Origin of the sequence: Enterobacter sp. PTB (genome assembly GCF_051130085.1) — a bacterium.
In the GTDB taxonomy this organism is placed as follows: domain Bacteria; phylum Pseudomonadota; class Gammaproteobacteria; order Enterobacterales; family Enterobacteriaceae; genus Enterobacter; species Enterobacter ludwigii.
Window position 1 is genome coordinate 170,917 of sequence record NZ_JBDKEE010000003.1, and the last position, 113,319, is coordinate 284,235.

At 54.0% G+C, this 113,319-nt stretch carries 116 protein-coding genes, 1 pseudogene and 1 other annotated feature (2 of these 118 cut by a window edge); of the genes and pseudogenes, 53 read left to right on the forward strand and 64 right to left on the reverse strand.

Translation table 11 applies throughout. The annotated features are described in order from the left end of the window. The 11 genes and pseudogenes from btuD to thrS form a co-directional block, all read right to left on the reverse strand. Positions 1-142 carry the 5' end (the start) of a vitamin B12 ABC transporter ATP-binding protein BtuD gene (gene btuD / locus AAIR21_RS04980; RefSeq protein ID WP_020884404.1) on the reverse strand. Its footprint begins 614 nt before the window's first position, so 142 of the gene's 756 nt are visible here — the first part of the coding sequence; it begins with the start codon at positions 140-142; its stop codon lies off the left edge, out of view. Then, positions 142-692, reverse strand: a pseudogene (locus AAIR21_RS04985) (glutathione peroxidase). Before AAIR21_RS04985 ends, btuD begins: the two are co-directional and overlap by 1 nt. 33 nt (positions 693-725) lie before the next feature. Further along, a complete protein-coding gene (gene btuC, locus AAIR21_RS04990) occupies positions 726-1,706 on the reverse strand; it encodes a vitamin B12 ABC transporter permease BtuC (protein WP_183516658.1) in 981 nt (326 codons plus the stop codon). Between the two features lie 103 nt (positions 1,707-1,809). Further along, positions 1,810-2,109 (reverse strand): integration host factor subunit alpha, encoded by a 300-nt coding sequence (ihfA, locus tag AAIR21_RS04995; protein WP_003857805.1) that lies wholly within the window; start codon positions 2,107-2,109, stop codon positions 1,810-1,812. A 4-nt stretch (positions 2,110-2,113) separates the two neighbouring features. Continuing rightward, positions 2,114-4,501, reverse strand: a complete 2,388-nt coding sequence (gene pheT / locus AAIR21_RS05000; protein WP_183516433.1) for a phenylalanine--tRNA ligase subunit beta — start codon at positions 4,499-4,501, stop codon at positions 2,114-2,116. 15 nt (positions 4,502-4,516) lie between these two features. Next, the gene (gene pheS, locus AAIR21_RS05005; RefSeq protein ID WP_020884406.1) at positions 4,517-5,500 is read right to left on the reverse strand and encodes a phenylalanine--tRNA ligase subunit alpha; all 984 of its coding nucleotides are present in this window, start codon (positions 5,498-5,500) and stop codon (positions 4,517-4,519) included. 62 nt (positions 5,501-5,562) lie between these two features. After that, positions 5,563-5,687 (reverse strand) — a sequence feature (Phe leader region). Then, positions 5,638-5,682 (reverse strand): pheST operon leader peptide PheM, encoded by a 45-nt coding sequence (gene pheM, locus AAIR21_RS05010; protein ID WP_001386830.1) that lies wholly within the window; start codon positions 5,680-5,682, stop codon positions 5,638-5,640. Its footprint overlaps the feature before it by 45 nt. A gap of 118 nt (positions 5,688-5,805) precedes the next feature. Next, entirely contained in the window at positions 5,806-6,162 is a 357-nt protein-coding gene (gene rplT, locus AAIR21_RS05015; RefSeq protein WP_000124850.1) for a 50S ribosomal protein L20, read from the reverse strand. Positions 6,163-6,212: 50 nt separating this feature from the next. Next, positions 6,213-6,410 (reverse strand): 50S ribosomal protein L35, encoded by a 198-nt coding sequence (gene rpmI, locus AAIR21_RS05020; RefSeq protein WP_003030583.1) that lies wholly within the window; start codon positions 6,408-6,410, stop codon positions 6,213-6,215. 97 nt (positions 6,411-6,507) lie between these two features. Beyond that, positions 6,508-7,050, reverse strand: a complete 543-nt coding sequence (gene infC / locus AAIR21_RS05025) for a translation initiation factor IF-3 (protein WP_023616141.1) — start codon at positions 7,048-7,050, stop codon at positions 6,508-6,510. Between the two features lie 3 nt (positions 7,051-7,053). Continuing rightward, complete coding sequence (gene thrS / locus AAIR21_RS05030) at positions 7,054-8,982, reverse strand: threonine--tRNA ligase (protein ID WP_014169692.1); 1,929 nt, start codon at positions 8,980-8,982, stop codon at positions 7,054-7,056. A 323-nt stretch (positions 8,983-9,305) separates the two neighbouring features. On the opposite strand from thrS, the gene yncL reads away from it, so the two are divergent. Beyond that, on the forward strand, positions 9,306-9,398 hold the full coding sequence (gene yncL, locus AAIR21_RS05035) for a stress response membrane protein YncL (protein WP_021241082.1): 93 nt from the start codon (positions 9,306-9,308) through the stop codon (positions 9,396-9,398). Positions 9,399-9,497: 99 nt separating this feature from the next. Next, positions 9,498-9,605 carry a small membrane protein YniD gene (yniD, locus tag AAIR21_RS05040; RefSeq protein WP_008500658.1) on the forward strand — a complete coding sequence of 36 codons (108 nt, stop codon included), beginning with the start codon at positions 9,498-9,500 and terminating at the stop codon, positions 9,603-9,605. A gap of 198 nt (positions 9,606-9,803) precedes the next feature. Here yniD and AAIR21_RS05045 read toward each other — a convergent pair whose 3' ends face one another. Both AAIR21_RS05045 and AAIR21_RS05050 read right to left on the reverse strand, forming a co-directional pair. After that, positions 9,804-10,037: a hypothetical protein gene (locus AAIR21_RS05045; RefSeq protein WP_020884407.1), complete on the reverse strand. Its 234-nt coding sequence runs from the start codon at positions 10,035-10,037 to the stop codon at positions 9,804-9,806. A gap of 272 nt (positions 10,038-10,309) precedes the next feature. After that, complete coding sequence (locus AAIR21_RS05050; protein WP_025204400.1) at positions 10,310-11,068, reverse strand: DUF481 domain-containing protein; 759 nt, start codon at positions 11,066-11,068, stop codon at positions 10,310-10,312. A gap of 295 nt (positions 11,069-11,363) precedes the next feature. On the opposite strand from AAIR21_RS05050, the gene pfkB reads away from it, so the two are divergent. From pfkB to AAIR21_RS05065, 3 genes are all read left to right on the forward strand, one after another. Then, positions 11,364-12,296: a 6-phosphofructokinase II gene (gene pfkB, locus AAIR21_RS05055; protein ID WP_183516659.1), complete on the forward strand. Its 933-nt coding sequence runs from the start codon at positions 11,364-11,366 to the stop codon at positions 12,294-12,296. A 105-nt stretch (positions 12,297-12,401) separates the two neighbouring features. After that, positions 12,402-12,692 carry a type V toxin-antitoxin system endoribonuclease antitoxin GhoS gene (gene ghoS, locus AAIR21_RS05060; protein WP_014169688.1) on the forward strand — a complete coding sequence of 97 codons (291 nt, stop codon included), beginning with the start codon at positions 12,402-12,404 and terminating at the stop codon, positions 12,690-12,692. Between the two features lie 105 nt (positions 12,693-12,797). Further along, complete coding sequence (locus tag AAIR21_RS05065) at positions 12,798-13,658, forward strand: fructosamine kinase family protein (RefSeq protein ID WP_014169687.1); 861 nt, start codon at positions 12,798-12,800, stop codon at positions 13,656-13,658. Between the two features lie 36 nt (positions 13,659-13,694). Here AAIR21_RS05065 and AAIR21_RS05070 read toward each other — a convergent pair whose 3' ends face one another. Then, on the reverse strand, positions 13,695-14,231 hold the full coding sequence (locus AAIR21_RS05070; RefSeq protein ID WP_014169686.1) for a YniB family protein: 537 nt from the start codon (positions 14,229-14,231) through the stop codon (positions 13,695-13,697). A 148-nt stretch (positions 14,232-14,379) separates the two neighbouring features. Here AAIR21_RS05070 and hxpB point away from each other — a divergent pair, with 148 nt between their 5' ends. The 4 genes from hxpB (at position 14,380) to AAIR21_RS05090 (ending at position 18,146) form a co-directional block, all read left to right on the forward strand. Continuing rightward, on the forward strand, positions 14,380-15,051 hold the full coding sequence (gene hxpB, locus AAIR21_RS05075; protein ID WP_020884410.1) for a hexitol phosphatase HxpB: 672 nt from the start codon (positions 14,380-14,382) through the stop codon (positions 15,049-15,051). Positions 15,052-15,181: 130 nt separating this feature from the next. Further along, positions 15,182-15,943 (forward strand): 2-dehydro-3-deoxy-D-gluconate 5-dehydrogenase KduD, encoded by a 762-nt coding sequence (kduD, locus tag AAIR21_RS05080; RefSeq protein WP_183516435.1) that lies wholly within the window; start codon positions 15,182-15,184, stop codon positions 15,941-15,943. 93 nt (positions 15,944-16,036) lie between these two features. Beyond that, complete coding sequence (locus AAIR21_RS05085) at positions 16,037-16,627, forward strand: metal-dependent hydrolase (RefSeq protein ID WP_059305544.1); 591 nt, start codon at positions 16,037-16,039, stop codon at positions 16,625-16,627. A 127-nt stretch (positions 16,628-16,754) separates the two neighbouring features. Further along, positions 16,755-18,146 (forward strand): L-cystine transporter, encoded by a 1,392-nt coding sequence (locus tag AAIR21_RS05090; protein ID WP_014169681.1) that lies wholly within the window; start codon positions 16,755-16,757, stop codon positions 18,144-18,146. A gap of 48 nt (positions 18,147-18,194) precedes the next feature. On the opposite strand, the gene cedA is transcribed toward AAIR21_RS05090, so the two are convergent. After that, the gene (gene cedA, locus AAIR21_RS05095; protein WP_071605472.1) at positions 18,195-18,449 is read right to left on the reverse strand and encodes a cell division activator CedA; all 255 of its coding nucleotides are present in this window, start codon (positions 18,447-18,449) and stop codon (positions 18,195-18,197) included. A gap of 187 nt (positions 18,450-18,636) precedes the next feature. Here cedA and katE point away from each other — a divergent pair, with 187 nt between their 5' ends. Beyond that, positions 18,637-20,886 (forward strand): catalase HPII, encoded by a 2,250-nt coding sequence (gene katE, locus AAIR21_RS05100; protein ID WP_434680176.1) that lies wholly within the window; start codon positions 18,637-18,639, stop codon positions 20,884-20,886. A gap of 87 nt (positions 20,887-20,973) precedes the next feature. Here the strand turns inward: katE and chbG are convergent, their stop codons facing one another. The 7 genes from chbG to osmE form a co-directional block, all read right to left on the reverse strand. After that, complete coding sequence (gene chbG / locus AAIR21_RS05105) at positions 20,974-21,732, reverse strand: chitin disaccharide deacetylase (protein ID WP_183516437.1); 759 nt, start codon at positions 21,730-21,732, stop codon at positions 20,974-20,976. A gap of 11 nt (positions 21,733-21,743) precedes the next feature. Then, positions 21,744-23,099, reverse strand: coding sequence for a 6-phospho-beta-glucosidase (locus AAIR21_RS05110; protein ID WP_025204406.1), 1,356 nt, complete (start codon positions 23,097-23,099; stop codon positions 21,744-21,746). 110 nt (positions 23,100-23,209) lie between these two features. Then, on the reverse strand, positions 23,210-24,049 hold the full coding sequence (chbR, locus tag AAIR21_RS05115; protein ID WP_014169676.1) for a transcriptional regulator ChbR: 840 nt from the start codon (positions 24,047-24,049) through the stop codon (positions 23,210-23,212). Positions 24,050-24,057: 8 nt separating this feature from the next. Beyond that, on the reverse strand, positions 24,058-24,405 hold the full coding sequence (gene chbA / locus AAIR21_RS05120) for a PTS N,N'-diacetylchitobiose transporter subunit IIA (protein ID WP_032681213.1): 348 nt from the start codon (positions 24,403-24,405) through the stop codon (positions 24,058-24,060). 47 nt (positions 24,406-24,452) lie between these two features. Next, positions 24,453-25,811: a PTS N,N'-diacetylchitobiose transporter subunit IIC gene (chbC, locus tag AAIR21_RS05125; RefSeq protein ID WP_014169674.1), complete on the reverse strand. Its 1,359-nt coding sequence runs from the start codon at positions 25,809-25,811 to the stop codon at positions 24,453-24,455. Between the two features lie 79 nt (positions 25,812-25,890). Then, positions 25,891-26,208 carry a PTS N,N'-diacetylchitobiose transporter subunit IIB gene (gene chbB, locus AAIR21_RS05130; RefSeq protein ID WP_008500676.1) on the reverse strand — a complete coding sequence of 106 codons (318 nt, stop codon included), beginning with the start codon at positions 26,206-26,208 and terminating at the stop codon, positions 25,891-25,893. 281 nt (positions 26,209-26,489) lie between these two features. Beyond that, positions 26,490-26,834 carry an osmotically-inducible lipoprotein OsmE gene (gene osmE / locus AAIR21_RS05135; RefSeq protein ID WP_014169673.1) on the reverse strand — a complete coding sequence of 115 codons (345 nt, stop codon included), beginning with the start codon at positions 26,832-26,834 and terminating at the stop codon, positions 26,490-26,492. 232 nt (positions 26,835-27,066) lie between these two features. Between osmE and nadE the strand changes: the two genes are divergently transcribed. Together nadE and cho are read left to right on the forward strand one after the other, a co-directional pair. After that, entirely contained in the window at positions 27,067-27,894 is an 828-nt protein-coding gene (nadE, locus tag AAIR21_RS05140; RefSeq protein WP_020884418.1) for an ammonia-dependent NAD(+) synthetase, read from the forward strand. A 123-nt stretch (positions 27,895-28,017) separates the two neighbouring features. After that, positions 28,018-28,896 carry an excinuclease Cho gene (gene cho / locus AAIR21_RS05145; protein WP_014169671.1) on the forward strand — a complete coding sequence of 293 codons (879 nt, stop codon included), beginning with the start codon at positions 28,018-28,020 and terminating at the stop codon, positions 28,894-28,896. Here the strand turns inward: cho and ves are convergent. The 7 genes from ves to astC form a co-directional block, all read right to left on the reverse strand. Further along, positions 28,874-29,431 carry an environmental stress-induced protein Ves gene (gene ves / locus AAIR21_RS05150; RefSeq protein WP_020884419.1) on the reverse strand — a complete coding sequence of 186 codons (558 nt, stop codon included), beginning with the start codon at positions 29,429-29,431 and terminating at the stop codon, positions 28,874-28,876. The two genes, cho and ves, sit on opposite strands and share 23 nt — an antisense overlap. Before the next feature lie 297 nt (positions 29,432-29,728). Further along, a complete protein-coding gene (gene spy, locus AAIR21_RS05155) occupies positions 29,729-30,226 on the reverse strand; it encodes an ATP-independent periplasmic protein-refolding chaperone Spy (RefSeq protein WP_020884420.1) in 498 nt (165 codons plus the stop codon). A 338-nt stretch (positions 30,227-30,564) separates the two neighbouring features. Beyond that, positions 30,565-31,530 carry a succinylglutamate desuccinylase gene (astE, locus tag AAIR21_RS05160; protein WP_104440226.1) on the reverse strand — a complete coding sequence of 322 codons (966 nt, stop codon included), beginning with the start codon at positions 31,528-31,530 and terminating at the stop codon, positions 30,565-30,567. 10 nt (positions 31,531-31,540) lie between these two features. After that, positions 31,541-32,866, reverse strand: a complete 1,326-nt coding sequence (astB, locus tag AAIR21_RS05165; RefSeq protein ID WP_434680186.1) for an N-succinylarginine dihydrolase — start codon at positions 32,864-32,866, stop codon at positions 31,541-31,543. Next, positions 32,853-34,340 (reverse strand): succinylglutamate-semialdehyde dehydrogenase, encoded by a 1,488-nt coding sequence (gene astD / locus AAIR21_RS05170; RefSeq protein WP_032681217.1) that lies wholly within the window; start codon positions 34,338-34,340, stop codon positions 32,853-32,855. Before astD ends, astB begins: the two co-directional genes overlap by 14 nt. Continuing rightward, positions 34,337-35,371, reverse strand: a complete 1,035-nt coding sequence (astA, locus tag AAIR21_RS05175; RefSeq protein ID WP_014169664.1) for an arginine N-succinyltransferase — start codon at positions 35,369-35,371, stop codon at positions 34,337-34,339. The genes astD and astA overlap by 4 nt, the downstream gene beginning before the upstream one ends. After that, positions 35,368-36,588 (reverse strand): succinylornithine/acetylornithine transaminase, encoded by a 1,221-nt coding sequence (astC, locus tag AAIR21_RS05180; protein ID WP_014169663.1) that lies wholly within the window; start codon positions 36,586-36,588, stop codon positions 35,368-35,370. Before astC ends, astA begins: the two co-directional genes overlap by 4 nt. 433 nt (positions 36,589-37,021) lie before the next feature. On the opposite strand from astC, the gene xthA reads away from it, so the two are divergent. From xthA to AAIR21_RS05210, 6 genes are all read left to right on the forward strand, one after another. Then, the gene (xthA, locus tag AAIR21_RS05185) at positions 37,022-37,828 is read left to right on the forward strand and encodes an exodeoxyribonuclease III (protein ID WP_020884424.1); all 807 of its coding nucleotides are present in this window, start codon (positions 37,022-37,024) and stop codon (positions 37,826-37,828) included. Between the two features lie 30 nt (positions 37,829-37,858). Further along, a complete protein-coding gene (locus AAIR21_RS05190) occupies positions 37,859-38,518 on the forward strand; it encodes a TVP38/TMEM64 family protein (RefSeq protein ID WP_194372961.1) in 660 nt (219 codons plus the stop codon). A 15-nt stretch (positions 38,519-38,533) separates the two neighbouring features. After that, complete coding sequence (locus AAIR21_RS05195; RefSeq protein WP_410379982.1) at positions 38,534-39,694, forward strand: ABC transporter substrate-binding protein; 1,161 nt, start codon at positions 38,534-38,536, stop codon at positions 39,692-39,694. Next, entirely contained in the window at positions 39,667-41,196 is a 1,530-nt protein-coding gene (locus tag AAIR21_RS05200; protein ID WP_183516441.1) for a thiamine ABC transporter permease, read from the forward strand. Before AAIR21_RS05195 ends, AAIR21_RS05200 begins: the two co-directional genes overlap by 28 nt. Further along, positions 41,196-41,816, forward strand: coding sequence for an ATP-binding cassette domain-containing protein (locus AAIR21_RS05205; protein WP_032681219.1), 621 nt, complete (start codon positions 41,196-41,198; stop codon positions 41,814-41,816). Before AAIR21_RS05200 ends, AAIR21_RS05205 begins: the two co-directional genes overlap by 1 nt. Before the next feature lie 73 nt (positions 41,817-41,889). Beyond that, entirely contained in the window at positions 41,890-43,197 is a 1,308-nt protein-coding gene (locus AAIR21_RS05210) for a rhodanese-like domain-containing protein (RefSeq protein WP_183516442.1), read from the forward strand. Here the strand turns inward: AAIR21_RS05210 and AAIR21_RS05215 are convergent. Together AAIR21_RS05215 and AAIR21_RS05220 are read right to left on the reverse strand one after the other, a co-directional pair. Beyond that, the gene (locus AAIR21_RS05215) at positions 43,194-43,811 is read right to left on the reverse strand and encodes a CDP-alcohol phosphatidyltransferase family protein (RefSeq protein WP_032677958.1); all 618 of its coding nucleotides are present in this window, start codon (positions 43,809-43,811) and stop codon (positions 43,194-43,196) included. The two genes, AAIR21_RS05210 and AAIR21_RS05215, sit on opposite strands and share 4 nt — an antisense overlap. Next, positions 43,804-44,373, reverse strand: a complete 570-nt coding sequence (locus tag AAIR21_RS05220) for a carboxymuconolactone decarboxylase family protein (protein ID WP_020884431.1) — start codon at positions 44,371-44,373, stop codon at positions 43,804-43,806. The genes AAIR21_RS05215 and AAIR21_RS05220 overlap by 8 nt, the downstream gene beginning before the upstream one ends. A gap of 75 nt (positions 44,374-44,448) precedes the next feature. Here AAIR21_RS05220 and AAIR21_RS05225 point away from each other — a divergent pair, with 75 nt between their 5' ends. Further along, positions 44,449-44,865 carry a pyrimidine (deoxy)nucleoside triphosphate diphosphatase gene (locus tag AAIR21_RS05225; protein WP_025204417.1) on the forward strand — a complete coding sequence of 139 codons (417 nt, stop codon included), beginning with the start codon at positions 44,449-44,451 and terminating at the stop codon, positions 44,863-44,865. Here the strand turns inward: AAIR21_RS05225 and AAIR21_RS05230 are convergent. Next, positions 44,825-45,097 carry a YnjH family protein gene (locus AAIR21_RS05230; protein WP_032677956.1) on the reverse strand — a complete coding sequence of 91 codons (273 nt, stop codon included), beginning with the start codon at positions 45,095-45,097 and terminating at the stop codon, positions 44,825-44,827. The genes AAIR21_RS05225 and AAIR21_RS05230 overlap by 41 nt on opposite strands. Before the next feature lie 228 nt (positions 45,098-45,325). Between AAIR21_RS05230 and gdhA the strand changes: the two genes are divergently transcribed. Continuing rightward, positions 45,326-46,669, forward strand: a complete 1,344-nt coding sequence (gdhA, locus tag AAIR21_RS05235; RefSeq protein ID WP_183516443.1) for an NADP-specific glutamate dehydrogenase — start codon at positions 45,326-45,328, stop codon at positions 46,667-46,669. 49 nt (positions 46,670-46,718) lie between these two features. Here gdhA and AAIR21_RS05240 read toward each other — a convergent pair whose 3' ends face one another. From AAIR21_RS05240 to AAIR21_RS05250, 3 genes are all read right to left on the reverse strand, one after another. Beyond that, the gene (locus AAIR21_RS05240; RefSeq protein WP_025204419.1) at positions 46,719-48,626 is read right to left on the reverse strand and encodes a DNA topoisomerase III; all 1,908 of its coding nucleotides are present in this window, start codon (positions 48,624-48,626) and stop codon (positions 46,719-46,721) included. Between the two features lie 4 nt (positions 48,627-48,630). Then, a complete protein-coding gene (gene selD, locus AAIR21_RS05245; RefSeq protein WP_020884436.1) occupies positions 48,631-49,674 on the reverse strand; it encodes a selenide, water dikinase SelD in 1,044 nt (347 codons plus the stop codon). Between the two features lie 116 nt (positions 49,675-49,790). Continuing rightward, positions 49,791-50,342, reverse strand: coding sequence for an NAD(P)H nitroreductase (locus tag AAIR21_RS05250; protein ID WP_020884437.1), 552 nt, complete (start codon positions 50,340-50,342; stop codon positions 49,791-49,793). Positions 50,343-50,509: 167 nt separating this feature from the next. On the opposite strand from AAIR21_RS05250, the gene sppA reads away from it, so the two are divergent. The 4 genes from sppA to AAIR21_RS05270 all read left to right on the forward strand — a co-directional run bounded on the left by sppA (position 50,510) and on the right by AAIR21_RS05270 (position 55,527). Beyond that, positions 50,510-52,366 carry a signal peptide peptidase SppA gene (sppA, locus tag AAIR21_RS05255; protein WP_183516444.1) on the forward strand — a complete coding sequence of 619 codons (1,857 nt, stop codon included), beginning with the start codon at positions 50,510-50,512 and terminating at the stop codon, positions 52,364-52,366. 63 nt (positions 52,367-52,429) lie between these two features. Continuing rightward, entirely contained in the window at positions 52,430-53,446 is a 1,017-nt protein-coding gene (ansA, locus tag AAIR21_RS05260; RefSeq protein ID WP_020884438.1) for an asparaginase, read from the forward strand. 9 nt (positions 53,447-53,455) lie between these two features. After that, positions 53,456-54,097, forward strand: coding sequence for a bifunctional nicotinamidase/pyrazinamidase (gene pncA, locus AAIR21_RS05265; RefSeq protein ID WP_020884439.1), 642 nt, complete (start codon positions 53,456-53,458; stop codon positions 54,095-54,097). 170 nt (positions 54,098-54,267) lie between these two features. Then, entirely contained in the window at positions 54,268-55,527 is a 1,260-nt protein-coding gene (locus AAIR21_RS05270; RefSeq protein WP_020884440.1) for a glycoside hydrolase family 18 protein, read from the forward strand. A 54-nt stretch (positions 55,528-55,581) separates the two neighbouring features. On the opposite strand, the gene AAIR21_RS05275 is transcribed toward AAIR21_RS05270, so the two are convergent. Both AAIR21_RS05275 and msrB read right to left on the reverse strand, forming a co-directional pair. After that, the gene (locus tag AAIR21_RS05275) at positions 55,582-55,845 is read right to left on the reverse strand and encodes a YeaC family protein (RefSeq protein ID WP_153852331.1); all 264 of its coding nucleotides are present in this window, start codon (positions 55,843-55,845) and stop codon (positions 55,582-55,584) included. Between the two features lie 56 nt (positions 55,846-55,901). Beyond that, entirely contained in the window at positions 55,902-56,315 is a 414-nt protein-coding gene (gene msrB, locus AAIR21_RS05280; RefSeq protein WP_020884441.1) for a peptide-methionine (R)-S-oxide reductase MsrB, read from the reverse strand. Between the two features lie 341 nt (positions 56,316-56,656). On the opposite strand from msrB, the gene gapA reads away from it, so the two are divergent. Beyond that, positions 56,657-57,652: a glyceraldehyde-3-phosphate dehydrogenase gene (gene gapA, locus AAIR21_RS05285; protein WP_020884442.1), complete on the forward strand. Its 996-nt coding sequence runs from the start codon at positions 56,657-56,659 to the stop codon at positions 57,650-57,652. Between the two features lie 74 nt (positions 57,653-57,726). After that, a complete protein-coding gene (locus AAIR21_RS05290) occupies positions 57,727-58,611 on the forward strand; it encodes a D-hexose-6-phosphate mutarotase (protein ID WP_014169640.1) in 885 nt (294 codons plus the stop codon). Positions 58,612-58,658: 47 nt separating this feature from the next. Here the strand turns inward: AAIR21_RS05290 and AAIR21_RS05295 are convergent, their stop codons facing one another. Next, on the reverse strand, positions 58,659-59,513 hold the full coding sequence (locus AAIR21_RS05295; protein ID WP_020884443.1) for an aldo/keto reductase: 855 nt from the start codon (positions 59,511-59,513) through the stop codon (positions 58,659-58,661). A gap of 91 nt (positions 59,514-59,604) precedes the next feature. Continuing rightward, a complete protein-coding gene (locus AAIR21_RS05300; protein ID WP_183516445.1) occupies positions 59,605-60,354 on the reverse strand; it encodes a MipA/OmpV family protein in 750 nt (249 codons plus the stop codon). Between the two features lie 432 nt (positions 60,355-60,786). On the opposite strand from AAIR21_RS05300, the gene yeaG reads away from it, so the two are divergent. The 3 genes from yeaG (at position 60,787) to AAIR21_RS05315 (ending at position 64,719) form a co-directional block, all read left to right on the forward strand. After that, positions 60,787-62,721, forward strand: a complete 1,935-nt coding sequence (gene yeaG, locus AAIR21_RS05305) for a protein kinase YeaG (protein WP_014169637.1) — start codon at positions 60,787-60,789, stop codon at positions 62,719-62,721. A gap of 99 nt (positions 62,722-62,820) precedes the next feature. After that, positions 62,821-64,104: a YeaH/YhbH family protein gene (locus tag AAIR21_RS05310; RefSeq protein WP_014883442.1), complete on the forward strand. Its 1,284-nt coding sequence runs from the start codon at positions 62,821-62,823 to the stop codon at positions 64,102-64,104. 114 nt (positions 64,105-64,218) lie between these two features. Then, positions 64,219-64,719 carry a YbaK/prolyl-tRNA synthetase associated domain-containing protein gene (locus AAIR21_RS05315; RefSeq protein ID WP_434680206.1) on the forward strand — a complete coding sequence of 167 codons (501 nt, stop codon included), beginning with the start codon at positions 64,219-64,221 and terminating at the stop codon, positions 64,717-64,719. A 20-nt stretch (positions 64,720-64,739) separates the two neighbouring features. Here AAIR21_RS05315 and yoaI read toward each other — a convergent pair whose 3' ends face one another. Next, on the reverse strand, positions 64,740-64,844 hold the full coding sequence (gene yoaI, locus AAIR21_RS05320; protein ID WP_014169634.1) for a small membrane protein YoaI: 105 nt from the start codon (positions 64,842-64,844) through the stop codon (positions 64,740-64,742). 145 nt (positions 64,845-64,989) lie between these two features. On the opposite strand from yoaI, the gene AAIR21_RS05325 reads away from it, so the two are divergent. Continuing rightward, positions 64,990-65,436, forward strand: coding sequence for a DUF441 domain-containing protein (locus AAIR21_RS05325; protein ID WP_014169633.1), 447 nt, complete (start codon positions 64,990-64,992; stop codon positions 65,434-65,436). Here the strand turns inward: AAIR21_RS05325 and AAIR21_RS05330 are convergent. Further along, entirely contained in the window at positions 65,420-66,211 is a 792-nt protein-coding gene (locus AAIR21_RS05330) for an AraC family transcriptional regulator (RefSeq protein ID WP_286079659.1), read from the reverse strand. The genes AAIR21_RS05325 and AAIR21_RS05330 overlap by 17 nt on opposite strands. A gap of 99 nt (positions 66,212-66,310) precedes the next feature. Between AAIR21_RS05330 and AAIR21_RS05335 the strand changes: the two genes are divergently transcribed. After that, on the forward strand, positions 66,311-67,498 hold the full coding sequence (locus tag AAIR21_RS05335) for a CynX/NimT family MFS transporter (protein ID WP_020884445.1): 1,188 nt from the start codon (positions 66,311-66,313) through the stop codon (positions 67,496-67,498). Between the two features lie 30 nt (positions 67,499-67,528). Here the strand turns inward: AAIR21_RS05335 and AAIR21_RS05340 are convergent, their stop codons facing one another. Next, on the reverse strand, positions 67,529-68,236 hold the full coding sequence (locus AAIR21_RS05340) for a CTP synthase C-terminal region-related (seleno)protein (RefSeq protein ID WP_014169630.1): 708 nt from the start codon (positions 68,234-68,236) through the stop codon (positions 67,529-67,531). Positions 68,237-68,387: 151 nt separating this feature from the next. Between AAIR21_RS05340 and AAIR21_RS05345 the strand changes: the two genes are divergently transcribed. Further along, entirely contained in the window at positions 68,388-68,732 is a 345-nt protein-coding gene (locus AAIR21_RS05345; protein WP_014169629.1) for a DUF488 domain-containing protein, read from the forward strand. On the opposite strand, the gene AAIR21_RS05350 is transcribed toward AAIR21_RS05345, so the two are convergent. Then, positions 68,733-69,038: a hypothetical protein gene (locus tag AAIR21_RS05350; RefSeq protein WP_020884446.1), complete on the reverse strand. Its 306-nt coding sequence runs from the start codon at positions 69,036-69,038 to the stop codon at positions 68,733-68,735. It abuts the gene before it with no gap. Between the two features lie 80 nt (positions 69,039-69,118). After that, positions 69,119-69,373, reverse strand: coding sequence for a putative hemolysin (locus AAIR21_RS05355; RefSeq protein WP_020884447.1), 255 nt, complete (start codon positions 69,371-69,373; stop codon positions 69,119-69,121). Positions 69,374-69,677: 304 nt separating this feature from the next. Between AAIR21_RS05355 and AAIR21_RS05360 the strand changes: the two genes are divergently transcribed. Genes AAIR21_RS05360 through yoaJ form a run of 3 tightly spaced genes read left to right on the forward strand, consistent with a single transcriptional unit; the run spans position 69,678 to position 70,925 of the window. Beyond that, positions 69,678-70,706, forward strand: a complete 1,029-nt coding sequence (locus AAIR21_RS05360; RefSeq protein WP_040017217.1) for a sensor domain-containing diguanylate cyclase — start codon at positions 69,678-69,680, stop codon at positions 70,704-70,706. A gap of 45 nt (positions 70,707-70,751) precedes the next feature. Next, the gene (locus AAIR21_RS05365) at positions 70,752-70,850 is read left to right on the forward strand and encodes a YoaK family small membrane protein (RefSeq protein WP_014883431.1); all 99 of its coding nucleotides are present in this window, start codon (positions 70,752-70,754) and stop codon (positions 70,848-70,850) included. Further along, entirely contained in the window at positions 70,851-70,925 is a 75-nt protein-coding gene (gene yoaJ / locus AAIR21_RS05370; protein WP_071605476.1) for a protein YoaJ, read from the forward strand. It begins immediately after the preceding gene. Between the two features lie 54 nt (positions 70,926-70,979). Here yoaJ and AAIR21_RS05375 read toward each other — a convergent pair whose 3' ends face one another. The 3 genes from AAIR21_RS05375 to AAIR21_RS05385 form a co-directional block, all read right to left on the reverse strand. Then, entirely contained in the window at positions 70,980-71,228 is a 249-nt protein-coding gene (locus AAIR21_RS05375) for a GlsB/YeaQ/YmgE family stress response membrane protein (protein ID WP_006174788.1), read from the reverse strand. Between the two features lie 275 nt (positions 71,229-71,503). Next, positions 71,504-72,976 carry a sensor domain-containing diguanylate cyclase gene (locus tag AAIR21_RS05380; RefSeq protein WP_032682013.1) on the reverse strand — a complete coding sequence of 491 codons (1,473 nt, stop codon included), beginning with the start codon at positions 72,974-72,976 and terminating at the stop codon, positions 71,504-71,506. Positions 72,977-73,158: 182 nt separating this feature from the next. Continuing rightward, a complete protein-coding gene (locus tag AAIR21_RS05385) occupies positions 73,159-74,679 on the reverse strand; it encodes an EAL domain-containing protein (protein WP_121340166.1) in 1,521 nt (506 codons plus the stop codon). A gap of 237 nt (positions 74,680-74,916) precedes the next feature. Here AAIR21_RS05385 and AAIR21_RS05390 point away from each other — a divergent pair, with 237 nt between their 5' ends. Beyond that, a complete protein-coding gene (locus tag AAIR21_RS05390; protein ID WP_121340165.1) occupies positions 74,917-76,428 on the forward strand; it encodes an EAL domain-containing protein in 1,512 nt (503 codons plus the stop codon). Here AAIR21_RS05390 and AAIR21_RS05395 read toward each other — a convergent pair. From AAIR21_RS05395 to icd, 5 genes are all read right to left on the reverse strand, one after another. Further along, complete coding sequence (locus AAIR21_RS05395) at positions 76,425-77,120, reverse strand: hypothetical protein (protein WP_047357289.1); 696 nt, start codon at positions 77,118-77,120, stop codon at positions 76,425-76,427. The genes AAIR21_RS05390 and AAIR21_RS05395 overlap by 4 nt on opposite strands. A gap of 243 nt (positions 77,121-77,363) precedes the next feature. Next, positions 77,364-77,609, reverse strand: coding sequence for a YmjA family protein (locus AAIR21_RS05400; protein ID WP_014169620.1), 246 nt, complete (start codon positions 77,607-77,609; stop codon positions 77,364-77,366). Positions 77,610-77,685: 76 nt separating this feature from the next. Beyond that, positions 77,686-78,036, reverse strand: coding sequence for a DUF1304 domain-containing protein (locus tag AAIR21_RS05405; protein WP_020884453.1), 351 nt, complete (start codon positions 78,034-78,036; stop codon positions 77,686-77,688). Positions 78,037-78,234: 198 nt separating this feature from the next. Further along, positions 78,235-79,281 carry a glycosyl hydrolase gene (locus tag AAIR21_RS05410; protein ID WP_121340163.1) on the reverse strand — a complete coding sequence of 349 codons (1,047 nt, stop codon included), beginning with the start codon at positions 79,279-79,281 and terminating at the stop codon, positions 78,235-78,237. A 588-nt stretch (positions 79,282-79,869) separates the two neighbouring features. Beyond that, positions 79,870-81,120, reverse strand: a complete 1,251-nt coding sequence (gene icd, locus AAIR21_RS05415) for an NADP-dependent isocitrate dehydrogenase (RefSeq protein WP_014169617.1) — start codon at positions 81,118-81,120, stop codon at positions 79,870-79,872. A 117-nt stretch (positions 81,121-81,237) separates the two neighbouring features. Between icd and rluE the strand changes: the two genes are divergently transcribed. The 8 genes from rluE (at position 81,238) to AAIR21_RS05455 (ending at position 89,045) form a co-directional block, all read left to right on the forward strand. Continuing rightward, positions 81,238-81,891 carry a 23S rRNA pseudouridine(2457) synthase RluE gene (gene rluE / locus AAIR21_RS05420; RefSeq protein WP_032681233.1) on the forward strand — a complete coding sequence of 218 codons (654 nt, stop codon included), beginning with the start codon at positions 81,238-81,240 and terminating at the stop codon, positions 81,889-81,891. 9 nt (positions 81,892-81,900) lie between these two features. Then, positions 81,901-82,374, forward strand: coding sequence for an NUDIX hydrolase (locus AAIR21_RS05425; RefSeq protein ID WP_020884456.1), 474 nt, complete (start codon positions 81,901-81,903; stop codon positions 82,372-82,374). 40 nt (positions 82,375-82,414) lie between these two features. After that, positions 82,415-83,527, forward strand: coding sequence for a tRNA 2-thiouridine(34) synthase MnmA (gene mnmA / locus AAIR21_RS05430; protein WP_032670452.1), 1,113 nt, complete (start codon positions 82,415-82,417; stop codon positions 83,525-83,527). Between the two features lie 27 nt (positions 83,528-83,554). Next, positions 83,555-84,184 (forward strand): high frequency lysogenization protein HflD, encoded by a 630-nt coding sequence (gene hflD / locus AAIR21_RS05435; protein ID WP_014169611.1) that lies wholly within the window; start codon positions 83,555-83,557, stop codon positions 84,182-84,184. A 19-nt stretch (positions 84,185-84,203) separates the two neighbouring features. Next, positions 84,204-85,574 (forward strand): adenylosuccinate lyase, encoded by a 1,371-nt coding sequence (purB, locus tag AAIR21_RS05440; RefSeq protein WP_020884458.1) that lies wholly within the window; start codon positions 84,204-84,206, stop codon positions 85,572-85,574. A gap of 122 nt (positions 85,575-85,696) precedes the next feature. After that, positions 85,697-86,368 (forward strand): two-component system response regulator PhoP, encoded by a 672-nt coding sequence (phoP, locus tag AAIR21_RS05445; RefSeq protein WP_032670531.1) that lies wholly within the window; start codon positions 85,697-85,699, stop codon positions 86,366-86,368. Then, positions 86,369-87,832, forward strand: a complete 1,464-nt coding sequence (phoQ, locus tag AAIR21_RS05450; RefSeq protein WP_020884647.1) for a two-component system sensor histidine kinase PhoQ — start codon at positions 86,369-86,371, stop codon at positions 87,830-87,832. It abuts the gene before it with no gap. A 91-nt stretch (positions 87,833-87,923) separates the two neighbouring features. Beyond that, on the forward strand, positions 87,924-89,045 hold the full coding sequence (locus tag AAIR21_RS05455; RefSeq protein ID WP_434680218.1) for a JmjC domain-containing protein: 1,122 nt from the start codon (positions 87,924-87,926) through the stop codon (positions 89,043-89,045). Positions 89,046-89,103: 58 nt separating this feature from the next. Here AAIR21_RS05455 and pepT read toward each other — a convergent pair whose 3' ends face one another. Next, complete coding sequence (gene pepT, locus AAIR21_RS05460) at positions 89,104-90,327, reverse strand: peptidase T (RefSeq protein WP_183516446.1); 1,224 nt, start codon at positions 90,325-90,327, stop codon at positions 89,104-89,106. Between the two features lie 233 nt (positions 90,328-90,560). Between pepT and potA the strand changes: the two genes are divergently transcribed. The 4 genes from potA to potD are packed head-to-tail and all read left to right on the forward strand — an operon-like array spanning position 90,561 to position 94,372. Continuing rightward, the gene (potA, locus tag AAIR21_RS05465; RefSeq protein ID WP_171032980.1) at positions 90,561-91,712 is read left to right on the forward strand and encodes a spermidine/putrescine ABC transporter ATP-binding protein PotA; all 1,152 of its coding nucleotides are present in this window, start codon (positions 90,561-90,563) and stop codon (positions 91,710-91,712) included. Beyond that, positions 91,696-92,553: a spermidine/putrescine ABC transporter permease PotB gene (gene potB / locus AAIR21_RS05470; protein WP_047744360.1), complete on the forward strand. Its 858-nt coding sequence runs from the start codon at positions 91,696-91,698 to the stop codon at positions 92,551-92,553. The genes potA and potB overlap by 17 nt, the downstream gene beginning before the upstream one ends. Then, on the forward strand, positions 92,550-93,341 hold the full coding sequence (potC, locus tag AAIR21_RS05475) for a spermidine/putrescine ABC transporter permease PotC (protein ID WP_183516447.1): 792 nt from the start codon (positions 92,550-92,552) through the stop codon (positions 93,339-93,341). The genes potB and potC overlap by 4 nt, the downstream gene beginning before the upstream one ends. Continuing rightward, complete coding sequence (gene potD / locus AAIR21_RS05480) at positions 93,338-94,372, forward strand: spermidine/putrescine ABC transporter substrate-binding protein PotD (protein WP_014169602.1); 1,035 nt, start codon at positions 93,338-93,340, stop codon at positions 94,370-94,372. Before potC ends, potD begins: the two co-directional genes overlap by 4 nt. Positions 94,373-94,419: 47 nt before the next feature. On the opposite strand, the gene AAIR21_RS05485 is transcribed toward potD, so the two are convergent. After that, entirely contained in the window at positions 94,420-95,649 is a 1,230-nt protein-coding gene (locus tag AAIR21_RS05485; protein WP_183516448.1) for an EAL and HDOD domain-containing protein, read from the reverse strand. 237 nt (positions 95,650-95,886) lie between these two features. Between AAIR21_RS05485 and AAIR21_RS05490 the strand changes: the two genes are divergently transcribed. After that, entirely contained in the window at positions 95,887-97,818 is a 1,932-nt protein-coding gene (locus AAIR21_RS05490) for a methyl-accepting chemotaxis protein (protein WP_183516449.1), read from the forward strand. Positions 97,819-97,864: 46 nt separating this feature from the next. On the opposite strand, the gene cobB is transcribed toward AAIR21_RS05490, so the two are convergent. Genes cobB through lolC form a run of 5 tightly spaced genes read right to left on the reverse strand, consistent with a single transcriptional unit; the run spans position 97,865 to position 102,804 of the window. Then, complete coding sequence (cobB, locus tag AAIR21_RS05495) at positions 97,865-98,686, reverse strand: Sir2 family NAD+-dependent deacetylase (RefSeq protein WP_014169599.1); 822 nt, start codon at positions 98,684-98,686, stop codon at positions 97,865-97,867. Positions 98,687-98,700: 14 nt separating this feature from the next. Next, complete coding sequence (nagK, locus tag AAIR21_RS05500; protein WP_025204444.1) at positions 98,701-99,612, reverse strand: N-acetylglucosamine kinase; 912 nt, start codon at positions 99,610-99,612, stop codon at positions 98,701-98,703. Between the two features lie 54 nt (positions 99,613-99,666). Beyond that, the gene (gene lolE / locus AAIR21_RS05505; RefSeq protein ID WP_014169597.1) at positions 99,667-100,911 is read right to left on the reverse strand and encodes a lipoprotein-releasing ABC transporter permease subunit LolE; all 1,245 of its coding nucleotides are present in this window, start codon (positions 100,909-100,911) and stop codon (positions 99,667-99,669) included. Further along, positions 100,911-101,612, reverse strand: coding sequence for a lipoprotein-releasing ABC transporter ATP-binding protein LolD (lolD, locus tag AAIR21_RS05510; RefSeq protein ID WP_020884656.1), 702 nt, complete (start codon positions 101,610-101,612; stop codon positions 100,911-100,913). The genes lolE and lolD overlap by 1 nt, the downstream gene beginning before the upstream one ends. Then, positions 101,605-102,804, reverse strand: coding sequence for a lipoprotein-releasing ABC transporter permease subunit LolC (gene lolC / locus AAIR21_RS05515; protein WP_032681244.1), 1,200 nt, complete (start codon positions 102,802-102,804; stop codon positions 101,605-101,607). The genes lolD and lolC overlap by 8 nt, the downstream gene beginning before the upstream one ends. A gap of 256 nt (positions 102,805-103,060) precedes the next feature. On the opposite strand from lolC, the gene AAIR21_RS05520 reads away from it, so the two are divergent. The 3 genes from AAIR21_RS05520 (at position 103,061) to ldtC (ending at position 108,845) form a co-directional block, all read left to right on the forward strand. Beyond that, positions 103,061-104,134, forward strand: coding sequence for an acyltransferase family protein (locus tag AAIR21_RS05520; protein ID WP_183516450.1), 1,074 nt, complete (start codon positions 103,061-103,063; stop codon positions 104,132-104,134). 148 nt (positions 104,135-104,282) lie between these two features. Further along, complete coding sequence (gene mfd, locus AAIR21_RS05525; RefSeq protein WP_025204447.1) at positions 104,283-107,729, forward strand: transcription-repair coupling factor; 3,447 nt, start codon at positions 104,283-104,285, stop codon at positions 107,727-107,729. Between the two features lie 150 nt (positions 107,730-107,879). Further along, entirely contained in the window at positions 107,880-108,845 is a 966-nt protein-coding gene (gene ldtC, locus AAIR21_RS05530; RefSeq protein WP_032681246.1) for a L,D-transpeptidase LdtC, read from the forward strand. 90 nt (positions 108,846-108,935) lie between these two features. Here the strand turns inward: ldtC and bhsA are convergent, their stop codons facing one another. Further along, entirely contained in the window at positions 108,936-109,193 is a 258-nt protein-coding gene (gene bhsA, locus AAIR21_RS05535) for a multiple stress resistance protein BhsA (protein ID WP_013097102.1), read from the reverse strand. Positions 109,194-109,437: 244 nt separating this feature from the next. Here bhsA and comR point away from each other — a divergent pair, with 244 nt between their 5' ends. Then, on the forward strand, positions 109,438-110,073 hold the full coding sequence (gene comR / locus AAIR21_RS05540) for a TetR family copper-responsive transcriptional repressor ComR (protein ID WP_183516451.1): 636 nt from the start codon (positions 109,438-109,440) through the stop codon (positions 110,071-110,073). A 59-nt stretch (positions 110,074-110,132) separates the two neighbouring features. Here the strand turns inward: comR and AAIR21_RS05545 are convergent, their stop codons facing one another. From AAIR21_RS05545 to nagZ, 4 genes are all read right to left on the reverse strand, one after another. After that, a complete protein-coding gene (locus tag AAIR21_RS05545; RefSeq protein WP_008500779.1) occupies positions 110,133-110,672 on the reverse strand; it encodes a glycine zipper 2TM domain-containing protein in 540 nt (179 codons plus the stop codon). Positions 110,673-110,864: 192 nt separating this feature from the next. Continuing rightward, positions 110,865-112,169 (reverse strand): NAD(P)/FAD-dependent oxidoreductase, encoded by a 1,305-nt coding sequence (locus AAIR21_RS05550; RefSeq protein ID WP_025204449.1) that lies wholly within the window; start codon positions 112,167-112,169, stop codon positions 110,865-110,867. A 238-nt stretch (positions 112,170-112,407) separates the two neighbouring features. Beyond that, positions 112,408-112,950, reverse strand: a complete 543-nt coding sequence (gene ycfP, locus AAIR21_RS05555) for an alpha/beta hydrolase YcfP (RefSeq protein WP_013097106.1) — start codon at positions 112,948-112,950, stop codon at positions 112,408-112,410. A 34-nt stretch (positions 112,951-112,984) separates the two neighbouring features. Then, positions 112,985-113,319: the final stretch of a beta-N-acetylhexosaminidase gene (gene nagZ / locus AAIR21_RS05560; protein WP_020884661.1), read on the reverse strand. It continues 691 nt past the right edge of the window; only the last 335 of its 1,026 coding nucleotides appear in the window; its start codon lies off the right edge, out of view; it ends in the stop codon at positions 112,985-112,987.

The following is a 113,319-nucleotide window of genomic DNA, read 5'->3' on the forward strand; positions in this document are numbered from 1 at the left end:
CCGCCATGCGCGCCAGTAAGGTGCTCTTTCCTGCGCCGTTCGGCCCGACAAGATGCAGGATTTCGCCTGCATTGATGGCACCGGTTATCGGCTCCAGACGCCCCGTATCGGCGACGTCCGTGAGCTGCATCAGCAACGTCATTATTTCGCCAGCGCCAGCTTGATAGACTCCATCACAATCGGATCTTCAGGCGTCATGTCCGGTGAAAAACGCTGCACCACCTGTCCGTCACGACCAATAAGGAATTTTTCAAAATTCCACAGGATATCGTCCGGATAGAGCGGCGCGCGTCCTTTACTGGCCATGCGCTCATAAAAACCGCTGCCTTCCGGCGCAACGGCGGTCGGCGCGGCCGCCACCAGCTTGGCATACAGGGGATGGCGATGTTCACCGTTAACGTCGATTTTGCTGAACATCGGGAACGTCACACCGTAGGTGGTGCTGCAAAACGTTTTGATTTCGTCTTCGCTGCCCGGCTCCTGGCCCAGGAACTGGTTGCACGGGAAGCCCAGCACGGTGAAACCGTCTTTCTCCAGGCTTTTTGAATGTTTTCCAGCTGCTCGTACTGCGGCGTCAGGCCACATTTGGAGGCCACATTCACGATGAGCAGCACGTTGCCTTTATAGCTTTCCAGCGTGGTTTTCTCACCCTCAATGGTGGTCACTTCGGTATTCAAAATATCAGACTGCATAGCATTCCCTCAGGTTATCTTACGGGTAGTGATTTAACGTCCGGATTTTAATAGTAGCCAGATAAATACCGGCGCGCCCAGCGTGGCGGTCACCACGCCTATTGGCAGCTCAGCGGCTGTCAGGGCGAGCCGGGCGATGATATCCGCCACCAGCAGCGTTACCGCCCCGGCAACCGCCGAGGCCGGCAGTAAGGTTCGATGGTCGGTGATACCGCGCAGACGCAGCATGTGCGGGATAACCAGCCCAATAAAGCCAATCGCCCCGGCCAGTGCCACGCTCACACCAACCAGCCAGCCAATGGCAATGACCAGCACGTTACGCCAGAAGCCTATCGGCATGCCAAGCTGGCGGGCCGAGGTTTCCCCCAGCGCGAGAATATTCAGCGGCTGTGCCTGCAGGCCTGCCCACAGCAAGACCGGTATCAGCAGTGCCATCAGCCAGCCCTGGCGCCAGTCTACGCCCCCGAAGCCGCCCATCATCCAGTACATCAACTGACGCAAGTCAAAGGACGTGGAGAAATACACCGCCCAGGTCATCAGCGCGCTACAGATGATCCCCAGAGCCACCCCGGCAAGCAGCAGCCGACTGGTTGATAAGTGCCGTCTGGCAAAGCGCAAAAGGATTACCGTTATCAGCAACGCGCCGATAATGGCGCTGAGGCTAATCCCCCATGAGGAGAGTTCCCCCCCGCCCAACATCACCGCCGCCACCAGCCCTACGCCCGCGCCATTCGACACGCCGAGCAGCCCGGGCTCCGCCAGTGGGTTATCAAATAATGCCTGCATAATGGTGCCGCACAATGCCAGCGCGGCGCCCACCAGGATCACCGCCAGCGTGCGCGGCAGACGGATTTGCCAGACGAAAAGCTGCCCCTCAGGCTCAAACCAGTGTTCAGGCCCTATCCACTGTTCCCCGGCGCACAGGCTAACGCCTGCGGTAACAATGAGCAGCAGCACGAGCAAAAGCAGGTGTCGTTGATCTAAACGGTGCTGGCGATGGGCATAATCAAGCATGGACATGGTTTTAGTAGCGTGTGATGTAATTGATTTTACGGCGGGTTTGCCAGAGAGCGCAAAGAAAAAAGGCCGCGTGAGCGGCCTTTTTAGTTAGTTCATATTACTCTGCTTTGGGCGTTGCGTTTTCGACACGGCTTTTTAACTTCTGGCCGGGTCTGAAGGTCACCACGCGGCGGGCTGTAATCGGAATATCTTCCCCCGTCTTTGGGTTACGGCCCGGACGTTGGTTTTTGTCACGCAAATCAAAATTGCCAAAACCGGAGAGTTTTACCTGCTCACCATTTTCCAGAGCACGACGGATCTCTTCGAAAAACAGCTCTACCAGCTCTTTGGCATCTCGTTTGCTAAGCCCAAGCTTATCAAACAGATATTCTGACATTTCAGCTTTTGTAAGCGCCATAGGTTCAATCCCTCAATGATGCCTGGAATCGCTCTTTTAATGCCTCTACACATTTGGCGACGGTAGCGGCAATCTCCTCTTCTTCGAGTGTACGGCTGGTATCCTGAAGGATAAGGCTAATAGCGAGGCTCTTGAAACCTTCTGCTACGCCCTTGCCGCGGTACACGTCAAATAAGTTTACGCCAACTACCTGATTTACGCCAACTTTCTTACATTCGGCCAAAATATCTGCTGCGGGCACATTTTCCGCGACCACAACCGCGATATCACGGCGGTTTGCCGGGAAGCGTGAGACGTCGCGGGCCTGAGGAATAACGCGGTCTGCAACCGGGCTCCATTCCAGCTCGAACACGATGGTACGGCCGTTCAGGTCCAGCTTGCGCTCCAGCTCAGGATGAACAACGCCAATGAAACCAATGCGTTTGCCGTCTAAATAGATAGCCGCGCTCTGGCCTGGATGCAGCGCAGGGATCGCTTCTGCACGGAATTCAATTTCAGATAATTTACCGGTCAGATCGAGAATTGCTTCCAGATCTCCCTTCATATCGTAGAAATCAACCGTGCCTTTTGCCAGGTCCCAGTGCTCTTCGTAACGGTTACCGCTGATGGCACCAGCCAGCATGAGATCCTGACGGATGCCTAAATTTGCCTGATTATCCGGTACAAAGCGTAAACCACTTTCGAAAATTCGCACGCGGTTTTGCTGACGATTCTGGTTGTAAACGATAGTCCCCAGCAGACCGGTCCACAGGGACAGGCGCATCGCGGACATTTCGCTGGAGATTGGGCTTGGCAGGATCAGCGCTTCCTGGCCCGGATGGATCATCTGCTGCAGTTTTGGATCAACAAAGCTGTAGGTGATCACTTCCTGATAGCCTTTGTCGTTCAGCATGGTTTTCACACGCTTAAGAGACAAATCTGCTTCACGGTGGCTTCCCATCACCAGACCCGCCTGAACAGGCTCATCCGGGATGTTGTTGTAGCCGTATACGCGAGCCACTTCTTCCACCAGATCTTCTTCGATCTCCATGTCGAAACGCCAGGATGGCGCAACGGCTTTCCACTCGTCCTGCCCTTCGGTCACGTCACAACCCAGGCGGCGAAGGATATCGCTGACCTGTGCGTCAGCAACATGGTGACCAATCAGACGATCCAGCTTGCTACGACGCAGGGTAATGGTCGCACGCTTCGGCAACGTCGCTTCGTGGGTGACGTCGATAACCGGGCCCGCTTCACCGCCGCAGATGTCGATCAGCAGACGCGTCGCACGCTCCATCGCTTTGTGCTGCAGTGCCGGATCGACGCCACGCTCATAACGGTGAGAGGCATCGGTATGCAGGCCGTGACGACGTGCGCGACCGGTGATAGAGAGCGGGCTGAAAAACGCACACTCCAGCAGAACGTTTTGCGTTTCATCATTTACACCGGAGTGTTCGCCACCGAAGATACCGCCCATCGCCAGCGCTTTAACGTGGTCCGCGATCACCAGCGTATCAGCATTCAGTTTTGCTTCGCTACCGTCGAGCAGAACCAGGGTTTCGCCCTCTTTCGCCATACGCACCACAATACCGCCTTCGATACGATCTTTATCGAACGCGTGCATCGGCTGACCCAGCTCCAGCAGAACATAGTTGGTCACGTCAACGACGGCGTCGATAGAACGAATACCGCAGCGACGCAGCTTCTCTTTCATCCACAGCGGGGTTGGCGCTTTTACGTTGATGCCTTTCACCACACGACCAAGGTAGCGTGGGCACGCATCAGCGGCTTCAACCTGAATCGGCAGTGTGTCACTGATGGTAGCGTCAACCGGTACGATTTCCGGTACGTTCAGTTCAGTCTGGTTCAGCACGGCCACATCGCGGGCCACGCCGATAATGCCTAAGCAGTCCGCACGGTTTGGCGTCACGCTGATTTCAATGGTGTTGTCATCAAGTTTCAGGTATTCGCGGATGTCGGTACCAATAGGCGCATCAAGCGGCAGCTCAATGATGCCATTGTGATCGTCTGAAACACCCAGCTCAGAGAACGAACACAGCATGCCTTCAGACGGCTCACCACGCAGTTTCGCTGCTTTAATTTTAAAATCGCCCGGCAGTACAGCCCCCACGGTCGCCACGGCCACTTTCAGGCCCTGACGGCAGTTTGGCGCGCCGCAGACGATATCCAGCAGGCGATCGCCGCCTACGTTAACTTTTGTCACACGCAGCTTGTCAGCGTTAGGGTGCTGACCGCACTCAACCACTTCGCCCACAACGACGCCATTGAAAGCGCCAGAAACCGGCTCAACACCGTCAACTTCCAGACCCGCCATGGTGATCTGGTTGGAAAGCGCTTCGCTATCAAGCGTGGTGTTCACCCATTCGCGTAACCACAGTTCACTGAATTTCATTGTTCTGTCCTGCCCTTATTTAAACTGTTTGAGGAAACGCAGATCGTTTTCGAAGAATGCACGCAAATCGGTCACGCCATAGCGCAGCATTGTCAGACGCTCCATGCCCATACCGAACGCAAAGCCGGAGTAGACTTCTGGATCGATACCCACGTTGCGCAGAACGTTTGGATGCACCATGCCGCAGCCCAGCACTTCCAGCCATTTGCCGTTTTTACCCATCACGTCAACTTCCGCAGACGGTTCAGTGAACGGGAAGTAGGACGGACGGAAACGAACCTGCAAGTCTTCCTCAAAGAAGTTGTTCAGGAAATCGTGCAGCGTACCTTTCAGGTTGGTAAAGCTGATGTTCTTATCAACAATCAGGCCTTCCATCTGATGGAACATCGGGGTATGGGTCTGATCGTAGTCGTTACGGTACACGCGGCCCGGTGCGATGATGCGGATCGGGGGCTCCTGTTCCTTCATGGTACGGATCTGAACGCCCGAGGTCTGAGTACGCAGCAGACGGGTGGCGTCGAACCAGAAAGTGTCGTGGTCAGCACGTGCCGGATGATGGCCTGGAATATTGAGGGCGTCGAAGTTGTGGTAATCATCTTCGATTTCCGGGCCAGTCGCCACGGTAAAGCCGAGCTCACCGAAGAAACTTTCAATGCGATCAATGGTGCGGGTAACCGGATGCAGGCCACCGTTTTCAATACGGCGACCCGGCAGGGAGACATCGATAGTCTCTGCCGCCAGACGCGCATTCAGCACCGCGCTTTCCAGCTCAGCTTTGCGCGCGTTCAGTGCCTGTTGCACCTGCTCTTTGGCTTCGTTAATGACCGCACCCGCTGCCGGGCGTTCCTCTGGCGGCAGTTCACGCAGGGTTGTCATTTGAAGGGTCAAATGCCCTTTCTTACCGAGATATTCGACGCGGACATTGTCTAACGCGGCAACATCTGAGGCCTGATTAATGGCGGCTGTTGCACTGGCAACCAGCTCTGCGAGATGTGACATGATTTTCCTCATTATGTCGGTGCAGACACCGATTTGGTGGAGTTATTCTCTCGAATTTAGACACAAAAAAAGCCTCCATCAGGAGGCTTATCTGGCGCTGTTTTTCGTTTCATCTTTCACGCGCTAGCCTCCTGAATTCAGGTGCTAAAGTAAAAGAAGAAGCGGAAAATAGCAGCATTCATGCTTGCGTTACCTTGTGTGGTAAAAAACCGTTAAGACCTTATTGAAAAGGTTGCACGGGTAAAAGTCAATGTTCTGATGGTGTTAAATGAAAAGAGGGAGCGAAGCCCCCTCTTTCAACTGGCTTATGCCAGTGCTGCTTTCGCTTTTTCGACCAGAGCGGTGAACGCTACTTTGTCGAATACTGCGATGTCAGCCAGGATCTTACGGTCGATTTCAACAGAGGCTTTTTTCAGGCCGTTGATGAATTTGCTGTAAGAAATACCGTTCTGACGTGCTGCTGCGTTGATACGCGCAATCCACAGTTGACGGAACTGACGCTTACGTTGACGACGGTCACGGTAAGCGTACTGACCTGCTTTGATAACAGCCTGGAAGGCAACGCGGTATACGCGTGAACGCGCACCGTAGTAGCCTTTAGCTTGTTTCAAAATTTTCTTGTGACGTGCACGTGCAATTACACCACGTTTTACGCGAGCCATATGTGCTCTCCTGTATCTATATTCTTAGTAAAAAATTAAACGTTAACGGCTTATGCGTACGGCAGGCACGCGATAACCAGACCCAGATCGCCTTTAGAAACAAGGCCTTTTGGACGCAGGTGACGTTTACGCTTAGTAGATTTTTTGGTCAGAATATGACGCAGGTTTGCGTGCTTACGCTTAAATCCACCACCACCGGTTTTTTTGAAGCGCTTAGCAGCACCGCGTACGGTCTTAATTTTTGGCATCTTAATTACTTCCACTTCGCATTGTTAAATAAACGAAACATAGGCGAACAAAACCTATGAGACCCGAAGGCTCCACAGGTTTTGCTGCTTGAAGGCCTTACTGTTTCTTCTTAGGAGCGAGCACCATGATCATCTGGCGGCCTTCGATCTTCGTAGGGAAGGATTCGACTACTGCCAGTTCACTCAGATCGTCACGGACGCGGTTAAGCACTTCCATACCAATCTGTTGGTGGGCCATCTCACGACCGCGGAAACGCAGTGTGATCTTGGCCTTATCGCCATCTTCCAGAAAGCGAATCAGGCTGCGGAGTTTTACCTGATAATCGCCATCGTCGGTACCAGGACGGAATTTAATTTCCTTAACCTGGATAACTTTTTGCTTTTTCTTCTGTTCCTTAGAAGACTTACTCTTTTCATAAAGGAACTTGCCGTAGTCCATGATACGACAAACTGGCGGTTCGGCGTTAGGGCTGATTTCAACTAAATCTACTCCAGCTTCTTCAGCCTTTTCGATCGCTTCTCTCAGACTCACAATCCCCAGCTGCTCGCCTTCCAGACCTGTTAAGCGAACTTCCTGGGCGCGAATCTCGCCATTGATACGATTCGGACGTGCCGTTTGAACTCGTTTTCCGCCTTTAATACCTTATTCCTCCAGTTGTTGAAGACTGCGGCTGCGAATCTCTTGTTGCAGCTTCTCAATCACTTCACTTACGTCCAGGCTCCCCAGGTCTTTACCACGGCGGGTGCGAACGGCAACTTTGCCTGCTTCCACCTCTTTATCACCACAGACCAACATATACGGGACACGACGTAAAGTGTGCTCGCGGATTTTAAAGCCAATCTTCTCATTTCTCAAGTCTGCTTTTACGCGAATGCCCGCATTTTGTAGTTTCTGCGTCAATTCTTTAACGTATTCAGCCTGAGAATCGGTAATGTTCATCACCACGACCTGCACTGGCGCAAGCCAGGTTGGGAAGAAGCCGGCAAACTCTTCAGTCAGGATGCCGATGAAGCGCTCCAGAGAACCGAGGATTGCACGGTGAATCATAACCGGTACCTGACGTTCGTTATCTTCGCCAACATAAGAGGCGCTTAAACGCTGCGGCAGGGAGAAGTCCAGCTGTACAGTACCGCACTGCCATGCGCGATCGAGGCAGTCATACAGGGTAAATTCAATTTTCGGACCGTAGAATGCGCCCTCGCCCAGCTGGTATTCGAACGGAATGCCGTTCTCTTCCAGCGCCACGGCGAGATCCGCTTCTGCGCGATCCCAGGTCTCATCGCTACCGATACGTTTTTCCGGACGCGTTGAGAGTTTGACGACGATCTTCTCGAAGCCAAAGGTGCTGTACATATCGTAGACCATACGAATACAGGCGTTAACTTCATCACGAACCTGATCTTCAGTACAGAAGATATGCGCATCATCCTGAGTAAAGCCACGAACACGCATCAGACCGTGCAATGCACCTGATGGCTCGTTACGGTGGCAGCTACCGAACTCTGCCATACGCAGCGGCAGATCGCGGTAGGATTTCAGACCCTGGTTGAAGATCTGAACGTGGCCAGGGCAGTTCATTGGCTTAATGCAGTATTCACGGTTCTCAGAAGAGGTGGTGAACATCGCATCTTTGTAGTTGTCCCAGTGGCCGGTTTTTTCCCACAGCACACGGTCCATCATGAACGGGCCTTTCACTTCCTGATACTGGTACTCTTTCAGCTTGGAGCGTACGAACGTTTCCAGTTCACGGAAGATAGTCCAGCCGTCATTGTGCCAGAACACCATACCCGGCGCTTCTTCCTGCATGTGGTACAGGTCAAGCTGCTTACCGATTTTACGGTGGTCACGTTTAGCCGCCTCTTCCAGGCGCTGCAGGTAGGCGTTAAGGGCTTTTTTATCGGCCCACGCGGTACCATAGATACGCTGCAACATCTTGTTGTTGCTATCGCCACGCCAGTAGGCGCCCGCGATTTTCATCAGCTTAAAGTGATGACAGAAGCGCATGTTCGGCACGTGCGGACCACGGCACATGTCGACGTATTCTTCGTGATGGTACAAGCCAGGCTTGTCATCATGAGAGATGTTTTCATCAAGAATAGAGACTTTATAGCTCTCGCCACGCTTCACGAAGGTTTCACGCGCTTCGTGCCAGCTGACTTTCTTCTTAATGACGTCATAGTTAGTTTCGGCGAGCTCGTGCATACGTTTTTCGAGCGCGTCGATATCTTCCTGAGTCAGGGTATGGTCAAGATCAACGTCATAGTAGAAACCGTTGTCGATAACCGGACCGATCGCCATTTTGGTGTTCGGCCACAGCTGTTTGATCGCATGACCTAACAGGTGTGCGCAGGAGTGACGAATGATCTCCAGACCTTCTTCGTCTTTCGCTGTGATAATAGACAGCTGCGCATCGCTTTCAATCAGGTCAGATGCATCAACCAGCTCACCATTAACACGGCCAGCGATGGTTGCTTTCGCGAGTCCAGGACCAATGTCCAGGGCAACATCCATTGGGCTTACAGCGTGGTCGTAATGGCGTTGGCTGCCATCAGGAAGAGTAATTACAGGCATTTTATATCCTTATTTGCAGTGATGCCCCACACATAAGAGCATATACAAAGAAAATAATCGTGATTTGACAATAGATTACGACACCATCTGACCAACAATCGTCAAATTGGCTCGCGATCATTCACCCGCCGAAAATCAGATAAATGCGGATTTACGGCAAGCCCTGCAATGGTAACACTAACAAAAGAGAGATTGCACCCTTTGCGGGCAGATTGCTGCGCTGGCACTTTCGCATGAATTTGCAGGGCGCATATCTCCGGTGCTCGCATTCCAGAGATGCTGGGCTACTCTTGAACAAGTCTTTAAACCCAAAGGTGCATACCATGAACGTATCAAGTAGAACGGTTGTGATATTGAACATCCTTTCAGCCACCGGTTTATTGTTGATTCTTGCAGAACGATTCCACTGGTTCTAACCGAACCGGAAGCAGGCATAACCTGATTCACCACTGGAGAAGGGGCATTTCCCCGCCCTGTTTGGTAGACTGTTCGCATCAACTTACAAGGATCAGGTTATGCCAACAAAACGATTTGCCGTAAAACACTGGAAAATGGTACTGGTGCTGATTGCCATCTGCGGCGCGATGCTGCTTCTGCGTTGGGCGGCAATGATTTGGGGCTGAACGTGAATATAAATAACTGCGCAGGGAATAACATCGTTATCCGTAATACCCTTTTGCGGGTATTCACCGCCAGGACGAAATACGGACGATAGGTTTACGTCAAATAGGTTTACCGCGAAAAAACCGGTACCACAAAATCCGGTTTTTTTGGCGCGTTGAATTAGCGTTTAAACGTCAATAACAACTCGGCAAAACCCATCAGGACCATTCACCTGCAACCAGTTTATGGACGTCAAAAGCATCATTCATAGACTGACCGGTGGACTGAGAGGCTGGCGCGATGTTAGATCCGGCTTCAACGTCAGCGGCTTTCGCAATGCCGATTTGGCTGTGGGTGTCACTGGCTGTCGGGGTGGTTTCATCAGCAGCAAATACGCCAAAAGACAGTGCGGAAAGCACCATCGCTGCTGCGGCAGTTTTGATTTTTTTCATAATGTTTTTTCTCTTTCTACATTTAAAGCTAATAATGCTAAATACCTTAAGGCCGAATTCTGCCCGTGCTAAGAGTGTAGATCCAGATCACACTTTTGCCTAGCCTGTTACGTTATCAATTCGTGTCAAATAAGCCGCAAATTAATGAAAATGCATTATGAAGAAATGATGGAGATATCAGCAGACCAGATATTTCAAAACAGTGTTTAATATAAAACAGCACAGTTTCAAAAAATAAAAAACGGGCCGATAGCGTAATCGGCCCGAGAATATTACATTTTATAACCCAGTGAAACCGTGGTTCTGCGGTCGGTATGATCCGGAGCAGAATCAGGAGGAGAAGAGTTCCAGGTGACGTTGTAGGCCACTTTCAGGCCAAAGTGTTCGTTGATGGCCACGTTCAGCGCTGTTTCTGAGTTCAGCGTCGTATCGTCGGCACCAAACACAGACACCCCCTGGGTAAATTTGGTGTTGTCAGTCATCTGCCAGGCATAGGTGCCGGAAGCGTAACCGAGCGGTTGAGTTTTGGTTTCGCCGTCGGTGTACTCGTCGTAGCGCACACCTGGACCGAATTCAAAACGTAAACTGTGTACCGGTCCGTTCAGGAACTGACGACCGTAACCGGCAGTGAACACATCACGCTGGCGATAGCCGTTGTAACGGTCAGTTAACCAGCTGGCCTGACCAAACAGGTAGTCAAAGTCGGTCATGTTGTAACGGCTACGTCCGCCAACCGCATATTTCTCGGAAGAGCGTTCGTCATTCGCGGAGGTGTTACTGGCATTTCCCCACAGAGACCAGGCGGTGGTATTACCGTACCAGGTCAGCGTACTGTCCGCCGTGAGAGAGGAGCTTTTCGTGTTACCGGATTGTGCAAGATAGCCAGCGTTCAGGTTACCTTCAAACGGTTTTTGCGCGGTGGCTGGATCGTCCATGACAGTAAAAACGGAATCATCTGCGGTCGCGTTCATTGCAGCAAACACGCCACCCGCCAGCATCAGTGCAGCGGGTACTGTCTTCAAAAGCTTCATTTTATTAAGGAGTCCGTACAACAAAAAAAGAGACCACACGGTCCCGGAAACTTTCTTGAGGATCAATGACAAGGCGTCCAGAGAAAGGTAACAAATTATAAAAAGCCGCAAATAACATAGCAATGATTTCTTATTTCATTTTTTGAATAAGAACGATCTCAAAAAGCGTTTTATTTTATATAAGCCGCAGCAGACTTTATGTCAGTATTCATATTTAAAATCATACTGTTATTTACATTGCCTTCCTGACAAATGGTGCCAGACTAAAAGGAACCCACGCTAAAAGGAGGTAATGATGGTTTCTATCTACACCCTGACGCTCTCCCCTTCCCTCGACTCCGCCACCCTGACGCCCCAGATTTACCCGGAAGGTAAATTGCGCTGCAGCGCCCCGGTGTTTGAGCCCGGCGGCGGCGGTATCAATGTGGCGCGAGCCATAACGCACCTCGGTGGAAAGGCGACAGCAATTTTCCCCGCAGGCGGCGCGACCGGTGAGCACCTGGTCTCTCTGCTGGCCGATGAACAGGTGGCCTCGCAGTCCGTCGAGTCCAAAGACTGGACGCGGCAAAACCTGCATGTGCACGTGGAGTCCAGTGGCGAGCAATACCGTTTCGTCATGCCGGGTGCAAAACTCAGTGAAGATGAGTTTCGTCAGCTTGAAGAGAAGGTGCTGGCCATTGAGAGCGGTGCTCTGCTGGTGATAAGCGGCAGCCTGCCGCCCGGTGTCAGCACGGAAAAACTGACGGCGCTGATTCGGGCCGCGCAGCAACGCAGTATCCGCTGCATTGTCGACAGTAGCGGCGAGGCGCTGCAGGCAGCCCTGACGCCGGGCAATCTTGAGCTGGTTAAACCCAACCAGAAAGAGTTAAGCGCGCTGGTGAACCGCGAGCTGAACCAGCCGGACGATGTCCTCACCGCCGCGCAGGAGCTGGTTCACAGCGGCAAAGCGCGACGGGTCGTGGTCTCCCTTGGCCCGCAGGGTGCCCTGGCCGTGGACGAAACGGGGTCCGTTCAGGTTGTTCCGCCGCCGATGAAAAGCCAGAGTACCGTGGGCGCAGGTGATAGCATGGTTGGAGCGATGACCCTGAAACTGGCTCAGGGTGCTTCGCTACTGGAGATGACACGCTACGGCGTCGCAGCGGGTAGCGCTGCCACCATCAACCAGGGCACACGTCTCTGTTCGCTTAGCGACACGCAAAAAATCGTCGATTACCTGTCCCGAAATTAATCCCCCTTTTCCCCTTCTCTGTGAAGGGGAAATACGCGGCATAGTCGCCAAACGCAGCCTATCGACTATGCTAAGAAAACTTCCAAGATAACAATGAGGTGAATTATGAGCAGTGGTGACATCACCCGCTACGTCGTTACCATCAACATTCATCAAGCGTCGCTGACCGAGCTTAATGAGCTCAACAACGCCTTTACCCGGGCCAATTTCCTGCTCACACTCACGGATGACGAGGGCAATATCCATGATTTAGGCACCCTGACGTTTGGCCTGATCAGCGCCCTGAGTAAAGAAGAGGTTCACGCTCTGGCGGCCAGTCTGGTCGAAAGCGTGACCGACAAAGCGGCAGAAATTGATCTTGATACCTGGGAAAGCTGGCAGAAAAAAGAACAATAAGTGCCCTGCATGAATTTAAACCGCTCAGGTGTGCGTTAGTTCGTATTTTTTTACCGCAATTATGCGCTAACTTTATGATCTGGCAGACAACATGGGAGAGACAACATGTGGCAGGCTATCAGTCATCTTTTAAGTGAGCAACTGGGTGAAGGTGAAATTGAACTGCGGAACGAACTGCCAGGCGGAGAAATCCACGCCGCATGGCACTTACGCTACGCCGGGCGCGATCTCTTTGTTAAATGCGATGAGCGAGAGCTGCTTCCGATTTTCACCGCCGAAGCCGACCAGCTGGAACTGTTGTCGCGCAGTAAAACGGTGACGGTCCCGCAGGTCTGGGCCGTGGGCAGCGACCGCGACTACAGTTTTCTGGTCATGGAATTTCTTCCTGCCCGCCCGTTAGACGCCCATAACGCCTTCATTCTCGGCCAACAGTTAGCGCGACTGCATCAATGGAGCGACCAGCCGCAGTTTGGTCTCGATTTTGACAACGACCTCTCCACCACTCCACAACCTAATGCCTGGCAACGACGCTGGTCGACATTCTTTGCTGAGCAACGCATTGGCTGGCAGCTGGAACTGGCTGCGGAGAAAGGTCTGGAGTTTGGCAATATCGATGCCATCGTCGAACACATTCAGCAGCGTCTGGCATCCCACCAGCCTCAGCCGTCTCTGCTGCACGGCGATTTGTGGTCAGATAACTGCGCGCTGGGTCCTGACGGCCCCTATATCTTCGACCCGGCCTGTTACTGGGGCGACAGGGAGTGTGACCTGGCGATGCTGCCACTGCACCCTGAGCAACCGCCGCAAATTTACGACGGGTACCAGTCCGTGCTGCCTCTGCCGCAGGGTTTTCTTGAGCGCCAGCCGGTGTATCAGCTCTACACACTGATGAACCGCGCCATTCTGTTTGGCGGAGAGCATCTGGTCAATGCCCAGAGGGCACTTGAACGTGTGCTTGCCGCGTAATGGCGGGACGGGTGGCTATGTCGCCACCCTTATCGGTTACAGGAATCCCAACAGCGAAAAGAAGAAGTAACCCGCCACGATGATAATGACTGGCAGGATATACAGCGGGAAAATTTGCAGGAAAATGGTGTGACGCGGCACAACAATGCGGGACTCAATCTGCTCGCGGCTCATCCCTTCCGGGCCTTTCGCCTGTTCGAGAATCATCTGGTCTTCCACACCTTCGCGTAAAAAGCGCGTCTGACGGCTCATGCGTGCGCCAGAGGCCTGCAACGCCATACCAATAAAGATCAGCGCGTAGATCACCCAAAACCCGAGATTCAACTGCTGATGAAAATTCGGCGTCGGCGAATTGAACCAAAAGACATTCAGAAACGGCGTGTTAAAACGCATCATTTCAATCATGACATGAGCAAAATCAAGCATTACCGCATTAATACCTGGCTGTTTTTCACTGTGATCGTACATAAATTTGAGCACAGAGATCAGCGTCGAAATGACGGCTGGAATAAAAATTACCCAGCCAGCAATACGTTTTAAGACAGCAATGCGTCCAGCTTGTTGATACGTCATCAGTTCCCCTTCATAAAGACGCGTTATTTCTGCCTAAGTCTACCTGCTGACCATCATTTTCGCCCGCTCTTTAAAGGCAATATGCTAAATTGCAGAGTGCACTTAGCATTTATCGTCTGTCGTACACCCTGGATAAGGAGACGTTGTGATGTCGACACCGCGCCAGATTCTTGCCGCAATTTTTGACATGGATGGATTACTGATCGATTCCGAACCGTTGTGGGATCGCGCCGAACTGGACGTTATCGCCAGCCTGGGCGTTGATATCAGCCGCCGTAATGAACTTCCGGATACGCTTGGTCTGCGCATCGATATGGTGGTGGACCTGTGGTATGCCCAGCAGCCGTGGGTGGGACCCGACCGCGACGAAGTGACCGCGCGTATTATCAGCCGCGCCATCTCACTGGTGGAAGAGAGCAAGCCCCTGCTGCCCGGCGTGCGTGAAGCCGTCGCGCTGTGTAAAGCGCAGGGGTTGAAAGTTGGCCTGGCGTCAGCTTCACCGCTGCATATGCTGGAAAAAGTACTGACCATGTTTGAGCTGCGCGACAGCTTCGACGCGCTGGCCTCAGCGGAAACGTTGCCATACAGCAAGCCGCACCCGCAGGTCTATCTCGACTGTGCCGCTAAACTCGGTCTTGATCCCCTCTGCTGTGTCGCGCTGGAAGATTCCGTTAACGGAATGGTGGCCTCGAAGGCCGCACGCATGCGCTCGATTGTTGTTCCCGCGGAGGAAGGCCGACACGATCCCCGTTTTGCCCTTGCCGACGTAAAGCTGTACTCACTGGTTGAGTTGACGGCGCAGCACCTGCGCGGCGAGTAACCCGCCCTTTTCAGGCAGCGTCAGGCTGCCTGCTTTAAAAACAAAACATCGTTTCATTTTGTTTGCTTTTCTTATCCCCCGCTTCTATCCTTAGCGTCAGAATGACAATAACCTTACTTCTGAGGCGCGTATGATACTGGATAACTTCACTCTGTCAGGAAAAGTGGCCATCGTCACCGGATGCGATACCGGTCTGGGACAAGCCATGGCCATTGCGCTGGCGCAGGCGGGATGCGACATCGTGGGTGTTAACCGCAAAGCGCCGGAGGAAACGGCTGCCTGCATTAGCGCGCTCGGAAGGCGGTTCAGGGCGATTCGGGCCGACCTCAGTCAGCAGGAGAGTCTTCAGGACGTTGTTGACAGCGCGGTTGCTGAGATGGGGCGAGTCGATATTCTGGTGAACAATGCCGGGACCATACGCCGTGAAGATGCTCTCGCGTTCAGCGAAAAGGACTGGGATGACGTCATCAACCTGAATCTGAAATCGCTTTTTTTCCTCTCCCAGGCCGTGGCTAAACAGTTTATTGCGCAGGGCCAGGGCGGGAAAATCATCAATATCGCCTCGATGCTCTCATTCCAGGGTGGCATCCGCGTGCCCTCTTACACCGCGTCCAAAAGCGGCGTGTTGGGGATCACGCGTCTGCTGGCCAATGAATGGGCGACACACGGCATCAATGTTAATGCCATCGCGCCGGGCTATATGGCGACCAACAACACTCAGCAACTGCGAGATGATCAGCAGCGCAGCCAGGAGATCCTCGACCGGATACCTGCCGAGCGCTGGGGAGTTCCGGAAGACCTGCAGGGACCGGTGGTCTTTTTAGCCTCCGCCGCCTCGGATTACGTGAACGGTCATACGTTAGCCGTCGACGGGGGCTGGCTGGCGCGCTAGGCGCGTTTGTGACATACAGTTACACCGTCACCTCTTTCGTCTACTGTATAAAAACCCTATACTGTATGAATTGACAGTTTTGTGGGTTTTATCATGACGGCGGAAGGCCATCTGCTTTTTTCCATTGCGTGCGCAGTTTTTGCCAAAAACGCTGAACTTACCCCTGTGCTCGCACAGGGGGACTGGTGGCATATTGTCCCGTCCGCCGTGTTGACCTGTCTGCTGCCCGATATCGACCATCCAAAATCGTTCCTGGGACAGCGGCTAAAGTGGATATCAAAACCCATCGCCCGCGCGTTTGGTCACCGTGGGTTTACCCACAGCCTGCTGGCCGTATTCGGCCTGCTCACCCTTTTCTATTTAAAAGTCCCTGAGAGCTGGATAGTGCCCGGCGATGCTATCCAGGGAATGGTGCTGGGTTATTTAAGCCATATCCTTGCCGATATGCTGACGCCTGCGGGCGTGCCGCTGCTCTGGCCATGCCGCTGGCGTTTCCGTTTGCCCATTCTTGCGCCGCAGAAAGGTAATCAGCTTGAGCGTGTGTTGTGTATGGCGCTCTTTGCCTACGCCGTCTGGATGCCGCAAACCTTGCCCGAAAACAGTGCAGTGCGCTGGTCATCCCAGATGATCAATTCGCTGCAATTTCAGTTTAATCGGTTCATTAATCACCAGATTGAACACTAAGCACACAAATTATTTCCATTTGTCATAACCCATTCCATTTGGATATAAGCGCCACATCACACTTCTGATAACCTTGCGCCAACAGGATCGGTAAAAACCGACCGTATAATAAATCAGGAGAACGGGGATGAATTTTCCACTCATCGCGAACATTGTAGTGTTCGTTGTATTGCTATTGCTTCTCGCGCAGGCGCGCCACAAACAGTGGAGCCTCGCGAAGAAAGTGCTGGTTGGTCTGGCCATGGGTGTCGTGTTTGGTCTGGCGTTGCAGGCTATTTATGGCTCCGATAATCCAGTTCTGAAAGATTCTATTCAGTGGTTCAACATCGTCGGTAACGGCTATGTCCAGCTGCTGCAGATGATCGTTATGCCGCTGGTGTTTGCCTCTATTCTGAGCGCCGTTGCCCGTCTGCATAACGCCACCCAGTTGGGTAAAATCAGCTTCCTGACCATCGGTACGCTGCTGTTTACCACGCTGATTGCAGCTCTGGTCGGTGTGCTGGTCACAAACCTGTTCGGGCTGACCGCTGAAGGTCTGGTCCAGGGTACGGCTGAAACGGCGCGTCTTACCGCGATTCAGACCAACTACGTGGGTAAAGTCGCTGACCTGACGGTGCCACAGATGGTGCTCTCTTTCGTACCGAAGAACCCGTTTGCTGACCTGACCGGTGCCAGCCCAACCTCCATTATCAGCGTGGTGATCTTTGCGGCCTTCCTCGGTGTGGCGGCGCTGAAGCTGCTGAAAGACGACGCGCCGAAAGGCGAGCGCGTGCTGGTGGCTATCGATACCCTGCAAAGCTGGGTAATGAAGCTGGTCCGTCTGGTGATGCAGTTGACCCCTTACGGTGTTCTGGCGCTGATGACCAAAGTGGTTGCCGGCTCTAACCTGCAGGACATCATTAAGCTGGGTAGCTTCGTCGTCGCCTCTTATCTGGGTCTGGGCATTATGTTCGTGGTGCACGGTATCCTGCTGGGCGTCAATGGCGTTAGCCCGCTGAAATACTTCCGTAAAGTGTGGCCGGTACTGACCTTTGCGTTCACCAGCCGTTCCAGCGCCGCGTCTATTCCGCTGAACGTTGAAGCGCAGACCCGTCGTCTGGGCGTACCGGAATCTATTGCCAGCTTCTCTGCCTCCTTTGGTGCCACCATTGGTCAGAACGGTTGCGCAGGTCTCTACCCTGCAATGCTGGCGGTAATGGTTGCTCCGACCGTGGGTATTAACCCACTGGATCCCGTTTGGATTGCCACGCTGGTCGGGATTGTCACCATCAGCTCCGCAGGCGTTGCGGGTGTTGGCGGTGGCGCAACCTTCGCCGCGCTGATTGTCCTGCCGGCCCTGGGTCTGCCGGTGACGCTGGTTGCCCTGCTGATCTCCGTTGAGCCGCTGATCGACATGGGTCGTACTGCGCTGAACGTGAGCGGTTCCATGACCGCCGGTACGTTGACCAGCCAGTGGCTGAAGCAGACCGATAAAACCATTCTGGAAAGTGAAGACGACGCTGAACTGGCGCACCGTTAATCACGGATGAATAAAAAAAACCGCCTGATGGCGGTTTTTTTTTGGCTGTTATTCTTCAATCTCTTCATCCTGGCGGACCTGGTTCGCCCATCGCTGGGCCGACTCCGGCCCCGAAAACGCGGGCGAACGGCGGAAGTGTTCTCCCATCAGAACAAACGCTACGTATTTACCGCGCAGTTGCCAGACATCACGAAAACCATCCACCTTCAGGGCGTGTTCGGGCGGCGCGGGTTCGACGCGGGGCACGTAGCTAATGACAGGGCGGTTTTGTTGACGAAAAGGTTTCATAAGCGACGGGTTCACTAAAGCACATTCTGGAAGCAGGAAAATTCTATGATAGCCGATCCTCCCCCCACGCGTCGCGCCCTGCATCGCTCTGATAGCGCATTCCTTAACCAGGTCATCTGAAAACTCTTAGTTCGCCCGCCCTTTCGCCACATTGTTCTATAGTTAACAAGGTTTTTAGCAATGGATAAAGGAGAAGCGTGCAATGTCGAACAAAGATAAAACACATCAATCACCCATTCATGGCACTGAAGAATCTCAACCAGGCATGGACTCTCTGGCCCCAGCGGACGGCTCTCACCGCCCGTCCCCCGGCCCTTCCGCACCTGGCGAACAGCCTACCGCGCCGGGAAGTATGAAATCCCCGGATACCGGAAACGAGAAGCTGAAATCCCTTGAGTCCCACCGTAAAGGCGGCGAAGGTTTTGCACTTACCACCAACCAGGGCGTGCGCATTGCTGACGATCAGAACTCGCTGCGTGCGGGAACGCGCGGACCGACCCTGCTGGAAGACTTTATTCTGCGGGAAAAAATCACCCATTTTGACCATGAACGTATACCTGAGCGCATCGTTCACGCGCGTGGCTCCGCTGCACACGGCTACTTCCAGCCCTACAAAAGCCTCAAAGAGATAACCAAAGCGGATTTCCTTTCCGATTCGGACAAAATCACACCGGTCTTTGTCCGCTTTTCAACCGTACAGGGCGGCGCGGGTTCGGCAGATACCGTGCGTGATATCCGCGGCTTCGCCACCAAATTTTATACCGAAGAGGGTATTTTCGATCTCGTCGGCAATAACACCCCGGTGTTCTTCATTCAGGATGCGCATAAATTTCCTGACTTTGTCCATGCGGTAAAACCGGAGCCCCACTGGGCCATACCGCAGGGACAAAGTGCGCATGACACCTTCTGGGATTATGTCTCACTGCAACCAGAAACGTTACACAACGTGATGTGGGCGATGTCAGACCGGGGCATTCCGCGCAGCTACCGCACGATGGAAGGGTTTGGTATTCATACCTTCAGGATGATCAACGCGGACGGGAAAGCCACATTCGTACGCTTCCACTGGAAGCCTGTGGCGGGCAAAGCCTCGCTGGTGTGGGATGAAGCCCAGAAGCTGACCGGGCGCGATCCGGACTTCCACCGTCGCGAACTGTGGGAGTCGATTGAAGCCGGTGACTTCCCGGAATATGAACTGGGGTTACAGCTGATCCCGGAAGAGGATGAGTTTAACTTCGATTTCGACCTTCTTGACCCGACTAAGCTGATCCCAGAGGAGCTGGTGCCGGTTCAGCTGGTGGGTAAAATGGTGCTCAACCGCAACCTGGACAATTTCTTTGCCGAAAATGAGCAGGTCGCGTTCCACCCGGGGCATATTGTTCCGGGGCTGGATTTCACGAACGATCCCCTCCTGCAGGGGCGGTTGTTCTCCTATACCGATACGCAGATCAGTCGCCTTGGCGGGCCAAACTTCCACGAAATTCCGATTAACCGTCCAACCTGCCCGTACCACAATTTCCAGCGCGACGGGATGCATCGCCAGGATATCGATACCAATCCGGCTAACTATGAGCCGAACTCCATCAACGATAACTGGCCGCGCGAAACGCCGCCGGGACCGAAACGCGGTGGTTTTGAGTCGTACCAGGAGCGCATCGATGGCAATAAAATCCGCGAGCGTAGCCCGTCATTCGGCGAGTATTACGCCCAACCTCGCCTGTTCTGGAACAGCCAGACGCCGATCGAGCAACAGCACATTATCGGCGGCTTTAGCTTTGAACTGAGCAAAGTGGTGCGGACTTATATCCGCGAGCGCGTGGTCGATCAGCTCGCCCATATCGATATTCAGCTTGCCCAGAGCGTGGCGGATAACCTTGGCATTACGCTGACGGACGAGCAACGCAATGCGGCCCCACCGAAAGACGTTAACGGCCTGAAGAAAGATCCGTCCCTGAGTCTGTATGCGGTGCCGGGTGGCTCGATAAAGGGCCGGGTAGTGGCCATTCTGCTGAATGACAACACCCGTGCCAGCGACGTGCTGGGGATTATGCAGGCGCTGAAAACCAAAGGCGTTCACGCCAAACTGCTCTATTCCCGCATGGGGGAAGTGACCGCCGACGACGGTTCAGTGCTGCCGGTTGCGGCCACCTTTGCCGGAGCACCATCGCTCACCGTTGATGCGGTGATTGTGCCGTGCGGCGACATCGACAGTCTGCTGAACAATGGCGATGCGATTTATTATCTGCTGGAAGCCTATAAACACCTGAAGCCGATCGCCCTGTCCGGCGATGCGCGACAGTTTAAAGCGCACCTGAAGGTGGCTGAGCAAGGTGAAGATGGCATTGTCGAAGGCGATAATGTCGATGATGCGTTTATGACCAAGCTGTTCGATCTGCTCGCAGCGCACCGTGTGTGGTCACGCAGCAGTAAGATTGATCGGATACCGGCATAAAAGAAAAGCCGGGTCTGGCTTTGCCCGACCCGGCGCTGATTGACATCGTTTACTCAGCCCGGCAGGCACCGCGCCTCCGGGCTATTTTCATACATCCTCAAAGGTGCCCAGACGGTACCCACGCTCGGCAATGGCGTATTTCAGCGATGCCGACGTCAGCACATCCAGTTCCGCCAGTCGCGGCCAGCAGTAGGCACTTTTACGCACAATGTTATCGACAAATGCAGGGTGTGCCATCACTTCCAGCGACCGTTCCCCGCGCGCGGCGGACTCATCCAACACCTGCAGAAACAGCGCTTCGCTAATCTCGTCGCCGTAGAACGCGCTACTGAACCCGTCCGTTGTGGGCACAGAAGACAATGACAGCCCGTGCAGCGCCTGCACCTCACGATCCACGCGCATTGCCACGCCTTTGCGCTGTGCAAATTCCGCCACTGACGGGAAAAGTGCCGGGATCATATGCACGTGATGATGGCTGTCAATATGCGTGGGTTCACGGCCAAAGAGATCGACGAAACGGTTGAACTGACAGTCCAGCTCGCGGGTAATCTCCTCGAGCGGCAGCGTGCCCTGCTCTGCCTGCTCCCAAATCCATTTGCCCAGCTGTCCGTCCCGCGTCAGTCCCGGCATCGGTGAAACCGGCATCCCGAGCGTCAATACAAAGTGCATGCCGACGCCCAGCGCTGGCACCTCGCGGCTGAGCTGCGCCGCGTGTTCAACCGCGTCACCATTAACCAGTGCCGTTGTTGAGGTCACCACACCCCGGCGGCAGGCTTCAATAATGCCGTAGTTTTGACCTTTTGAGAGACCAAAATCATCAGCATTGACGATCAGCAGGTTTTCCATCACACATCCTCTCAGTGCTGTTTGAATTTCAGCTTCTCAATCGTAGCGGCAAAATTAGGCAACCATTTTTCATGCGCCAGAATCATTTCGCTGGCCAGTTGCTCGGCATCGCGATCGGAATGGACCAGCGGGCTGAGATTGAGTGCCAGAAGAACGTCATTGAGTTCACCGCTCAGCGCCGCGTTGCTGGCTGCCACTTCAAACCCTTTGATGGTGTGGATCAACCCCATCACTTTGTCGTCAAAGTGGGTAATCCGTGGATGCGGCCTGGCGCCATCACGTCCCAGAATGCAGGTCATCTCAACGGCCCAGTCAGCCGGGATGTTGTCGATATGACCGTGATGCGGCACATTGACGTAGTGCTCGGCCTGCTTGTCGTTGTAAATGGCGTTGATCACTTCACACGCCGCATCGGAATAATACGCTCCGCCGCGCAGCTCAAGCTCTTTCGGTTTCACGTTCAGGTTCGGATCTTTATACAAATCAAACAGCTGCTTTTCAACTTTCTGCACCACCTGAGCGCGTGCGCCACCCTTATAGTACTCACCCATCTCGATGGCCAGCATCTCTTTCTGTTTGAAGTAGTAAAGCAGGTATGAGCAAGGCAGCAGATTAAGCGAGCGGATCAGCCCTTCGCTGAACGGCAGGTCAAAGATGTTTTTCACTGACGCAGCGGTCAGGCGCCCGGAGGCTACGCCGTCAAGCAGTTCGCTAAAGCGAGACTGACCATTCACGATGACATCTTTGATAAACACCATGTGGTTCAGGCCAAAGAGATCGATAGAAAGATCGTCGGTATCGGTCAACTCCAGCACATCGCTGATGAACATCTTCATGCCAATCGGAATATTACAGACGCCGATAAAGCGTTTGAAACCGGTGTGGCGATAAACCGCTTCGGTCACCATCCCGGCCGGGTTGGTGAAGTTAATCACCCACGCGTTGGGGCAGATCGCTTCCACATCGTTGATGATGTCAAAAATGACCGGAATGGTACGCAGCCCCTTGAACAGGCCGCCCGCGCCGTTGGTCTCCTGCCCCAGATAGCCGTGGCTCAGTGGAATACGTTCATCCATTTCACGCGCTTTGAGCTGGCCGACGCGCAGCTGAGTCGTCACGAAGTCGGCATCCTGCAGCGCCAGGCGACGGTCGAGGGTTTTATGCACGGTCAATGGCACACCGGCTTTCGCGACCATCCGCTTGCAGAGCTCAAAAATGATATTCAGTTTCTCCTGACCTTCCTCAACGTCCACCAGCCATAATTCGCTGACCGGTAATTCATGATAACGTTTCAGGAAACCTTCGAGTAATTCCGGGGTATAACTGCTGCCGCCGCCAATGGTTACGACTTTTAATTTCTTCTGCATAATATCTCCCTTAGCATATCAGGTTAATCGCCTGCAAGGTGTAGCGTACTCTTCCCGCTCTGTGGGCAAGCAATCAAGGCAATATTTGTGGCGGGTAAATCCGCCGAAATTTAATTAATTACCGTCAGGTTCTTCCGGTAACTGTTCGGTGTGAACGAGGTCAATTTCTTAAAGGTCTTAATAAACAAGCTGGGGCTACTGTAGCCTGACTCATAAGCAATATCGGTAACCGAGTAGTTGGTTATTTCCAGCTGTTTTTTAGCAAAATTAATGCGGATTTCATTAATAATTTGCACTGGCGTTTTACGATAATAACGCTGAGTTGCTCGGGTCAGATATTCCTGTGATTTACCGGACAAAGCGACCATATTTTCCAGCGCATTTTCGCTGAATTGCCCTTTATCGTGCATCAGTTCAACCGTACTGCGCAGCCACTGCGGAATATCATCGCTTACCTGCTGCTCTTCACGATGATGGCGCAGACGGTTCATCACATAAAACGTCACCGTTTCAATAAACTCATCAAATTCATTCTCGCGAAAGTTAAGCGAGGCGATAACCGTTTCAATCCAGGTCATGAATTCGTTTTTGATGCGATAGACCTGCGAGGCCACAAAGCAGAATGGCACCAGCGGCAGATAGTGTTTCTCAAAGAAGCGTCTGCTGACACCTACGTTAAGAATGCGGGTTGCACCAAATTCATAAAAGCTCTGGTGATGGGACCCCATCGGCAGGAAGACGAAATCTCCCCGCTCAAGCAGGACGCGCTTGCCGTTGATTTCCTGGTAGTAGCGACCGGTCAGAACAATCGTGAACTCATAGTAGTCATGCTGATGCAGACCGCTCGCGCTCTCCGTCTTGTTGTAAATAATCACGTGAAAATTTTTGCCATTAAACAGTTGCTGTTCAAGTGCGGTTTTTATTTCCATCGCGCTGACCTCCTGCTGCAAAATCTGCCTTACTGCATCTTCTCGTGAAGCTCAATTAACTCGGCCACCAGTTCACGTGCCAGCATCGACGTCATCAGATGATCCTGCGCATGCACCAGCACCAGACTGACCTTCATCTTGCCTTCACCCTGGTCACTTTCGATAAGCTTTGTCTGCACCAGGTGCGCTTCGTTCAGCGCCGTACGGGACTGTGCCATCATGGTTTTCGCGGCTGCGAAATCACCCTGCTTGGCCTGCTTGAGCGCGGCATACGCCAGGCTACGCGCCTGCCCGGAATTGATGATAAGCCCCATCACCACCTCTTCCAGATCGTTCTCTGCGGTTTCTTCTGCGACAATACTGTCCAAATCTAACATTTTTAAGCTCCTTTTGGCTGGCGCGGGTTGCCCCGCGCCGTGCAATTTTAGAATTTCAGTGCGAGGGCGATATCCTCTTCGCTCTCTTCTTCATCGATAACGGTTGCAGCTTTGTTTGCTATCGCCACGAATGGCATATAGAGCAGTGTTGCAATCCCGAGGTTGAATATCGCCAGCAGGAAGGCAGCCACGCTACCGTTGGTGTTGAAGAACGCCCCCAGACCTGCCGGCATGGTCCACGGCGCAATGTTGGTGACGGGTGGGATAATGCCCAGGTAATAGGCCGTCAGGGTTATGGCCGCCAGCAGTGGCTGAACCAGAATGAACGGAATGAACATTACCGGGTTCATGATGATTGGCAGACCAAACAGAATCGGCTCGTTAATCTGGAAGATGCCTGACGGCAGCGCCAGCTTCGCAACCTGACGATGGTCAGCGCGACGAGAAACAATAAAGACCGCGATGATCAGACCCAGCGTCGCCCCGGTACCCCCCAGGAAGATATAAGAGTCAAGCATCGGCTTCGCCCACACATGGAAGGTTTTACCGGCTGCCAGCGCCGCGTCAACGGAGCCGTACTGCTGGTAAAGTGCAACGTTTTCCAGTGCCCATGGGGTCATGATACCGCTGTCGAGCGCCGCCAGTGCCAGTGAACCATGCACGCCAAAGAACCACAGCAGGGAGGTGAAAATCACATACGCCCAACCGACCACGCTACCCATTGACGCCAGCGGCGTTGAGATAGAGTCCATAATGATCTGGTGGAAGTTAGTGCCCCAATGAGAGAGCGCCCAGGCGATAATCCCCATGATGGAGAGAATAATGAAGCCTGGAATCAACGCGGAAAATGAACGAGAAACGGACGCCGGCACGCTATCCGGTAAACGGATAACCCAGTTGCGACGAATAATAAAGGTGAACATCTCCGCAACCACCAGACCGATTACGATACCGGAGATGATATTAGCGCCTCCCAGCCAGTTGGCCCCTACGGCATAGGCCTCACCGACGCTGTATGGCGTCACGGTCATAAAGGCGGCAATGGATAATAAACCTGCGGCCAGCGGATCCACTTTCCGTTCTTCCGCCAGTGCCATGCCAATAAAGAAAGGAGCCATCAGCGACATAATACCTAACGTACCGTTATATACGTTGCCGCCGATGGCTTTTAAACCATTAAGGGTTTCAATTGTGGAAGCGTCTAATCGAATTCCTAATGAATAAAAAAAGGAACCTTCACCAAAGCTCAGAAAAACGTTGTTAATTAAAACGAACATTGCCCCAGCCAGCGTCAACGGCATTAATCTAATAAAACCGTTTTTGATGGCATTAACGTGAGGCTGCTTTCCTATTTTAACAGCAAAAGGAAGGAGTACCTTTTCAAGTGAAGCGATGACTTTACTCATAGGAAAATACCCTTAAATGCCGCAACGCGGGTTACGGCGTATTGTGTGTGAAATAACTCTTTGACGGGAAAAATAAAAATTAATTAGCAGCTTTTTTAATTGCTGCAACAGCAGCTTTCAATACACCTAAACCATCAATCTTGCCGTACAATCCCGAATCGATCACTTCGACCGGTTTATTGGGTAACAGACGTTGAATTTCGGGCAACATATAGGCAATTTGCGGCCCCAGTAAAACGACGTCGGCTGTCTGGCCCTTTTCGCCCGCCAGCGTCTCCGGAAACGCTTCGATTACCACCGGGACTTCATACTTCTCAGCCTGAGCACGCATCTTTGACACCAGAAGCGAGGTTGACATGCCTGCTGAGCAGAACAGATAGATATGTTTCTTTTCCATAGTAACTTCCCTCTCGTATGACTACCTGCCATCGCGCTATCACTCGACTCGCTATCCTGGCAGACAGGTAGTTTGCTTACTGTTGTTTGTCGTTGGAGTGAGTATACGCAATGGTACAGACAGGAGATAATTCTGCACAGGGGCAAATTGTCTCTCATTGACCTGGCGTGTTGACTACCTTCACATTTCAGGCAAATAATTCGCGAGAAGAAATAAGATTTACGTATGTATAAAAAAACCGGCCCAACGGCCGGTTTGTTAACATACTCAGGCAAGAAGCGTTACTGCGCCTTAGGTGCCTGCGGATCGGTATCGTATTCAGTACAGGTCTGGTAACCGGAGTTGATCACATGACCGGTCTCATCCAACGCAACGAAGTAGGTCTCTGCCTTACCATCACGTTGACCCAGGATATAGGTCTGGCAGGTACCGCGTGCATGAATCATTGTCACTTCAGAAGAAGGCTTGCCGGCAATCGCAGCCACCTGCGAACGGGTCATGCCTTTTTTGACATCTTTCACTACGGGCTGTGTAAACTGATCTTTGGTGCGGTCGTAGGCCGTACACCCTGCCAGCATAGTCAGTACCGCCGCTGCGCTAAGAATTCCTGCTACGTTCTTGTTCATATTCCGTCCTCTTGTTTATCAGCGTGTTATCTAAGCATGGAATAAAAAGTACTATTGTTCAACTTTGTGAATTCCGCCAGACGAATTTCGGAAAATTCTAATAAAACAACGATAACCTGCTAAATCGCCGCAATTTAGCGCACTCGAAACTGTGATCCTTGTCGTTTCTCGTTCAAAGGGTTAGTTTTAACAGCTAACACAATCTGTTTATGTTCTGCATATGGAGGGCGTGATGGCTCTGCAACAAGAGATTATTCAGGCGCTGGGCGCGAAGCCCGCGGTAGACGCACAAGAAGAGATCCGCCGCAGCGTGGATTTTTTAAAGTCTTATTTAAAAACTCACTCGTTCCTGAAATCCCTGGTGCTGGGCATCAGCGGCGGTCAGGACTCTACCCTGGCCGGTAAACTCTGCCAGATGGCAATTTCAGAGCTCCGCGAAGAGACGGGTGATGACGCGCTGCAGTTTATTGCCGTGCGTCTTCCCTATGGCGTGCAGGCCGATGAACAGGATTGCCAGGATGCCATCGCCTTCATCCAGCCCGATCGCGTACTCACCGTCAATATCAAAGGATCGGTGCTGGCCAGCGAGCAGGCGCTTCGCGAAGCAGGCATTGAGTTGAGCGATTTTGTCCGCGGCAATGAAAAAGCCCGTGAACGTATGAAAGCGCAATACAGCATTGCCGGTATGACCAAAGGCGTTGTGGTCGGTACCGATCATGCGGCAGAAGCCATCACGGGTTTCTTCACCAAGTATGGCGACGGCGGTACCGATATTAACCCGCTCTTCCGTCTCAACAAACGTCAGGGTAAGCAGCTCCTTGCCGCGCTGGGTTGCCCGGAGCACCTTTACAAGAAAGCGCCAACGGCAGATCTGGAAGACGATCGCCCCTCCCTGCCGGATGAAGCGGCCCTGGGTGTCACCTATGACAATATTGATGATTATCTGGAAGGCAAAAAACTGGATGAAGGTACCGCGAAGATCATTGAAAGCTGGTATCTGAAAACCGAGCACAAGCGTCGCCCACCGATCACCGTGTTCGATGATTTCTGGAAAAAGTAACACTCTGGCACCCTCTCTCTGGGGAGGGGGTGTTCGCCCGCACCGTCCGTTGCGCCCTCCGGCTCTTTTTTAACCAAACCGGCTCTGCTACACTGTATGCCTGAACAGTATATGGAGTAGTATGTGAGCAGGCGTCAATCCGCCCCGCGTCTTGAGTTTGAAGCGGCGGCTATCTACGAATATCCCGAACATCTTCGCCCCTGGCTTGAGGAACTGCCTAAACAGCCGGGTGTGTATATCTTTCACGGTGAGAGTGACACCCTTCCGCTCTACATTGGCAAAAGCGTAAATATTCGCAGCCGGGTTATGTCTCATCTGCGCACGCCAGACGAGGCGGCAATGCTGCGCCAGTCGCGACGCATCACCTGGTTTCGTACCGCCGGAGAGATGGGCGCGCTCTTACTGGAAGCGCGGCTGATCAAAGAGCAACAGCCGCTGTTCAATAAGCGCCTGCGCCGCAACCGGCAGCTCTGCTCCCTGCAGATAAACGCCGGTAAGCCGCAGGTTGTCTACGCACGGGAAGTCGATTTTTCTCACGCCCCCAATCTCTACGGGCTGTTCGCTAACAAACGGGCGGCTCTGCAGGCTCTGCAAACGCTGGCCGATGAATTACAGCTGTGCTACAGCCTGCTAGGCCTCGAAGCAACCACCCGCGGGCGGGCCTGTTTCCGCTCAGCGTTAAAGCGCTGCGCAGGGGCCTGCTGTGGGAAAGAAAGCATTGAGGAACACCACGCCCGGCTCCTCGCAGGGCTGGCGGCGCTTAGCGTTAACTGCTGGCCGTGGGAGGGTGCCGTTGCGCTAAAAGAAGTCGGTGACGCGATGACCCAGTATCACATCATCAACAACTGGCTCTGGCTGGGCGCTGTTGACGATGTAAACGATGCGGCAACCTTGCTGCGCACACCCGCCGGTTTCGACCACGATGGCTACAAAATTCTCTGCAAGCCCGTGTTAACCGGCAAGTATGAGGTCATTGAGCTTAGTGCCCCGGCAGCCAGTTAATTTCGCTGAATAATAAGGTGCCCTGAGCCTCCAGCAGGCGGAGAGTATGGACGCCCTCCTCCCAGCTGGCGCCCTGATCGGCCGTCAGCAACTTATCGCCAAGCTGCCACGCCCCGCTTAACACGAACGCGACGCCCCCGCGGGAGCCGAACGTGGTAAAGGTGCGGTCAGCGACACGCACTTTCGCCTGACAACGGTCACGCCGGGTCATGATGTTGAAATCCATCGACATCCGTCCTTCGGAAAGCAGCGCTTTCACCGGCTGATCGCCGGAAAAATGGTATGGCTGATGATGTTTCAGGGTATGGCAGAACGCCTGACCGGCATCCAGCGTTACCTCACCCCCTTCAAGCAAGGTAATCACCCGATCGACACCGGGAAAAGAGGAGAATTCGCCATTGCTGGCGATGGTCGCGATACTGGCACGCCAGTAAAAATCGCGCGTTGCGGGCGGAAAACAACAAATTTCCCGCGTCTCGCCTGCGCCATTGCGCCAGAGGCTGACCGGCATCTTACGGATATCAAAGAACTCCATCACCACTCCTGAAAGGCACAACCTGTGCCAGGGCAAGGATATCGCTATCGTTGCTGTCTTGTTTGTTATCGTTGGGTTTTCACAGACACAGTATCGGCAGCAGAGCGGGCAGGCCTTAGAGGAACGTTAATAAAAATTATAACGCCATGACTCTGCAAACATTCTCTGAAGCGACTACAGGAGAATACCGCTCTGGCGGCGGCAGACAAGAGGGCAGGAAAGAAAAACCGCCGGTCCTGTCCACAGCGTTAGCGCTTTTGTGGACAGGATCCCGGCGGTCTTAAGATGTTGAACCGATTATTCGGTTGGTGCTGGCATTTTACCTTCCATTGCTGGACGTTCTGTCAGACGCTTCTCAAAATTGGCATTAAATTGTTTTTTCTGTTCCGGCGTCAGAATGTTGTAGATCTTGTTCTGGGTTTCCATATGCGCCAGCATGCGGGCTTTATGCTGCTCAGCCATTTTGTCGATCTGCGCTTCGGCTTTTGCTTTATCGAAGCTGTCGCTGGCGATGATGTCATGCATCGCGCGGCGTTCGTCCAGTGACGGACGTTTCATCTGGTCGCGCTGGCTTTTCATGATGTCGCGGACCTGCTGTTTCTGTGCATCCGTCAGGTTCAGATCTTTAAACATCATCATCTCGTGGTGCATACCCGGCTTGCCTTTATGATGCATCATCATTTTGCCTTCGACAGGCGCGGCAGTGGTGGTGGTCGCGGTATCTGCAGCGAACGCCATGCTGGTAGCGCCCAGAGCCAGGGTAGAAGCAACAAACAGTGCAGTAAACTTACGCATAATTTATTTCCTTACTTTCAGTTATTCTTCGGCGCTATGCCGTGTTGACGAGATTAACTTTACGGGGTTTATCGTCAATTAATCAGAGCAACAGTAAAACAATGAAAGTGTAAAAAACAAATTATCGCCAAATGTGGAGGAATTAAGGATAAAGGATGGAGAGTTGCAACGAAAATATTCAAAATGATGATTTTCAAAGCAATTTAAAAAAGTATAGCGAAGTGAAGACCAATAATAAAGCAATTCACCAGGAATATTCTGCAATAGTTGTCATTGCGCTTTAATCGCTAAGAAAAATATTTTGACGCTCCCCTCTCAGGCAATGAGAGGGGAAATGTTCAGGACACTTTTTCCAGCATCAGTCCGGCGCGCAGGCCAAACGCTACCGATGGATTAGGGAACAGAACATATTCAGTGGTTTTCTGCACCTCGTAACGCTCGTCGCCATCTTCCGCCAGCAGAACGCCTTTGCGAAAAGGGGTGAAGTTCAGCGTGTGGGCGGCCATATGCAGCCGGAAGGCCTCGCTGCGACGAGTGATCTGCTGTACGACCCGATAGCGCACAACAGTCTGTTCCGTTGGCTCGGGTGCCAATCCTCCGAGCAGCGCGCGAAGCGCAAGATGCGTTGGCGCGAAGCGCGTGAGATCGTTCTGGCCAAACGGTAGCGCTTTTCCCAGCTCCAGCGTGCAGGCCAGCGCGCCGAAATGCTCACAGGTGAAATGGGTAAATGTGCCCCCCGGCGACTGATGAAACACCAGAGCCTCCAGCCCGGCGTCGCCCAGCCAGCTCAGAAACGCCTCATCCCACGGCTGGTTACGCTGGGGCAGAACACCAAAGCGCACATGATAAGAGGCGCGAATTGCCGTATGCAGGTCGAGATGCCAGCGCACGGGACCGGCCGCGGCGAAAAATGTGGCAACCACGTGCTCAAGCCACTGCGCCCGCGACGTTTCATCGCCCGGCACAAACTGTGACCAGCGGCCGCCAAACATGCGGTTAAGGTCGCTCTCAAGATAACGTTTGTTTTGCGCCAGCGCAGGCGGGTTGCCAAACACCACCAGCAGACGGCACTGCAGGGTGATATCTCCCCGATACAACGCGCGAAGCAGCAGGTCGACAATTTCAACCGGCGCGGTTTCATTGCCATGGATACCGGTTGAAAGCAGCAGCGATAACTCACTCTTCGCGGCCGGTGTCAGTTCAAGGACGCCGCGACCCAGCCACCGCCAGTGAAATGAGGGGCCCTCCCCCTCACGCTGTTCGGGGGTTTCATCGGCCAGTGTCAACGCCAGTAAATTTTCCATAGCCACTCCTTTAGCGCTGGAACGGATAAACCGATCCCAACTGCAGGATTGTTGTTAACGCGTCCAGCGCCTCACGCCCTTCACGCAGTAGCTGAGGGTCGACCAGATCGGCCTGCGTTAATCTGTCGCGATAGTAACGATCCACCCAGTCATTCAGGGAGTTAAACAGCGTCTCATTCATTATCACGGCCGGATTAACAGCCTGCATTTCGTTCTGCGTCAGCACTACGCGCAGGCGTAAACAGGCCGGACCGCCGCCGTTGGCCATGCTTTCGCGCAGGTCAAAGACGCGCAGTTCATCGATCGGGTTATCGGCTTTCACCAGTTCAGACAGATAACGCCACACCCCTTTATGGTCCTGTGACTCTTGCGGCAGCACCAGCATCATGCTGCCGTCCTCACGGCTCAACAGCTGGCTATTAAAGAGGTAAGTTTCAACCGCGTCCTGCACGCTGACCGCCTGGGTCGGCACCTGAATCGGCATAAACCCCGGCACCCGCTCATGCAGCGTAGCGAGCAGCTTCTCCTGATGGGCAAACGCCTGCTCATGGCAGAACAGCACCTGGCGGTTAGAGACGGCAATGACGTCATTGTGGAAAACCCCTTGGTCAATCACCTGCGGGTTCTGCTGAGCAAAAATCATCTGTGAGGGATTCACCTGGTTCAGCCGCGCGACGGCCTGGCTTGCCGCCAGCGTCTGGCGGGCGGGATAACGGACAGGCGCCGAATGGCCGCCCTCTTCTCGCCCGTAAATGAACAGTTGCACGCCGGGATCGCCATAATCCCCCCCAAGACGGTTATGGTTTGCCGCTCCTTCATCCCCGAACATGGCCACCTGTGGCAACGCCTGATGGACCTCAAAGTGGGCCTCATGACGGAAAATCGCACGCAGAACGCGCTCGGTCGTCTCCGCTTCAGTGGCACGGTGGAATTTGTTATTCAGGTTCGCCACCGTTAAATGCACTTTGCCATCCAGCGTATCAGCCGACGGTGCAACGGTAGCAGCGTTTGCCACCCACATCGACGAGGCAGAGCTCGCCGCTGAAAGCAGGTGCGGCGTCTGCGTACCCGCTTTTTCGATAACCTGCTCATCGCTGCCGCTAAAGCCGAGCTGACGTAACACCGCCACGTTCGGGCGCTCCTGCGGCGGGATCAGCGCCTGCGGGAAACCGGCATCCGACAGGGCTTTCATTTTCAGCAGCCCCTGCTTCGCCGCCAGTTTCGGGTTGGAGACCTGAAAACGGTGCTTCGTCGAGGCTTCATTACCAAACGAGAGGCCAGCATAGTGGTGCGTCAGCCCCACCAGCCCGTCAAAGTTGACTTCACGCGCTTTCATGACGATCCCCCTGAGTAAAATCCAGCCCCGGACTCAGCGTTTCCGGCAGCGTCAGCGCAGGCGTTTCCAGGCTCGCCATCGGCCACGCGCAGTAATCTGCGGCATACCACGCGCTGGCGCGGTGGTTACCCGAAGCGCCTACCCCGCCAAACGGTGCCGTACTCGCCGCACCGGTAAGCGGTTTATTCCAGTTCACAATCCCGGCGCGTGCTTCGAGCAGCAGCTGATCAAATTTCTCACGATGCGGGGAAATCAGACCGCTCGACAGTCCATAGCGGGTGTGATTAGCCATCTCAATGGCGCTGTCAAAATCGTCATAACGCCAGACGCAGAGCAGCGGGCCAAAGACCTCTTCATCCGGCACGTTGCGTGCGCCACTCATCTCAACAATGCCCGGCGTCAGGAGCGATGTTCCGGGCTTGATTTGCTTTGGCTCAAGCAGGGTTTTCGCCCCGCGCGCCACGTGATCCTGCCAGGCTTTCAGCACGTTCAGCGCGGCCTGCTCGGAAATCAGCCCCCCAATAAACGGCTGTGGGTCGGCATCCCACTGCGCAGGCACCAGACGCGCGCTGATTTCCACCAGCCGCGCGAGGAAGGCGTCGCCCTGTGCACCCCGTTTCACCAGCAGACGACGCGCGCAGGTGCAGCGCTGTCCGGCGGTAATAAACGCTGACTGGAGGGTCAAATGCACCGCCGCGTCGATATCATCGGGATCTTCAACGATCAGCGGGTTGTTACCGCCCATCTCCAGCGCGAGAATTTTTTCCGGCTGCCCCGCCAGCTGGCGATGCAGTTGGTAGCCCGTTCCGGCGCTGCCGGTAAACAGCAGGCCGTCGATATCACTCAACGCACTCAGCGCCTGGCCGGTTTCACGCCCCCCCTGCACCAGGTTGAGCACCCCGTGCGGCAGACCAGCCTGTTCCCAGAGCTTCACCACCACCTCACCGGTCAGTGGCGTTAACTCACTCGGCTTGAAAATCACGCTATTGCCCGCCAGCAGCGCGGGCACGATATGCCCGTTCGGCAGATGCCCCGGGAAGTTATAGGGGCCAAATACCGCCAGCACGCCGTGCGGACGGTGGCGCAGCGTGGCCGCGCCATCAGGCATATCGGTATGTTGCTCGCCGGTACGGGTATGGTACGCCTTCACCGAAATGGCGATTTTATTGATCATCGCCGTCACTTCCGTGGCCGCCTCCCAGCGCGGCTTGCTGGTTTCCTGAGCGATAACGCGCGTCAATTCGGCTTTATTGGCCTCCAGCAGTGATGCAAATTTCTCGACAATTCCCTGACGTACGGAGAACGATTGTTTCGCCCATCCCGGGAAGGCGCGACGGGCGGCGTGACAGGCCTGTTCGACCTGCCCGGCGCTGGCATCATTTCCCTTCCAGAGCACTTCTTGTCCGACCGGATTGGTCTTTATGCGCGGCTCGCCTTCGCCCGTGACCCAGTCACCGTTGATCCATAAAGTCATGCTGTTTTCTCCTCAGGGCAGAGACGCACCAGGCGAACCGTGTCGCCGGCGTTACATTTCAGGGCATCCAGTTGCGCGGCCGTCAGCACCAGACGTTCACTTTTCGGGTTGGTTCGCACCAGCATGGCGCGGAAATTGTTGTACTGCTCGTTAGCCACCAGACATGCCGGCCACTCACCCGGTGCAGGCTGGCCTTCGGAAACCTCAACCAGCCGGCTTTTACGGATCGCTCGCACGCGGTCGATATCGCACTCCAGGGTGGGTCCGCCGTCAAAGATGTCCACATAGTTACGGTAGCGGAAACCCTCTTTTTCCAGCACAGCCCGGGCCGGCGCGGTTTGCGGGTGCACTTCGCCAATCACCGCCTGCGCCTGGGGGCTTAAGAAATGGGTATAGATGGGGTGTTTCGGCATCAGTTCGGCGATAAACGCTTTCTGCCCGGTGCCGCACAGATAGTCCGCCCGGCTGAACTCCATCGAGAAGAAGCGCTCGCCGAGGCTCTCCCAGAAAGGTGAATAGCCGGTGTCGTCGATCACGCCACGCATCTCGGCGACGACCTTTTCGTTAAAACGATCGCGGAACGCGGCCATAAACATGAAGCGCGACTTGGAGAGCAGATAACCGTTGCCCTCTTTTCGCCACGCAGGATCGAGGAACAGCGTGCAAAGCTCGCTGGCTCCCGTGTGGTCATTACAGAGAAAAAGCGTGGGCAGCGCGTTATAGACGTTCAGCTCTTTTGAGGCGTGAACCATCGTACCGACACGATAGTTGTACCACGGGTCGTTAAGCCCGACGGCCACTTCGATTGCGCAAATGCCGGCCACGGTACCGGTGTCGGTATCTTCGAGAACGAACACATAACCCTGTTCGCTTTTTGGCAACGTCCCCTGCCAGGTTTGCAGGGCGCGCTCAATGCGCGCCGACAGCGTTTTTTCATCGGCAGGAAGCGAGGTCAGCCCGCCTCCCGTCTTACCGGCAAGCTGCATGAGCCCGGCGATATCGCCGCGCTCAACGGGACGGATGACCATCATGATGACACCCCGGACTTCACATGTTCACAGGCCAGTGCAAAACGGTCTAAACCGGTTCTCACCTCTTCCTCGCTGACAATCAGCGCAGGGGCAAAACGCACCACGTTGGCACCGGCAATCAGTACCATCACGCCCATTTTTGCCGCTTCCTGTGAAATAAGTTTAGCTTTTCCGGCAAACTCAGGTGTGAGTTCGCAGCCAATTAACAGACCCAGACCGCGGATCTCTTTAAACAGTCCCGTCTTGCTGTTGATGGCGTTCAGGCGCTCAACAAACCAGTCATGACGTTGTTTAACGCCCTTGAGCACTTCCGGCGTGTTAATGATGTCGAGAACCTGCCCGGCCACGGCGGTAGCCAGCGGGTTACCACCGTATGTTGTACCATGCGTACCCACGGTCATTACGCTGGCGAATTTATCAGTGGTCAGCATGGCGCCAATCGGGAAGCCGCCGCCCAGCGCTTTCGCCGTAGAGAGCACGTCCGGCGTTACGCCGTAGTGCATATAGGCATACAGCTCACCGGTACGCCCCACACCCGTCTGGACTTCATCGAAAATCAGCACCGCGTGATGACGATCGCACAGCTCACGCAGCCCCTGCAGGAACGCTTTTTGCGCCGGAAGGACCCCGCCCTCACCCTGCATAGGTTCGACGATCACCGCACAGGTGGTGTCGTTGATAAGCTCGCTGGCGGACTGCAGATCGTTGTACACGCCGTGACGAATATCCGGCGGCAGTGGCGCAAAATCCTGTGAGTATGACGGCTGACCGCCGGCGCTGACGGTAAAGAGCGTGCGGCCGTGGAACGCGTTTTTAAACGCCACAATGCCGCTCTTATGAACGCCAAATTTATCGTGTGCATATTTGCGTGCCAGCTTCAGGGCAGCTTCGTTTGCTTCCGCACCTGAGTTACAGAAAAAGACTTTTTCGGCAAATGTTGCGTCGATCAGCTTTTTCGCCAGTCGCAGAGCGGGCTCGTTGGTAAAACCGTTACCGGTATGCCAGAACTTCGCCGCCTGGTCGTTTAACGCCTGACGCAGTGCCGGGTGCGCGTGGCCCAACGCGTTTACTGCAATCCCGCCTGCAAAGTCGATATACTCTTTGCCCTGTTGATCCCACAGGCGTGAGCCTTCCCCCCGTACCGGAATAAAAGCCGCCGGAGCGTAAACCGGCATCATCCATTCATCGAAATTTTCACGCGTAATTGACAGAGACATAGCGACCTCATCCGGTAAATAAAAGGTTATTTAGATGTTAAATAATTGAGTGTTTGCACTGTGAATGTAGATTGCAGCCTTCGTGCCAGCCAGCGATAAAAATGCATAAACGGGTTAGGGTTACAGAATATCAATAAGTTACGATATGGAGTTATTCACTGTTATTGCATAAAAAGTGAATATTTTTACGACAAGCGGCGCTTTGCCGCACGAAAATAAGAAAGAGTATGCAGAAGCCAAATATAATTCTGGAATTGTGATCGCTCGCGAAATTTATCGGTTCTTTACGCCCTGTTGGGGGGCAATGCGCGTCAGCATGGTGCAAATATTGCACCGTTGGCATGATCTGTCGCAGTTATTGGTCGAACCCCGTAACAGTTGACGCAAATTCTGCTACCATCCATGCACTATTCACCTTGCATTGGCAGCGACTATGAAATTTGTCTCTTTTAATATCAACGGCCTGCGTGCCCGCCCTCACCAGCTTGAAGCAATTGTTGAGCAACATCAGCCAGATGTGATCGGCCTGCAGGAGACAAAAGTTCACGACGATATGTTCCCCCTCGAAGAGGTGGCGAAGCTCGGTTACAACGTCTTCTATCACGGACAGAAAGGTCACTATGGCGTGGCGCTGCTGACCAAAGAGACGCCGGTTTCCGTACGTCGTGGCTTCCCGGGCGATGATGGCGAAGCGCAACGTCGCATCATCATGGCGGAAATTCCCTCACCACTTGGCAATATCACGGTGATTAACGGGTATTTCCCGCAGGGTGAGAGCCGCGACCATGAGACAAAATTCCCGGCCAAGGCAAAGTTTTATCAGGATCTGCAGGATTACCTGACCACCGAACTGAAAAAAGAGAATCCGGTGCTGATCATGGGCGACATGAATATCAGCCCGACCGATCTCGATATCGGCATTGGAGAAGAGAACCGCAAACGCTGGTTGCGTACCGGTAAATGTTCTTTCCTGCCGGAAGAACGCGAGTGGATGGAACGCCTGCTCGGCTGGGGTCTGGTTGATACTTTCCGCACCGCCAACCCGGAAACGCAGGATCGCTTCTCGTGGTTTGACTACCGCTCAAAAGGCTTTGATGACAACCGCGGTCTGCGTATAGACCTGCTGCTGGCCAGCCCGCCGCTGGCGGAACGCTGCATCGAAACCGGCATCGATTACGATATCCGCAGCATGGAAAAACCGTCTGACCATGCGCCGGTCTGGGCGAAATTCAAACTGTAACCTCGTGTGAACACGCAAAAAAGACTCCTGATGTGCGCCCTTCTGGGCGCATTTGTTCTGACCTTCGTCTTTCTTCCGCCGGGGACGCTCTCCCTGGAAACCATCAAAACGCACCAGCAGTCGCTTCTCTTGCATGTGGAACAGGCACCGTGGCAAAGCGCGTTTTTCTTTTTCGCCCTCTACGTGTTGGTCTCCGCCCTGTCGATACCCGGGGCGGCGATACTGACGCTGCTGGCGGGAGCGCTGTTTGCGCTGTGGGAAGGCACCCTACTGGTCTCGTTTGCTTCTACCCTCGGCGCCACGCTGGCGATGCTTGCCAGCCGTTATCTGCTGCGCGACTGGGTACAGCGGCGATTCACATCACAGATGAATACGGTGAACGCCGGTATGGCGCGGGACGGTGCAGGGTATCTTTTTGCCCTGCGTCTGATGCCCTTGTTCCCGTTTTTTCTGGTGAATCTGCTCATGGGGCTGACCCGTATTGCGGTCAGTCGCTACTGGTGGGTGAGCCAGGTCGCCATGCTGCCTGCAACCATTATCTTTCTGAACGCCGGACGCGCGCTGGGGAAAGTGAATTCGCTTCGCGATATTTTATCGCCGGGACTGATATTCGCCTTTACACTACTGGGGTTATTGCCGCTGGCGACGCGCTGGCTGTTTTCCCGTTTTACCCCTTCATCAAAAAAGTGAGGCATTATGCGCCGTGTGCGTTTTTGCACGTTTCTGAGCGGTCTGCTGCTGGCAGCCCCGCTGTTTGCAGCAGACAACTGGCAGGCTATCCAACAACAAGCTAAAGGCCAGACCGTCTGGTTCAACGCCTGGGGCGGCGATCGGGCGGTAAACCGCTACCTCGAGTGGGTAAGCGGTGAGATGAAAACGCATTACGACATAACCCTTAAAATCGTCCCACTGGCGGATGCCGCCGATGCGGTCAAACGTATTCAAACAGAAGCCGCCGCAGGCCGGAAAACAAACGGTTCAGTCGACCTCTTATGGGTCAACGGTGAGAATTTCCGTACCCTTAAAGCCGCTAACCTGCTGCAAACCGGATGGGCGCAGACCTTGCCCAACTGGCGCTATGTCGATACCCGTAAACCGGTTATGGAGGATTTTGCTGTCCCCACCGATGGCGCGGAATCCCCGTGGGGCGGTGCACAGCTCACCTTTATTGCCCGCCACGCAAGCCTGCCTGCGCCCCCAAACGATCCTCAGGCGTTGCTGGCGTATGCGCAGCAGCATCCGGGCAAAGTCAGCTACCCACGCCCGCCCGATTTTACCGGTACGGCATTTCTGGAACAGTTGCTCCTGAACCTCACCGCTCACCCGGAGGCGTTGCAAAAAGCCCCTGATAACACCTTTGCCCAGGTGACGGCTCCGCTGTGGCACTACCTGGACAAATTACACCCGCTGCTGTGGAGAAAAGGAGAGGACTTTCCTCCCTCGCCCGCCAGAATGGATACCTTGCTTGCCAGCGGTAGTCTCAATCTCTCCCTGACCTTTAACCCGGCACATGCGCAGCAAAAAGTGGCCAGCGGTGAACTGCCTGCCGACAGCTACAGCGTTGGTTTTGACAACGGAATGATAGGCAACGTCCATTTTGTGGCCATTCCGTCGAATGCCAGCGCAAGCGCAGGTGCGAAGGTGGTCGCCAATTTCCTCCTTTCACCGCAGGCGCAAATCCGCAAGGCCGACCCGGCCATCTGGGGAGACCCGAGCGTACTGGATGCGAAAACACTGCCCGAAAAAGAAGCGAAGCAGCTCGCTGCCCATACGCCGGCAGGGCTGCCGAAAATGCTTCCCGAGCCGCACTCCGCCTGGGTTAACGCGCTGGAGCAGGAATGGCTGCGTCGTTACGGCACCCGCTGAGCTGGCTCGTCTGGCTGGCGATGGCGGTCATCTATCTGCCGTTGCTTCCCGCCGCCGCCATACTGTTTGCCCCGGCATTCTCGCTGAACAACTGGCAGTTGCTGCTTAACGACCCGCAGCTGCCACAGGCAACGGTCGCCACGCTGGTCTCAACGCTTATCGCGACGCTGGGGTCGATGTTTATCGCTCTGGTGATCGTGGCCCTCCTGTGGCCGGGCGAGCGCTGGCAACGGCTCAGCAGCCGGCTGCCGTGGCTGCTCGCCGTTCCTCATGTGGCCTTTGCCACCAGCGCTTTACTGCTGTTTGCCGAAGGGGGCCTGTTGTATCAGGTGTGTAGCGTCTGTACGCCGCCGCTTGACCGATACGGTGCAGGGCTGGGGCTGACGCTTGCGGTAAAAGAGAGCGCGTTTGTGCTGTGGGCCCTTTACGCCGTCCTGCCGGAAAAACGCCTTGCGCAGCAAAAGGTCGTGCTGCATACCTTCGGCTACGGGCGTTTTCAGGCGCTGAACTGGCTCATCCTTCCAACGATCGCGCCGGCTCTTGGCGCGGTGATGCTGGCGGTGCTGGCCTGGTCCCTGTCGGTTGTGGACGTGGCGATGGTGCTCGGGCCCGGCAATCCCCCGACGCTTGCCGTACTGGCGTGGCAGTGGCTCAGTCAGGGCGATGCGCAGCAGCAGACAAAGGGAACGCTGCTGTGCCTGTTTCTCCTTCTGCTGCTGGCCGCGCTTTCTGCACTGGGTTACGGCGCATGGAGACTCTGGCGTCGCACGCTGCCGGATCTGAGCGGACGCCGTCGAATGTCGCTTATCGCCCCACCAGCGCGTCTGTTCAGCGGATTTCTGCCCGCCTGCGGGGTGCTTTGCGCGGTCGTGCTGCTCATGCTGGCGCAGCGGGACGATATCGGTGCGGTTGGCGCCAGCCTCTCCTTTGGCCTGCTCGCCAGCCTGATTTCGCTGGGGGTAATTGTTCTCTGGCTTGAGTGGGGACCGCAGCGAGGCACACAGTGGGTGTGGTTGCCGCTGGCGCTGCCGGCGCTGCCCCTCGTTACTGGGCAATACGTTATCGCGTTGCGACTGGGTATCGACGGGCACTATGCCGCCGTGCTGTGGAGCCATCTGCTGTGGGTTTTACCGTGGATGTTGTTGGTCCTCCAGCCGGCCTGGCAGAGGATCGATCCACGGCTGATCCTTACCGCCAGAACGCTCGGCTGGCGGCGGGGAAAAATCTTCTGCTTACTGAAATGCCCCTTACTGGTACGCCCGGCGCTGCTGGCTTTCGCGACCGGGTTTTCCGTCAGCATGGCGCAATACATGCCAACCCTCTGGCTGGGCGCGGGCCGTTTTGCGACGCTGACCACTGAAACCGTGGCGCTCAGCAGTGGAGGCAGCATTCCGCTTCTGGCTAACCGGGCGCTGGGGTTGCTGTTGGTCACGGGGAGCGTGTTTGCCCTTGCCGCCCTGCTATCCCGGCTCGCAAGCCGTTACCGACGAGGATTACGTTAATGCTGCAGGTCAGCAATCTCACCATTGAACCGCTTTTCCGCGAGGTCAATTTTTGTGTGCCACGCGGCGAAATAGTCACGCTGATGGGGCCTTCCGGCAGCGGAAAATCAACCCTTTTTGCCTGGATGGTGGGCGCACTGCCAGACGACTTTCAGGCTCAGGGCGAACTGTGGCTTGATGAACGTCGCTGCGACGGACTGCCCGTGGAGGCCCGCGGGTTGGGGATCCTCTTTCAGGATGCCCTGCTGTTTGACCATTTCAGCGTCGGACAAAATTTGCTGCTGGCATTACCTGAACGGATTGTCGGACGAGCACGGCGGGAAGCAGTCGAGCAGGCGCTCGGTTCTGCCGGGCTTGCCGGGCATTACGCCAGCGATCCGGCGACCCTTTCCGGCGGCGAACGTGCCCGGGTCAGTCTGCTGCGTGCCCTGCTTGCAGAGCCGCAGGCGTTACTGCTGGATGAACCGTTCAGCCGTCTCGATAATGCGTTACGCGCCTCGTTTCGGGCATGGGTATTTGACACTACCCGCGCACGCAATATTCCAGTGGTTCTGGTCACGCATGACGACGAAGACGTGCCCCCGGGCGGCGAAGTGATTGAGATTTCTCGCTGGCAATAATGTGCTAACGCAATGTTTTACCTTTCAGGAGAGACGACAATGCCCCCCTCTTTTACTGACGTCAGGTTATTCGATGAAACGTGTTTCTCAACTGACCGCGCTGGCCATGCTGTGCGGCCTCGCTTCATTTTCCTCTCTGGCTGCTGATATGCCGCACGCCATGACGCTGTCTCAACTTCAGGCACAACACGGCGCGGTGATCGACACCCGCGCCAGCGCGTTTTACAACGGCTGGCCGCAAACGCTGAGCGCGCCCTCCGGGCATGAGCCCGCCGCACTTAACCTTTCCGCCTCCTGGCTTGGCGCGATGAGCGATGACAAGATTGCCGTCTGGGCCAGACAGCACCAGCTTACGCCGGCCATGACGATCGCGCTCTACGGCCGCGACGCCGATAATCAGGCGGTCAAAGCGCGGCTGGAAAAAGCCGGCTACCACCAGATTTCCGTGCTCAACGATGCCCTGCAGGTACCTGAGCGTCTGCAGCGTTTGCCGCACTTTGAACAACTCGTCTACCCGGAGTGGATCCACCAGCTTCAGCAGGGTAAACCCGTCACTGCCGCGCCAACGGGCGACTGGAAAGTCATTGAAGCCGCATGGGGCGCGCCGAAGTTTTATCTGCTGAACCATATTCCCGGTGCCGGCTACATTGATACCAACGAAGTGGAAAGCGAACCGCTGTGGAATAAAGTTTCTGACGACACGCTAAAAGCGATGCTGGCGAAGCACGGGATCCGTCACGATACGACCGTCATTCTGTATGGCCGTGACGTATATGCCGCCGCCCGCGTGGCGCAGATCATGCTGTATGCGGGCGTGAAGGACGTCCGCATTCTTGATGGCGGCTGGAAAGCCTGGTCTGACGCGGGTCTGCCGGTTGAACGGGGAATGCCCAAAGACGTGAAGCCCGCCCCCGATTTTGGTGCACCGATCCCCGGCCAGCCGCAGTTGATGGTGGATATGGCGCAAGCACGCGGGATGCTGCATCGCCAGGACGCGTCGCTGGTCAGCATTCGTTCCTGGCCGGAGTTCATCGGCGAAACCAGCGGCTACAGCTACATTAAGCCAAAAGGTGAGATTGCCGGTGCCCGCTGGGGGCATGCCGGTAGCGACGCCACCCATATGGAAGATTTCCATAATCCGGATGGCACCATGCGCAGCGCTGACGACATCGCCGCCATGTGGAAAACCTGGAACATCCTGCCGGAACAGCACGTCGCGTTTTACTGCGGCACCGGCTGGCGTGCGTCCGAGACGTTTATGTACGCACGGGCGATGGGCTGGAAAAATGTCGCCGTCTATGACGGCGGCTGGTACGAGTGGAGCAGTCATCCACAGAACCCCGTCTCCAGCGGAAAACGTGGGCCAGAAAGTTCACGCTAACGGGTAAGTGACTTCAGCGTCACATACCCGCTCCAGATGCGCGTTGTGGTGGTCAGCCAGCACAACGCGCCAAATATCCACGCCAGCACGCTGAAGTGCGCTGGAAAGAGGCAGCACAGCACAAACAGCGCGATCGTCTCCGTCCCCTCCGTTAACCCACCAATATAGTAAAACGACTTATGCGCGTAGCCGGGGTTGTCGATGTTGTGTTTCGCTGCCAGCGCGGCAAATGCCAGAAAACTGCTCCCGGTACCGATAAAGGCAAACAACAGCCAGCCAGCGGCAAGCGCATTCTCTGCGGGGGCCGCCAGCGCGAATCCGAAGGGAACCAGCGCGTAAAACAGAAAATCGAGGGCGATATCAAGAAAGCCTCCCGCATCCGTCAGCCCGCGCCGGCGCGCCAGCGCACCGTCCAGACCATCCAGCAGGCGATTCAGCACGATGGCGACGAGCGCCGCCGGATACCAGCCGAGGGCCAGAAACGGTAAGGCCAGAACGCCTATGGCAAACCCGGTCAGGGTTAATCCGTCAGGCGTGATCCCCGGCTTATCCAGTACTGACACCAGTCGGTTGAGCGTGGGTTTAATCCGCGGGTGCAGATGACGATCAAGCATGGGGATCCTCTTTAAACGTGGCACATAACCCCTGCGCCGGGATGTCCAGCGCGGCATTAAAGCGTGCAGAGAGATTCTGAAACGCAATCAGCGCCGTCATTTCGGCGATCGCGTCCTCGCTGAAATGGCGTGTGATCTCACTTTTGATTTCGTCATTCACACGGGGCGGCGTCGCGGTGACAGCCTCGGCATAGGCCAGCGCCGCACGCTCCTCTTCGCTAAAAAGAGCGGAATCACGCCACGCGTTGACGGCCTGAACCTTATCCAATGCGCCCGAGCGCTCCGCCAGGCGCAAACTGTTGGCATCGATACAAAAAGCGCAGTGACAAAGCTGCGATACCCGGGTCATTAACAGCGAACGAAGCACCGGCGACAGGCGCGCGTGACGACGTTCGAGAAAACCGACGAACAATGCCACCAGCCAAAAAAGACGTGGCATCCTTCCCCACCAGCGCGTGGGGTTAAGCACGGCACCAAAGTGTTTTTTCTGCATGGCGGCAATCGGTTTTATGCTGACCGGAAGGGTGGCGATGGGATCTACCCAGGTGGACGTCTCTTTCACCTGATTCTCCTGATGGCTGGACTCTTAGAAAGGGCACGATAATATGGTGTTTTTCGCTAACAAGTATTGACGACCATGCTAAAAACAGTCGATGTCGTTGCGGCAATCATCGAAAAAGACAACAAAATTTTACTGGCCCAGCGCCCGGCTCATGCCGACCAGCCGGGCATGTGGGAATTCGCAGGCGGAAAAGTAGAAGCCGGTGAGACGCAGCCCGAGGCGCTTGTCCGCGAGCTTCACGAAGAACTCGGCATCCACGCGCAGCCTGGTGAGTATGTGGCAAGCCATCAGCGTGAGGTGTCACAGCGGTTAATCAACCTTCACGCCTGGCACGTTCCGGCGTTCAGCGGCGCGCTGACGGCGCATTACCACAGTGCGCTGGTGTGGTGTACGCCCGAAGATGCATTTGGTTTCAACTTAGCGCCTGCGGACATCCCGCTGCTGGAGGCGTTTATTGTTTTACGCGACGCCAGACCAGCGGATTCGTGCTAATGGTGCGTTCATCACGCTGGCACTGCAACAGAATGCCGTCCGCTTTTACCACCGCCCCTTCCGAATAGTTCTGATCCTGATAGATGCAGCACTGGTTACACGGCTGCGCTCGCTGGCCGCTGGAGCTGAACACCTCCGGCGGCACATTCACGTCCACATCCGGGCGAATGCGGTCTGCCTGCGCGCCTGCGGTAAACATCAAACATAACGCGGTTATCACGTAACGGTTCATAGACTTATCTTCCTGTTGTGCCCTGATAAAGACTATAACGGTAAACCGGCGCAGAACCTTTAATTTATCTCGTCATCGCTTTTGGTTATGACGCAGCCCCGCTGATTAATTTCCCTTTCGGCATACATTTCTGCTTGCTTCACAAAGCGGTACGGATGGTATAGTCAAAAAAACAACACAATTCGTATAAGCAATATACATAAAATAATATAAGGGGTTCTTATATCTATGGATCAGACACGCTCTCTGGAAACTTTCCTCTCTTATGTTCAACAGCGCGACCCGCATCAAAGTGAGTTTGCGCAGGCCGTACGTGAAGTCATGACCACGTTATGGCCGTTCCTTGAAGAAAACCCGCGTTATCGCCAGATGTCACTGCTTGAGCGCCTCGTGGAGCCGGAGCGCGTGATTCAGTTTCGCGTGACCTGGGTAGATGACCGTAATCAGGTCCAGGTTAACCGCGCGTGGCGCGTGCAGTTTAATTCCGCCATCGGCCCGTTTAAGGGCGGGATGCGTTTCCACCCTTCCGTGAATCTGTCGATTTTAAAATTCCTCGGCTTTGAGCAGACGTTTAAAAATGCCCTTACGACTCTGCCCATGGGCGGCGGGAAAGGCGGCAGTGATTTCGATCCGAAAGGCAAAAGCGAAGGCGAAGTGATGCGTTTCTGTCAGGCGCTGATGACCGAACTCTATCGTCATCTTGGTCCCGATACTGACGTTCCGGCGGGCGATATCGGCGTTGGTGCGCGTGAAGTGGGCTTTATGGCCGGCATGATGAAAAAGCTCTCGAATAATAGCGCCTGTGTCTTTACGGGCAAAGGGCTCTCCTTTGGCGGCAGCCTGATCCGTCCGGAAGCCACCGGCTACGGGCTGGTCTATTTTACCGAGGCGATGCTGAAGCGCCACGGCTTAGGGTTTGAAGGTATGCGCGTGGCGGTGTCCGGCTCCGGTAACGTGGCCCAGTACGCCATTGAGAAAGCAATGCAGTTTGGTGCCCGCGTGGTTACCGCGTCAGATTCACGCGGTACCGTGGTGGATGAAGCCGGTTTTACGGCCGAGAAGCTGGCACGCCTGTGCGACATTAAAGCCAGCCGCGACGGCCGTCTGGCGGATTATGCCCGTGAATTTGGTCTGACCTGGCTCGAAGGCAAACAGCCGTGGGGCGTGCCGGTCGATATCGCCCTGCCATGTGCGACTCAGAACGAACTGGATACCGAGGCCGCACGTACCCTGATTACCAACGGCGTGAAGGCCGTGGCCGAAGGGGCGAATATGCCAACCACCATCGAAGCGACCGATCTGTTCCTTGAGGCTGACGTGCTGTTTGCGCCGGGCAAAGCCGCGAACGCCGGTGGCGTGGCGACCTCTGGCCTGGAGATGGCGCAAAACGCCGCGCGCCTCGGCTGGAAGGCAGAGAAAGTGGATGCGCGTCTGCACCACATTATGCTGGATATTCACCACGCCTGCGTCGAGTACGGCGGTGAGGCATCGCAAACCAACTACGTGCGCGGCGCAAATATCGCCGGGTTCGTGAAGGTCGCGGATGCGATGATGGGGCAAGGGGTTATCTAAGCACGCTGTCGCCCTTTCCCGTCGGGAGAGGGCGACAACCGAAAGCACATCAGGCTGCGCTTTTTTTCTTTTTGAACGGTTTCTTCGGCGCACCACCCGGTGCAACCATCCCCCGGAACTGCTTCACCGGCGTATTACGCGCCTGGTTAATCAGCTCGTACAAGGTCCCCACCAGCGGCTGCATAAAGTCCTGATAGCGACACTGCTTTTCACTGATTTGCGTCAGCACGGATTCCCAGTGTGCCGTCATGTCCGGCCTTGCGGCCAGCTCAGGCAGTGAGTGGATCAATGCGCGCCCCGGTTCAGTCGAGTGGATATAGCGCCCTTTTTTCTCCAGAAAACCGCGCTTAAACAGCAGCTCAATAATGCCCGCACGGGTCGCTTCCGTGCCCAGTCCGTCGGTAGCACGCAAGATCTTCTTCAGATCCTTATCCTGAACAAAACGGGCGATCCCGGTCATTGCCGAGAGCAGTGTCGCATCGGTGAAGTGGCGCGGCGGTTGGGTCTGGCGTTCAACCACTTCGCCTTTCTCACACAGCAGTTCGTCATCTTTGGCAACCACCGGCAGCGGCGTGCCGTCATTCTCTTCGTCACGCTCTTTGTTGCCAAGCAGCGTGCGCCAGCCAGCCTCCGCCAGGAAACGCGCCTTGGCGATAAATTTCCCCTTGGCAATTTCCAGCTCAATCACGCATTTGCGGAACACGGCGTCCGGGCAGAACTGCATCAGATACTGACGAGCCACCAGGTTATACACCTTCGCTTCGTTTTCCGTGAGGTTAACGTTGCTGGCGCGCGCCGTCGGGATAATCGCATGGTGGGCATCCACCTTTTTATCATCCCAGCAGCGGTTATGAATGTCCGGATTCACAACCGGTTGCGGCAGCAGATCCGGCGCGTGAACGGCAATGGCGTTCATCACCGAGTGACGGCCGGCAAAGTGCTCTTCTGGCAGATACCGGCTGTCCGAACGCGGATAGGTAATGAGTTTGTGGGTTTCGTAGAGCTTCTGGCAGATATCAAGGACGTTCTGCGCGCTCAGACCGAAGCGTTTCGCCGCTTCAATCTGCAGCGCGGATAGCGAGAACGGCAGCGGCGCGGGTTCTGATTCCCGTTTATCGTTATAGCTGGTGACAATAGCAGGCTGACCGGTAATCCGGTTGACCACGTGCTCCGCCAGCGGACGGTGCAGCAACCGCCCCTCTTCATCTTGATACGATTCGCAGGCATCGCTTGGCTGCCAGACGGCGGTAAAGCGCTCGTCTTTTGGCGTGACGATATGCGCTTTAACCTCAAAGAAATCTTTGGCGACGAAATTCTCAATCTCTTCGTCACGACGCACCACCAGCCCCAGCACCGGCGTTTGCACACGCCCGACGGAGAGGACGCCCTGATAACCGGCATTACGCCCCAGAATGGTGTAGGCGCGGGTCATGTTGATCCCGTAAAGCCAGTCCGCACGAGCGCGGGCCAGCGCGGAAACGCACAGCGGAATAAACTCGCTGTTCGCGCGCAGACGTGAAATGGCCCGCTCCACGGCCTGCGGATTGAGGTCGTTAATCAGGCAGCGCTGGACCTGCTGGCGTTTTTCCGGCGCCAGCTCCAGATAGTCCAGCACCTCATCCACCAGCAGTTGCCCTTCCCTGTCCGGGTCACCTGCGTGGATGACTTCCGTCGCGTCATGCAAAAAACGTTTAATCACGTTGAGCTGTTTGGTGACGGAAGGCCGTGGCTGCAGGCGCCATTTATCAGGGACGATGGGCAGGTCATTGAGGTTCCAGCGGGCATAGCGGCTGTCGTAGACATCCGGCTGCGCCTGCTCAAGCAGGTGACCGATACACCAGGTGACCACCTGCCCGTTACCGCATTCGATAAAGCCGTCGCCCTTGCGATGCGGCTTCGGCAGCACATCGGCAATGGCACGGGCCAGACTCGGCTTTTCGGCAATAAACAACCGCATTGAATTAACGGATCTCAATCATCGGTCGGCCACCGCGCGCGGTCACCAGTTCACCGATCGCCGTCAGGGTAATACCAAACTCTGCGGCCGTCGCCTGGACGTCGGCTTCAGCGTCTGGCGTGACCGCCAGCAGCAAACCACCGGACGTTTGCGGATCGCACAGCAGATTGCGCCACGCTTCAGGCATTTCGCCCATCAGATGACCATAGCTGGCAAAGTTACGCTGGGTACCGCCCGGAACGGCGCCCGCTGCAATGTACTCCTCCACACCCGGCAGCTTCGGCACGTCCTGATACCAGACCTGCGCCTGTACGCCCGCGCCCTGACACACTTCGGAGAGGTGTCCGAGAAGGCCAAAACCGGTCACGTCGGTCATGGCTTTCACGCCGTCGATATTCGCGAAAGCCGCACCCGCGAGATTCATCTGGCACATGACCTCGGTTGCCAGCCCCTGGTGTTCCGGCTTCAGCAACGATTTTTTCTCCGCAGTAGTGAGGACACCAATGCCCAGCGGTTTGGTGAGGAACAGCTTGCAGCCCGCCTGCGCGGTGCTGTTGCGTTTCACGCGCTCGGTGGGCACCACGCCCGTGACCGCGAGACCGAAGATCGGCTCCGGCGCATCGATAGAATGCCCCCCGGCCAGCGCGATCCCCGCCTGCTGGCAGGCAAAACGTCCCCCTTCAATCACCTCACGGGCAATTTCAGGAGCAAGGGTGTTAATCGGCCAGCCCAGAATGGCAATCGCCATAATCGGTTTGCCCCCCATGGCGAAAATATCGCTGATGGCGTTGGTGGCCGCAATACGCCCGAAATCGAACGGGTTGTCGACAATCGGCATAAAGAAGTCGGTGGTACTGATAATGCTGGTGCCGTTACCCAGGTCATAAACTGCCGCATCGTCACGCGTTTCGTTACCGACAAGCAGGTTCGGGTCGACAAACTTCGCCTGTTCACTGTGGAGAATGGTCTCCAGCACTTTTGGGGAAATTTTACAACCGCAACCGGCTCCGTGGCTGTATTGCGTTAAACGAATGGTTTGCTCGCTCATGGACGTCTCCTGTTATCTCAATCGCGCTATGGTAGCGCTCATTCCATAAAGAGGTAAGTATGACTGTCTGAATTCTGCGGCAGATGCTCAGAATCCAGACAGTTTAGCGCGCGTTATCAGAAACGGCTGACGAAAGGCGTGGTGTCCGGCACATTAATGGTGGCGGAGGCTTTAAGCTGAGGCGTGCCGAGATAGAGGAAGCCGACAATTTTATCATGTTCGCCACAGGCGAATCCGTCGCGAACCGGCTGGCTGTTGGTCAGGGGCCCTGTGCGCCAGATACCGTTAAACCCTTGCGCCACGGCGGCCATTTGCATTGCCATGACGGCACAGCCGGCAGACATTTCCTGCTCCCAGACCGGTACTTTGTGGTCGGCCTGACATTTCGCCACGACAGCGATGATCATCGGCGCACGGAATGGTGCACTGCGGGCTTTCTCAATACCCTTCTCATCCTGACCTGCGGCAACCGCCCCCTGCGCCAGTATCTGACTGAAACGATCGCGGCCTTCACCTTCAATCACAAAGAAGTGCCATGGCTGCAGCGTACCATGATCCGGTGCACGCAGGCCGGCACACAGAATATTCTCCAGTTGCTCCCCTGCCGGCGCCGGCTCGGTGAGACGTGAAGCGCTACGGCGGTTAACAAGCAGTTCAAGTGCGTCCATTGGTTAACTCCTTTCTTGAAATTTACTCACAAAATTAACACGGCGGCAGATTTTGTTACAGCGTAGCAGGCGATTCCTGCTGACAAGTGACGGTTGGGTCATTACGATAACCGCACATTGCCGTCCCGTGGCGACGGAAACAGTCATTTTCTGGTTAGGGAGAATACATGCGAACCCTTTGGCGAATCATTGCCGGTTTCTTTAAATGGACGTGGCGACTGCTCAACTTCGTCCGCAACCTGGTGATGAATATCTTCTTCATCCTCCTGGTTCTGGTTTGCGCAGGCGTCTGGATGCATATCAGCAACGCAAATCAGGCGCAGCATTCGACTCGCGGGGCGCTGTTACTTGATATCACGGGCGTCATCGTCGATAAGCCGTCCACCAGCAATCGTCTGGGCGTTATTGGCCGTCAGCTGTTTGGCGCGACATCAGACCGTCTTCAGGAAAACTCCCTGTTCGATATCGTCGACACCATTCGTCAGGCAAAAGATGACCGCAACATTACCGGCATCGTGCTGGATCTGAAAGATTTTGCCGGCGGCGACCAGCCTTCAATGCAATACATTGGTAAAGCACTGCGCGAATTCCGCGACAGCGGCAAGCCGGTGATTGCGGTCGGGGACAGCTACAGCCAGGGGCAGTATTATCTGGCCAGCTTCGCCAATAAAATCTGGCTCTCCCCGCAGGGTACGGTCGATCTGCATGGCTTTGCCACTAACGGTCTGTATTACAAATCGCTGCTCGACAAACTGAAAGTCACCACCCACGTCTTCCGCGTCGGAACCTATAAATCCGCCGTGGAGCCGTTTATTCGTGATGATATGTCCCCTGCAGCCCGTGAAGCGGACAGCCGCTGGATTGGTGAGCTGTGGCAGAACTATCTGAACACCGTGGCCGCTAACCGCCAGATAACCGCTGAACAGGTGTTCCCTGGCGCGCAGGGCGTGCTGGAAGGCCTGCGCAAGGTTGATGGTGATACCGCAAAATATGCGTTGGATAACAAACTGGTCGATGCGCTGGGCACCAGCGCGGATATCGAAAAATCACTGAGCAAACAGTTTGGCTGGAGCAAAGAGGATAAAAACTTCAGCGCTATCAGCATGTACGATTATGCGACCAAAAAACCGGATGACAGCGGTGACAGCGTCGCGGTGGTCTTTGCTAATGGTGCCATCATGGACGGCGAGGAAACGCCGGGTAACGTGGGCGGTGATACCACCGCATCGCAAATCCGCGATGCTCGCCTTGATCCGAAAGTGAAGGCGATTGTACTGCGCGTAAACAGCCCTGGCGGCAGCGTCAGCGCTTCTGAAGTGATCCGCGCTGAACTTGCCGCGGCACGTGCAGCCGGCAAGCCGGTAGTGGTATCGATGGGTGGAATGGCGGCCTCGGGCGGTTACTGGATTTCAACCCCGGCTAACTACATCGTCGCCAACCCGAGCACGCTGACCGGCTCGATTGGCATCTTTGGGGTGATTAACACCGTGGAAAACAGCCTGGATTATCTGGGCGTCCATACCGATGGCGTTGCCACTTCACCGCTGGCGGATGTGTCGGTCACCAAATCGCTGCCGCCTGAAGTCTCTGAGATGATGCAGCTCAGTATCGAGAACGGCTATAAGCGCTTTATTACGCTGGTGGCAGAGTCCCGTAAAAAGACACCGCAACAGATCGACGACATTGCGCAGGGCCACGTCTGGACCGGCCAGGATGCGAAGAATAATGGTCTGGTAGACAGCCTGGGCGACTTTGATGACGCGGTGAAGAAAGCCGCCGAACTGGCGAAGCTCAAGCAGTGGCACGTTGAGTATTACCAGGACGAGCCGTCGTTCTTTGACCTGGTGATGAACAGCATGTCCGGCTCCGTGCGCGCCATGTTGCCTGAGGCGCTGCAGGCGTATCTGCCTGCGCCAGTCGCGACGGCGGCTAAAGCGATGAAAGCGGAAAGCGACAAACTGGCGGCCTTTAACGATCCACAAAGCCGTTACGCGTTTTGTCTGACCTGCGCAAACGTCCGTTAAACACCGTCCCCTCTTCCCGTGAAGAGGGGATTTTTTTCTTTTGAAGAACAAGAACTCACTACCATGCAGAAGAAATCGATTTATGTAGCCTACACTGGCGGTACCATCGGTATGCAGCGCTCTGAAAACGGCTATATCCCGGTCTCCGGCCACCTTCAGCGCCAGCTCGCGCTGATGCCTGAATTCCACCGTCCGGAAATGCCTGACTTCACCATCCACGAATACGAGCCGCTGATGGACTCCTCCGATATGACGCCGGAAGACTGGCAGCATATCGCGGACGACATTAAAGCCCATTACGACCAGTACGACGGCTTTGTGATCCTGCATGGTACCGACACAATGGCGTTTACCGCCTCGGCACTCTCCTTCATGCTGGAGAATCTGGGCAAACCCGTCATCGTCACCGGCTCGCAAATTCCGCTGGCGGAGCTGCGTTCTGACGGGCAGATCAACCTGCTCAACTCCCTGTATGTGGCAGCGAATTACCCGATTAACGAAGTGTCGCTGTTCTTCAACAACCGACTGTATCGCGGCAACCGGACCACGAAGGCGCACGCCGATGGCTTTGACGCTTTCGCCTCACCGAACCTGCAGCCGCTGCTGGAGGCGGGCATCCATATTCGTCGTCTGGGCACCCCGCCTGCGCCGAGCACGGCGGGCGAACTGATTGTTCATCCGATCACGCCGCAACCGATTGGCGTGGTAACGATTTACCCGGGTATCTCTGCAGATGTGGTGCGTAACTTCCTGCGCCAGCCGGTAAAAGCGCTGATCCTGCGCTCATACGGCGTGGGCAATGCCCCGCAGAACGGCGAGTTCCTGAAAGAGCTGCAGGAAGCGAGCGAGCGCGGGATCGTGGTGGTTAACCTGACGCAATGCATGTCCGGTAAAGTCAACATGGGCGGTTACGCCACCGGTAACGCCCTCGCGCATGCAGGCGTTATCAGCGGATTCGATATGACCGTTGAAGCCACGCTGACTAAACTTCACTATTTACTGAGTCAGGATCTGGACATTCAGTCCATCCGCAGCGCGATGATGCAAAACCTGCGCGGCGAACTGACGCCGGACGAATAAGGAGGCACCATGACGCAACGCGCCCTGTTACTGGTCGATTTGCAAAATGATTTCTGTGCGGGCGGCGCACTGGCCGTCGCTGAAGGTGACAGCACCGTAGACGTGGCGAATACGCTGATTGAGTGGTGCAAAACGCGGGGTGAGGCGGTTGTCGCAAGCCAGGACTGGCACCCGGCTGATCACGGCAGTTTTGCCAGCCAGCACGGCGTTGAGCCCTTCACTCAGGGTGAACTTGACGGCCTGGCACAAACCTTCTGGCCGGATCACTGCGTGCAGCAGACGGAAGGTGCGCAGCTGCATCCGCTGCTGAATCAGAAGGCCATCGACGCGGTGTTTCATAAAGGGGAAAACCCGTCTATCGACAGCTACAGCGCCTTCTTTGATAACGGACATCGCCAGAAAACGGCGCTGGACGGGTGGTTACGCCATCACGAAATCACCGAACTGATTGTGCTGGGTCTGGCGACGGATTACTGCGTGAAGTTCACCGTGCTGGACGCCCTCCAGCTAGGCTATACCGTCAGCGTCATCACCGACGGCTGTCGCGGGGTGAACATTCAACCGCAGGACAGCGCACAGGCGTTTATGGATATGGCCGCGGAAGGCGCCACCCTGTATACCCTGGAAGACTGGCTGGAAACGCACGCCTGACCTTCTCGCCGGGCAAGCCACAGTGCTGCCCGGCGCGCCCCGTCTCATTCCCCATAAAGTGAACTCCCTCGCATCACCAGCGAAGCGGCAATGCTATTCTCTTCAGGCTGTTTTTTCGCCACGCCTTTTCCGTGGCGTGGTTATTTTTGTTAAGTCAAAGAGGAACTTGTATGAAACGTTTGCCTTTGCTGGCAGCATTACCCCTGCTTTGCGCGTCAGTTGCTTCCGCCACTCCCCTGATGTCTGTGGGATATTTTAACGGCGGTGGCGATGTCACCGCCGGTCCCGGTGGCGATATCAATACGCTCGACGTTCGTCAGATTACCCACCTGAACTACTCATTTGGTCTGGTCTATAACGATGAGAAAGACGAAACCCATGCTGCACTGAAAGATCCAGCGAAACTTCATCAGATCTGGCTGTCGCCAAAAGTCGCCGCCGATCTGGCGCTAATCCCGACGCTGCGTAAGCAAAATCCAAACCTGAAAGTGCTGCTCTCCGTGGGCGGATGGGGTGCGCGTGGCTTCTCCGGCGCAGCCGCGACCCAAGAGAGCCGTGCGGTGTTTATCCGCTCGGCTCAGGAGATTGTCGAAAAATATGCACTCGACGGCATCGATCTTGACTGGGAATACCCGGTAAATGGCGCATGGGGGCTGGTGGCCAGCACGCCAGCCGATCGCGATAACTTCACCGCACTGCTGAAAGAATTGCGCGCCGCCTTCGGCCATAAAAAGCTGGTCACCATCGCGGTGGGGGCAAATGCAGAAAGTCCGAAAAGCTGGGTGGATGTTAAGGCCATTGCCCCGCTGCTCGACTACATCAACCTGATGACCTACGACATGGCGTATGGCACACAGTATTTCAACGCCAATCTGTATGACTCCAGCGACTGGCCAACGGTGGCCGCCGCAGACAAATACAGCGTGGATTTTGTGGTGAACAACTATCTGGCGGCCGGGCTGAAGCCGCAGCAGATGAACCTCGGGATTGGTTTTTACGGCCGCGTGCCGAAACGCGCCGTGGAGCCCGGTATTGACTGGACAAAACCCGATGCGCAAAACCATCCGGTGACCCAGCCCTACTTTGGGCCTCAGGAAACCGGCTTGTTCGCGTCACTGGGTTACGACCTGACCAAAGATACGTATGTGAAGTACAACGATATTGTGAAAAAGCTCTTAAACGACCCGCAGAAGCGTTTTACCGAACACTGGGACGAACGGGCGCAAGTGCCGTGGCTTTCAGTGAATGCGGCGGACGGCAAGGCACTGTTTGCCCTTTCCTATGAGAACCCGCGTTCCGTCGCCATCAAAGCGGATTACATCAAGGAGAAAGGTCTCGCCGGGGCGATGTTCTGGGAGTACGGCGCGGATGACAATAACCAGTTAGCGAAACAGCTGGCGGAGTCGCTGGGAATTAAACCCAAAGAGTAAGGTAAGCACGCCCTCTCTCCAGAGAGAGGGCGCTGGCAGGACTGCCGCCCACCGTTACTGCATTTTTATCGTCGCGATCGGCTTTGGCGTGATACCAAAGTCCTCTTTCAGCTCGCGCTTGCTCTTCATCACCATCTGGCCTTGAGTGTCGATAGTCATGTGTTGCGCGTCGGTATTGTTACGCGCCTGCCAGAGCATCACCAGTTGCAGACTGTTCTCTTTTTGCTCCGGCGTGAGCGCGACACCGTCCGGCCATTTTCCCAGTTCAACAGCAGTCACCAGGCGTTGATACACCTCCGGCGTCATACCGCTAATCATGTCATCAATATTCACGATCTCTCCCTTTCAAAGGAATAATTTGCTGAATCGTTTTTTCAACCTTTGATCTGGTCACCGTTTTCATCATCGGTGAAGCTCATCGACGCTGAATTCACACAGAAACGCTCACCCGTCGGCTGAGGGCCATCCGGGAAGACGTGTCCAAGGTGAGCGTCACAGGTTCCGCAACGAATTTCAGTTCGCACCATGCCGTGCGACGTGTCGCTCAGGTAGCGGATCGCATCGTCGCTGACCGGCTCATAAAAGCTTGGCCAGCCACAGCCAGAATCGAACTTCGTTTGGGAATTGAACAACGGGGCATCACATACCAGACAGTGGTAGACACCGTCGCGCTTGTTGTGCAGTAAACGGCCGGTAAAAGGCGGTTCGGTTCCGTGATTTTGCGTCACGTAAAACTGCATTTCGGTGAGGTTTTTTTTCAAATCGTCAGGGTTACGTTGGTTCGACATATGCTTACATCTCGCTGTAGAAACAGACACCTTTTAACCCGGATTCTAACAAAACATTAACACCCTTGCGTGCACTTTTGTTCTAAACTTATGTGTCGCGAAAAGGCGGTCAGGCAATTGTGATCATGTTCACATTTTTATCCTGCGAGGACTTTAAAATGCCGCGCGCAGCCCCCATGTGGTTGCTAGCTCAAAGGGAAAGTGAGGCGAGTCAGTCGCACAAACGTTAGTCACAGGATTGATTTGTCGCAATGATTGACACGATTCCGCTTGACGCTGCGTAAGGTTTTTGTAATTTTACAGGCAACCTTTTATTCACTAACAAATAGCTGGTGGAATATATGACTATCAAAGTAGGTATCAACGGTTTTGGCCGTATCGGCCGTATTGTTTTCCGTGCTGCTCAGAAACGTTCTGACATCGAAATCGTTGGTATCAACGATCTCCTGGACGCTGAATACATGGCGTACATGCTGAAGTACGACTCAACTCACGGTCGTTTCGACGGCACCGTTGAAGTGAAAGACGGCCACCTGGTTGTTAATGGCAAAACCATCCGCGTTACTGCTGAGAAAGACCCAGCTAACCTGAAATGGAACGAAATCGGTGTTGATGTTGTAGCTGAAGCTACCGGTATCTTCCTGACCGACGAAACTGCGCGTAAACACATCACCGCGGGTGCGAAAAAAGTTGTTCTGACCGGTCCTTCTAAAGACAACACCCCAATGTTCGTTCGTGGTGCAAACTTCGAAACTTACGCTGGCCAGGACATCGTTTCTAACGCATCCTGCACCACCAACTGCCTGGCACCGCTGGCTAAAGTAATCAACGACAACTTCGGCATCGTCGAAGGTCTGATGACTACCGTTCACGCGACCACAGCGACTCAGAAAACTGTTGACGGCCCGTCTCACAAAGACTGGCGTGGCGGCCGTGGCGCGGCTCAGAACATCATCCCATCCTCTACCGGTGCAGCTAAAGCTGTAGGTAAAGTACTGCCAGAACTGAATGGCAAACTGACTGGTATGGCGTTCCGCGTTCCAACTCCTAACGTATCCGTTGTTGACCTGACCGTTCGTCTGGAAAAAGCTGCTTCTTATGAAGAAATTAAGAAAGCAATCAAAGCTGCTTCCGAAGGCGCAATGAAAGGCGTTCTGGGCTACACCGAAGACGACGTTGTATCTACCGATTTCAACGGCGAAGTGTGCACTTCCGTGTTCGATGCTAAAGCGGGTATCGCACTGAACGACAACTTCGTGAAACTGGTTTCCTGGTACGACAACGAAACCGGCTACTCTAACAAAGTACTGGACCTGATCGCTCACATCTCCAAATAAGTTGAGATGAGTTCTTGATCCAAAAAGGCGACTTCGGTCGCCTTTTTTATTGTTTTTAGACAGAGGATTGCTTAATGATTAATAAAATTTTTGCACTTCCGGTAGTCGAACAACTTACCCCTGTGCTCTCCCGTCGCCAGATTGATGGTGCGGATATCATCGTCGTTGACCACCCGCGCGTAAAAGCCTCCGTGGCGCTGAACGGCGCACACCTGCTCTCCTGGAAACCTGAAGGCGAAACGGAAGCACTGTGGCTGAGCGACGCGACCTCCTTTAAAAAAGGGGATGCGATTCGCGGCGGCGTGCCTATTTGCTGGCCATGGTTTGGTCCTTCCGCTGAGAAAGGCCTGCCTTCTCACGGTTTTGCCCGTAACCAGCAGTGGACGCTGAAAGCGCACAATGAAGACGATAACGGTGCGGTACTGACCTTTGAGCTGCAGGCGAATGAGGAAACCCGCGCCCTGTGGCCGCACGATTTCACCCTGTACGCACGCTTCAAGCTGGGCAAAACCTGCGAAATCGAACTGGAAGCGCACGGTGAATTTGAAACCACCTCCGCCCTGCACACCTATTTCAACGTTGGTGACATCAGCGCTGTGAAGGTGAGCGGCCTTGGCGATACCTTTATCGACAAAGTGGATAACGCGAAAGAAGGAAAACTGAGCGACGGCATTCAGACGTTCCCGGACCGTACTGACCGCGTTTACCTGCATCCGGAAGCGTGCAACGTGATCCACGACAGCGCCCTGAACCGTGGTATCGAAGTGGTACACCACCATCACAGCAACGTGGTGGGCTGGAACCCAGGCCCGGCACTTTCTGTCAGTATGGCCGACGTGCCTGATGACGGTTACAAAACGTTCGTCTGTGTGGAAACGGCGTGCGTCACTGCGCCACAAAAAACCAGCGAAGAAAAACCGTCTCGCTTAGGGCAGACAATCAGTATTGTGAAGCGCTAATACGCTTCTGCCCCTCTTCCTGTAAAGGAGAGGGGCATGCGTCAGGATTAAACGACATCCAGCGGGAGTTTATGGGTGGGTGGCGGGAAAGCATTATCCAGTTTGTGACGTTCTTCCGCGGTGAGGGTTATCTCCAGCGCTCCAGCGTTGGCGTTAACATGCTCAATCGAGGCCGCTTTCGGTATGGCAATAACACCCTGATGGCGGATAACCCACGCCAGCAGAATTTGGGCGGCAGTGGCGCGGTGGTTATGCGCGATGGCATTCACGACCGGATGGTTCATCAGCCCCGAACGCAGGCGCCCGGCCTGAGCCAGCGGGCAGTAAGCCATCACCGGCATCGCCTGTTGCTGACACCAGGGAAGCAGATCAAATTCAATTCCCCGTGACGCCAGATGATAAAGCACCTGATTAGTGGCACAGGCGGAACCGCCCTCTTCGCGCCACAGCGCCTGCATATCTTCATAATCCAGGTTTGAGACGCCCCAGCGGCCAATTTTTCCCTGCTGCTGGAGTGTGTCCATCAGCGTAATGGTTTCATCCAGGCCATAATTACCGCGCCAGTGCAGAAGGTAGAGATCGATATGGTCTGTCCCGAGACGTCGCAGACTGGCATCACACGCCGCCTGGCCTTTCTGACCGCCAGCGTTCCACGGGTAGACTTTTGATACCAGAAAAACGTTGTCGCGCTGGCCCTTAATGGCCTCCCCGACCACCTCTTCCGCTCCGCCTTCGGCATACATTTCAGCGGTATCAATTAACGTTAACCCCAGATCAATGCCCGCCCGCAGTGCATTCACTTCGGATTTACGCTGGCTGGCTTTTTCTCCCATATACCAGGTACCCTGTCCAATAGCCGGAAGTGGACGCCCTGCGGAAAAGGTCACGGTTTTTACGCTCATATCATCCCCTCTTTTTCGTTGCACCACACCAATGCAAACGGGGCGCAAGCGCCCCGTTTTGATGCAATGATTGCACTGTTTTAATGCACAATCAGAACTTGTAGGACACACCGACTGAGAATATGCCCGCCCAGGACTTATCAACCATCGGGCTGTCTTTCACTTCATCGCTCAGACGCTCATAGCGCCCGGTACCGTAGACGTTCCAGTCACCGAGGAAGTTATAGCTCGCCGTCAGTTCAAGGTACGGATCCCAGCCGTCGTCCGCACTGTAGCTCTTCAGACCGCTACGACGGGATTCGTTCTTAGAAACACCATAGTAGTAGTCGTTGTAGTTCTCACTGTTATATTGCACACCGATACCCGGGGTTAGCGTTAACGCGCCGTTGGTGTAGCGATAGAGCCAGGCCAGATCCCAGATAAAACCGTTGCTGTTATCCAGCGTATCCCCCGCAAGTGCGGTACGCAGGAAGCCATATTCGGTGTTATGCACATAAGAGAGTCCCGCCATCATGGTGCTCTTACGCTTGTCGAGCTGGCGAAGCGCATGGCTGTCGCTGTCACCCGGCTTGAAGTGCGTCGGATCGTAGTAAGCCATGATGGAGAGCTTGTCGGCCGTATCATTCCAGAGATAGTAGCCACCGCCCAGACCGCGGAACCAGAAGTTATCGCCTTCATAGGTGACAACCGGAACTGGATAAACATCACGATCATACTGTTTGTATGGGCTGTTAATCACGCCAACGCCCGCGCCAACAATCCACTGACTTTCCGCCGCCTGTGCGGTGCTAACAGCGGTTGCGGCAAGTACGCCCAATGCCAGAAGTTTGAGTTTGGTCACAATCCATTCTTTCCTGTAGTCAAATAATCAGCGAGAGAAGTTTAACCGCCATTGTCGTACATCCCAAAATTTTTTGCCTGCTAATCAGTCTGATTAACCCGTTATTTTCAACTTTTCAGGTGACAGCCTGCTTTCATTTATATGACTACTGAATGAAAAACGTGCTTTTACCCTAAAACAGCAGGGTAAATTTTTGGATGAGTTATTGATATGTCATTGAAATTAGATTTTATCGGCATGCAAGTTTTGCAAATGCCATCTACGCTTTAAATTAAGAAGAGTTTTTTCTGAACACCCTGCGGTTCTTAGCGTCTGACCTGGCACACAGGTTGCTGCTCTGGCAGTGAGGTGCGAGAGATTCTCTTCCGGGAGCCTCCACTACTCATACGAACGGCTCTTATCCTGTGCTAAAAAACGAAAGGACGGCATGCCATGAATATATTCGATCACTATCGCCAGCGTTATGAAGCTGCCAAGGACGAAGAGTTCACACTGCAGGAGTTTCTTACCATTTGTCGGCAAGATCGCAGTGCCTATGCCAATGCGGCAGAACGGCTATTAATGGCTATTGGTGAGCCAAACATGGTTGATACTGCCCTGGAACCTCGGCTTTCCCGTCTCTTTTCGAATCGGGTGGTCGCCCGCTACCCGGCGTTTGAAGAGTTCTATGGTATGGAAGATGCCATCGAACAGATTGTCTCCTACCTGAAGCATGCCGCCCAGGGTCTGGAAGAGAAGAAACAGATCCTTTATTTACTCGGCCCTGTGGGTGGGGGTAAATCATCACTGGCTGAACGTCTGAAATCACTGATGCAGCGCGTCCCTATCTATGTGCTGAGCGCTAACGGTGAACGCAGCCCGGTGAATGACCATCCGCTGTGCCTGTTTAATCCGCAAGAAGATGCGCAAATTCTGGATAAAGAGTTTGGTATTCCGCGGCGCTACCTTGGCACCATCATGTCGCCTTGGGCGGCAAAACGCCTGCACGAGTTTGGTGGGGATATCACCAAATTCCGCGTCGTCAAGGTGTGGCCATCCATTCTGGAACAGATTGCTATCGCCAAAACTGAACCGGGGGATGAGAACAACCAGGATATCTCCGCTCTGGTGGGTAAAGTCGATATTCGTAAGCTGGAAAACTACGCGCAAAACGACCCGGATGCCTACGGTTACTCGGGTGCGCTGTGCCGCGCCAACCAGGGGATTATGGAGTTCGTCGAGATGTTTAAAGCACCGATTAAAGTGCTGCATCCGCTGCTGACGGCCACCCAGGAAGGCAACTACAACGGTACGGAAGGTATTTCCGCCCTGCCGTTTAACGGCATTATCCTCGCACACTCAAACGAATCTGAGTGGGTCTCCTTCCGTAATAACAAAAACAATGAGGCGTTCCTTGACCGTGTCTACATCGTCAAAGTGCCTTATTGCCTGCGGATCTCCGAAGAGATCAAAATTTACGAGAAACTGCTTAACCACAGTGAGCTGGTACACGCACCTTGCGCACCGGGCACCCTGGAAACGCTGTCGCGCTTCTCCATTCTCTCGCGCCTGAAAGAGCCGGAAAACTCCAGCATCTACTCGAAAATGCGCGTGTATGACGGGGAAAGCCTGAAAGATACCGACCCGAAAGCGAAGTCTTATCAGGAGTACCGCGACTACGCCGGTGTGGACGAAGGGATGAACGGTCTGTCCACGCGTTTCGCCTTTAAGATCCTCTCCCGCGTGTTTAACTTCGACCATGCGGAAGTGGCGGCCAACCCGGTTCATCTGTTCTACGTGCTGGAGCAGCAAATTGAACGCGAGCAGTTCCCGCAGGAACAGGCTGAACGCTACCTTGAGTTCCTGAAAGGCTACCTGATCCCGAAATATGCGGAGTTCATCGGCAAAGAGATCCAGACCGCCTACCTGGAGTCTTATTCAGAGTACGGGCAGAACATTTTTGACCGTTATGTCACCTATGCTGACTTCTGGATCCAGGATCAGGAGTACCGCGACCCGGATACCGGCCAGCTGTTCGACCGGGAATCCCTGAACGCAGAGCTGGAAAAAATCGAGAAGCCGGCCGGGATCAGTAACCCGAAAGACTTCCGTAACGAGATTGTGAACTTCGTCCTGCGCGCCAGAGCGCATAACAACGGACGTAATCCGAACTGGACCAGCTACGAGAAACTGCGCACGGTAATCGAGAAGAAAATGTTCTCCAATACCGAAGAGCTGTTGCCGGTGATTTCGTTTAACACCAAAACGTCAACCGATGAGCAGAAAAAGCACGACGATTTTGTCGACCGTATGATGGAGAAAGGCTACACCCGCAAACAGGTTCGCCTGCTCTGCGAATGGTATCTGCGCGTACGTAAATCGTCTTAATACAAGTACAAGTGCCCGGTAGCGCATACGCCTGCTGGGCTACAAAAATGTCCGGCACGTCCGGACACTGCAAGTTGGCAAATGCAGTACGGGGGATATATGACCTGGTTTATTGACCGTCGTCTTAACGGCAAAAACAAGAGCACGGTAAATCGCCAGCGCTTCTTGCGCCGTTATAAAGCGCAAATTAAACAGTCGATCTCCGAGGCCATCAACAAACGCTCGGTGACCGACGTCGACAGCGGCGAATCTGTCTCCATCCCCACCGATGACATCAGCGAACCGATGTTTCATCAGGGACGTGGCGGCCTGCGCCATCGCGTACACCCAGGTAATGACCACTTCGTGCAGAACGACAGAATCGAGCGCCCGCAAGGCGGCGGGGGCGGTTCAGGAAGCGGTCAGGGACAGGCCAGCCAGGACGGTGAAGGACAGGATGAGTTTGTCTTCCAGATTTCAAAAGATGAGTATCTCGACCTGCTGTTTGAGGATCTGGCGCTGCCGAATCTGAAAAAGAACCAGCATCGTCAGCTTAACGAGTACAAAACCCATCGCGCGGGATATACCGCAAACGGCGTGCCCGCCAACATCAGCGTGGTCCGCTCGCTGCAGAACTCTCTGGCGCGACGCACGGCCATGACGGCAGGTAAACGGCGCGAACTCCGCGAGCTGGAGAGCAGCCTGAAGGTGGTGGAAAATACTGAACCGGCGCAACTGCTGGAAGAGGAACGCCTGCGCAAAGAGATAGCCGAACTTCGGGCTAAAATAGACCGGGTACCGTTTATCGACACCTTCGACCTGCGCTACAAAAATTACGAAAAACGCCCCGAACCGTCGAGCCAGGCGGTCATGTTCTGTCTGATGGATGTCTCCGGCTCGATGGACCAGGCCACCAAGGATATGGCGAAGCGTTTTTATATCCTGCTCTATCTGTTCCTGAGCAGAACCTATAAGAACGTGGAAGTGGTCTATATTCGCCACCACACTCAGGCGAAAGAGGTGGATGAACATGAGTTCTTCTACTCGCAGGAGACCGGTGGCACCATCGTGTCGAGCGCTCTGAAACTGATGGATGAAGTGGTGAAAGAGCGTTACGACCCGGCGCAGTGGAACATCTATGCCGCGCAGGCATCAGATGGCGATAACTGGGCAGATGACTCCCCGCTGTGTCACGATATTCTGGCGAAGAAAATTCTGCCGGTGGTGCGTTACTACAGCTATATCGAAATTACCCGCCGTGCTCACCAGACGCTGTGGCGTGAGTATGAACATCTGCAATCGATGTTTGATAACTTTGCCATGCAGCATATCCGCGATCAGGATGATATCTATCCGGTGTTCAGGGAACTGTTCCATAAACAGTCAGCCAACAGCAATGCCTGACCCAACAGCCAGCGAATCCGCTGGCTGTTTTCTTTGCGTCCTGCCTATCCCAACGGCGAAATATTCTGTGCTAAGGTTAAACGCTGCGTATTGGTATTTAACAGGTAAATCGCTATGTCTGATGACGTTAAGGGAACAACAACCCACCAGCAACTCATTACGTTGTTAACCCAGCAGGGCGCGCGATTTCGCGTCATGGAGCATGACGCCGTGGGGAAATGTGAAGCGGTGAGTGAGATCCGCGGAACCGATCTGGGGCAAGGGGCAAAAGCACTGGTCTGTAAGGTGAAGGGAAACGGCGTAAAAAAACACGTTCTGGCGATCCTCGCCGCCGATCTGCAGGCCGATTTAAGCCAGCTTGCCAGCCATTTTGGGGGGATAAAAGCGTCTCTCGCAAGCCCTGCCGAAGTCGATACCCTGACCGCCTGCGTTTTTGGCGCCATTCCGCCTTTTAGCTTCCATCCCGATCTGGCACTGGTGGCCGACCCGCTCCTGTTCGAGCGTTTCGATGAAATCGCGTTTAACGCCGGTCTGCTGGAAAAATCCGTGATTATGGATACGCAGGATTATTTGCGTATCCCCCGTCCTGAGCTGGTGACGTTCCATAAAGCGTAATCGTGTAGGCTGGCATCCCGTCAGCCTTTTTTTTCCAGAAAAATAACTGACGCGACCAGGATAATGGCAACAGCGAAAAACGATGAAGAGATGATCAGCGTTTCGACAAACATGTGATCGTACATTTTTGCGACCCTTTTTCGATGCCTGCCTCTGTTTTATCCCCCGTAAATGACAGGGTTATGACAGCAGTAAAATCTTTTTAAAAACTGTCTTCAGCCGTGTTTCCGCGTAAAGTAAGCAGGCTTACTCTTTTGGCAAGGATTCCTTATGTTTGACCCAACTCTGCTCATTCTTCTGGCCCTCGCTGCGCTTGGCTTTGTCAGCCATAACACCACCGTCGCTATCTCAATTCTGGTGCTGATCATTGTGCGCGTGACCCCGTTAAACACCTTTTTCCCGTGGATAGAAAAACAAGGTCTCACCATCGGGATCATCATTCTGACCATTGGGGTGATGGCACCTATCGCCAGCGGTACGCTGCCTGCCTCAACGCTGCTGCACTCGTTTGTAAACTGGAAATCGCTGATAGCGATAGCGGTAGGCGTTTTTGTCTCGTGGCTGGGCGGGCGTGGCGTAACGCTGATGAGCAGCCAGCCCTCGCTGGTGGCCGGTCTGCTGGTGGGAACCGTGCTGGGCGTGGCGCTCTTTCGTGGCGTTCCGGTGGGCCCGCTGATTGCAGCCGGGCTGGTCTCACTGTTTATCGGGAAGTCATAGTCAGGCTGGCTATATACCGCGCTGGCGTCTGCCCCAGCCCCTTCTTAAACATCGTGATAAACGCGGTGGTGGAGTCGTACCCCAGCGACTGTGCCACCTGCTGTACCGACTTTCCCCCAATCAACAGCTGTAACGCCACAATAAGCTGCAGCTGATGCCGCCAGCGGCGAAAGCTCAGGCCCGTCTCTTTCACCACCAGGCGCGCCAGATTGCGCTCACTCATGGCGAAGTGGCTCGCCCATTGCGCCAGCGTCTGCCAGGCGGCAGGCTCTACCGCCATCTTCTCGCTCATCAGCCGGATTTTTGGATGAGGCGAAACGGGCAGTTGCAAATGTTCCTGACGCTGCAGCGGTAGCTCGTCAAAAAGAACATCCACCAGACGCGATGTGGCAGCAAGCGAAAGCGCTTCACGTGATTTTTCCGCCAGCGATAAGATCAGTTCCCGCACCAGAGGGGAGATCTTCAGGGTGCAGCAGCGATCGGGCAAACTTACCGCTCCGGGTTCAATAAACAAAAAGCAAAGCTGGGCACCCGGCGTGGCCTTATTGCTGTGCGGCATCTGGCCAGGGATCCACACGGCATATTGGGGCGGTACCATCAGCATGGCGTTTTCCACTTCGCAGGTAATGGCTCCCCCCAGCGCCAGAATCAGCTGTCCCTTACGATGTTGGTGTCGCGGAATGTATTGTTCCTCCGCCACCACGCGGATGCGAAACGCGACAGCCGCATCATGCTGGCTATCGGGATCGTAGCCGTCCAGTCCGAGACCAATCATCAGGTTGTCCGATATTAGCGATAAACTGTCATTTTAGCCTGATTTCAACCGTGGAGAAAATCGGTATTGTGTGCGCTCGCTTGAACGTATGAGAACACAATGACTACTGCAATTCGGGTTTCAGGAAAACAGGGCGCGCTGCTGATCGCAGGTATCCTGATGATTGCCACTACGCTTCGCGTCACCTTTACCGGAGCAGCACCGCTGCTCGATACCATTCGTCTCGATTATGGCTTGAGTACAGCGCAAACCGGTCTGCTGACCACCCTGCCTCTGCTGGCTTTCGCCCTTATCTCCCCGCTCGCCGCAGGTGTTGCCCGGCGTATCGGCATGGAGCGCAGCCTGTTTATCGCCCTGCTGCTGATTTGCGTCGGCATTGCTGTGCGCTCCCTGCCTTCCGCCCCCCTGCTTTTCATCGGTACGGCGGTGATTGGCTGCGGTATCGCACTGGGCAATGTGCTTTTGCCTGGGTTAATTAAACGTGACTTCCCGGGACAGGTTGCCAGACTCACCGGCGCGTATTCCCTGACAATGGGGATCTCCGCGGCGTTAGGTTCCGCACTGATTGTTCCGCTGGCGCAAGGGGAAGCCGGCTGGCATGGCGCCCTGCTAATGCTGATGGCCTTTCCGCTGGCGGCGTTACTGCTCTGGCTGCCACAGTGGCGTCAGAAACACGTTGCGACGGTGACCGGTGCAGGCGCGTTACATAACCGCGCCATCTGGCGCTCTGCCCTCGCCTGGCAGGTCACCCTTTTTCTGGGAATTAACTCGCTGATTTACTATGTTATCATCGGCTGGCTACCGGCGATCCTGCTCAGCCACGGGTATAGCGAAGCCCAGGCGGGTTCTGTGCACGGACTCTTACAGCTGGCCACCGCCGTTCCGGGTCTCGCTGTCCCGCTGATCCTCCATCGTCTGAAGGATCAGCGAGCAATCGCCGGCGTCGTGGCGCTGTTGTGCGCGATAAGCGCAGCAGGATTGTGGTTTGCGCCGGGAATGGCGGTCATGTGGACGCTGGTGTTTGGTTTTGGTACCGGGGCAACGATGATCCTTGGCCTGACCTTCATCGGGCTGCGCGCCAGCTCTGCGCATCAGGCCGCGGCCTTGTCCGGCATGGCACAGTCGGTTGGCTATCTGCTGGCCGCCTGTGGCCCGCCGTTGATGGGCAAAATTCACGATGCTGCCGGTGACTGGCGGTATCCGCTTCTGGCCTGTGCACTGGCCGCCGTGATCATGGCCATTTGCGGTATGCTTGCCGGGCGTGACCGGGAGGTAACGCCCCGTTAGTAGAATGGCAGACCACCAGGTCTGCCTTTTTTATCCGCGCGCCGCGCGCAGCATTGCCTGTACCAGCACCACCGGTCGACCTTCCAGCGCGGCACGTTCATGCTGGAATAAAGTGATCACGAAGAACGGATGGGTCAGTAGCTCCGCGGCGCGAATTTCACCCTGCTCGTCCCAGCCGGTGACGCGCATTTCGCCACTCTCCAACTCCCGTGCAAATTCCGGCGACACACCGTAATTGCAGTGATATCCCTCCACGATTTCCGGTTTGCCATAGGCTTTGGCGATGAGCGTATTGTTGCGCAGCTCAATTGCATCGGTTTTTTCCACCAGCGAGCAGGTTAATGGCGCAATCACCATTGTGCCTTCGGTATCCGTTTCGGCGTGAGCCGCATCGTGCCAGCCCAGCACATTACGGGCGTACTCAATCAGCGCATGCTGGAACCCGCCGCAGGTGCCGAGGAAGGGAATGCTGTTTTCGCGTGCGTAGCGTGCAGCGATAAAGGCCGCCGCTGTGTTTTTGTACGGGCTTGCGGGAACCAGCCAGATAGCGTCATAACCTACCAGATCTTCCGGGCTGGTCAGTTCCGTGGTCGCGAGCCAGTCATAATCAGCGGTGAGGTCAAGAACGGCAGCGGCGTCGTCAATTGCCAGCGGGATCGCCTGGTGCGCAATAACATCGGGATTGTAATCGCCAACCAGCGCAATGCGCAGTGTGGTTTTAGCCGGGAGGTGTTCCATGAAAGGTTCCTTATGCCTGAGTATTAGCAGATAACATAAGGAACCTCAGACTACCGATCTTCTGCAATTATCACAATACCTTAAATTGGGTGGGTAAAGACAAAGTGCTAGAGTAATACGCAGAACGTTTTGCCGCAGGTGAGGAGAAAAGATGATCCAGTGTAAACGCGTATACGAACAGGCAAGCCCGGACGATGGTTATCGGGTGCTGGTAGACAGACTCTGGCCGCGTGGCGTGAAGAAAACCGATCTCGCGTATGATGAATGGTGTAAAACGCTCACCCCGTCCAATGATTTACGCAAGGCGTTTCATAGCGAAACCCTTGATTTCAACGCCTTCAGCAAGGCGTACCGGGAAGAGCTGGCGCAGCACAAGGACGAGGGGTTGCGTCTTGCGGCGCTGGCCAGCAAGCAGACCTTAACCCTTCTCTATGGCGCGAAAGATAAGGAACACAATCACGCCCTGGTGTTAGCCGACTGGCTGCGTAATGTCTAGTCAGTCGATCATCAGTTCATCAAGGATTTGCGGCGCCGTATCCGGGGTAAGCGGCATCAGATGTTCGGCGCGAATAAACGCAAAGCCGTGCTGATTGTCAAACGCGAAGACATCACCGGTCACCAGCCAAAGCGCGCGATCCGAGGTGGTGGGTAACTGCGTCATGACGCCATTGACCGGATTAACGAAACGCTGGCCGGGCTGACACAGGCCAAACAGTTCAACAGATTTACCAATATTACGACGGCCGGACGCCGTGCGGGCACCGATGATCATCGCCATGCTGCCCGGTTTAAGCTGAAACATACTTCTCTCACGATAACGGTAGCCATCGAAAGGCTAAGAATAATCCTAAAGAGAAGTGTACCGCAGCCACTGTCCCGCTGTCACCTGGCAGGTTGCGGATGATCGCGACGATAAAGCGCCCATTCATCGATCACTTCGCCACCGGGCAACTTGCACTCCGTGCGAACCCCTTGCGGGCTCTGAACCGGGACCTGTTCCCCGCCTTTATTCAGGCAGTAGACGGAGGCGGGATTAGCCATCCCGATAACATGGGGCGGTTTCGGGGCATCAGGCGGGGATGTTTTGGAGGTACAGGCGGCCAGCGGTAACGCCAGTGCCAGAAGCAGTAATCTCATCTCATTGATCCTTTTAACTTCATCAGATTTTAAGGGTAACGGGTCATCGCCGCTTTCTCCACGATTTCTCCATCTTAACTGCACTTTTCCACACTACAGTGGCACGTGTTCTCAATGACCAGAGAACATCATTCCGTAATCAAGATGTCTTTGCCCCGGTCTCAACATCGGGGCTTTTTTTCTCCCCCGCTCCCCTGTGATGAATATTAAAATTTTTATATTCATGTTTTACTATGCCCGAAGTCGAAAAATTCAGCATAACATGCAGATGCAGACGTCTTCTGCATGGGAGTGAGCCTACGTCATGTCGGATATTATCCTTGCCCGTGTTTCAGAAACGCTCGCCACTGAGCAGTCCCTTGAAAGTCTCGTCCGCCAGCTGCTGGAGATGCTGGAGATTGTGACTGAAATGGAGTCCACCTACCTGACAAAGGTCGATATCAATGCGCGGCTGCAGCATATCCTCTACGCCCGCAACAGCAAGCAGATGCAGATCCCTGAGGGGCTGAGCGTTCCCTGGGGCGACACGCTGTGTAAGCGCGCCATTGAGAGTGGTACGTTGTTCAGTAACGAGGTGGCTGAGCGCTGGCCGGATTGCGATGCCGCGAAAGCCCTTGGCATTACAACCTACATGAGTATTCCTATTCACCTTGCGGATGGTTCACTCTATGGCACGCTCTGCGCCACCAGCACAGAAAAGAAACATCCCAGCGATCGCGGTGAACAAGTTTTGAAATTATTCGCCGGGTTGATTGCCCAGTATATTCAGAAAGAGTCGCTGGTGATCCAGCTTCGGGAAGCCAATGCGGCACTCATTGCGCACTCTTATACCGATGCCCTCACCGGATTACCAAACCGCCGCGCCATCTTCGAAGAGCTGACGACCCTGTTTTCACTGGCAAAGCACCTTAAACGCAACGCCATCATCGCGTTTATCGACCTTGATGATTTCAAGCTGATTAACGACCGTTACGGGCATGAATCAGGCGATCGGTTCCTGATTGAAGTGGGTAAACGTCTGACTGAAGAAAAACAGGCGGACGAAATAATTGGCAGGCTGGGCGGTGATGAGTTTCTGGTGGCCTCGCTTAGCCAGACCAACAGTACGGGTGAGAGCACACAGATTAACCTGCTTAAAACGCGCCTCGACGCCCGTATTGCAGGAGAATACTGGCTGGGGAGCGTCAACATTATTTATCCTGGCGCCAGCTTCGGTGTGATTGAAGTTGACCCCACCGTGACCGATCCGGACAGTGCGTTACGCGCGGCTGATGTCGCGATGTATCAGCATAAGAAAGGAAAAAGTAAAACGCGCTTTCTCGCGATGGATTAACCCCGTACACTCTACGGCGTTATAAAAACCGAAACAGGTGATGGTATGAGAATAGGGATCCTCTTCCCGGTCGTTATTTTTATAACGGCGGTAGTGTTTTTGGCCTGGTTTTTTGTCGGTGGTTACGCTGCTCCGGGGGCATAAATGAGAAAAACAACCCTCATTATGCTGATCGTGGCAATCGTGGCTGTTGCAGGCTCGCAGCTAGGCTGGTGGTAAACCCACCACGTAAAAAGGCCGCCATATGGCAGCCTTTTTCAACATTTATCAGGCTTAGCTTTTGATTTTTCTGTAGATAAACAGAACAACCAACGCACCGATCACCGCGACAGCGAAGCTGCCGAAGTTAAAGCCATCGACCTTACCAAAGCCGAACAGCGTACTGATCCAACCGCCCACCACTGCACCGATAATCCCCAGTATTACGGTGACGATAAACCCACCGCCATCTTTGCCCGGCATAATCCACTTCGCCAGAATACCTGCAATAAGCCCAAAGATAATCCAGGATAAAATTCCCATAAGTTTCCTCTCCGTATGGTTTTTGTCATTAAATCAACGACACAAGAAAGGATAGCACAGGATTTCAGAAAGGAAATTTGTGATAAGCATCACAGTGAGAGAGTGCGCGTTTATTCATCAACAGCACCACAAGAAATGTGGGGTTGCATCTTTTGTTGAGAAAGATTATCTTTCTCAACACTGAATAGTTGAGTGAAACGCTCAGGTATTCAGTACGACATTGCTCACATTGCTTCCAGTATTTCTTGCCCACTCTAGAGTGGGCTTTTTTTTGCCTACACCGCAACAAAAGCGTGCCGGTTTCGCCCTGCACGTTTTGCCTGATAGAGCGCCTGGTCGGCGGCTATAATGATGTTCTGCTGGCTGCCCGCGATATCCACGGCACGCGCAGTGGAGATCCCGACGCTAACCGTGACCCGCCCGAAGGGACTGAAAGCATGTTCAATATGCAGCGAAAAGACATTGCGAATGATCGTCTGACCGAGGCGGAGCGCTTCCTGGATATCCGTGTCTGGCAGGATCAGTGCAAACTCTTCCCCACCATAGCGCGCCACAACCTGGTTGTCCCGGTTCAGGCTCTCCCTGAGGCTATTTCCCAGCAGGGTTAAACAGCGGTCCCCTTCGGGATGACCATAGTTATCGTTGTATTTTTTGAAGTAGTCCACATCGACAATCAACACCGAAATCGGGGCGTCGCTGGCCGCACAGGCCGCAATTTCTGACAGAATTTTTTCATCAAAAATGCGTCGGTTGAAAAGTCCGGTTAGCGCATCTTCAGACGCAATAATCTTCAGCGCTCTGTTATCCCGTGTTTTTCTGGATAAATCGGAATAAAGGAAACAGGACGCCGCAATGAGTATCGCGGTAAAAACCAAAATGAGTACAGAAAGCTGGAGAGCCTGCTTGCGCCAGGGGGCGAGTGCTTCGTGCGTACTGACCGCCACGGTGGTGACGAGCCCGTAGCGCTTGTTCTTCTCGAAAGCATAAATGCGTTCGATTTTATCAAACCGTGAGACAGAGCTGGCGATACCCGCGTTTTGTACCTTGAGGTATGTCCTGAAGAGAGGCGAATCCGAAACAATCGCGCCGATGTAATTATTTTTAAACGGATGACGTACCAGCAACACGCCTGACTGGGTTGTTAAGCCGATCACGCCTGAGTGACCAATATTGATCTGCCCGTATAACGCCAGAAAATTTTCGATACCCAGCGTAACCACAACGACACCGTTAAACGCGCCGGTAGGGGTTTCCAGCCGACGACTAATGGTTATGACCCATTTACCATTCGTTCTGCTGACCACCGGCTGGCCAATAAAAATCTGCTGGCTCTTATTTTCTTTGTGGTAGATAAAAAACGACCTGTCCACCCCTTTACGGGGCCCGGAAAAACTTTCATGCAGTGCCGTAAAAATATTCCCTTGCGCATCGTAAACAACCACATTATTTATCTGGATAAGAAGATTATCCTGATTGCTTATCATCCGCTGGATATTTTTGGCCTGTTGTGGGGTCATGCCATAAATTTTGATTATGTCGGAAACCGAAGTAATCAACATTTCACTTTGGCGCATGATCCCTTCGCTGTACACGTCTAAGGTATGGCTCAGGTTGGCAACGCTGGTGTTTATTTGCTGGATTGACTGCTGCCTGGACGTGGTAATTTGGACGGCAAGCGACAGCGAAATGATCAATGAGACAATGATGACGGTAATAGTTGTTGTGTAAAAAGTATTTTTCACATGCACGAGCTCTTCCACCTTATCACGCCTGACATCCCTGGCTGACAACTAGAGTCACTGTAACAAAGCTCAGGATAAGAGGAAAATGAATTGCACTTAAGCATACAACAGAAATCTGATGATATTTCGCTTTTCGCAAACGGGCATCAGATATTATTACTGGGGCCCCTTTCACAGAAAAAAATCTCTTACAGACTGACCTTCTCCAGGGGCTTAGATAAGATGACTTTAATAAATTCTTTATACGAGACCGGTTTACCAAAATAGTATCCCTGCAACAGGGTAATCTGATTACGGTTGAGGTAGTCCAGTTGCTCCTTCGTTTCTACCCCTTCAGCCACGATATGCAGTGAGAGTTTTTTCGCCAGGTCAATCACACAGTCCAGCAGGATCGTAGAGTCTTTCGCCTCTGATACCCGGTTCACGAAACTTTTATCGATTTTAATATAATCAATCGCCAGCGCGTGCAGACAGGAGAGTCCGGAATACCCGGTCCCAAAGTCATCAAGCGCAATGACGAAACCGGCGTTATGTAACGCATTGAGATTTTCCACCAGATGAGGATTATCGATCAGCGGTTCACGCTCGGTCACTTCGAGAACCAGTTTGACCTCTTTACCATAAAAGCCTTTTCCAAAGACCCGGCAGTCAGCGATAAAAGAAGGCGCATTGATGTGTCTGGCGCTGATGTTCACCCCGATGTGAAATCCGTCCGGCAACTTAGGCAAAAGCGGCTTAAGCTCGGTCACCACTTTCGCCATTAAACTTTTGGTCAGCGGAATTATCAGACCGCTGCGCTCGGCAATCGGAATAAAAACATCCGGTGGGATAAAGCCTGATTTTGGGTGCTTCCACCTTGCCAGCACTTCCACGCCATACAAACCGCCGGTATCGCCATTCACGATCGGCTGATAGTACGGAACGATCTCGCCGTGGATGATGGCTTTACGCAGATCGTCTTCAAACGAGCTGCTTTTCCCCCTGTAGCGACGGATAAGAATGCCAACAGCTACAGATAACGCAAGGATAAGCAGTATGAGGCTCCATCCCTGATGCAGTAAACGCGTCAGGCTGAAAAAGGCGGGAGGCTGCCAGGCCATGCTAAACGGAAAATGTGCCGATGCTGTTAAGGAACCCGCCCACTTCACGGGGGGCCAGCCGGTCACATCGCCCGCGCCGGCTATTGCTTTATCGCCAACAACCAGCCTCAGTCCCGTGTTGTTTGCTGCACTCGCAATAACATCCCGCAAATGCGCGTCGCTAACGCTTACGATAACGCGCCCTTTCGCGACGGGCATCTGAAAAAGTAACACCGGAATGCCGTTCACCAGGCGATTACCGGGGAGCAGCATCAATCCTTTGTTGGGCAGCGTCTGCGGGCGAAGAATCAATACGCCGTTTCCGGGAAGGGAGGTACAGACGATCCTACCCTGCTGCTCAATCATAATGGCGCGAAGATGCGGTTTCAGCGCAGCTTCCGAACCCAGTTCACGCTGTCCGGTGTCGGTACACCCTGCAGCGGCGACCCGTTTTGCGGTATCTGCAGCACTGACAGCCTCAGCAAGAATGGCCTCAATTTTACGCGTGCTTGCGGCGGCGGTTTCGGCATAATTTGACCGGGCCATATGCCACAACTGCCAGTTAATGATCAGCATGCCACTCAGAAACACAAATAAGGCACACAGAATGGGGAGCATAACGTTGCGCACGATTTTTTCCTTAAGAGAAAAACGCTCATTTATGACCTGTATAAGGCGATCGCCTGGCAAACTCTGCGCTGCTTAAAGCAATGTGAAAAGTTTAGTTAAGATTTATCTTAAAAAACTGGTACTTCCGCATGAGTTACTCTGACTGAATAAGATAAACCTCCGTTATTATCAGGCTTGTGCCTTGCCCTGGCTGTGTTAAGATTTGTGCAATCAGGGAGCGAACGGGACCACTGGAAAATGAAAAAGATCATTGCCGTTGCTATCATTTCAACGTTGCTGGTCGCCCTCTCTCTCTACGCGGTTAATGCGGTTATCGTGGCCCAGCAAAAGAGCAAACAGCTCGAGGTTTCCCATTCCCTTTTGCAATATTCAGAAGTCCTCTCTCAAAGTGTGGCGCAGGCGCTCAAAAGCATTACGACACAGGGTTGTGATAAAAACAGTCTCGATAGTTACAGGCAGATAAAGTTAGATAGCCTCTATTTCGGGGATATCGGTTTTATTGAAAAGGGGAAAATAGCCTGTACTGCTTTTTGGGGTAAACTCGCCACTCCCGTTGCCCTTCCTGCAGAGCTGCATAAAACGCCACGGGGTTTTCTTCTGGCACAGTTTTCCAGAAAAGATTTTTTTACAGGCAATGCGGCAATTTATAATAACGTGATTATATTCACCTCCCGCTATGCTTACGATAAGTTCACGCCGATTACGGCGAACTATTCACTGAGTACGACGACCAAAGATTTCGGCAGAACATTTTTCTCAGCCTCCCCGGTGATAAAAGAACAGAGCTGGCTGCATTCGAATCTGTTTACCTTAACCCTGACGCAGTGCAGCGCCGTATGGGATTTGTGTGTGATCGTGAAGCATCACAACGCAGGGCTGGCTTCGTTGTCGCTGGTGGTGTTTACCCTTCTCACGGCAATTTCGGCTTTCATCTGGATAGCGATCACGCTGTTTTTCTTCCGCATCTATGAAGATCGGTTCTCACTGGAGCGCACGCTGGTTAACGCGGTAAAAGCCAATACCATCAGCGTTAACTACCAACCCATTATTCGAATCCAGGATAAAAAAATGGTGGGCGTTGAAGTTCTGTCGAGATGGCGCGATAACAATCATGGAGAGGTCTCGCCTGAGCTCTTTATTCCCTTAATTAAGAAAATTGGCCTGTATCAAAAGTATTATATCAATATCATCGAAAAATCCCTGGCAGAAATCGCCTCGCTGGCGATTAAACATCAGCTGGTGATTTCATTAAACATTGGTCGAACCGAGATTGAGGACGGGCAATTCATTAAGATTCTGTGTCGTGAGTGTTTAGTGAACAGCATTCCACTCTCCTTGATAAAAGTCGAACTCTCTGAAAAGGCGGTTTCCACTGCGGATGTTCTCGAAGGGTTCTGTCAGGCGTTAAAATCACTGGGTGTGAGAATATCAATTGACGATTTTGGAGTACAAAACTCTAACCTCGCCCGCATATCGCTTCTGGAATACGATGAGATCAAAATAGACAAATCGCTGGTAGATGGTATTAATGAGCATTATAAACAGAATATATTCGTCATCTTTAGTGACGCCCTCGCCAGACTGAATAAAACGCTCGTCTTTGAAGGTGTGGAAAGCGAAACGCAATATCGCTTTATCGCAGACCGGTATCCTGATGCCCTGATTCAGGGATGGTATTTCTCTAAATCACTGACCATTGATGAACTGACGCAGCAACTTAACAACGATAAGCAAAAACCAGCGCGTTAACGTGTCAACATTGACGACGTGACGGCTCTGCATAGCGTCCAGTTATAATTCACGACGTTGAGTTTTAGTTCTCCGCAAACCTCACCGTAACGCTGCATGCGGCGCTCACGGAAAAACGCCCTCAGCGATTCAGGCAGACAGTCTGCCTGGTAGCGCAACAGCGTAGTGTGCCAGAACGGCGCTGGTAAAGGGGTATTGCCATGGCGTAAGCGCAACGCCTCTTGCCAGTCCGTGGTTAACAGACGTTCACAAAACGCCTGCCGCTGCTTCACGGCAAGTGTATCGGGTATGCCTGCAAGCAAGAGCTGGTTGGGCAATGCCACCAGCCTGAGTTCCCGAACCGTGATACCCAGACCGGCAAAAGGGATCCATGCGTCGATAAGCTGATGCGTCTTCGCCGGTAACGGTGCATTCTCGTCGTAGAAAGGGAGCGTTATGGGTACGAAGGTGAAATGGAAGCCGGATGGCGGCTGGAGGTCTACTAACGAGTCGTGGCGGGTCAACGCCCGCAGTTCCCGAAACAACATGTCGACAGACGCGGCCATTTCCGGCTGGAAACCTGTTGCCAGTGCGAGCTTTTGCGTAGCATAAAACGGCTCCCTTACCGCTCCGATACCGTCCCGCTTTTCCCAGAGTGCCAGCGTCTTAGCGTTGGTGTCGTGGTAATGTTTTTCCAGATCAGACGTTTCCATTTCTTTCCTAAAAACATATAGTCGTCACATTCAGACCGTAGATTACCCTGAAGCACACTCTCATTTGGTTAAAACGTGAAAAATTCTCTGTTGTTTCCGCTGGTACTCTTTTTCCTGATCGTTATTTTCGCCCTGCTCATCGGTAAACCCTCAACGCACATCCCGGATAAAAAATGCATGTGGTCCGATAGCGTGATGCTGAGCTGTTTAGCAAAGCATCAGCACAACGGTTTTTGAGGCGGACTATTCATTTCCCCACTGATTGAGGAAGTTCGCAATATCATCAATGCGCGCGCTACGGATGCCGGCTTCACTCGCCATCTCTTGCTGGGCTTCCTCGCTGATCTCTTCATTGTTCGATAAACGGGTGAGCAGCAACTGGAAATAACAGGCAAGAGGATCGCGCTCTGCCTCACTTACCGGCTCCGCGGCTTCCGACGCGTATTCATCGACGATGTCATAATATTTAAGTGGAATTTCATTGTGCATAAACAGTCTCTTCTATGACCTTTAAGGGTAATGCCTGAGTATATCGGACGGCACTCTTAGACCAAAGCCTTGTTAATCAACGCAACCACAATGCAATCAATGCAGCCAGCGCCGGTAAAGCCTGAACATAGAGTATTTTTCGGCTGGCGGTCATGGCACCGTAAATGCCCGCAATCAACACGCAGGTCAAAAAGAAGAAGACCACAGGAACACCGCTTTCACCAAGCCACAGTCCCCAGAGCAGTCCCGCTGCCAGAAAACCGTTATACAACCCCTGATTTGCGGCCAGCACACGGGTGTCGCGTGCAAAATCAGGGCTGAGATTAAATGCCTTGTGGCCTGTTTTTGTGTTCCACAGGAACATTTCCAGCACAAGTATGTAGAGATGAATTAATGCAACAATAGCGACAAGGATCGTAGCTAACATCTTGCAGTCTCCCGCAGGCAGAGGAAAAAAACGGGGACCTTCTGGCCCCCGTTCACGTTTAACCCAGAATCTGGATGACATATTCGCGATGATCGTGTCGCCAGACTCTGAACATTTTAGCATCTTCTATAGCGTTAACGATCGGGCCAGCGACTTCAACCATTTATATGGTGCATCAACGTGACACCGGAACGTACATTAACTCAAAACGCTGCCGTTCCATACATCTCCGAGATTTATTACCCGGTCATTATTGTATGCACCAGAGGCATTCAGGTTTTTCAGCGGGCTCCAGTCATTGTTCCAGGGGATAAACATGGTTGCTTTAGGGTATTTCTGAAGAATAACACTCACTAAGTTTGCATAATCAAACTGGCCGTTAATTGTTGATGGCCCCACTTCTGCAAAGGCAAACGGCTTATTCAATGCCACCATTTCATCGTAACCGTTTACAGTGGCAGGATTGTCTGTATACAAGTCCAGGCCAGTAATATCAACATACTCTGCGCCAGGGTAATAAGATGTCTTATAATCCCGGTTTGCATCAGGAGAGAAGACCCAGAGTAAATTGTTTAACCCTTTCGTTTTAACGAAATAGTTAAAGATATCCTGATACAGGCGTCGATACAGATCCATACGTACAGTATCGTTTGTATTCTCACCGGTTGCCCCCCACCAGAACCACTCGCCATTCATCTCATGCAAGGGTCGATAAAAGACGGTGACACCTTTCTCATTCAGTTGCTGTAGGCCCTGAGCGACCTTATCAAGCATTGCCAGCCAGCGCCCACGCGCCGGTGTTCCAGACTGTAAGATTGCAGAAAATTCATCATTACTCACAGGATGCTTGAGAGCCCCCTTTCCATCACCAGGATTATTCCCCGCAAAACAAGGGTTTGGTAAATGGTGACTGATCGCAACCAGTCCGCCTTTTTTCCAGTGGTCGATCAGATCGGCATTACAACCAAAATCGATCAAACTGGCTTCCTCTCCAGGGGTACAGGCATCCCAGCCACGGGCATAGTCAGCGCTATAAATAGCCGGGAATTTCCCGGTCAGGGCCTGCAGGTCTTTTCCTTGTTGCAGGGAAAAAGCATCGACGCCGCCGATATTGCTATAGCCACCAAAAATACCTGAAATGAGCTTTTTACCCTGTCGATCGGACAGACCACTCAACCACTGATAAATCATTTTCGCATTATTATCTGCAGACTGATTTGCGGGTACTACAGTAAAAGTACTCATTTATAGAATATCCTTACGTCTCGATTGGAAAATACATGGCAATGAATGACCATGCGTGTTTGCTACGTACACAATAAAACCGACATTACCCGGCTTTATTTTTTCGTACAGTTTGTCTGGCTTTTCCCACTACCGCGGAAAGTGCCAGCACAGCAATACCGTTTGATTAAATAACTTGCTGCGACAGGGATATTTATATCAGCCGCCTGCTTAAAATGATGCTAATTCACGTTGTGCTATCTCCCGTAATACGAGTGATATTCCGCACACCAGAAAGTTATGCTGACAACAGAATTAATGAGGGTTTCACCGTAATCGTCGTACCCGATAAGTTAGATCAGGTATTCATGAGCGCGGCACCGGGTGAGGCCGGACACCATAACAATGAATTTAGTGAGACGTGGAATTAAGATATACAAGAAATTTTGGGGCATACATCGCCGAATCAGACGACGAAAGCGCATGATGGCCCGGTAAAGCGTGGACGGTAAATGCTATTGAAGGGAGGGGTTTTGATAACCGTACGAAGTCGAATAATAAAAAACGGGAACCCATCGGCTCCCGTTCTTGTTTAACCCAGCAAGTGGATTACATGTTCGCGATAATCGCGTCGCCAAACTCTGAGCATTTCAGCAGCTTAGCGCCTTCCATCAAACGTTCGAAATCGTACGTTACGGTTTTGGCGTTAATCGCGCCTTCCATACCTTTAACGATCAGGTCTGCCGCTTCGAACCATTCCATATGACGGAGCATCATTTCTGCAGACAGGATGATAGAACCTGGATTCACTTTATCCTGGCCGGCATATTTTGGTGCCGTACCGTGGGTCGCTTCGAACAGTGCGCACTCGTCACCGATGTTCGCACCAGGGGCGATACCAATACCACCAACCTGCGCCGCCAGGGCGTCGGAGATGTAGTCACCGTTCAGGTTCATACAGGCGATAACGTCATATTCAGCAGGACGCAGCAGGATCTGCTGCAGGAACGCATCGGCGATCACATCTTTAATGATGATCTCTTTGCCGGTGTTCGGGTTCTTGATCTTCTGCCATGGACCACCGTCAATCAGCTCACCACCGAACTCTTCCATCGCCAGCTGGTAGCCCCAGTCTTTGAATGCGCCTTCGGTGAACTTCATGATGTTGCCTTTGTGAACCAGCGTCACAGAGTCACGGTCGTTGGTGATCGCGTATTCAATGGCCGCACGCACCAGACGTTTAGTCCCTTCTTCGGAGCAAGGCTTGATACCGATACCGCAATGCTCAGGGAAGCGAATTTTCTTCACGCCCATCTCTTCGCGCAGGAATTTAATCACTTTCTCTGCGTCAGCAGAGTCCGCTTTCCACTCGATGCCCGCGTAGATGTCTTCTGAGTTTTCGCGGAAGATAACCATGTCGGTCAGTTCAGGGTGCTTAACCGGGCTTGGGGTGCCCTGATAGTAACGAACCGGACGCAGACACACGTACAGGTCCAGCTCCTGACGCAGCGCAACGTTCAGGGAACGAATACCGCCACCGACTGGAGTTGTCAGAGGGCCTTTAATAGCAACGCGGTAGTCGCGGATCAGGTCCAGCGTTTCAGCTGGCAGCCAAACGTCCTGGCCATAAACTTGAGTAGATTTTTCACCGGTGTAAATTTCCATCCAGGAAATTTTACGCTCGCCTTTGTAGGCTTTCTCAACAGCGGCATCAACCACTTTCAGCATTGCCGGGGTAACGTCTACACCGATACCGTCACCTTCGATGAACGGGATAATCGGATTGTGAGGAACGTTAATCTTGCCGTTTTGCAGGGTGATCTTTTTACCTTCCGCCGGAACAACTACTTTGCTTTCCATTAACCTCTCCTTCGAGCGCTTCTGGTTGTTACTGATCTTATGTTAATAAATTGTAATGAGCCCTTCGATAGTACCTGATTGTCCGACGCCATGAAAGGTCTTCGTTAATAGGCTATAATGCGGCAATTGATAACGTCTGAAAATACCATGAAGAAAACTTCTTTTACAAAACACCGGGTTGAGCGATTCAGCTCACGACAAGCCGCCAGAAGACCACAAGAATCCCAGCCAAAGCGGGTTATTTTGTTCAATAAACCCTACGATGTTTTGCCGCAGTTTACTGACGAAGCCGGACGCAGCACGCTGAAGGATTACATTCCTGTTCAGGGCGTCTACGCCGCCGGCCGTCTGGACCGGGATAGCGAAGGACTTCTGGTCTTAACCAACGATGGTGCCTTACAGGCCAGGCTCACTCAGCCGGGCAAACGCACGGGAAAGATTTACTTCGTCCAGGTTGAAGGTGAACCGGATGAAGAGACGCTGGCGACATTACGCCGCGGCGTGACGTTAAACGATGGTCCTACCTTGCCTGCAGGTATTGAGCTCGTCAGCGAGCCGGAATGGCTGTGGCCACGCACGCCGCCGATCCGCGAGCGCAAATCCATCCCGACGAGCTGGCTCAAGATCACCCTTTATGAAGGCCGTAATCGCCAGGTGCGTCGGATGACCGCACACGTGGGCTTCCCTACCCTGCGACTTATTCGCTACGCCATGGGCAACTACACCCTGGATTCACTGGCAAACGGTGAATGGCGGGACGTTACCCCTTAAGGAGTCACTATGTTTAAACCGCATGTCACGGTCGCCTGCGTGGTTCACGCGCAAGGTAAGTTTTTGGTCGTAGAAGAGAGTATTAACGGCAAGGCGCTCTGGAACCAGCCAGCCGGGCACCTTGAAGCCAATGAAACCTTACTGCAGGCCGCCAAACGCGAACTGTGGGAAGAGACCGGTATCCACGCGGAGCCGCAGCACTTCATCCGTATGCACCAGTGGATTGCCCCTGATCACACTCCGTTCCTGCGCTTTTTATTTGCCGTCGAGCTTAGCGAAACGTGCGCCACAGAGCCGCAGGACGATGATATCGATCGCTGCCTGTGGGTCACTGCCGAAGAGATCCTGAACGCGCCAAACCTGCGCTCGCCGCTGGTTGCCGAGAGTATCCGCTGCTGGCAGTCTGCTGGTCGCCTGCCGCTTGAGGTGATTGGAGAATTTAACTGGCCGTTTACAGAGGGTGCCAATGGTGGGGGGGCGTGATAGAATACGCCGCCTTGAAGTTCAATGTCGTGAGTATTCCATGTCAGATAACAGCCAGAAAAAAGTGATCGTCGGCATGTCCGGCGGTGTCGATTCCTCCGTTTCCGCCTACCTGTTGCAACAACAGGGCTATAAGGTGGAGGGCCTGTTCATGAAGAACTGGGAGGAAGATGATGGCGAGGAATATTGCACTGCTGCTGCGGATCTCGCCGATGCGCAGGCGGTGTGCGATAAGCTGGGCATTGAACTGCACACCGTTAACTTTGCCGCAGAATACTGGGACAACGTCTTCGAGCTTTTCCTGGAAGAGTACAAAGCCGGTCGTACCCCGAACCCGGACATTCTGTGCAACAAAGAAATCAAATTTAAAGCCTTCCTGGAATTCGCCGCAGAAGATCTGGGCGCAGACTATATTGCGACCGGGCACTACGTGCGTCGTGCCGATGTGAATGGCAAAAGTCAGCTGCTGCGCGGTCTGGATGGCAACAAAGATCAAAGCTACTTCCTTTATACACTCAGCCACGAACAGATTGCGCAAAGCCTGTTCCCGGTAGGCGAGCTTGAAAAGCCGCAGGTGCGTAAAATCGCCGAAGAGCTGGATCTGATCACTGCTAAGAAAAAAGACTCTACCGGTATCTGTTTTATCGGCGAGCGTAAATTCCGCGACTTCCTTGGTCGTTACCTGCCGGCACAGCCGGGCAAAATCGTTACCGTCGACGGTGATGAGATTGGTCAACATCAGGGGCTGATGTACCACACGCTGGGCCAGCGTAAAGGGCTGGGTATTGGCGGCACCAAAGAAGGCAGCGAAGATCCGTGGTATGTCGTAGATAAAGATGTCGAAAACAATATTCTGGTTGTTGCTCAGGGTCACGACCATCCGCGTCTGATGTCCGTCGGCCTCATCGCACAACAGCTGCACTGGGTCGATCGTGAGCCGCTGAAGGGTACGCTGCGCTGCACGGTAAAAACACGCTATCGCCAGACCGATATCCCTTGTACCGTCACCGCGCTGGATGATGAACGCATTGATGTGCGTTTCGACGAGCCGGTTGCGGCGGTCACCCCAGGCCAGTCCGCCGTATTCTACAGCGGCGAAATCTGTCTGGGCGGCGGGATCATTGAACAGCGCCTGCCGCTGCCGGCCGTTTAACACGATTGCACACATAAAGGAGAACGTGTGGCGAAGAACTATTATGACATCACCCTGGCACTGGCTGGAATTTGCCAGTCTGCCCGTCTGGTGCAACAGCTGGCGCATCAGGGTCATTGCGATGCTGACGCGCTGCACGTTTCACTCAACAGCGTTATCGACCTCAACCCCGGTTCGACTCTGGGTGTCTTCGGTGGGAGTGAAACCAATCTTCGTCTCGGTCTTGAAACTTTGCTTGGCGTGCTTAACGCCAGTAGCCGTCAGGGGTTGAACGCGGAGCTGACCCGCTACACGTTAAGCCTGATGGTGCTGGAGCGTAAGCTCAGCGCGGCTAAAGGCGCGCTTGATACGCTCGGTGACCGCATTGCCGGGCTGCAGCGCCAGCTCGACCATTTTGATCTGCAGTCCGAAACGCTGCTCAGTGCGATGGCCGGCATTTATGTTGACGTCATCAGCCCGCTGGGCCCACGTATTCAGGTCACCGGCTCTCCTGCCGTGCTGCAAAGCCCGCAGGTTCAGGCAAAAGTCCGCGCCTCCCTGCTGGCGGGTATTCGTGCCGCCGTGCTGTGGCATCAGGTTGGCGGTGGCCGCCTGCAGTTAATGTTTTCTCGTAATCGCCTGACGACTCAGGCAAAACAAATTCTTGCTCATTGTTAACCTCCCGGAGTTGCGAATTATGGAATTATCCTCACTGACCGCCGTATCCCCTGTAGATGGACGCTACGGCGATAAAGTCAGCGCGCTGCGCGGGATCTTCAGCGAATATGGTTTGCTGAAGTTCCGTGTTCAGGTTGAAGTACGCTGGCTGCAAAAGCTGGCCGCCCAGGCAGCAATCAAGGAAGTTCCTGCTTTTGACGCCCAGGCAAACGATTACCTCGATAAAATCGTTGCTGACTTCAACGAAGAAGATGCTGCGCGCATTAAAACTATTGAGCGCACCACCAACCATGACGTAAAAGCGGTTGAGTATTTCCTGAAAGAGAAAGTGGCAAGCGTGCCTGCGCTGCATGCCGTGTCTGAATTCATTCACTTCGCCTGCACCTCAGAAGACATTAACAACCTGTCTCATGCGCTGATGCTCTCCACCGCGCGCAAAGACGTGGTGCTGCCTTACTGGCGTAAAATCATCGACGCGGTAAAAGCACTGTCTGTCGAATATCGTGATATTCCGCTGCTGTCCCGTACCCACGGTCAGCCGGCCACTCCCTCCACGATGGGTAAAGAGATGGCAAACGTGGCGTACCGTATGGAACGTCAGTATCGTCAGCTGGAACAGGTCGAAATTCTGGGTAAAATCAACGGTGCGGTAGGTAACTACAACGCCCACATCGCCGCCTACCCGGAAGTGGACTGGCATCAGTTCAGCGAAGCGTTCGTGACCTCTCTGGGCATTCAGTGGAACCCGTACACCACCCAGATTGAGCCGCACGATTATATCGCGGAACTGTTTGACTGCATCGCTCGCTTCAACACCATTCTGATCGATTTCGATCGTGACGTGTGGGGTTACATCGCGCTGAACCACTTCAAACAGAAGACCATCGCCGGTGAAATTGGCTCCTCAACCATGCCGCACAAAGTCAACCCAATCGACTTCGAAAACTCCGAAGGCAACCTGGGTCTGGCGAATGCGGTGCTGCAGCACATGGCGAGCAAACTGCCGGTTTCCCGCTGGCAGCGCGACCTGACTGACTCCACCGTGCTGCGTAACCTGGGCGTGGGTATCGGCTACGCGCTAATCGCGTATCAGTCCACCCTGAAAGGTGTAAGCAAACTGGAAGTGAACCGCGACCGTCTGCTGGACGAGCTGGATCACAACTGGGAAGTGCTGGCAGAGCCCATTCAGACCGTCATGCGTCGTTATGGCATTGAAAAACCGTACGAGAAACTGAAAGAGCTGACGCGCGGCAAACGCGTAGACGCCGAAGGCATGAAACAGTTTATCGACAGTCTGGAACTGCCAGAAGACGAGAAAACCCGCCTGAAAGCGATGACCCCGGCAAACTATATCGGCCGTGCCATCACCATGGTTGACGAGCTGAAGTAACCTCCCTTCCCCCTTTCCGCCTGGAAAGGGGGCTGCTTTTCCCCGGTTTACTTAATGTTTATCCCCACAACAACATAATCAGCGTTAAACTATTCATACCATTCATATAGGGAGAAAAGATGATGCGCGTACTGGTTGTTGAGGATAACGCATTGCTACGCCATCACCTGAAGGTTCAGCTTCAGGAGATGGGACATCAGGTGGACGATGCCGAAGATGCAAAAGAAGCCGATTATTATCTCAATGAGCACCTGCCGGACATCGCCATCGTCGACCTCGGATTGCCTGATGAAGACGGTTTGTCGTTGATTCGTCGCTGGCGCAGCCATGATGTCTCCCTTCCGGTTCTGGTGTTGACCGCACGTGAAGGCTGGCAGGACAAGGTTGAAGTGCTCAGCGCGGGCGCGGATGATTACGTCACCAAGCCGTTTCACATCGAAGAAGTGGCGGCACGCATGCAGGCACTGCTACGCCGCAACAGCGGCCTGGCCTCCCAGGTGATTTCGATTCCCCCTTTCCAGGTTGATCTCTCCCGTCGTGAATTCTCGATCAATAATGAAGTCATTAAGCTGACCGCGTTTGAATACACCATCATGGAAACGTTAATCCGCAACAGCGGCAAAGTGGTGAGCAAAGACTCCTTAATGCTTCAGCTTTATCCGGATGCCGAGCTGCGTGAGAGCCACACGATTGATGTGTTGATGGGACGTCTGCGCAAGAAAATTCAGGCGGAGTACCCGCAGGACGTGATCACGACCGTCCGTGGTCAGGGTTATCTGTTCGAAATACGCTAAATGAAAGGGATCTTGCGTCATATTCTGCCCCTCTCGCTGCGGGTTCGCTTTTTACTGGCAACGGCCGCCGTCGTGCTGGTGTTATCCCTCTCCTACGGCATGGTGGCTCTGGTGGGCTACAGCGTCAGTTTTGATAAAACAACTTTTCGACTGTTGCGTGGTGAAAGCAACCTGTTTTATACCCTGGCGAAATGGGAAAACAACACGATCACCGTCGAAATGCCGGAAAACCTTAACCAGCAAAGCCCGACGCTGGCCCTGATTTATAACGAAAAGGGAAAACTACTTTGGGCACAACGCGATATTCCATGGCTGGTTAAAAGTATTCGTCCGGAATGGCTTAAGACCAATGGTTTCCACGAACTTGAAGCCGATCTGAACACCACCAGCTCGCTGCTGCGCGAGGACCGCTCCCTGCAGCAAAAGCTGAATGAGATCCGCGCAGACGATGCCGAAACAGAAATGACGCATTCCGTGGCGATTAACCTCTACCCGGCCACGATGAACATGCCGCAGTTAACCATCGTGGTGGTCGATACCATCCCGGTCGAACTTAAACGTTCTTATATGGTATGGAACTGGTTCGTCTATGTTCTGGCCGCGAATCTGCTGCTGGTGATCCCGCTGCTGTGGCTCGCCGCGTGGTGGAGTTTACGCCCCATCGAATCGCTGGCGAGAGAGGTGCGCGAGCTGGAAGAACATCATCGTGAGAAGCTCAACCCGGAGACTACCCGCGAGCTGACAAGCCTGGTGCGTAACCTCAACCGTCTGCTGAAAAGCGAACGTGAGCGCTATGATAAATATCGCACCACCCTCACCGACCTCACGCATAGCCTGAAAACGCCGCTGGCGGTGATGCAAAGTACCCTGCGTTCGATGCGCAGCTCAAAGCTGAGCGTTGATGACGCCGAGCCGGTGATGCTGGAACAGATCAGCCGTATTTCTCAGCAAATTGGTTACTATCTGCACCGTGCCAGCATGCGTTCCGGCAGCGCGTTATTGAGCCGCGAACTGCATCCTGTGGCACCGCTTCTGGATAACCTCACCTCCGCGCTCAACAAGGTTTACCAGCGCAAAGGGGTCAATATCAGCCTCGATATCTCTCCCGAAATCAGCTTTGTTGGTGAAAAAAATGATTTCATGGAAGTGATGGGCAATTTGCTGGATAACGCCTGTAAATATTGCCTGGAATTCGTGGAAGTTTCCGCGCGTCAGACGGATAACGAATTGCATATTATCGTTGAGGATGATGGCCCGGGGATCCCACGCAATAAACGTGATGTGGTATTCGACCGCGGTCAGCGTGCGGATACGTTACGCCCCGGCCAGGGGGTTGGGTTAGCGGTGGCACGCGAAATCGTCGACCAGTACGACGGAAAAATTGAAACCGAAGACAGTTTACTCGGAGGCGCCAGAATGGAGGTCATTTTCGGTCGCCAGCAGCCCATATCGAACGATAGTTAACCCGTTATGTGAAAAATGCGAGGATCTCGCACCCAGGCTCCTGTGCTTCCGTTATAATCCGAGTCAGTAAGAGCCTGCGGAATAAAAAAATATGGATTATCACTTAACACTTAACTGGCCCGAATTTATTGAACGTTACTGGCAGAAACGCCCGGTCGTTCTTAAACGCGGGTTCAGCAATTTTGTCGATCCTCTCTCCCCTGACGAACTGGCCGGTCTTGCCATGGAGAGTGAAGTCGACAGCCGCCTGGTAAGCCACCAGGACGGGAAATGGCAGGTCAGCCACGGTCCTTTCGAAAGCTACGATCACCTCGGTGAAAACAACTGGTCATTACTGGTTCAGGCGGTTAACCACTGGCATGAACCGACTGCGGCGTTAATGCGTCCGTTCCGCGCCCTGCCCGACTGGCGAATGGACGATCTGATGATCTCCTTCTCCGTGCCAGGAGGGGGCATTGGTCCGCATCTGGACCAGTACGACGTGTTTATCATTCAGGGTACAGGCCGCCGGCGCTGGCGCGTGGGCGACAAAGTGCCGATGAAACAGCACTGCCCGCATCCGGACCTGCTTCAGGTCGATCCGTTTGAAGGGATTATCGATGAAGAGCTGGAGCCGGGTGATATTCTCTATATCCCACCAGGGTTCCCGCACGAAGGGTATTCGCTGGAAAACTCGCTGAACTACTCCGTCGGATTCCGCGCACCAAGCGGTCGCGAAATGATCAGCGGCTTTGCTGACTACGTGCTGCAGCGTGAACTGGGCAGCCATCGTTACAGCGATCCGGATGTGCCTGCGCGCGAGCACCCGGCTGATATTGTGCCAGCCGAACTGGACAAGCTTCGCGGCATGATGCTGGATTTGATCAATGAACCGGCGCATTTCAGCCAGTGGTTTGGTGAGTTTATCAGCCAGTCACGCCATGAGCTGGATGTGGCACCGCCAGAGCCGCCATACCAGGCCGACGAGATTTATGACGCACTGCAACAGGGCGACAAACTGGTTCGTCTGGGCGGGTTGCGCGTACTGCGCATCGGTGAAGATGTTTTCGTTAACGGCGAGAAGCTGGACTCCCCTCACCGTCCGGCGCTGGAGGCTATTGCCAGCCACCTGACCTTAACGGCCGATACCTTTGGCGATGCGCTGGAAGATCCCTCTTTCCTCGCGATGCTCGCCGCGCTGGTGAACAGCGGGTACTGGTTCTTTGAGGACTAAACCGTAAAGAAAAGCGTGCCGGGTGGCGGCTTCGCCTGACCCGGCCTTTTTTTTGTCATTACCGCGCCGCGGTCAGCTCCGCAATTCGCACAATCACCTTCACCGCTTTTTCCATTCCTTCCAGCGTCACGAACTCGTGCTTGCCGTGATAGTTGTAGCCACCGGTAAACAGATTCGGGCAAGGCAGCCCCATGAACGACAGCTGCGAACCGTCTGTGCCACCACGAATCGGTTTTAACAGCGGTTCAATATCACAGTCACGCATTGCCTGCTGCGCGATATCGAGGATATGCGGATGCGCCATCACTTTCTCGCGCATATTGTAGTAGCTGTCTTCAATAATCAGCTCGATATAGCAATCCGGATGCAGGCCCTTACCGACCTTTTTGGCTATCTCCATCATCTTACGTTTACGCGCTTCAAATGCTTTACGGTCAAAGTCGCGAATGATGTAGTGCATCTGCGCACTGTCTACGGTGCCTTTAATGCTGGTCAGGTGATAAAAACCTTCATAACCGTCGGTCTGTTCCGGGCTCTCTTCTGGCGGAACTTCCGCATGAATACGCGACGCCAGCGACAACGCATTCACCATGACCCCTTTGGCAGAGCCAGGATGAACGTTGTTTCCGACGATTTTGATTGTCACGGACGCGGCGTTGAAATTCTCGAACTCCAGTTCCCCTACGCCGCCACCGTCGACGGTATAGGCCCACTTTGCGTTAAAGGCATCTACGTCGAAGTGTTTTGCCCCCTTGCCGACCTCTTCATCCGGCGTAAAGGCGACACGGATATCCCCGTGCGGGATATTTTTCTCTTTCAGCACCGCCAGCGCCGTCATGATCTCGGCAATCCCCGCTTTGTCATCGGCACCCAGCAGCGTTTTGCCGTCGGTGGTGATGAGCGTCTGACCGAGCAGCTGGTGCAGCACCGGGAACATCACCGGCGACAGTACTTCGTCACCAATCCCCAGCGCAATGTCGCCGCCGCGGTAGTTTTCAACAATCTGTGGGTTCACATGTTTACCGCTAAAATCCGGAGAGGTGTCGACATGGGAGATAAAGCCAATCGCCGGGATATCACCGGAGATATTCGCAGGCAGCGTTCCCATCACAGTGCCTTTCTCGCTTAACGTGACGTTAACCAGCCCCATGGCGTCGAGCTGCTCTTTGAGCAGGTTTAATAACTTCCACTGGCCTTCGGTGCTTGGCACCTGGCGGACACCCGGTTTAGATTGGGTATCCAGCGAAACGTACTGTAAAAAACGCTCAAGTAATTTATCCATGCAGTCACCCTCACTTTTTGTGACAACATTATCAATAAGCATCAAAAGGCAAATATTGCGTCAGGTCACTTTTATCCCGCAAACGAGAATATTTTCCGTTTATATCGTATCCGTTAGTAAATGTAGCTTATGAATCAGTGACAAGGATTGGCGATTACAGTGGTTTGCCGTAGAATGTCCGCCCTCATTACGAGTCACCAAGGTGGTTACACACAAACCCCGCTTCGGTCTGCATCCCGGAGCGTCTATATGGGACAGCGCAAAAATTGAATACACAATCCCGTTCACGTTCACCGCTGGTGCAACTGGAACGAATTCGTAAAAGTTTTGATGGTAAAGATGTTATTTCCGGGCTCAACCTGACCATCAATGACGGTGAGTTCCTCACGCTGCTTGGCCCCTCTGGCTGCGGCAAGACAACCGTACTGCGCCTTATCGCCGGACTGGAAAACGTCGATAGCGGTCACATCCACCTTGAAAACCAGGATATCACCCAGGTCCCCGCCGAAGAGCGGCACGTGAATACCGTCTTTCAGAGCTATGCCCTGTTTCCGCACATGACCGTGTTCGAGAACGTCGCATTTGGCCTGCGGATGCAAAAAACGCCGGCCAGCGAGATCCCTGCTCGCGTTACCGACGCGCTGCGCATGGTGCAACTGGAAGAATTTGCCCAGCGTAAGCCACACCAGCTTTCCGGCGGCCAGCAGCAGCGCGTTGCTATCGCCCGCGCTGTGGTCAATAAACCGCGTCTGCTCCTGCTGGATGAGTCACTTTCCGCGCTGGACTATAAACTGCGCAAGCAGATGCAGAACGAGCTTAAAGCCCTGCAGCGCAAGCTCGGCATTACCTTTGTCTTCGTTACCCACGATCAGGAAGAGGCACTCACCATGTCGGACCGTATCGTGGTGATGCGTGACGGCAAAATCGAGCAGGACGGCACGCCACGTGAAATCTATGAGGAGCCGAAAAACCTGTTCGTGGCCAGCTTCATTGGGGAGATCAACATTTTCAACGCCACGGTGATTGAACGCCTGGACGAACAGCGCGTGCGGGCCAACGTAGAAGGCCGCGAGTGCAATATCACCGTGAATTTCGCCGTCGAAAAAGGGCAAAAGCTCAACGTCCTGCTGCGCCCTGAGGATCTGCGCGTTGAAGAGATCCACGGCAATACTGATGCCGAGGGCCTGATTGGCTATATCCGGGAGCGCAACTATAAAGGGATGACGCTGGAGTCTGTCGTCGAACTGGAAAACGGTAAGATGGTGATGGTCAGCGAGTTCTTTAATGAGGACGACCCTGATTTCGACCACTCCCTCGACCAGAAAATGGTTATCAACTGGGTAGAAAGCTGGGAGGTTGTACTGGCTGATGAAGAACACAAGTAAATTCCAGAATGTGGTGATTGCTACTATCGTCGGTTGGCTTGTGTTGTTTGTCTTCTTACCCAACCTGATGATCATCGTCACCAGCTTCCTGACCCGCGACGATACTGACTTCGTAAAGCTGGTCTTTACGCTGGACAACTACTCGCGTCTGCTCGATCCGCTCTATTTTGACGTGCTGTTGCACTCGCTTAATATGGCGCTGATCGCCACCGTTGCCTGCCTGGTGCTGGGTTATCCCTTTGCATGGTTTCTGGCACGTCTGCCGCAAAAAGTGCGTCCACTGCTGCTCTTTTTGCTGATCGTGCCTTTCTGGACCAACTCCCTGATCCGCATCTACGGGCTGAAAATTTTCCTCAGCACCAAAGGCTATCTGAACGAGTTCCTGTTGTGGCTGGGCGTGATTGATACGCCAGTGCGCATCATGTTTACGCCGGGTGCGGTCATTGTGGGTCTGGTCTACATCCTGCTGCCCTTTATGGTGATGCCGCTCTACTCCAGCATTGAGAAGCTGGATAAACCGCTGCTGGAAGCTGCGAGAGACCTGGGCGCCAGCAAACTGCAGACCTTTATCCGGATTATCATTCCGTTGACCATGCCTGGCATCATTGCAGGTTGTCTGCTGGTAATGCTGCCGGCAATGGGCTTGTTCTACGTGTCCGACCTGATGGGCGGCGCGAAAAACCTGCTTATCGGCAACGTGATTAAGAGCCAGTTCCTGAACATTCGCGACTGGCCGTTCGGTTCCGCTACCAGCATTACGCTCACGGTGGTGATGGGCCTGATGCTGTTGATCTACTGGCGTGCTTCACGATTACTGAATAAAAAGGTGGAACTCGAATGATTGGTCGACTGCTTCGCGGCGGTTTTATGACCGCCATCTATGCCTATCTTTATATTCCGATCATTATTTTGATCGTGAACTCGTTTAACAGCTCGCGTTTCGGCATCAACTGGCAAGGTTTCACTACCAGCTGGTACAGCCTGCTGATGAACAACGACAGCCTGCTGCAGGCTGCTCAGCACTCCCTGACGATGGCGATTTTCTCCGCCACCTTCGCCACGCTGATTGGTTCGCTTACCGCCGTGGCGCTCTACCGCTATCGCTTCCGGGGTAAACCGTTCGTCAGCGGGATGCTGTTTGTGGTGATGATGTCGCCGGATATCGTCATGGCGATTTCGCTGCTGGTGCTGTTTATGCTGCTGGGCGTCCAGTTGGGCTTCTGGTCACTGCTGTTCTCCCACATCACTTTCTGCCTGCCGTTTGTGGTGGTCACCGTCTTCGCACGCCTGAAAGGGTTTGACGTGCGCATGCTGGAAGCCGCAAAAGATCTGGGTGCCAGTGAGATGACGATCCTGCGCAAAATCATCCTGCCGCTGGCGATGCCCGCCGTTGCTGCCGGATGGCTGCTGAGTTTTACCCTGTCAATGGACGATGTGGTGGTCTCCTCCTTCGTCACCGGCCCGAGTTATGAAATTCTGCCATTGAAGATCTATTCAATGGTGAAAGTCGGCGTCTCGCCCGAGGTGAACGCGCTGGCGACCATACTCTTAGTGTTCTCGCTGGTGCTGGTGATTGCCAGCCAGGTTATTGCTCGTGATAAAACAAAATCTCAGGGGACAATGAAATGAAAAAAATGCTTGCCGCTGCGGCACTGGTGCTCGGAATGGGTGCCGCGCACGCTGATGACAGCAAAACGCTCTATTTCTATAACTGGACCGAGTATGTGCCACCTGGCCTGCTGGAGCAGTTCACGAAAGAGACGGGCATCAAAGTTATCTATTCTACCTATGAGTCGAATGAAACCATGTACGCCAAGCTCAAAACTTATAAAGAAGGCGCGTACGATCTGGTCGTCCCGTCGACCTACTTCGTCGATAAAATGCGCAAAGAGGGCATGATTCAGAAGATCGATAAAACGAAGCTCACTCACTTCAACAATCTCGATCCGGAGATGCTCAATAAGCCGTTTGACCCGAATAATGACTACTCCATTCCTTACATCTGGGGCGCAACCGCCATTGGTGTCAACAGCGAGGCTATCGATCCGAAAACCGTTACAAGCTGGGCCGATCTGTGGAAACCGGAATACAAAGGCAGCCTGCTGTTAACCGACGACGCGCGCGAAGTGTTCCAGGTGGCGCTGCGTAAGCTCGGCTACTCAGGCAATACGACGGACCCGAAAGAGATTGAAGCGGCCTATAACGAGCTGAAAAAGCTGATGCCTAACGTGGCGGCATTTAACTCTGATAACCCGGCAAACCCGTATATGGAAGGCGAAGTGAATCTGGGTATGGTGTGGAACGGCTCCGCGTATGTTGCCCGTCAGGCCGGTACGCCGCTGGAGGTAGTGTGGCCGAAAGAAGGCGGGATCTTCTGGATGGATAGCCTCTCTATTCCTGCAAACGCGAAGAACGTTGACGGTGCCCTGAAGCTGATTAACTTCCTGCTGCGCCCGGACGTCGCGAAACAGGTTGCGGAGACCATTGGTTATCCCACCCCGAACCTCGCTGCGCGTAAGCTGCTCAGCCCGGCCGTCGCGAACGACAAATCGCTCTATCCGGATGCGCAAACCATCAGTAAAGGCGAGTGGCAAAACGATGTCGGTGACGCAAGCCGCATCTATGAAGAGTATTACCAGAAATTAAAAGCGGGCCGGTAAGCGGCCAGGCTTTCTTCCTCACTCCGTCTTAGCGGAGTGAGGAACAATTAACTGACGGCGTTCTCCCCGGCCCAGATCGTGGCCTTCCTCATCGCCTCTACGATCTCTTCCTCTGCCAGCCCCAGCGCGTGACTTATTCTGCTTGCCTCATCCCACTGCTGCTGCTCGTAGTAATGGCAGAGGCGAACCATGTCCGCTAACTGCCCTTCCTGATGGCACAACGCATTACTCACGCTCTGCGGGACAGCAATTTGCGTCATCAACTCTGCCATCGGCAGCTCAAGCAGGGTATCAAGCAGTGAGAACAGACCGCACATGAACGCATTCTCAGCCAGCATCGGCTCATTCAGTTTCTCGGCAATCAGTTCACAGAATTTCCCGCGCATCATACTCATCGGGTAAAGCTCGGTGACGGTGTCGTTGGCTGCACTTGCCAGCACTACAACGGCCACAAACCTTCTGAGCTGATTTTCCCCGAGATACCTCAGCACTTCACTCAGGGTTAACTTGCTGAAATTACAGGCCCCCATGTGTTTAAAGGCGGTGTGCTTCATATAGCGCATGATTTTATAGGACAGCGTGAGGTCGCTTTTGATTAACGACTCGATTATCCGAAAGTCAGGTTTATTGCGTCCTACTTCCATTTGCAGACGGAAAATTGCAAGCTGATTTTGCGATAGCCGTTTATATTTAATCACCTCCGGACGACAGAAAAAATATCCCTGAAAAAGAGAAAATCCGGCATCGCTGTATTGTTCGAATTCCTCTTTAGTCTCAATTTTTTCAGCCAGATATTTAATATTCCCGGTCAGGCTTTTACGCTCACTCAGGTAATTTTGAATTTGCGCTAAGGTGTAACTCTGGACATCGAATTTGATGATGGAAATATAGGGCAAGAAAACATCCCATTCCGGTGCGAGAGTGAAATCATCGAGCGCAAAGCAGTACCCGTGCTCATACATTTCTCTCACGGCCTGCAAAAGCGCCTCACCCGGGTCAGCATCTTCCAGGATCTCAATGACCACGTTGTTTTTGTCCAGCGCCTCAGCGCTGCGGTCGATGATCATCCGGGAAGGAAAATTGATAAACGACGTATGTTCCCCGGCGATGCGCTGGGACGGCACGGATAAGAACTGGTCTGATATCATTCTGGACGTGGCATATTCCGCCGACACATCGGGGAAACGGTTGGTCATTCCGTCTCTGAAAAGCAGCTCATAGGCCACGGTATTCATATCGAGGTTAAAAATGGGTTGTCTCGCGATAAATCCATACATATCCCATCCTCCTGAACGTCTTTATATTTATTAGCATCCCCTATCTGCACAACGATAACGAGCATTATCGAACACTAATTTGATTGAATGCACAAAATAAAAGCATCCACACTAATTAACGGGAATTAGCGATCAAAAATTTAAATTAAATATACCCGGTGCTCTACAGAAACATGCCGAAATATCCGATAAGTGATCTGTGCCTGCCCGACATGCACGTCATTACGGGAGTTGAGAATGAAAGACGCCATGGTCCGAAAACAAAAAATAAGAGTCAAGACGTTGATGCTATTGTCCATTTTCCTCACCGTGACGGTGGGCTTTACGGCAACGATCGGTTTTATGATGTGGCAGTGGATGGATCAGCAAGAAGTGCTGGCTAAAAAACACATCCGTCAGATTGCTGAAGTGCAGTCGTTGCAGGTCAGTAAACAGATGGATTCCGCCCTGGCGGCCGCGCGTGACATGGGAAATAGCGCTCAGGCACTGCGCGACGCGGGCATCGCTGATCGACAGGGACTCAACCAGCTGCTAATCCATTATCTCTCAGCGCACCCTCAGTTTCTTTCAATGTCGATGGCCTTTGAACCTGATGCCTTCGATGGCAACGATGCCACCTTTGCCGGTCAGAGCGGTGAAGCTCCTGCCGGACGTTACGCCCGCTACGTTGACCGCGACGCCACAGGCAAACCGGCATTACATCTGCTGACGGACATCGAAACGCCCGGCAGCGGCGATTATTATCTGCTGCCGAAGCAACGGCAAAAAGATGTCATCATCGAACCCTATATTTATCCCTACAATGGGGTGGACGTAATGCTCACCTCGATTGCCGCCCCCATCATGCGTGAGGGTCAGTTCCTGGGGTCCGTCACGTCGGATTTCTCACTCGCGACCCTGCAATCGATGATCGGGGCGATTAAACCGTGGAACGGTACAGGCTACGCCCTGCTTCTGTCGGCGGGCAACAACGTGGTTTCCAGCCCGGATAAACGTGCCGTAGGCAAGCCTTACACCGGAACTGTCACAGGGGATGAGGTGATACGCACAAACGATCCTCAACTGAAGGAGGAGGCGTTTATCACCTGGCAGGCGATTACCATCGGCAACAGTCAGACGCCCTGGAAGCTGGCTATCGTCACCCCGGTCAGCGAAGTGATGGCCGAGGCAAGACAATTTTTACTGAAAGCCATCCTCCTGATGGTGTTAAGCATTGTGGTTGTCAGCCTGGTCATGGCGCAAATCTTTACCCGTAAAGTGGACCGCCCGGTGGGGGGCGAACCGTCAGATGCCGCCGGGATCGCGCTGGCCGTGGCCGGCGGCGACCTGAACAACGCTATCCCGGTGCGTCCCGGGGATACCAGCAGTATTTTTTACGCCCTGCACACCATGCAGATGCAGCTCAAGCGCATCGTGGGTAACATCAGCGAAGCCAGCCACTCTGTTCACGGTGGCACCAGTGAAATTTCGGCAGGCAATCTCGATCTGGCCTCACGCACCGAAGAACAGGCAGCGGCGATTGTCGAAACCGCAGCCAGCATGGAAGAGATTTCGGTCACGGTGAAAAATAACGCCGACAATGCGCACAAAGCTACCACCCTTACCGATCGCGCCGCGACCCTTGCCGGACATGGCGAGACGCTGGTCAACGATGTCGTGGTGGTGATCGGGGAAATTGACGAAAGCGCCCGTAAGATTGGAGAGATCAACAGCATTGTGGACGGTATCGCCTTCCAGACCAATATTCTGGCGCTGAATGCCGCCGTAGAAGCGGCGCGCGCGGGCGAACAGGGGCGCGGTTTTGCAGTGGTGGCGGGTGAAGTGCGCAACCTTGCCCAGCGAAGCGCCAACGCGGCAAAAGAGATCTCCCAGCTGATAGCCGAGTCTTCAGGCCGTGTCAGCAAAGGCGTTGAGCTGGTCAATGAAACCGGCGTCATGATGAAGCAGGTCATCGAGGCCGTGTCGCATGTGCATCTGGTGATTAACGATATTGTTCAGGCTCTGGATGAGCAGAATCGGGGAATTAGCCAGGTCAGCATTGCCGTCAATCAGATGGACAGCACGACCCAGCAGAACGCGTCCCTGGTACAACAGATCTCGGCAGCGGCCCTGTCACTGGACGAACAGGCGAAATCGCTGGAGAAAACGCTGGCGTACTTTACGCCATAAACAAAAAAAGCACCCGCAGGACGGGTGCCTTTTCAGGCTATCGCGATTACAGCCCTTTCAGGAGTTTATCGACAAACTCCGGTACGACGGTACTGGCCAGGCCATAGTGCTTCTCTTCGAACTCGCTGCCCACCTGGCTCGGCTCAAGATTCAGCTCAACCGTATGCGCACCGTGCAGCCGCGCTTCGTGAACAAAGCCGGCCGCCGGATAGACATGGCCAGACGTGCCAATGGCGATAAAGACATCCGCCATGGCCAGTGCGCTGTAGATGTCATCCATACCAAGCGGCATTTCACCAAACCAGACCACATGCGGGCGCAGGCGCGACGGAAACTGGCAGCAGTGGCACTTATCTTCAGGCAGCACGTCCTCTTTCCAGTCCAGCACCTGACCGCTCCAGGCGCAGCGAACTTTCAGCAGTTCACCGTGCATATGGATGATGTTTTTGTTACCGGCCCGTTCATGCAGATTGTCGATATTCTGCGTAACCAGTAAAAAACGATCGCCAAGCGCCTCTTCCAGCTTCGCCAGCGCCAGATGCGCCGGATTAGGCACAACCTCTGGCTGCTGCAGCTGACGACGGCGGGCGTTATAAAACGCCTGCACAAGATCCGGATCGCGGGCAAAGCCTTCCGGCGTCGCCACATCCTCAACACGGTGCTCTTCCCATAACCCGTCCGCAGCGCGGAAAGTACGAATACCTGACTCTGCGGAGATCCCCGCCCCGGTCAGCACCACCACTCTGGGTTTATCCATCGCTTCTGGCATCATTCTGTCTCTGAAAAAGATCCGCTGGCGCAAGCGCTCACGTAAGCGGCGTTTATTTTTGCGAAAACGGCTGAGTCGACCTAAGCGACGCGACAGCATAAAAACCTCGTAAACTAATCGGTGAGATGAAGGAATGCGGCTCCGCGCATCCCTCCTGCGTCCCCGTGTCGCGCACGTTCAATACGCGGCACGCGGGCAACCGGCAATAAATGTCGGGGCAAACGCCCGGACAGCTGTTCCGTTAACGCGCTAAAGTTTGAAAGCCCTCCCCCAATCACCAGCAGATCCGGGTCGACGATGGTGAGAATATTTCCCAGACACACCGCCAGCAGATCCAGATAGCGCTCAACGTGCTCTCGCGCCTGCGCATCCCCCTGCTCCCACAAGGTAATGATTTGAGGGGCTTCAAGTTTCTGATGATAGAAGTGTTCGTAAAGCCATGCAAACCCACGTCCGGAGAGGTAGTTCTCAATACAGCCATGCTGACCGCAACCGCAGCGGGTCAGCGGGAAGTCGCGCCCGACGACCGCCAGGGCATCAACCGGCAGGCGGATATGGCCGAACTCTCCCGTAATGTAACTGCGCCCGGTAATCGGCTTACCGTTGATGACGATCCCTCCCCCTACGCCCGTGCCGAGGATCAGCCCCATCACCAGCGGATAGCGCTGAAACTCATCGTCCCAGGCTTCGGAGAGTGCAAAACAGTTGGCATCATTATCTAAACGCACGTCGCGTTCAAGCAGAGCGGAGAGATCGGCGCGCAGCGGTTTACCGCTGGCAGCAGGAACGTTGGCCGCATACAGCGTACCATCGTCAGTTTCGGGCATTCCCGGAATACCAATGCCGACGCTGCCTTTCACGCCAAAACGTGAATCAGCTTGCGCCACCAGCGCGGCAATGGCAGTTAAAAATTCATCATAGCTTTCGCGTGGTGTGGGAACGCGGGTTTCCCACTGCAGTTTGAGGTTTTTATCAAACACGCCCAGCGCAATTTTGGTGCCGCCAATATCAAATCCATAATACATCACGCATTCCTCTTTTTGATTTGGCGGCCTGACGACCGCTAAATCATGACGTAATTACTGGCCACTTAGTACCCTCGCCGGATCAATTCGGCTTGCGCGACGCGCCGGATACCAGCTTGCCAGCAGACTCAGTAAAAGTGCCGTTACCAGCACATAAAAAACGTCCAGCCAGTGCAATTCAGACGGCAGGAAGTCAATAAAATAGATATCACCTGACAGGAACTGGTGGCCAATAAGCGCCTCGATGCCATTGATAATTGGCGTCAGCTGCAGAGAAACCACCACGCCAATCACCACGCCACAGAGGCTCCCGAACAGTCCAGCCAGCAGACCGTACCAGACAAAGATGGCGCGAATAAGACCGTCTTTTGCCCCCAGGGTACGCAGGACGGCGATGTCGCCGCTCTTGTCTTTGACCGCCATCACCAGCGTCGAAACGATATTAAAGCACGCGACCCCAATCACCAGCACCATCGCCAGATACATAATGGCGCGGATCATCTGGATATCACGGTACATATAACCGTAAGTGCCAATCCAGCTTTTGATGTAGACATAGTTATTGGTCACGCTGCCGGCATCACGCACCAGCTTATTGGCGTTGAAGACGTCGTTGACCTTAATGGCAATCCCCGTCACGCTGTCGGCCATGTCGAGATACTGGCGCGCATCTTCCATCGGCACCATCGCAAAGCTGTGATCGAGCTGGCCGCTTAACTGAAGAATACCGGTGACGTGCAGACGTACGCGTTTAGGCTGCTGCAGCTTGTGGTCGGCACTGGCGTTCGGGATCATGATAGAGACCCAGTCGCCCTGCTTAACCTTCAGGGCCTCGGCAACGCCTTTGCCCATAATAATTTGCTGTTCACCGGCCTTAAAGTTTGCCCACGCGCCGTTTTGCACATATTTCGGCAACGCGCTGAGGCGCTCTTCCTGCACCGGGTTCACCCCTTTTACCTGAATGGCGCGCAGGTTAACGCCGCTCTCGACCAGCCCTGTAAAGTTAATGTAAGGCGCGGCCGCCACGATGCCTGGCACTTTTTCGATTTTGCTCAGGGCATCGCTCCAGTGCGTCCACGGCTGATTCACCGGTTCGATTTCACCGTGCGGGACCACCGCCAGGATGCGGTTATTCAGTTCACGCTCAAAACCGTTCATGGCGCTAAGGCCCACGATCAGCACCGCCACCCCCAGCGCAATACCGATGGTGGAGATCACCGAGATCAGTGACACCATGCCGCCGCGACGACGTCCGCGGCTAAAACGCAACCCTATGAGTAACGATAACGGTGAAGCCATTACTCCGCCCCCATCAGGGTCAGTTCTGGGTTCAGATGACCGTCGCGCATCTCAAGCTGACGTCCCATCCGTTTTGCCAGCTGGAGATCGTGGGTTACCACCAGAAACGCGGTTCCCTGCGAGGCATTCAACTCACCCAGCAGCTGGAAAATACTGTCCGCGTTGCGGGCGTCCAGGTTACCCGTTGGCTCATCCGCCAGTACCAGGCGCGGATTGTTGACCAGCGCACGCGCAATGGCCACACGCTGGCGTTCACCGCCGGAAAGTTCAGAAGGACGATGATTACCGCGATGCCCAAGCCCAACCGCTTTCAGCATATCGCTGGCGCGGGTGTTAATTTCTGCGGGTTTCTTTTTACCAATCAGCAGCGGCATCGCCACGTTTTCCAGCGCCGTGAAATCCGGCAGCAGGTGGTGAAACTGGTAGATAAAGCCCAGCTCGCGGTTACGCAGCTCCGCTTTTGCCGCAGATGACATTTTGCTCATCGGCTGGCCGGAGAAAATCACGTCACCGCTGGTGGGTGTATCCAGCCCACCGAGCAGGTGTAATAACGTACTTTTCCCGGAGCCGGAACTGCCCACAATCGCCATCATCTCACCTTCGCCTACGCTGAAGCTCACGTTGTGCAACACGTCAGTCTGCACAGTGCCTTCCTGATAGCGTTTGGACAGGTTGTCGCATTGCAACAGGATCTTATTCATAACGTAAAGCCTCAGCGGGTTGAGTGGCGGCAGCGCGCCAGGAAGGATAAAGCGTAGAAAGCAGCGCAATGGCCATCGCAGCCAGCGCAATTCCAATCACCTGTAACGGTTCGATAGCCACGGGCAGCGCCGCACCATCAAGCAGAGCGCCGATGATCGGCATTAAATTGTTAAGCTGGCTGGCGAGCAGCGCCCCCAGCGCCGCACCGAGTAGCGCACCGATAATCCCGGCACTGGCACCCTGCACCATAAATACCGCCATGATCTGGCGCGGCGTTAGCCCCTGAGTCTGCAGAATGGCGACCTCACCCTGCTTTTCCATCACCATCAACCCCAGTGAGGTGATGATGTTGAAGGCCGCGACCGCCACGATCAGGCTCAGCAGCAGCCCCATCATATTTTTTTCCATCCGCACGGCCTGGAACAGCTCGCCCTTGCGTTCACGCCAGTCCTGCCATTTGGTCCCTTCCGGCAACGTTTGCTGGCTGAGGGTATCCACTTTTAGCGGGGCGTCGAGCCACAGGCGCCAGCCGGTGATATTCCCCGCCGGATAGCGCATCAGACGTGACGCGTCCTGAATATTCACCAGCATCTGATAACCATCGACTTCGCTGTTGGCGGCAAACGTGCCAACCACCGTGAACAAGCGCTGGCTTGGCAAACGTCCCATCGGCGTAAACTGACTGGCCGACGGCACCATTACGCGCAGCTGGTCGCCACGGTTGACGCCAAGCTGCCCGGCCAGTTGCTCGCCGAGGATCACGTTATATTTGCCGGCTTCCAGGTCGGTCTGCTTCACGTTCACGAGGAACGGCGTCAGCGGGTCGTTTTGCGCCGGGTCAATGCCCAGCATCACGCCGACCGCCACGCTACGGGCGCTTTGCAGCACCACATCGCCCGTGGTTAACGGCGCAACGCGCGTGACACCCTGTAACTTCGCCGCGCTTTCCGGGAGCTGTTGTGGGTTAACGGAACCGTTGGTTGAGGAGAGGATAGCCTGCGGCATCAGCCCCAGGATGTTGTTTTGCAGCTCGCGCTCAAAGCCGTTCATGACGGAAAGAACCGTCACCAGAGCCATTACGCCAAGCGTAATGCCAATAGTCGAAAGCCAGGAGACAAAGCGACCGAAGCGGTCCGCGGCGCGCCCACGCATATAACGTAAGCCTATGAAGAGTGCGACAGGTTGGTACATGAAATCCGTCTGTTTGCTGATAGCAGACCCACGAGTATATAAGCGAATCCCTTAAGCGTAAATGACTGAAACCGTAAGCTTTGGTAATCATTTTTCTGAAAAATTCAGATAAATCAGGGTACTACTCTCTGAAACCTCACTGTACAGCCTCCACCTTTTCCGAAAAACCTCCTGATACAGACTGTTACCCGTTACATCACGGTTTTGTTTAACAACAATTGTTCGTTCGTTTATGGCAAAAAGGTAGTCGCGAACAATGAAGCAAAAAGCATTATGGATTAACCAGATAAAAGGGCTGTGTATCTGCCTGGTGGTTATCTACCATTCAGTCATCACCTTTTATCCCCATCTCAATGGGTTACAACATCCGTTATCCGGTCTTCTCGCCAAATGTTGGGTCTATTTTAATCTCTATCTTGCTCCCTTCCGCATGCCGGTGTTTTTCTTCATTTCCGGCTATCTGATTCGACGTTACATCGATGAGGTGGACTGGCGTACCAGTCTCGATAAACGGATCTGGAGTATTGTCTGGGTGCTGGCGCTGTGGGGCGTTCTGCAATGGCAGGCGCTGAGCCACCTCAACGCCTGGCTTGCTCCCGAGCGTGAACTGGCCACTTCCTCCAATGCGGCCTATGCCGATTCCCTTTCCGGGTTTGTGAAGGGAATGCTCACCGCCAGCACCAGTCTCTGGTATCTGTATGCCCTGGTGGTCTATTTCACGCTGTGTAAACTGCTGAGCCGCTGGAAGCTGCCGGTACTGGGGCTGCTGGCACTGGCGAGCGTCGCGATAAACTTCCTGCCGCTGCCGTGGTGGGGAATGAACAGCGTGGTGCGCAACATGATCTACTACAGCCTCGGCGCGTGGTATGGCGCTGAGCTGATGGCGTCGATGAAAGGGTTCAATCTGCGTCGCGCCTGGCTGGCATTAGCCGCGTTCGCTGCCGTTTCTGTGGTGCTGTGGTTTGCTAACGTCCCGCTGCTGCTCTCCCTGCTGTCGATTGTGTTAATCATGAAGCTTTTCTACAGCATTGAGCAACGTTATGCCGTCCATCCTAATAATCTGCTTAACGTGATCGGTTCTAATACCATCGCGATTTATACCACCCATCGCATCCTGATTGAGGCCTTTAGCCTGTTCCTGATTGGTGAGATGAATGCCGCATACTGGCCGGTCTGGGCGGAACTGACGTTGATTCTGGTCTACCCGTTTGCCAGCCTGTTGCTCTGCACCGTTGCCGGGCTTGGGGTCCGTAAGATCTCCACCGCACTGTTTGGTGATGTGTTCTTCTCCCCGCCTTCCACGCTTTCTCCGTCATCGGCCAGCCGCTGATGCGCTTTTCGCCCCCTTTTGGGGGCGAATTTCCTCCCTGTGCGGTTCCGGTTTGATTATGTAAAACGATCGAGGATAATAAAGACATTGCGTATCAGTGATATGCCCCAATACTGTTGGTATATCCCCAAGAGACTCTGACATAGCCATGCCTGAACACTATCGATATTCCTTGCCTGTCAAAGCGGGCGATCAGCGCCAGCTGGGCGAACTTACTGGCGCGGCGTGCGCCACGCTGGTGGCAGAAATCGCTGAGCGACACCCGGGTCCGGTGGTACTGGTTGCCCCGGATATGCAAAATGCCCTGCGTCTGCATGATGAAATCCGCCAGTTCACTGACAATCTGGTGTTCAGTCTGGCCGACTGGGAAACGCTGCCGTATGACAGTTTCTCGCCGCACCAGGAGATCATCTCCTCTCGTCTGTCGACCCTGTATCAGTTACCGACGATGCAGCGCGGCGTGCTGATCGTCCCCGTAAACACCCTGATGCAGCGCGTCTGTCCGCACAGCTATCTTCATGGCCATGCGCTGGTGATGAAAAAAGGCCAGCGCCTGTCCCGGGACGCCCTGCGCGCGCAGCTCGACAGCGCCGGTTATCGCCATGTCGATCAGGTGATGGAGCACGGGGAATATGCCACGCGTGGTGCACTGCTCGATCTTTACCCGATGGGCAGCGACCAGCCGTATCGTCTGGATTTCTTCGATGATGAAATCGACAGCCTGCGCGTGTTCGACGCCGACACGCAGCGCACGCTGGAAGAAGTGGACTCCATCAATTTACTGCCCGCACATGAGTTCCCGACCGACAAAACCGCAATCGAGCTGTTCCGCAGCCAGTGGCGCGACAGATTCGACGTCAAACGCGATGCCGAACATATCTATCAGCAGGTCAGCAAAGGGACGCTGCCGGCGGGTATTGAATACTGGCAGCCGCTGTTTTTTAACGAGCCTCTGCCCGCGCTGTTCAGCTATTTCCCGGCCAATACGCTGATTGTTAACACCGGTGATATCGACGCCAGCGCCAGCCGTTTTGAGAGCGAAACTCGCGCCCGCTTTGAAAACCGGGGCGTGGACCCGATGCGTCCGCTGTTGCCACCGGAGGTGCTGTGGCTGCGCACTGATGAGCTGAACGCCGAGCTGAAACGCTGGCCGCGTATGCAGCTAAAAACCGATTCGCTCGCCGACAAGGCCGCCAATACCAACCTCGCCTTCCGCACGCTACCGGATTTATCCGTTCAGGCGCAGCAGAAGTCGCCGCTGGATAATCTGCGCAAGTTCCTCGAATCCTTTACCGGGCCGGTCGTGTTTTCCGTTGAAAGTGAAGGCCGCCGGGAAGCGCTGGGTGAACTGCTGGGGCGGATCAAAATTGCGCCGAAACGTATTTTGCGCCTGAGTGAAGCCACCGGTAATGGCCGTTATCTGATGATTGGCTCCGCCGAGCACGGGTTTGTGGATACCCTCAACAATCTGGCGCTGATTTGCGAAAGCGACCTGCTGGGGGAACGCGTGGCGCGCCGCCGTCAGGACAGCCGTCGCACCATTAATCCGGACACGCTGATCCGTAACCTCGCCGAACTGCACCCCGGCCAGCCGATTGTTCACCTCGAGCACGGGGTTGGCCGTTATCAGGGCATGACGACGCTGGAAGCCGGTGGCATCAAGGGCGAATACCTGATGCTGACCTACGCCAATGACGCCAAACTCTATGTGCCGGTCTCTTCCCTGCATCTCATCAGCCGCTATGCCGGCGGTGCAGAAGATCATGCGCCATTACATAAACTGGGCGGCGACGCCTGGGCGCGCGCGCGGCAGAAAGCCGCGGAAAAAGTGCGTGATGTGGCGGCAGAACTGCTGGATATCTACGCCCAACGCGCGGCCAAAGAAGGCTTTGCCTTCAGGCATGATAAACAACAGTACCAGATGTTCTGCGATAGCTTCCCGTTTGAAACCACGCCGGATCAGGCCCAGGCCATTAATGCTGTGCTGAGCGACATGTGCCAGCCGCTGGCGATGGACAGGCTGGTTTGCGGGGATGTCGGCTTCGGCAAAACCGAAGTGGCGATGCGCGCCGCCTTCCTCGCGGTAGAAAACAACAAACAGGTCGCGGTGCTGGTGCCTACCACCCTGCTCGCCCAGCAGCATTTTGACAACTTCCGCGACCGTTTCGCCAACTGGCCGGTTCGTATCGAGATGCTGTCGCGTTTTCGCAGTACCAAAGAGCAGACGCAGATTCTGGAACAGGCCAGCGAGGGTAAGATCGATATTCTGATCGGTACCCACAAGCTGCTGCAGAGTGATGTGAAGTGGAAAGATCTGGGGCTGTTGATCGTCGATGAAGAACACCGCTTCGGGGTCCGTCATAAAGAGCGTATTAAAGCGATGCGTGCCGACGTCGATATCCTCACACTGACCGCCACACCGATTCCGCGAACGCTGAATATGGCGATGAGCGGCATGCGCGACCTGTCGATTATCGCCACGCCGCCGGCACGTCGTCTGGCGGTAAAAACCTTTGTTCGTGAGTACGACAACCTGGTCGTCCGCGAGGCTATTCTGCGTGAAGTACTGCGCGGGGGTCAGGTCTATTATCTCTATAACGACGTGGAAAATATCCAGAAAGCGGCGGACAGGCTGGCAGAACTGGTGCCGGAAGCGCGCATCGCTATCGGTCACGGTCAAATGCGCGAGCGCGAGCTGGAGCGGGTGATGAACGATTTCCACCACCAGCGCTTTAACGTCCTGGTGTGTACCACCATCATTGAGACCGGGATCGATATTCCGACGGCCAATACCATCATTATTGAGCGCGCGGATCACTTTGGACTGGCGCAGCTTCACCAGTTGCGTGGCCGCGTTGGCCGCTCGCACCATCAGGCCTACGCCTGGCTGCTGACCCCGCATCCGAAAGCGATGACCACCGATGCGCAAAAACGTCTGGAGGCTATCGCGTCGCTGGAAGATCTGGGCGCGGGCTTCGCGCTGGCGACACACGACCTTGAGATCCGCGGTGCAGGTGAACTTCTGGGCGAAGACCAGAGCGGCTCGATGGAAACCATCGGCTTCTCGCTCTATATGGAGCTGCTGGAAAATGCGGTCGATGCCCTGAAGGCCGGACGTGAGCCATCGCTGGAAGATCTGACCAGCCAGCAGACTGAGGTGGAACTGCGCATGCCTTCCCTGCTACCGGATGATTTTATTCCGGATGTGAACACGCGTCTGTCGTTCTACAAACGTATCGCCAGTGCGAAAAATGAGAACGAACTGGATGAAATTAAGGTAGAGCTGATCGATCGCTTTGGCCTGTTGCCGGATGCCGCGAGAAACCTGCTGGATATTGCGAGGCTGCGCCAGCAGGCACAGAAGCTGGGCATTCGTAAGCTCGAAGGCAATGAAAAAGGTGGCGTGATTGAATTTGCCGAGAAGAATCACGTTAATCCGATGTGGCTAATCGGTCTGCTCCAGAAACAGCCGCAGCATTTCCGTCTGGATGGTCCAACGCGTCTGAAATTTACGCAGGAGCTGACGGATCGTAAAAACCGGATGGAGTGGGTTCGTCACTTTATGCGTCAGCTGGAAGAGAACGCTGTTGCATAATTCCCCCTTCCCCCCGTTGGCGCAATGCTTACGGGGGGACAATTTACAAACTCTTTGCACTTCACCTGGATTTCCCGACATACCCATTCGCCATAATTATCGTTAACGCCTTATAAAACAATAACCTTATTATTTATATGGATTATGGTGATGATGACCTCTTCGCGTTTTACCCGCTGGATAACCGTGTTTGCGCTGGCAGCAACGGTAGCTGTTGCGCTTCCTGCACGCGCAAATACCTGGCCTCTTCCCCCTGCTGGCAGCAAGGTCGTGGGCGAAAACCGTTTTCATGTGGTTGAAAATAATGGGGGATCGCTCGAAGCGATTGCCAAAAAATATAACGTAGGCTTTCTGGCTCTGCTGCAGGCTAACCCTGGCGTCGATCCCTATGTGCCACGCGCTGGCAGCGTCCTGACCATCCCGTTGCAGACCATTCTCCCGGATGTAGCGCGCGAAGGGATCGTGATAAACCTTGCCGAGCTGCGTCTTTACTATTACCCGCCGGGTAAAAATGAAGTCACCGTTTATCCAATCGGTATTGGCCAGCTGGGCGGCGACACGCTGACCCCAACAATGGTCACCACCGTATCGGATAAACGTGCCAACCCAACCTGGACGCCAACGGCTAATATTCGTGCTCGCTATAAAGCACAGGGAATTGATTTACCGGCTGTGGTGCCAGCGGGTCCGGAGAATCCGATGGGTCACCACGCGATCCGTCTTGCGGCCTATGGTGGCGTTTACCTTCTGCATGGAACAAATGCGGATTTCGGTATCGGGATGCGCGTCAGTTCCGGCTGTATTCGTCTGCGCGATGATGATATCAAGACGCTCTATAGCGTGATCACCCCTGGTACCCGAGTGAATATTATTAATACGCCCATTAAGGTTTCTGAGGAGCCGGGTGGCGTAAGACTGGTTGAAATTCACCAGCCGTTATCGAAAAACATTGGCGACGATCCGCAGACACTGCCAATAAATCTGAATGCCGCGATGGTGAGCTTTAAAACGAATGCCCGCACGGATGGCATCGTGATGGAGCGTGCGATGGAGGCGCGTTCCGGGATGCCCACCGATGTCACCCGGCATCAGGATGTCACCCAGCAGTCGATGTGATCCCCAATAAAAAAAGCCCTGCTAAGCAGGGCTTTTTTACAGTGGCATCGCAGTGGCATCGCAGTGGCATAAATGAGGGTTTAGCCAGGCTTATTTGTAGATAACAGCGGTGCCGTGCAGGGTGTTAGGACCGGTCACTGAGGTGATGCGGAAAGATTTTGCACCCATCTCGTCAGCTTTCTGCGCCAGCTGATCTTCCAGTGAGCCCAGGTTAGTCCCGGCAGAAGCAGAGATAGTCCCGACTTTATGCTGGTCAGCAGGGGTTGATTGCACTTCAACAGCAGCGAAGCTTGCGAAAGAAAGTGAACTCAGAACAGCAGCAGCGATGAGGGTTTTTACGTTTTTCATGGTTTTTACCTTTGGGCAGATGATTTGGAGGTCGTTAGCTATTTAGTTAACGATCGATAGGTAAATCATAAATGTGATCCAGCTCACGCGTCAACATCTTTTTATAACGAACATTAATTAAATTTTAAATTCGTTATTTTTCATACCCATATGATTAATTTATTTTTCTCTCATCAGTGCTGGTGGTCACCCGCGATTATTTTTATAATGATTATTCAACAAACCAACAGAGGACCAACGGCAAATGACAACCGACGTGACGAGTTGCGCGAAGAAAAGCCGTGGCCGACCAAAAGTGTTCGACAGGGATGCAGCGCTTGATAAGGCCATGACTCTCTTCTGGCAACATGGGTATGAAGCGACCTCGCTTTCCGATCTGGTGGAAGCTACCGGTGCCAAAGCACCCACGCTGTATGCTGAATTCACCAATAAAGAGGGGCTGTTCAGGGCGGTGCTGGACAGATACATTTCGCGCTTTGCGGCGAAACACGAAGCCCAGCTGTTTTGTGAAGAGAAAAGCGTCGAACAGGCGCTACGGGACTATTTCACCACCGTCGCGACTTGCTTCACCAGTAAAGATACCCCTGCGGGTTGCTTTATGATTAACACCTCTGCCACCCTTGCGGCCTCCTCAAAAGAGATTGCCAACACGGTGAAATCGCGCCATGCCATGCAGGAAGAGACGCTAAGCGCGTTCCTGTCTCAGCGCCAACAACGAGGTGAAATTCCTGCGCATTGCAATCCACAGATGCTGGCGCAATACCTGAACTGTATTTTGCAGGGTATGTCGATAAGCGCCCGTGAAGGGGCTACGCTGGAAAAACTGCAAACCATTATCGCGACCACGCTGAAACTGTGGCCTGAACTGCTCAAAATCTGACGCAAAAAAAAGCTCCTCAGCCTGAGCGCTTGAGGAGCTAAGTTCAGAGAACATCTTTTTTACACTTTGTTATTCAGTACCAGCTGGCCGTTTCCATCCAGCGGAATTTGAGTACCCGGGTCTTTATCCATACGGATCTTGCCCTGCTGATCGCCAATTTTGTACGTCACGTCGTAACCCAGCATTTTCTCCGACTTGTCATAGACGGTTTTGCAGCGCTGCTGAGTCGTCGTGTACGTGTCGTTATCCTGCATAGCGCCCTGCACCTGGTTACCGGCATAGCCGCCGCCCAGCGCGCCGACCACGGTCGCCACATCTTTACCACGACCACCACCAAACTGATGGCCAATCACACCACCGGCAACCGCACCCAGTACTGAACCGGCGATACGGTTTTCATCCTGTACCGGACGGCGATGGGTCACGGAGACGTTACGGCACTCCTGACGAGGCGTTTTCACGGTTTCTTTAATCGGGGTAGCAGACACGACCTGTGCGTATTGTGGGCCGCGATCCAGTACGTTGAGACTGGCAACGGCAGCCACACCTAACGCAGCAGCGACGCCAATCCCTATACCCGCCAACATTGATTTATTCACGGGACTTCCTCCTTTGTTGCTATTGGTAACAATTTTGCAATGCAGGTCGCGCTTCGCCAATAAGACAAAGGATCAAAAAGTGGACGTGGAGGAGAGATATATCGTGTTTAGGAGAACTCTTAAGCACTCAATGTACGATGAGCAGCATGATATGCTAAAAATTCCCTCCGGAGGCCCCGGAGGGAGAGAATATTAGTGCAGCTTCAGGCGTGGTCGAATAACGCGGTTGATTCGTCCCACCAGCATCATCAGCCCGGTTTTGAAGTAACCGTGCAGGGCAATCTGGTGCATACGATAGAGCGAGATATAGACAAAGCGTGCAATACGCCCTTCCACCATCATGGAGCCGCGCATCAGGTTACCCATCAGGCTGCCGACGGTAGAGAAGTTCGAGAGCGATACCAGAGAACCATGGTCTTTATAGACATAGGCTTTCATCGGCTTACCTTTGTACTGCGCCAGAATATTGTGCAGTACCAGGCTTGCCATCTGGTGCGCTGCCTGAGCTCGCGGAGGCACAAAACCGCCCTCCGGACGCGCGCAGGAAGCACAGTCGCCGATGGCGAAAATGTCCGGATCGCGTGTGGTTTGCAGGGTCGGCTCGGTCACCAGCTGGTTAATACGGTTCGTTTCCAGCCCGCCAATCTCTTTCATAAAATCAGGCGCTTTGATGCCAGCAGCCCAGACCATCAGGTCTGCTTTGATGTACTCGCCATCTTTGGTGTGCAGGCCGCCGTCGTCCGCGCTGGTCACCATGGTTTGGGTCAGAACCCGCACGCCCAGCTTGGTCAGTTCATTATGCGCCGCACCGGAAATGCGCGGAGGCAGCGCTGGCAGAATACGTTCACCCGCTTCAACCAGCGTCACGTTCAGCGCATCATTGGTTAAGCCTTTATAACCGTAGCTGTGCAGCTGTTTCACCGCGTTGTGCAGCTCAGCAGAAAGCTCGACGCCCGTCGCCCCCCCACCAACAATCGCGATATTAACTTTCCCGTTCGCACCCATATTGCTGGTGTACTTCAGGAACAGGTTCAGCATTTCCTGGTGGAAACGACGTGCCTGATGTGGGTTATCGAGGAAGATACAGTGCTCTTTTACACCTGGTGTGTTGAAATCATTGGAGGTACTGCCCAGCGCCATGACCAGCGTGTCATACGGCAGTTTGCGCTCAGGAACCAGCAGTTCCCCTTTTTCATCGCGCAGCTCTGCCAGGGTAATGGTTTTGCTCTCACGATTGATATCCACCACGGAGCCCAGCTGGAACTGGAAATGGTGATTGCGCGCATGTGCCAGATAGCTCAGCGCGTCCACGCCCTCATCCAGTGAACCGGTCGCCACTTCGTGCAACAGCGGTTTCCACAAATGGCTGTGGTTACGATCCACCAGCGTAATTTTGGCTTTTTTGCCGCGACCGAGCTTCTTGCCTAACTGTGTAGCCAGCTCCAGCCCGCCAGCACCACCGCCGACAATCACTATCTTTTTCAATGGCGTAGTCAACGTGACCCCCTCAAATTATTAACCAATTGTTAATTAAAAGTTATAAAAATAACCCTTAATTAACAACAGGTTACAGCACTGAAACCATTCAGGTGCATTGAGAATACCACGTCAGGCGCATTGGTCATACCAAAATTGATATGCATCAAGTTTTGATGGCTTAAAAGTAGACAATTCTGGACAAAAAGAAAGCCCGGCGCGCTTTCGCGGCCGGGCCTGGCAGGTCGTACGCAGTGGATTAGCCCAGGGTTTTGAAGGCTTTGATCCGCTGCAAATGCGGGGAGATATTCTTGAATTTGTGGGTCTGTTCTTCATCCCAGACAATTTCATAGTAATGATGCAGCAACTCAGCCGCCCGGTGGCTGTTAAGGGCTTCATCATTACGCGACAGGATCACCAGACAACGGTCGCGGTTTTTCTCCCGAAAATTACTGACGCACTTGGTGGCAATATCGACATACTCTTCAGGGCGGTCAATTTTGCCTTCCATGTTCTCATTCGGGAAAAGATTAGGATTGAACACCACCTGGCGGATATCGCACAGGAATCCAATCCGCTCTGCCCAGTAGCCACCTAATCCCACGCCACAAATCAGCGGACGGTCATCGATGTTGAGCTGCAACATCTTGTCCACCTCTTTGAGCAGGTGCTGCATATCATGCTTTGGATGGCGTGTGCTGTAACTGATCAGCCGGACATCCGGATCGATAAACTGCAGCTGCAGGACCTTCTCATGATTACCAGGACTGTTTGAGTCAAAACCGTGTAAATAGATGATCATTGTCTTCTCACCACGCTACGCCTTCCGGGAGGATTTACAGGCTGGCTTTATGTGCCTGCCAGCGTTCATTCAGGGCTTCAAGCTGCGCGTTGACCGTCTTCCAGCGCGCCGAGTCCATCAGCTCCTGACGGCTAAATGAACCTTTATGATACAATTGTGTAACACGCTGTGCATTGATCGGCGACAGGTTATCCAGCACGCTGACGGCACCTTTACGATTATTGCAGACGAGGATCATATCGCAACCTGCGTCCAGCGACGCCTGACCGCGCTCGGCGTAGCTGCCCATAATCGCCGCCCCTTCCATCGACAAATCGTCTGAGAAAATCACGCCATTAAACCCCAGCTCCTGACGCAAAACGGTTTTCA

What these genes read in the sequence shown, in the direction of transcription:
- btuC (WP_183516658.1), bottom strand. Translation starts at nt 1,706, where the DNA reads ATGCTTGATTATGCCCATCGCCAGCACCGTTTAGATCAACGACACCTG.
- ihfA (WP_003857805.1), bottom strand. Translation starts at nt 2,109, where the DNA reads ATGGCGCTTACAAAAGCTGAAATGTCAGAATATCTGTTTGATAAGCTT.
- pheT (WP_183516433.1), bottom strand. Translation starts at nt 4,501, where the DNA reads ATGAAATTCAGTGAACTGTGGTTACGCGAATGGGTGAACACCACGCTT.
- pheS (WP_020884406.1), bottom strand. Translation starts at nt 5,500, where the DNA reads ATGTCACATCTCGCAGAGCTGGTTGCCAGTGCAACAGCCGCCATTAAT.
- rplT (WP_000124850.1), bottom strand. Translation starts at nt 6,162, where the DNA reads ATGGCTCGCGTAAAACGTGGTGTAATTGCACGTGCACGTCACAAGAAA.
- rpmI (WP_003030583.1), bottom strand. Translation starts at nt 6,410, where the DNA reads ATGCCAAAAATTAAGACCGTACGCGGTGCTGCTAAGCGCTTCAAAAAA.
- thrS (WP_014169692.1), bottom strand. Translation starts at nt 8,982, where the DNA reads ATGCCTGTAATTACTCTTCCTGATGGCAGCCAACGCCATTACGACCAC.
- yncL (WP_021241082.1), top strand. Translation starts at nt 9,306, where the DNA reads ATGAACGTATCAAGTAGAACGGTTGTGATATTGAACATCCTTTCAGCC.
- yniD (WP_008500658.1), top strand. Translation starts at nt 9,498, where the DNA reads ATGCCAACAAAACGATTTGCCGTAAAACACTGGAAAATGGTACTGGTG.
- AAIR21_RS05045 (WP_020884407.1), bottom strand. Translation starts at nt 10,037, where the DNA reads ATGAAAAAAATCAAAACTGCCGCAGCAGCGATGGTGCTTTCCGCACTG.
- AAIR21_RS05050 (WP_025204400.1), bottom strand. Translation starts at nt 11,068, where the DNA reads ATGAAGCTTTTGAAGACAGTACCCGCTGCACTGATGCTGGCGGGTGGC.
- pfkB (WP_183516659.1), top strand. Translation starts at nt 11,364, where the DNA reads ATGGTTTCTATCTACACCCTGACGCTCTCCCCTTCCCTCGACTCCGCC.
- ghoS (WP_014169688.1), top strand. Translation starts at nt 12,402, where the DNA reads ATGAGCAGTGGTGACATCACCCGCTACGTCGTTACCATCAACATTCAT.
- AAIR21_RS05065 (WP_014169687.1), top strand. Translation starts at nt 12,798, where the DNA reads ATGTGGCAGGCTATCAGTCATCTTTTAAGTGAGCAACTGGGTGAAGGT.
- AAIR21_RS05070 (WP_014169686.1), bottom strand. Translation starts at nt 14,231, where the DNA reads ATGACGTATCAACAAGCTGGACGCATTGCTGTCTTAAAACGTATTGCT.
- hxpB (WP_020884410.1), top strand. Translation starts at nt 14,380, where the DNA reads ATGTCGACACCGCGCCAGATTCTTGCCGCAATTTTTGACATGGATGGA.
- kduD (WP_183516435.1), top strand. Translation starts at nt 15,182, where the DNA reads ATGATACTGGATAACTTCACTCTGTCAGGAAAAGTGGCCATCGTCACC.
- AAIR21_RS05085 (WP_059305544.1), top strand. Translation starts at nt 16,037, where the DNA reads ATGACGGCGGAAGGCCATCTGCTTTTTTCCATTGCGTGCGCAGTTTTT.
- AAIR21_RS05090 (WP_014169681.1), top strand. Translation starts at nt 16,755, where the DNA reads ATGAATTTTCCACTCATCGCGAACATTGTAGTGTTCGTTGTATTGCTA.
- katE (WP_434680176.1), top strand. Translation starts at nt 18,637, where the DNA reads ATGTCGAACAAAGATAAAACACATCAATCACCCATTCATGGCACTGAA.
- chbG (WP_183516437.1), bottom strand. Translation starts at nt 21,732, where the DNA reads ATGGAAAACCTGCTGATCGTCAATGCTGATGATTTTGGTCTCTCAAAA.
- AAIR21_RS05110 (WP_025204406.1), bottom strand. Translation starts at nt 23,099, where the DNA reads ATGCAGAAGAAATTAAAAGTCGTAACCATTGGCGGCGGCAGCAGTTAT.
- chbA (WP_032681213.1), bottom strand. Translation starts at nt 24,405, where the DNA reads ATGTTAGATTTGGACAGTATTGTCGCAGAAGAAACCGCAGAGAACGAT.
- chbC (WP_014169674.1), bottom strand. Translation starts at nt 25,811, where the DNA reads ATGAGTAAAGTCATCGCTTCACTTGAAAAGGTACTCCTTCCTTTTGCT.
- chbB (WP_008500676.1), bottom strand. Translation starts at nt 26,208, where the DNA reads ATGGAAAAGAAACATATCTATCTGTTCTGCTCAGCAGGCATGTCAACC.
- osmE (WP_014169673.1), bottom strand. Translation starts at nt 26,834, where the DNA reads ATGAACAAGAACGTAGCAGGAATTCTTAGCGCAGCGGCGGTACTGACT.
- nadE (WP_020884418.1), top strand. Translation starts at nt 27,067, where the DNA reads ATGGCTCTGCAACAAGAGATTATTCAGGCGCTGGGCGCGAAGCCCGCG.
- ves (WP_020884419.1), bottom strand. Translation starts at nt 29,431, where the DNA reads ATGGAGTTCTTTGATATCCGTAAGATGCCGGTCAGCCTCTGGCGCAAT.
- spy (WP_020884420.1), bottom strand. Translation starts at nt 30,226, where the DNA reads ATGCGTAAGTTTACTGCACTGTTTGTTGCTTCTACCCTGGCTCTGGGC.
- astE (WP_104440226.1), bottom strand. Translation starts at nt 31,530, where the DNA reads ATGGAAAATTTACTGGCGTTGACACTGGCCGATGAAACCCCCGAACAG.
- astB (WP_434680186.1), bottom strand. Translation starts at nt 32,866, where the DNA reads ATGAAAGCGCGTGAAGTCAACTTTGACGGGCTGGTGGGGCTGACGCAC.
- astD (WP_032681217.1), bottom strand. Translation starts at nt 34,340, where the DNA reads ATGACTTTATGGATCAACGGTGACTGGGTCACGGGCGAAGGCGAGCCG.
- astA (WP_014169664.1), bottom strand. Translation starts at nt 35,371, where the DNA reads ATGATGGTCATCCGTCCCGTTGAGCGCGGCGATATCGCCGGGCTCATG.
- astC (WP_014169663.1), bottom strand. Translation starts at nt 36,588, where the DNA reads ATGTCTCTGTCAATTACGCGTGAAAATTTCGATGAATGGATGATGCCG.
- xthA (WP_020884424.1), top strand. Translation starts at nt 37,022, where the DNA reads ATGAAATTTGTCTCTTTTAATATCAACGGCCTGCGTGCCCGCCCTCAC.
- AAIR21_RS05190 (WP_194372961.1), top strand. Translation starts at nt 37,859, where the DNA reads ATGTGCGCCCTTCTGGGCGCATTTGTTCTGACCTTCGTCTTTCTTCCG.
- AAIR21_RS05200 (WP_183516441.1), top strand. Translation starts at nt 39,667, where the DNA reads ATGGCTGCGTCGTTACGGCACCCGCTGAGCTGGCTCGTCTGGCTGGCG.
- AAIR21_RS05205 (WP_032681219.1), top strand. Translation starts at nt 41,196, where the DNA reads ATGCTGCAGGTCAGCAATCTCACCATTGAACCGCTTTTCCGCGAGGTC.
- AAIR21_RS05210 (WP_183516442.1), top strand. Translation starts at nt 41,890, where the DNA reads ATGAAACGTGTTTCTCAACTGACCGCGCTGGCCATGCTGTGCGGCCTC.
- AAIR21_RS05215 (WP_032677958.1), bottom strand. Translation starts at nt 43,811, where the DNA reads ATGCTTGATCGTCATCTGCACCCGCGGATTAAACCCACGCTCAACCGA.
- AAIR21_RS05225 (WP_025204417.1), top strand. Translation starts at nt 44,449, where the DNA reads ATGCTAAAAACAGTCGATGTCGTTGCGGCAATCATCGAAAAAGACAAC.
- AAIR21_RS05230 (WP_032677956.1), bottom strand. Translation starts at nt 45,097, where the DNA reads ATGAACCGTTACGTGATAACCGCGTTATGTTTGATGTTTACCGCAGGC.
- gdhA (WP_183516443.1), top strand. Translation starts at nt 45,326, where the DNA reads ATGGATCAGACACGCTCTCTGGAAACTTTCCTCTCTTATGTTCAACAG.
- AAIR21_RS05240 (WP_025204419.1), bottom strand. Translation starts at nt 48,626, where the DNA reads ATGCGGTTGTTTATTGCCGAAAAGCCGAGTCTGGCCCGTGCCATTGCC.
- selD (WP_020884436.1), bottom strand. Translation starts at nt 49,674, where the DNA reads ATGAGCGAGCAAACCATTCGTTTAACGCAATACAGCCACGGAGCCGGT.
- AAIR21_RS05250 (WP_020884437.1), bottom strand. Translation starts at nt 50,342, where the DNA reads ATGGACGCACTTGAACTGCTTGTTAACCGCCGTAGCGCTTCACGTCTC.
- sppA (WP_183516444.1), top strand. Translation starts at nt 50,510, where the DNA reads ATGCGAACCCTTTGGCGAATCATTGCCGGTTTCTTTAAATGGACGTGG.
- ansA (WP_020884438.1), top strand. Translation starts at nt 52,430, where the DNA reads ATGCAGAAGAAATCGATTTATGTAGCCTACACTGGCGGTACCATCGGT.
- pncA (WP_020884439.1), top strand. Translation starts at nt 53,456, where the DNA reads ATGACGCAACGCGCCCTGTTACTGGTCGATTTGCAAAATGATTTCTGT.
- AAIR21_RS05270 (WP_020884440.1), top strand. Translation starts at nt 54,268, where the DNA reads ATGAAACGTTTGCCTTTGCTGGCAGCATTACCCCTGCTTTGCGCGTCA.
- AAIR21_RS05275 (WP_153852331.1), bottom strand. Translation starts at nt 55,845, where the DNA reads ATGATTAGCGGTATGACGCCGGAGGTGTATCAACGCCTGGTGACTGCT.
- msrB (WP_020884441.1), bottom strand. Translation starts at nt 56,315, where the DNA reads ATGTCGAACCAACGTAACCCTGACGATTTGAAAAAAAACCTCACCGAA.
- gapA (WP_020884442.1), top strand. Translation starts at nt 56,657, where the DNA reads ATGACTATCAAAGTAGGTATCAACGGTTTTGGCCGTATCGGCCGTATT.
- AAIR21_RS05290 (WP_014169640.1), top strand. Translation starts at nt 57,727, where the DNA reads ATGATTAATAAAATTTTTGCACTTCCGGTAGTCGAACAACTTACCCCT.
- AAIR21_RS05295 (WP_020884443.1), bottom strand. Translation starts at nt 59,513, where the DNA reads ATGAGCGTAAAAACCGTGACCTTTTCCGCAGGGCGTCCACTTCCGGCT.
- yeaG (WP_014169637.1), top strand. Translation starts at nt 60,787, where the DNA reads ATGAATATATTCGATCACTATCGCCAGCGTTATGAAGCTGCCAAGGAC.
- AAIR21_RS05310 (WP_014883442.1), top strand. Translation starts at nt 62,821, where the DNA reads ATGACCTGGTTTATTGACCGTCGTCTTAACGGCAAAAACAAGAGCACG.
- AAIR21_RS05315 (WP_434680206.1), top strand. Translation starts at nt 64,219, where the DNA reads ATGTCTGATGACGTTAAGGGAACAACAACCCACCAGCAACTCATTACG.
- yoaI (WP_014169634.1), bottom strand. Translation starts at nt 64,844, where the DNA reads ATGTACGATCACATGTTTGTCGAAACGCTGATCATCTCTTCATCGTTT.
- AAIR21_RS05325 (WP_014169633.1), top strand. Translation starts at nt 64,990, where the DNA reads ATGTTTGACCCAACTCTGCTCATTCTTCTGGCCCTCGCTGCGCTTGGC.
- AAIR21_RS05330 (WP_286079659.1), bottom strand. Translation starts at nt 66,211, where the DNA reads ATGATTGGTCTCGGACTGGACGGCTACGATCCCGATAGCCAGCATGAT.
- AAIR21_RS05335 (WP_020884445.1), top strand. Translation starts at nt 66,311, where the DNA reads ATGACTACTGCAATTCGGGTTTCAGGAAAACAGGGCGCGCTGCTGATC.
- AAIR21_RS05340 (WP_014169630.1), bottom strand. Translation starts at nt 68,236, where the DNA reads ATGGAACACCTCCCGGCTAAAACCACACTGCGCATTGCGCTGGTTGGC.
- AAIR21_RS05345 (WP_014169629.1), top strand. Translation starts at nt 68,388, where the DNA reads ATGATCCAGTGTAAACGCGTATACGAACAGGCAAGCCCGGACGATGGT.
- AAIR21_RS05350 (WP_020884446.1), bottom strand. Translation starts at nt 69,038, where the DNA reads ATGTTTCAGCTTAAACCGGGCAGCATGGCGATGATCATCGGTGCCCGC.
- AAIR21_RS05355 (WP_020884447.1), bottom strand. Translation starts at nt 69,373, where the DNA reads ATGAGATTACTGCTTCTGGCACTGGCGTTACCGCTGGCCGCCTGTACC.
- AAIR21_RS05360 (WP_040017217.1), top strand. Translation starts at nt 69,678, where the DNA reads ATGTCGGATATTATCCTTGCCCGTGTTTCAGAAACGCTCGCCACTGAG.
- AAIR21_RS05365 (WP_014883431.1), top strand. Translation starts at nt 70,752, where the DNA reads ATGAGAATAGGGATCCTCTTCCCGGTCGTTATTTTTATAACGGCGGTA.
- AAIR21_RS05375 (WP_006174788.1), bottom strand. Translation starts at nt 71,228, where the DNA reads ATGGGAATTTTATCCTGGATTATCTTTGGGCTTATTGCAGGTATTCTG.
- AAIR21_RS05390 (WP_121340165.1), top strand. Translation starts at nt 74,917, where the DNA reads ATGAAAAAGATCATTGCCGTTGCTATCATTTCAACGTTGCTGGTCGCC.
- AAIR21_RS05395 (WP_047357289.1), bottom strand. Translation starts at nt 77,120, where the DNA reads ATGGAAACGTCTGATCTGGAAAAACATTACCACGACACCAACGCTAAG.
- AAIR21_RS05400 (WP_014169620.1), bottom strand. Translation starts at nt 77,609, where the DNA reads ATGCACAATGAAATTCCACTTAAATATTATGACATCGTCGATGAATAC.
- AAIR21_RS05405 (WP_020884453.1), bottom strand. Translation starts at nt 78,036, where the DNA reads ATGTTAGCTACGATCCTTGTCGCTATTGTTGCATTAATTCATCTCTAC.
- AAIR21_RS05410 (WP_121340163.1), bottom strand. Translation starts at nt 79,281, where the DNA reads ATGAGTACTTTTACTGTAGTACCCGCAAATCAGTCTGCAGATAATAAT.
- icd (WP_014169617.1), bottom strand. Translation starts at nt 81,120, where the DNA reads ATGGAAAGCAAAGTAGTTGTTCCGGCGGAAGGTAAAAAGATCACCCTG.
- rluE (WP_032681233.1), top strand. Translation starts at nt 81,238, where the DNA reads ATGCGGCAATTGATAACGTCTGAAAATACCATGAAGAAAACTTCTTTT.
- AAIR21_RS05425 (WP_020884456.1), top strand. Translation starts at nt 81,901, where the DNA reads ATGTTTAAACCGCATGTCACGGTCGCCTGCGTGGTTCACGCGCAAGGT.
- mnmA (WP_032670452.1), top strand. Translation starts at nt 82,415, where the DNA reads ATGTCAGATAACAGCCAGAAAAAAGTGATCGTCGGCATGTCCGGCGGT.
- purB (WP_020884458.1), top strand. Translation starts at nt 84,204, where the DNA reads ATGGAATTATCCTCACTGACCGCCGTATCCCCTGTAGATGGACGCTAC.
- phoP (WP_032670531.1), top strand. Translation starts at nt 85,697, where the DNA reads ATGCGCGTACTGGTTGTTGAGGATAACGCATTGCTACGCCATCACCTG.
- phoQ (WP_020884647.1), top strand. Translation starts at nt 86,369, where the DNA reads ATGAAAGGGATCTTGCGTCATATTCTGCCCCTCTCGCTGCGGGTTCGC.
- AAIR21_RS05455 (WP_434680218.1), top strand. Translation starts at nt 87,924, where the DNA reads ATGGATTATCACTTAACACTTAACTGGCCCGAATTTATTGAACGTTAC.
- pepT (WP_183516446.1), bottom strand. Translation starts at nt 90,327, where the DNA reads ATGGATAAATTACTTGAGCGTTTTTTACAGTACGTTTCGCTGGATACC.
- potB (WP_047744360.1), top strand. Translation starts at nt 91,696, where the DNA reads ATGAAGAACACAAGTAAATTCCAGAATGTGGTGATTGCTACTATCGTC.
- potC (WP_183516447.1), top strand. Translation starts at nt 92,550, where the DNA reads ATGATTGGTCGACTGCTTCGCGGCGGTTTTATGACCGCCATCTATGCC.
- potD (WP_014169602.1), top strand. Translation starts at nt 93,338, where the DNA reads ATGAAAAAAATGCTTGCCGCTGCGGCACTGGTGCTCGGAATGGGTGCC.
- AAIR21_RS05485 (WP_183516448.1), bottom strand. Translation starts at nt 95,649, where the DNA reads ATGTATGGATTTATCGCGAGACAACCCATTTTTAACCTCGATATGAAT.
- AAIR21_RS05490 (WP_183516449.1), top strand. Translation starts at nt 95,887, where the DNA reads ATGAAAGACGCCATGGTCCGAAAACAAAAAATAAGAGTCAAGACGTTG.
- cobB (WP_014169599.1), bottom strand. Translation starts at nt 98,686, where the DNA reads ATGCTGTCGCGTCGCTTAGGTCGACTCAGCCGTTTTCGCAAAAATAAA.
- nagK (WP_025204444.1), bottom strand. Translation starts at nt 99,612, where the DNA reads ATGTATTATGGATTTGATATTGGCGGCACCAAAATTGCGCTGGGCGTG.
- lolE (WP_014169597.1), bottom strand. Translation starts at nt 100,911, where the DNA reads ATGGCTTCACCGTTATCGTTACTCATAGGGTTGCGTTTTAGCCGCGGA.
- lolD (WP_020884656.1), bottom strand. Translation starts at nt 101,612, where the DNA reads ATGAATAAGATCCTGTTGCAATGCGACAACCTGTCCAAACGCTATCAG.
- lolC (WP_032681244.1), bottom strand. Translation starts at nt 102,804, where the DNA reads ATGTACCAACCTGTCGCACTCTTCATAGGCTTACGTTATATGCGTGGG.
- AAIR21_RS05520 (WP_183516450.1), top strand. Translation starts at nt 103,061, where the DNA reads ATGAAGCAAAAAGCATTATGGATTAACCAGATAAAAGGGCTGTGTATC.
- mfd (WP_025204447.1), top strand. Translation starts at nt 104,283, where the DNA reads ATGCCTGAACACTATCGATATTCCTTGCCTGTCAAAGCGGGCGATCAG.
- ldtC (WP_032681246.1), top strand. Translation starts at nt 107,880, where the DNA reads ATGATGACCTCTTCGCGTTTTACCCGCTGGATAACCGTGTTTGCGCTG.
- bhsA (WP_013097102.1), bottom strand. Translation starts at nt 109,193, where the DNA reads ATGAAAAACGTAAAAACCCTCATCGCTGCTGCTGTTCTGAGTTCACTT.
- comR (WP_183516451.1), top strand. Translation starts at nt 109,438, where the DNA reads ATGACAACCGACGTGACGAGTTGCGCGAAGAAAAGCCGTGGCCGACCA.
- ycfP (WP_013097106.1), bottom strand. Translation starts at nt 112,950, where the DNA reads ATGATCATCTATTTACACGGTTTTGACTCAAACAGTCCTGGTAATCAT.